This window comes from Collinsella sp. HCP28S3_B9, from assembly GCF_052066095.1.
Taxonomy (GTDB): domain Bacteria; phylum Actinomycetota; class Coriobacteriia; order Coriobacteriales; family Coriobacteriaceae; genus Collinsella.
The window spans coordinates 55,976-169,067 of record NZ_JBQHST010000001.1 but is presented as its reverse complement, the minus strand read 5'-3'; the positions used below and the strand labels follow the sequence as shown (position 1 = coordinate 169,067).

Below are 113,092 nucleotides of genomic sequence, written 5' to 3'. Positions count from 1 at the left end.
TTAACGTAGTAGATGGGCCACTTTTGTGGCAAGGGGCCGATCTGCGGGCTAGGGTAGCTAAAAGAGCCCCGTCCCAAAAAGACTGATTGGAAGCTGGGGCGTGTCGATGCGATAGTATTGCATGGTGGTATTCGACTAACCGAGGGTTTATCCGAGGGCTTTATGGAACAGCACCAGCATAATCAAAGCTTGCAAGATCAGGCATACAATGCACTGCGCTCCAAGATCATCTATGCCGAGCTCAAGCCCGGCACGCGCCTTTCGGCGATTGGTCTGGAAAAGGAGACGGGAATCGGGCGTACGCCCATTCGCGAGTCCTTTGTGCGCCTGCGTGAGCAGGAGCTGGTGGAAACGCGTCCCAAAAGCGGCACCTACGTCTCTAAGATCAGCATGGAGCGCGCCGAGAACGCCTGTTTCTTGCGCGAGAAACTCGAGCGAAGCGTACTCATTAAATGCTGCTCGGTCGCCACGCCCGAGCAAAAGCATCGGCTCGATCAGATTCTTGCCGAGTCCGAGTCGCTCGACCATGGCGAAACGCGTCGTTTCTTTGACCTGGACAATCTGTTCCATGAGACGTGTTTTGAGATTGCCGGCCGTCACATGTTGTGGGATTGGATGAAGAGCGTCAATACGCATTTTGAGCGATACAACTGGTTGCGTATGGTGTCGCAGGATCTAGATTGGGAGCCGATTCGTCGGCAGCATCTCCGGATTCTCGAGGCCATTAAGAGGGGCGATACCGACGCGGCGAGCTATCTGGCCGAGACACACCTGCACCTGATGCCCGAAGAGCAAGGTCCGGTTATCGCCTTACATCCCGATTATTTTGAGCTGTCCAAAGACTCGGCTATCTAGCCCATTATCGCATCTGCTCGAGACGCAAAAACGATGCTGCTCACCTACAGCGTTTTGCAACCGAGAATTTTAAAAAATGCCTAAAATGGCTCAGACTGCCGACAATGGGGAAACGGGGTGCGCTATGGCGCAGATGAGAATCAAGGACATTGCCGTCGAGGCGGGTGTGAGCCCGGCCACGGTCTCGCGCTATCTCAATAACCGCCCCGGGCAAATGACCGAGGAAACCCGTGCTCGCATTGCGGAGGTTATCGAGCGTACCGGCTATCGCCCACGTGCCGCCGCGCGCAATCTGCGCAGCTCGCGTACCAACCTCATCGGCGTGATCTTGGCCGACATCGCCAACCCGTTCTCCAGCGCCATGCTCGAGGGCCTTTCCGCCAGCGCCGCCGCGCGCGGCTGCTCGCTCATGACAGCCATTAGCGGCAACGATCCCGCCAAGGAGGCCGAGTCGCTCACCAGGCTTATCGACGCTGGCGTGGACGGCCTGGTCGTCAATACCTGTGGTGGTAACGACGAGGCGATCGTCGCGGCAGCGGGACGCCTGCCCGTTGTGCTGCTCGACCGCGACGTTGCCGACGGCGGTGTCGATCTGGTGACATCTAACAACCGTGAGCTGGTCGCCGGCTTGGTAGACGCCTTGACCGCCGCTGGCAGCGAGTGCCTGTGCCTGCTCACCGAAGCAAGCGACGAAAGCTCCGTCCGTCGCGAGCGCGACGAGGCCTTTACCGACGAGCTTTCGCGCCGCGGCCTTGCCGGCGAGGTTATCACCTTGGCCGATGGCGGCGCCACGGGCGTCGGCCGCCTGGACGAGACCATCCGCGGCTATGCAGGAAAAGAGCTCGGCCTCATTGCCGTCAACGGCCTGGTTTTCCTGAGCCTGACCGAGGCGCTGGCGCAGCTTGGTCCCTCGCTGCCGGCGGGGCTCAAGATCGCGACGTTTGACGACTGTCCCTGGAACCATGTGCTCTTTGGCGGAGTCACCACGGCCGCGCAGGACACCCTCACCATCGCCGAGCGCGTGGTCGATCGCCTCTCCGAGCGTATCGACGTTGTTACCACCACCGTGGGCGATGCCGCAAAGCTGGCGCCCGAACGCATCGAGGTTCCCGGCCACATCGAACACCGCGCTTCGACCTCGCGCTAGCCGCTCGTTCGTAACTGCCTGTTCGCGCACGTTTTTTGGGCGCTTGATACGCTTTAACCCTGCGGAAACATTTTTCTGCGATAGTATCTGCGATATAGACCAGTCGAAACCCGCCCGAAAGAAAGGGGAGCGACATGAACCAGCAGAACATCGATTATGTACTCCGTTCCGTAGAGCAGCGTGACATCCGCTTTGTGCGTCTGTGGTTTGTCGACATTCTCGGCCGCCTCAAGAACTTTGCCATTAGCCCCGAAGACCTCGAGGTCGCTTTTGAGGAGGGTATTGGCTTTGACGGCTCCGCCATCGAGGGCTTTGCCACGCCCGAGGAAGCCGACATGCTCGCGTTCCCTGACGCCTCGACCTTCCAGATCCTGCCGTGGCGCCCGAGCCATAACGGCGTCGCCCGCGTGTTCTGCGATGTGTGCACTCCCGATCGCAAGCCGTTTGCCGGCGACCCGCGCGACGCCCTGCGCCGCATGTTTTATAAGGCCGAGAAGGCCGGCTACCTGCTCAACGTGGGTGCCGCGCTGGAGTATTACTACTTCCCCGACGAGCACACCCCCGAGCCGCTCGACAACGTGGGCTACTTCGACCTTTCGGTGAGCGATGCCGCTCGCGACCTGCGCCGCAATACGGTGCTCACGCTCGAGAAGATGTCCGTGCCCGTGGAGTACACCTTCCACGCCGCCGGCCGCTCGCAGCACGGCATGAGCTTGCGTCACGCCGAGGCCCTGAGCATGTCCGACGCCATCACCACGGCCAAACTCATCATTAAGCAGCAGGCCTACGAGAGCGGTTGCCACGCCTCCTTTATGCCCAAGCCGCTGGCGGGCGAGGACGGCAGCGCCATGTTTTTGCATCAGTCGCTGTTCGACCACGACGGCAACAACGTCTTTTGGGGCGAGGACGACGAGAAGTACCACCTCTCCGATATCGCCAAGCACTATATGGCCGGCATTCTGGCACACGCGCGCGAGATCAGCGCCATCACCAACCCCACGGTCAACTCGTACAAGCGCATCACCACGGGCGGCGACTCCGTACCACAGTACGCTACGTGGGGCCTGCGCAACCGCGCGAGCATGGTCCGCATCCCGGTCTACAAGCCCGGCAAGCAGCTGTCCACGCGCATCGAGCTTCGCAGCCCCGATCCCATGGCCAATCCGTACCTGGTCAACGCCGTCACGCTGGCGGCTGGTCTGGACGGCATCGAGCGCAAGCTGGAACTCCCGCCCGAGGCAACGGCCGAGACGCTCAAGCTTACCGACCGTCAGATGGTCGAGGCCGGCTATACGCCGCTGCCGCGCTCGCTCAAAGAGGCGCTCGACGTGTTTGAGGACTCGCAGTTTATGAAGGATGCCCTCGGCGAGCACATCCACAGCTTCTTCCTCAAAAAGAAGCGCGACGAGTGGCATAAGTTTGAGTCCACGATTACCGAGTGGGAGATCAAGCATTATCTGGCGAACTCCTAATCGCGCTGGTTCGTTCCAGTACGATTGAGCTCATTTCCTTGGAGGTCGATATGTCCGAAAAGAGTGCCCTGTTCATGGCGCGCACGACGCGCTTCCACGAGTTTGCCCGCAGCTTGACGACCACCCTGGGTGTCGAGGTGAGCCTGGCAACCCCCGATTCGCCGACTGCGGCGCACGACTTTGACCTGCTGATCCTCGATTCCGATGGCATCCGCAGCGACCGCATCGATCAGATTGCCAAATGGCTCGACGACCGCGGCGGCGTTCCCATGTTGGTAATCGTCGACGACGAGGCGCTCGGCACCCTGCGCCTGCCCAATCACGCGCATGCCGACTTTGTATGCCCCACGGCGACACCCAACGAGCTCAAGGCTCGTGCGCAGCGCCTGATGGGCGAGGAGGAGACCATCACCGCCGACGATGTGCTCAACATCGATAACCTCGAGATTAACCTGGCTACCTACCAGGTGACACTCGACGACGAGCCCATCGACCTGACGCTGATGGAGTACTCGCTGCTGAGCTTTTTGGCGACGCACCCCAACCGCGCCTACAGCCGCGAGGTGCTGCTGCACCGCGTGTGGGGCTTTGAGTACTGCGGCGGCACGCGCACCGTCGACGTGCACATTCGACGCATCCGCTCCAAGGTGGGCCCGCAGATTGCGGCACACATTACCACCGTCCGCGGCGTGGGTTATCTGTTTAAGGACTAGCTTTTCACCGCAAAGGGGGCAGGCGCCTTCGTGGTGGTTTTGCCGCATGCGTGGATCCCTTTCGAGTTTGCAGCAGAACTTAAGCATTCCTTAAAGATTGCGTTCTCATACACGTTCGCCCGCATATTGGGGTACAACTCAACGTGAACAATGATGGCCCGCCACATGTTTGGCGGGCCTTTGGTTATTAGACGAAAGGATCGCAGCCATGAGCGAGAACGATTCCCAGCGTCCCCAGGATGCGGGCAACGCTGGCGAGACCCAGCAGCAGCCGCGCGTGCAGGTGGAGTCGACGCCTGCCGACGGCAACATTCCCTACGTGCAGGCCTACGACACACGGACCGGCCAGCCGCTGGGCGGTCAGCAGGTTGTAAACAAGCACACGGTGGTCAAGACCAAGACCAAAAAGCTGCCGATCTTTATTACGGCGCTCGCCGGCTGCGCCTGCGGCGCCCTGCTGGTCATCGCGCTCATTATGAGTGGCACGCTCAACATTGGCGGCGGAAAGAATGTCGTGACGGCGGGTGCTTCGGGTTCATCGACGCAAAAGATTACGATCGACTCCGAGGACACCACGCTTGCCGAGGCCGTTTCTGCCAAGGCTCTGCCCTCCGTCGTTTCCATCACCGCCACTTCGAGCGGTAGCCAGAATGGATCGCTTTCGCAGTCTGCCGACGAGTCGGATGGTTCGGGCAGCGTCGGTTCGGGCGTGGTGCTCGATACCGAGGGCCACATCCTCACCAACAACCACGTGGTCGATGGCTATGACCAGTACGTGGTTACCATGGACGACGGTACCACCTACGAGGCCGAGTTCGTGGGCAACGACGCCTCGAGCGACCTGGCCGTCATCAAGCTCAAGGATGCTGACGCCTCCAAGCTCACGCCGATCGAGATTGGTGATTCCTCCAAGCTCAACGTGGGCGAGTGGGTTATGGCGATCGGCTCGCCGTTCGGCAACGAGCAATCTGTCTCCACGGGCATTGTGTCGGCGCTGTATCGCTCCACGGCCATGAGTTCTACCAGCGGCAACACCATCTACGCCAACATGATCCAGACCGATGCCGCCATCAACCCGGGCAACTCCGGCGGCGCGCTCGTTAACGACAATGGCGAACTCGTGGGTATTAACTCTCTTATCGAGAGCTACTCGGGCTCCAGCTCGGGCGTGGGCTTTGCTATTCCGGTCAACTATGCCAAGAACATCGCCGACCAGATCATCGACGGCAAGACGCCGGTTCATCCGTACCTGGGCGCCACGCTTTCGAGCGTCAACGCGCTCAACGCCCGCACTAACAATCTCGGCACCGATAGCGGCGCGTATGTGGCAAGTGTCGTCGAGGACGGTCCTGCCGCCAAGGCTGGCATCCAAGAGGGCGACGTCATCACCAAGCTGGGTGACGATGAGATTACGAGCGCCGATGGCCTGATTATCGCGCTGCGCAGCCACGAGGTGGGCGAGAAGGTCGAGATCACGCTCGTGCGCGGCAAGGAAGAGAAGAAGGTCACGGTCGAGCTGGGCTCCGACGAGGAGCTGCAGAACCAGCAGCAGAACGACAGCGCGACCGACACCGGCAACGGCGGCATTACCGACGAGCAACTGCGCCAGCACCTGGAAGAACTGCTGGGCCAACAGGGTCAGGGGCAAGGCTACGGTCAGGGTTTCTAACGAGCTGTATCGCACATATCGAAGCCAGAGGGGCTGTTCCGCCGGCGCGGGACAGCCCCTCTTTTCCTATTGATCCGTTGGGGACGGAGGAAAACGGATCATTTAGAAATGGCAAGGGCATGGTTCGGAAGGGCTTGGACAGTTAGTTCAGATTTGTATATAACGGGTGCGGTCTGAGGCGTGTTTTGAGCGGTTTTGAAATGAAAGACGGGCCGAGATGGGTGTCTCGAAGACGGAAGCAAACCTAATTCGCCGTCCAGAACGATTGATTGGGGCGAAAAGCCGATATTTCAGCTCGATTCGGCGCGCGTAATTATACAAATCTGAATTAACTGTCCAACCCTGGTCCGGTCGCTGCCAATTCGGTGCGGTTTGAGACTGCTATTCGGCCCCATCGCGACCGGTGGTACTCTTGTATCCGTTTGAAATCGAGCGAAGGAGTGCCGCTATGGAGCAATCGAGCCTGTTTGGTGACGGCGTGGACATCGATACCGAAACGCCAGCGAGCACGGATACCGCTGCGCCGGCCGATACCCGTGCCCAGGCGGCAGCGCGCGCGGCTGAGTTGCGCCACGAGCTCGACTACCATGCTTACCGCTACTACATGCTCGATGCGCCCGAGATCACGGACGCTGCCTTTGACAAAATGCTCGTTGAGCTGCAGGAAATCGAGGCTACCTACCCTGACCTGGTGACGCCCGACAGCTATACCCAGCGCGTGGGCGGCTACGTGAGCGAGCAGTTTACGCCGGTCAAGCACATGGCGCGCATGTATTCCATGGACGATGCCATGGATCTGGACGAGCTCGACGCTTGGCTCCAGCGCACCGAGGATGCGCTCGGCGCCGGTAGCGTCACCTATACCTGCGAGCTCAAGATCGACGGTCTGGGCGTCGCGCTTACCTACCAAAACGGCACCTTCGTGCGCGCGGCCACGCGCGGCGATGGCACCACGGGCGAGGACGTGTCGCTCAACGTGCGCACCATCAAGGATGTGCCCATGCACCTGTCCGAGCCGGCGCTCGCTCACATGGGCACCGACCGCGAGCGCACCATCGAGGTACGCGGCGAGGTCTATATGCCCAAGGGCAGCTTTGTCCGCCTGAATGAAGAGGCCGATGCCGAGGGCCGCGACCCCTTCGCCAACCCGCGCAATGCCGCTGCTGGATCCTTGCGTCAGAAGGATCCCAAGGTCACGGCGCGCCGCGACCTGGCCACCTTTATCTATGCCATCGCCGATACCGATCCGCTGCACGTCCACAGCCAGCGCGAGTTTCTGGACTGGTTGCGTAGCGCCGGCTTTAGCGTCAACCCTAACGTGGCTCGTTGTGCCACGCCGGCCGAGGTCCACGAGTTTTGTGCCCAGGCGCTCGAGCACCGCGGCGACCTGGATTACGACATCGACGGCGTGGTCGTAAAGGTTGACAGCTTCCAGCAGCAGCTCGACCTGGGCTTTACCGCTCGCGCACCACGCTGGGCCATTGCCTTTAAGTTCCCGCCCGAGGAAAAGCAGACCATCCTGCGCGAAATTCGCATCCAGGTGGGCCGCACCGGTGTGCTCACGCCGGTCGCCGAGTTCGACCCGGTGACGGTTGCCGGCTCCACCATCGCGCGCGCCACGCTGCACAATATCGACGAGATCCGTCGCAAAAACGTGCGCGAGGGCGACACCATCATCGTGCACAAGGCAGGCGACGTAATCCCCGAGGTCGTGGGCCCGGTGCTCGATAAGCGCCCGGCCGATTCGGTCGACTGGCACATGCCCGAGGTCTGCCCCGTGTGCGGCAGCCCCGTTGTCCACGAGGATGGCGAGGTCGCTTACCGTTGCGTCTCCATCGATTGCCCCGCACAGCTCAAGGAGCGCCTGCTCCATTGGGTGAGCCGCGGTTGCATGGATGTTGACGGCCTGGGCGACGAGATCGTCGACAAGATGATCGCCGCCGGGCTGATTCACGACGTCGCAGACTTCTACCAGCTCACGGTCGACGACATCGCCGGCCTGGACACGGGCCGCACCTATGCCAGTTCCAACAGCAAAAAGGGCGTCAAGAAGGGCGACCCCATTCCGGTGGGCCTCAAGACGGCCGAAAAGATCGTCGCCGAGCTCAACAAGTCCAAGAGCCAGCCGCTCGGTCGCGTGCTGTTTGCCCTGGGCATCCGCCACGTGGGCAAAAGCGTGGGCGAGGTCATCGCCGAGCGATTCCTGTCGATTGACAAGCTCATCTTGGCGAGCGAAGAGGACATCGCCGAGTGCGAGGGCATCGGTCCCAAGATTGCGGCGAGCGTCAAGCAGTTCCTGGCCGTGCCCGAGAACCTTGCCGTGCTGGAGCGCCTGCGTCAGGCGGGTCTGTCGCTCGAGGTCGATTTGGGCGCCGCGCACGCGCAGGCCGCAGCCGACGCTGGCGTGGCGGGCGAGCTCGCCGACGCACAGCCGCTCGCGGGTCTGACCTTCGTGCTCACCGGCACGCTCGTCAACCGCACGCGCGACGAGGCGGGCGCAGCGCTCAAGGTGCTCGGCGCCAAGGTCTCGGGCAGCGTATCAAAGAAGACGAGCTATCTGGTTGCCGGTCCCAAAGCGGGTTCCAAGCTTACCAAGGCCGAGCAGCTGGGCGTACCCGTGCTGGACGAGGACGCACTCGAGCAGATCTTGGCTACCGGTGAGGTGCCCCAGGCTTAAGGCATCAATAGTCAAATTGAAGAACCGCCCGAAAGCGCGATGCCTTCCGGGCGGTTCTTACTTTGTTGGGGAAACCGGCATCGTGATCTGCGTCACGTAGGTCGCGGGGTCGTCGCTGATGATGTCGTCAATGAGGGCGATTTCGCGTTGCCCCGCTACGCTGCTAACTTGTCAAAAGCCCCGCGCCGGTTGAGCACGGTAAACGCGACAACACAGATGACTGCCGACAGAATCGACCCGCACGGCGAGGCGATGCCCATGGGAAACAGCGTGTCGGAATAGGCGTTCGACAGCAGCCACGCGCCCGGCACGCGAATGAGTGCCACGGCCAGCACGTTGTGCGCAAAGCCGATGTAGCTCTTGCCATATGCAGCGAAAAAGCCGCTAAAGCAAATGTGGATACCGGCAAAGATTGCATCGAAAATGTAGCTGCGCATATAGCCGGTGCCGGCAGCGACTACTGCAGCGTCCTTGGCAAAAAAGCCAATAAACGCCGGCGCCACCATCCACATCAGCACCGTGATCAGGCAGCCGTACACCACCGAGATGGTCATGGCGTCCTTGAGCACCTGGCGCGCACGGTCGCCCTTGCCCGCGCCGGCGTTTTGCGCCGTGAGTGCACTGACGGTGGCACCCATGGAGCTCGGAACAATGAACAAAAAGCTGATCATCTTTTCGACCAGGCCCACGGCGGCGGCGTCGACGAGCCCTCGGTGGTTGGCGATGACGGTGATAAACATAAACGCCACCTGGATGCAGCCGTCCTGCACGGCCACGGGCACGCCGATCTTAAGGATGCCGCCGAGCACCTCGGGCTGGGGGCGCAGGTCGCTACGCTTAACGTGGATGTTCGTGCGGCGGCTCTTAAGCCACACGAGCGCGAGGGCAACGCTTGCCGTCTGGGCGGTTACCGTGCCGAGTGCCGCACCCACGGGGCCGAGCCCCATGTGGCCGATAAACAGAAAATCGAGCGCGATGTTGATGATGCACGCCACGCCGATCACGTACATGGGCGAGCGCGTATCGCCCAGCCCGCGAAAGATGGCCGAGAGGATGTTGTATGCGGCGATAAACGGAATGCCGACAAAGCAGATGCGCAGGTAGGCGGCGGTTCCTTCGACTGCCTCGGCTGGCGTCCCAATAAGTGCCACGATCTGCGGGCACAGTGCGAGCAGGATGGCTGCCAGCACTACCGAGACACCCATAAACAGCGTGATAGTGTTGCCGATGACGGTTTCGGCGCGATCGAAGCGGCGCGAGCCCACGGCGTGGCCGACGATAACCGTCGTTCCCATGGCCAGACCCACGAGCGTCACGGTAATGATATAGAGCGTCTGCGCGCCATTGCCCACGGCGGTGATGCCGGCGGCACCGCTAAACTGCCCCATCATGTACAGGTCGGCCATGCCGTAGAGCATCTGCAAAAAGTACGAGAGCATATAGGGCAGGGCAAAGACCGCGATGGTCTTAAGGACATTGCCGCGTGTGAGGTCGTGTTCCATAGGTGGGGCTTTCTGGCTGGGTCTGTTTCCGTACCAGTGTAGTGAAAACCCTATAACGATTGTAGAGTCAAGGTTTGTGTGTTGAGGATGGGCTTGGAAAGCCGGTCTTGTTCGAAGCGACCTGTCCTGTCGTACGGGTGTCGGCATGATTCTCTCGTGGGGTATTATGTTTTTCGAAGAATAAAACGCCGCGTGGGGGGAGGGCTGCGTGGACGGGCACGTGCAGCATGACGGTTTTGGCCGCGATATCAACTACCTGCGCATTGCCGTTACCGACAAGTGCAATTTCCGCTGCATTTACTGCATGCCGGCCGATGGCGTGGCGCCCCGTGCACACGACGAGTTACTCAGCGCCGAGGAAATCGCCCGCTTTGTGCGCTTGATGGCGGGGGAGGGCATTCGCCGCGTGCGCCTGACGGGCGGCGAGCCGCTGGTCAGCCGCCGTATTATTCCGCTTATTCGCGACATCCGCGCGATCCCTCAGATCGAGGACATCTCGCTCACCACCAACGGCGCCCTGCTGCCCAAGCTGGCGCCGCAGCTCAAAGATGCCGGGCTTAACCGCGTCAACATCTCGCTCGACACGCTCGACCCTACGCTCTTTGGAAAGATCACGCGCCTGGGTCGGCTCGAGCAGACCATGGCCGGCATCGACGTGGCGCTGGCTTGGGGCTTTGAGCCCGTTAAGGTCAACTGCGTTGTTGTGCGCCGGCTCAACCAGGATGTGGCGGCCCTCGCGCGGCTCACGCTCGACCGTCCCATCCACCTGCGCTTTATCGAATATATGCCCATCGGCGACGAGCACACGAGCTCGCATTGCGCTGTGGACCCGCATGCGCCCGCGCTCAATCCCGAGCTGTGGGACGCGAGCGATACCGTGCCGAGTGACGAGCTGCGGGCGCGCATCAATGCCGGGGCCACCGCGAGGGGACTGGGCGAGCTCGAGCCGCTCGACATCAACGACGCTCCTGCCGGCGCGGGCCCTGCGCGCTATTGGCGCTTTCCGGGCGCGGCGGGAACGGTTGGCTTCATTAGCGCCATGTCCAACCATTTTTGTGCGAATTGCAACCGTCTGCGCCTGACGGCCGATGGCAACGTGCGTCCGTGCCTGTTTAGCGATGCCGAGTATTCGGTGCGCGACGCCCTGCGCCGTGGTGATGATATGCAGGTACTTTCGATTTGGCGCGATGCCGTGGCCCACAAACCGCAGGAACACGCGATAATTGAGGGTACGCAACGATTTATGTCCCAAATCGGAGGATGATCATATGGCCAAGAGCAGGTACGCCGATGCCACCAAGGCCGCTCGCAGGGCCGCGATGTCTGCCCACAAAGCCACGGCCGCGGCGAATGCTGGCAACGCCGACGCGTCCGCGCAGCCGACTTCCAGCGCGGCCACCGAACCCGCCCGTGACGCCCGCCGCGACGAGCTGACGCACGTGGACGCCAAGGGCGAGGTGCGCATGGTCGATGTGTCCGACAAGGCCGAGACCCATCGCATCGCCATCGCCGAGGGCACCATCCTCATGCATCCCGAGACACAGGCCATGGTGCTGCAGGACCGCGCCAAAAAGGGCGACGTGCTTGCCTGCGCGCGCGTGGCAGGCATCATGGCCATCAAACGCACGAGCGACATCATTCCCATGTGCCATCCGTTGCTCATTACCAAGAGCAAGTGCGACATTGCGCCCATCGCTCCGGCGGGGACGCCGGACGAGGACGTGCCCGAGGGCTGGGCACCGGCGCGCGCGGACGGGCAGGTTGGCTTTCACGTACTGGTTACGGCCGGCGTGACGGGCAAGACGGGTATCGAGATGGAGGCCCTGACCGGCGCGAGTGCCGCGTGCCTAACGATCTATGACATGTGCAAGGCGGTTGATCGCGGTATGGAGATCGTCGACGTGCGCCTGCTGCACAAGGAGGGCGGCCGCTCGGGCGTGTGGGACCGCGCAGAGCGTCAGGCCGCTGCTGTCGAGGCCGTGGCCACTGACGGTGCCGCACCCGCGAGCGCACCCGTCGCCGTCGCGCCCGCAGCTCCGACACCGGCCGTCCCCGCGATCGCGTTTATCGGCTACCAGAACTCGGGCAAGACCACGCTCGTCGAGAAGGTTATCGCCGAGCTCACCCGTCGCGGCCTGCGCGTGGGTTCGCTCAAGCATCACGGGCACCACGGCTTTGATATCGACGTGCCCGCTAAGGATACCTGGCGCCATCACCAGGCCGGATCCAAGCACGTGGGCCTCATCTGCGCCACGCGCTGGGCGGAGTACGCCGACACGCGCGAGGGGGACGAGATGCCCGCGCGCGAGCTGCTGTCGCGTTACAACGATGTCGACGTGGTGATCATCGAGGGCTACAAGACCGAGGGCTTCGACAACATCGTGGTCGCGCGCTCCGGTGTCGACCGTCTGCGTGGCAAGAGCTCGCTCGACCTGGTCGACGGCCGCACGCTGGCCCTTGCCTGCAACGAAGCCCTGGCACGTCAGGCCTTCGACGCAGGCTTTGCGACCCGAGCCATCAACATCAACGACGCCCGCGCCATCTGCGACCTTATCCAAGACCACCTTTAAGGCTTGGCGCTGAACCTACCAAAAAGGGACAGGTTTATTTTGGCAGGTTCTATCTGGGCAAACGTCATTTCCACCACAGAGGGGCCAGGCATCTTTGTGGTGGTTTTTGCTTTGGTAGATTTTTGTGACATGCCTTACAATCTACCAAGTAGTTCATGACGGGCGAAAAACGGAGAGAAGGGTCCTGATGCGTCCTTAATGTTTCATGCGGATAGATTGATTTGACAGACGGCGACGAATGTCCACCGCCCGTATTCGTATGAAACGAGGAGTCTCCGTGCTCGTATCTCTTCTCTCAAAACCTCACCCTTCGTTGTCCGCGCAGGCTAAGCACCTGGTGGCAATGCGCTTCCTCATAAATACCGGCTTTCAGACCAGCTACTTCATCGGCGTCATCGGAACGCTCACCTATGCAGACGATGCCTCGGTCGTTGCGACATCGCTGGCCGTCCTGTTTATGAACGTCTTCGTGATCCTGGGATCCTTTGCGGGTGGAGCGGCGCTTGACGCTTGGGGTCCGTGCCGGCATTTCCGGGCGAGTATCTTCGGCACGTTGGCAACCGGCGCGGCGATTATCGCCTTTGGCAGCGCGACCGGAACAGTCCTTGCCGGCGCGGTGCTCCTGGGCTTTGTGATAGGATTCGCCCAGCCCGTCGCCACGTCCTATCCGGCGTATCTCACCGACGACCCCGTCGAGCTCAAAGACATCAACTCCGCCATCACCATGTCCTCCAACGTGAGCATTATCGTCGGCCCCACGCTGGGCGGCTTTGTCGCGGCGGCTGCATCGTCACACGCGGTGTTTTTGCTCATGATGATCTTTACCGTACTGGCGCTCGTCGCCGGTTGGGGCTTTAGGCCGCAAGCAGGTCGCGTCGCCGCGCGCGAAAGTGCTCCCGCGGATAGCAGCACAACGGCAAGTACTGCCATTCAAAGCTCCGACTCCAATAAATCCACCCGCGCTACCTTCGTGACCAGCATCAAGACAGTCTTTACCAACAGCGTCCTCGCCCTGCTGTTCTGCATTATTTTCCTTTCGAACTTTGGCTATGGCGCCTTCGATCCACTGGAGTCATTCTTCTACCGTGATGTCCTGCATGTCGGTGTCGAGTGGATGGGCTGGCTCTCGTCTGCCTGCGGCGTGGGCGCGGTGCTGGGCGCCGTGGTCGCGCTCCGCTTGCCGCCGCACCTGGTCAACCTTAAGACGCTGCTTGTGGCGCTTCTGTCCGTGGGCCTGGGAAGTTTGCTCTATGTGGGGACACCGTACGTGGGCGTAGCCCTTGTCGGCCAGATTGCCCTGGGCGTGGCCTGGGGCGTCGTCAACCCGCTCCACAACACGATCGTGCAAACGACGGCCCCGCTCGAACAGCTCGGTCGCGTCAACTCGGTCATGGGCTTTGGCAACATGTTCGCCGGCGTGGCGCCGCTGGCGATTGCCCCGTGGCTGGCGGCGACGTTTGGCGTGCAGCAGACGCTCATCGGGGCGGGTATGGTCGTGACGGCGGTTCCCGCGGCACTGCTGCTGTTTGGACGCCGGCATTTGGATCGTGCCGCAAAGCAGTAAAAACCATCACAACATTCGATGAAAATCGCGATTTTGCCGAATAACGTCGAATGTTGTGATGGTTTGCGCCCCGGGTCATGCCATCCTGCGGATCCGGCCACCACAAAGGGCGCAGTTCACAGGCACCTTTGTGGCGGTTTTCGCTATGGACGGTGCGGTTTCGCTGCAGAACCGCCGGCCCGCCGCCTGCCAACCGCCGCCCTCGTTACGTTTTCGCTGCATTTGGGTAAAGCGCCTGCTCCAAGCCGGCGTTGCCTTGTATACTAGAGCGGTATATAGGTCGAGCATAAAACCGCAGGTAGAACGCTTGCATAAAGGTTTTGCGTCCTAACTTGTCCTTAATGGTACCTAACTAATTTCCAAATAATGCGTTGTCCAGCGTCTCGATGAACAGCTCATGGTCTGGTTTGTCGTAATGCTTGCCGAGAATATTTTTTGCTGAGTGACCCATCATTTTGTCAACCATCTGGGCGGGAATGCCGTACTTCCAAAGCATAGCGGTTGCCCATGAGTTGCGTAGGCTGGTCATGGTCAGATAGCGCATATCGCCTAGCGATTCCTTCCACCTCTCGGCGATGGATGAACGGTTCATGGGATAGCCTGTGCCGTTGTCGCAGATGTATAGTTCATCGTCCTGCTTGCGCTGCTCGATTATCTCGGAAAGGCGCAGGCTCCACGGTGGCGGTACGATCACTGGCCGGTAGCTGTCAACGGTTTTCAGCGGATCGAACTCACCGCGCTGGGCGAATTGGCGGTGGAGGTCGTAGATAGCGTATGTGCGTCCGTGGTACTGCTGGAACGTTATATCTTCAACTGCCGCTGCAACTGCTTCACCGACACGGCATGAGCCTTTAGCCATGAGGATTACGGTTCCCTCTATGCGGTTGCCGCGTAAGGCTTCAAGGATGCTGTCCATCTCGTCAACTTTGTATACCTCTAGCCCTCCATCGCCTACGCGCTTCTTCTTGCGTGGCATCTTGTATTTAACGTCTGCGAACTTGATACCGTCCACGCCGTGCAGCTTCGCGCAATTGACTAGGTTGAGCACGACCAGCTGTGACATGTGCGCCTGCGATGGCGTGAATCCGTTGAGCCAGCGTTGGTATTCCTCCACATCCACTTTGTTCATTTGGGTGGACGACCATCGCGGCGATACCTTTGAGCGCCATGCGCTGCGGTAGTTGACAATTGTATTTTTCGATATTTCGCCAGATTCGAGCTTTTCGGTTAGTTCCGGAAGGCACCATTCGTCCCAGCATTGTGCGAACGTTGGGCACGGCACTACGCGCTCATTTGGCGGCAGGTGATGGAGTTGCCAAAGGCGGCGCAACTCATCGTCAGCTTCGCGCGATGTGCAGGGATAGAGCGTTTTAGATCTGCGTACGCGATTGAGCCCGTCCCACTCGCACCATCTGATGCGCCATTTGTTCTTGTCGATTTTGGTTTTGGTTCCCCATGATGCACGTGGCATAATGAACCTATTCCCTTCTAATTGTAGGTTTGCAGGAAGGGCGGCGCTCCACTGGTCTTGGCGGGTTGGTGGGGCGCTTTTTTGATGGCTATACGCGGGTTATCGGCACGGTAACGTCCGTATCCCCGAGCTTCGCAATTATCTCCTGCGTGGAGTCGGGAACTTGGAAGAACACAGCTTCACGATCTGTCTGCCCCTTATTGGCGAGCATGTACCCGGCGAGCGCGTCGCCGTAGCCCTTATAGTCATACCCCGAGCTGAACGGAGTCACCGACACGCCGTCAGGTGTGGTGAAGTCGATTCCGGCTTGGTTGTACTCGAACCCATCGTTGCCGTTCGGGTCTTTCACGCTCTCGTTGCCAACAATGAGCATGAGGGCACATACCACGTTGCCGTCCGCTATCCCTTCTGAGCCGCCCTGATATTTCTGCGTGAGCGACTGGGACGCATCGCACCCCTCTACAGTTATGGTGAGCTTGCCGAGATTCGATTTGACTTCAACGGCATCGCCAACGTTCGCGGTCTTTCGGACTGCCTTCTTTTTGGCCTTGGGCTTCTTTTCCTGTTTCGCAGAGCCGGACGGCTCCTGTCCGCTCGTCCCGCATCCTGCAAGACCGATTGCTCCTGCCGCCACCGTCGCAATGAACGCCCTTCTGCTGAGTTCCATCTACTCCATCTCCTTTGATTTTGCGATTTGGTCTTCAAGCTCGCAGAAATCATCAACGGTCATATCGAGAGACTTGATAATAACCAGGGCTTTTTGCCAAGTCGGTTCTTTAACTTTTCCGTTAAGAAGACGAGACAGATATGGAGATGTGACTTCATCTGATGCAATATCCACTGCCCTTAAGTTCTTTGCTTTCATTACGGCTTTTAGGGTTTCGGTGAATGCCATGAGACCCTCCTTCTGTCGTCCCTGAATTGTACTAAATACAAAAAAAATTGCCAATAGGCAAAAAATCTTCTTGCAAAGTTGTCAATTAACAACTAACTTATGAGTTGCCAATTGACAACACGAAAGGAGGTTAGCCAATGGACAAGATTACAGAGAAGGTCGGAGGATGGTTGCAAAAGTCCGGCAACACCAAGAAAAAGATGGCTGCCGAACTTGGGATTACTCCAGATTCACTGACCAACAAACTCACGGGAGAGACCCCGTGGCTTTGGAACGAAGTTAGAACTATCGCACTAATTATCGGATGCAAAGTTTCTGACTTTTGCTAGCCAACCACTTATTTACCAACTGCGTTTCGCACGCGCCGCACTGGCGAATCACGAACCTCTCTACGTGAACAATGCCTCCTGCGATCGGGCCAACCACACTCGCCAGTACGGTGCGAGCGGGACGCAAAGGGAGATAGCGCCCCTTGAGAACCGCATAGAGCCTTTGCCGATGCCCTGCAAGGTGTCGGAAGGAAGGACAGCGTAATACGCGAGTCTAGCCGGAGCTGGCTAGGCGAAACCAAGATTCCAGCCCACGGGCTGGCGGTAAGCGTGGAGAGCCGTAGCGCGGTAGGAAATGACCGCGTATCCCACGCATCCCATATCAAAGCCCCAGCGTCACGTGGTGCGTATCCGCTAATCAAGTCATCGTAAATCTCGATTAGTTCTCAGTCCGCCTATAAGCAAATCAGGATACGTACCGCATTGCGCTGGGGCGCACTTATAGAACCGCGAACGCGGTACTGCCGTGTCATAAGGAAATTTGTATAGCCCCTTTTGATTGTGTACCTAGGCAGTATCGCGCTGGCGGCTCTAGGAGGTGAAGCATGGAAGAGATCCAAAGCCGAGCGCTGCAATTCGCTATAGCCGCCGGGCTTAAACCGCAAATGGCGTACACAGTCCGTCAGACGGCGCTCTATTCGGGCGTGCCGCGATCCACCTTGTATGCGGAGCACAAGGCGGGACGCCTGAAGTTCAAGACCTACGGAAAGCGCAACGCGCTAATCAGCGTGAACGAGTTCGACCGCTGGATGAATGAAAACTAAAAAAGCCGTTCCACGGGCTACCAACACGGGAAACGGCTCAAGACCCGAAAGAAAGGAGGTCTCAAATGGATTATATCAGCACGCTGGCGCTGGCGGCATTCGATATGGTCAGTGGATGGTGGGGCAGGAAGAGCGAGCGGACACAAAGCGCTATATGCGCCGCCGTCCTGCTCATACTGTTCATCATCGCTGGGAAAATCGAGGGCACCGCGCCGAGCGGCATGTACTACTAGGAGGGTCATGTCGTTTTTCGGATGGACTGCGGAGCAGAGGGGCGGCGTTTGGTACGCCCGTAAGTTGATGGACGGCGGCAATTACGGATCCACTGGCGCGGTATGGGTGCGCAAGGCTATTACCGGTCTCGGACGTGACGCTACCAAGCGCGATGCCGAGCGCGGAATCATGCGCATGTACCGCGCGGGGGTGCTGAACTAATGCCGAAGCGCACGAAGAACTATCGTGTTGATTCTGTGGAACGTGCGCGAGTTGTTAAGCGTGCTCGTAACAAGTCCACCTACTTTTGGCGCGATGCCGAGGACAGGTATATATCCCAGCACCGCACCGATGGATACGTGCTTATTTCCGAAGGTCTAAAGGGCATGGGCTACTACCGAAGCCCAGAAGCCGTGAGGATGCACGCCTACAGGTGCCTGAAGTTCCCGCTAAGCAAATACCCCGAGAGCGGCGTGCGCAAGTGCGTCGAGTGCGGATGCTATGACGCTCGACCCGGCACGGTGGCTGGCAGGGCTGGCTTTTGCCCCACCTGCTGGACGAAGCGCAAGGCACAGGCTATGCGCGAGGGGAGAAGCGAACGAGCCGCAGAATCGGAATATCAGCGCGAAAAGAAGAAGCGAAGGAAACGGGACGAATAGCCCCAACGAAAGGAAGATAAATGAAAGTCTATGTCGTGAGCCAAGGCTACACGCCCATTGGCGTTTTCAAGAACAGGGAGACGGCGCTTGCCGTGAGCAAGGGAGCGAACGGAGCCCTTTTCGGCGGCGAGGACGATTGCCACGTGCATGAGTTCCCCGTGGTGGAGGAATCATCCATCTTGTTAGGCCAGTCTCTTTGCAAGGCGGTTAACGATGCCGAACGTGAGTAACGAGGAGCGCTTGGCTGTCATCACCGCTTTCGGCAAGGCCGTTAAGCAGGCAGAGAAACAGGTACGCGAGGAAGTCGATGCGCAGATGCGCGATGACTTCATGTCATTTGGAGTCACCCAGAAGCAGCTCACCGTGAACGGTCAGAAGGTCGGTACGATCTCGGCGCGAATGAGCAAGCCTAAAGTCGGGCATTTCCCATCCATCGCCAACGCGCAGGAGTTCGTTGAGTGGCTTCGCACGTCCGATGGTGGATTAGATACGCTCAATCGCCTTGTCACCGTCAAGCCAGATTTGGTTCTGGACGCCGCCGTTGCCGATGGAGAGTTGCCAGATGGATGTGAGATGGTAGAGCGTTTCGAGCCGCCTATGATGACAGGCACGACCGTTCGAGTACAGACGCAAAAGGTGGTCGAAGCCCTGGGGAACAACCTCGGTGCTGCCGCTGCCGCGCTGCTTACTGGAGAGGTGGAGTAGATGGGCACAGCAATTCTTGTCCTAGGCAAGTCAGGCTCAGGCAAGTCAACATCCTTGCGCAACTTCTCGCCAGACGAGGTTGGCATTTTCAATGTCCTCGGTAAGCCTTTGCCGTTCCGTGGCGGGGCTAAGTTCCCGCAGGCGAACCGTCCCGTGTACCGCCAAATCATTGACACCATGCGCAAGAATAACCTGCGCTGCTACGTGGTGGACGATTCAACCTTCCTCATGCAAAACGAGAACTTCAATCGTGCCCGCGAGAAGGGCTACGACAAGTTCACTGAAATGGCACTCCACTTCCAGCAGCTAATCAGCGCAGCGATCAGCACAGACCAAGACACAATCGTTTATTTTCTCCACCACGTGGACGAGGACGCGAACGGCAACGAAAAGGTCATGACCGTCGGCAAGATGCTTGACGAGAAGTGGAACATTGCGGGCGCATGTCCAGTGGTTATCGACTGTGTTGTCGAGGACGGCAACCACGTGTTCGTGACCGAGAACAACGGTCGAAATCTTGCAAAGGCCCCGATGGGGAGCTTGCCGGAGAAGATGGACAACGACCTTAAAGCGGTAGACACCGCTCTCAGGGAGTACTGGGGCATGAAGCCCATCAAGGATGAACAAGAGACGAAAGGAACAGAGCAGTAATGCGTCAACTCAACCTCAATTCCATCAAGGCCAAGGCCGAGGGCGAATTTAAGAACATCACCCCAGGCGCGTATGCGTGCATCATCACTGAGGTCACGGACAACGAGGAAAAGGAATATCTCGATGTCCTGTTCGACATTCAGGTAGGCGAGTTCGAGGGCTATTACTCTTCGGACTTCTACAAGGACAAGCCGTGGGCGCACCACATGATCTTGTCCTACAAGGAAAAGGCGCTGCCCATTTTCAAGGGTCGCATGGAGGCCATCACCGAGTGCAACACGGGTTTCGATGCCGTTGCCGCGCTCGATGCCGGACAGTACAAGATGCTTGAGGGCAAGGTCATCGGTATCGTTTTCCGAGAGGAAGAGTATTTCGACAAGAAAACGTCCGAGTTCAAGCTGGGCGGCGCTCGCGCTTTCCGCTTCTGTACCACCAAGGACATTCAGGATGGCAAGAACGCCAACCCCAAGCCCAAGATGCTCGACCACGCTGGCAAGATTGATGCGCTCAAGCGTGCGGGTATCAACGATGCCGAGGAATGGCTGGACGAGTACGAGAACAATAACATTGCGTCCACGCTTGCCCCGCTTAACCCAACGAGCGTTTCCACGGCTACAGACGATGACATTCCGTTCTAATGCTCATTGTCGATAGTCGTCAAAAAGCTGGCAAGCATGTAACAAAGAACAAATGGTGGATGGAGCACGGGGTTCCGCTGGTCACTATGAAACTCGATTTCGGAGACTATCAGCGCCCCGGCTCCAACATATCCATCGACACCAAGAACAGCATCCAAGAGCTTGTCATGGATGTTGGAAGAGACCACGCGCGTTTCGTGCGTGAGTGCGAGAGGGCGGCGGCTGCTGGCTACCGCCTTCTTGTTTTGGTTGAATCGAACGAGAAATACAACGACCCTGCCCAGCTCGAAAGATGGGTATCGGACGTGTGCAAGCGCTGCCGCATGTGCTCCACCCCTAGAGAGAGTGGACGGAGGTGCAGGCGCGGCTCACGACCGATGCACGGGCAAACGCTCGTTAAGATTCTCGCAACGTTGGAAAAGAAATACGGCGTGAGGTTCGAGTTCACATCGAAGCGGAACTGCGCCAAGCGCATTTGCGAGGTATTGGGCATTGAATACCAATGAGTATGTACCGCCGTGCGCTCGCGCGGCACTCGATTACATAGACAAGGGACTTGCCGTTATCCCGCTGAAAGTTAGGGATAAAGTCCCGGCAACACAGCACGGGAGCGCCGATTACTCGGACAACCCCGAGCAGGTTCAGGTGTGGTGGGGTTTCGGGAAGTACAAGGGGTTTGAGACCTCAGACCCAGATTACAACGTTGGCATCGTTTGTGGCAAAGCGTCCTACGGGTTGATCGTAATAGACCTGGACGTTCACGGAAAAGCCAACGGTCTTGAAACGCTGCGCAACTGGGAGGTAGAGCACGGCGAGCTGCCCGAGACGTGGACGCAAATCACTGGCTCAGGCGGCAAGCAGATGTTCTACCGCACCTCACGCGAGATTAGAAACTCGGCTGGCGGCGCTCTAGGCGTAGACGTTCGCGGAGAGGGCGGGTACGTGGTTGCTCCTCCGTCACTCCACCCATGCGGCGATTACTACGAATGGAGCGTTTCGCCAGATGATTGTGAGCTGGCGCAAGCAGACGATAGGGTTTATTCCTTTATCGACCACGTGCGTCAAAGCAACAATGGCGGCGAACATCATGAACGTTTCGTTCTTGATGATGTGATTACGGTCAACCGCAACGATACGTTGTTTAGGTACGCCAGCTCGCTACGTTCGCGCGGCTGCAACTCGATGGAGATCAACAGCATACTGCACACAGTAAACTCCACTAGAGTCCAGCCTCCACTGGACGAGCGCGAGCTAATGAAAATCATAGGTTCTGTATGCCGCTATGAGCAGGGCAACAAGTACTCGCATCCCGTGGGTGATACCAAGCCAATGTCCACAGCGGGGGAGGGGGAGGTTGAAAAAACCGGCGTCAGCATATTTGACCGACCAGTTGAGCCTGCTAGCCGCATCAAGGATGAGACAGTGGACGCGATCAAGAACATCCTACTCAATCTCGACGAGGTGCGCGAGTACATCAAGTTCAACAAGTTCGACTCAAGACTGCACGTCCTAGGGCGATGCATCCCGGACGTTCAGTTCGAGCGCCCGCACGTCATGGAGCAGAGCGAATCGGTGAACCTTCGAGCTGTACTTGAACGCGATTACGGCGTTCGCAACAAGCAGAAGTTCGAGGATGCTTTAGTCGGTTTCGGTGGCGTTGACGGTCAGCGCTACAACCCGATGCACGACCTGCTGGACACACTGCCCATCGTCGAGTACAAGGACGAGGAAACGGCTGGATGCACAGGAACGCCCATCCGCATCAGCGAGGACGGCGGCAAGACGTGGCGCGAATCCGCGGCGGTTGTCGGAATGCTCACCTACGAGATGCTGGAAGTGGAGCCCACGGGATACAGCATGGAGGTTGAAAAGCTCATGTTCCGTCAGCTAGTGGCGCGTGCTATGTGCCCCGGCTGCAAGGCAGACCAGATGTTTGTGTTTGTCGGAAAGCAGGGCACCGGCAAGTCCACGTTCGTAAAGCTGTTGTCACTTTCACCAGACTTCTTTGTCGAGGGCTTTTCAAACTTCGATAACGAGGATCTAAAGCGAATCAGCGGAAGGCTGGTTGTTGAGATACCAGAGCTTGACGGATTCAACGGCAAAGACAAGAACAAAATCAAGTCCATGATTACGCAGACCACGGACATATACCGTGAGAGCTACGCAAGAACGCCTGTCGAGCATCCGCGTACCGCCGTGTTCTTCGGCACGACCAATGACGGCGCGTTCCTAAATGACTCCACTGGTGGACGGCGTTTCATGCTGGTCGAGTCAAAGAAACCGATGCTTGATGCCGACCCGCGCCTATTTAACGGAGAGGGTGAGGTGATGATACGTCAGGCGTGGGCAGAAACGCTCGCGCTCTACAAGCTGTGGGGAGAGAAGAGGTTCCTGCGATCTCTCACCCTGCCGCCAGAAGTCCTAAGAGAAGCGACCGAGCATCAGCAGAAGTTCAGCGAGGAAGTCCCGTTGATTACGGCGACCAACAACTACCTTGACGAGCTGAAGACAAAGGGCATAACGCGCGTCAACGTCCGCATGGTGTTTATTGATGGTTTGGGTTACTCGGACTACCAATTCACCAACACCAAGCGGTTCATGCAACAACAAGTGACGATGGCTTTGGATAATAACCCTGAGTGGAAACGCATTGAAAAGGCCCGCGTGAGGGGGTACGGAATATCCCGCGCATGGGAACTTTGTTGCCCAACATCGTAGGGCAACACATAAGGCAACATCTAGGGCAACATACAAAATCGCAGGTAGACATATGTTTTTTGGCGTTTTGTTGCCCTGTTGCCATTGCTTTACTCGGAATCAGCTAAAGCTATCAAAAATAAAGTTATATTTTATATTTATAGGGCAACACTTTTGGGCAACACATAACCAATAAACCGCAGGTAGATGCCAATTTTTATCTCAAAAAAACGTGTTGCCCACCGTTTTTCGAGTAACAAACAGCAACAACCAAATAGAAAAGGAGTTCGCATGAGCAAGTATGCGAAGTACGCATCATGGCTGGCGAAAGCGATTATCGCCGTTGCCGCCGTGGCTAATTTCGTGATGTATTTCAAGACTCTTGAAAACGTGTACTCGGCGATGTTCGGTTCTAGCGTTGCATTGCTTCTAGCCTTGGTAGCAATTGACGAACTGCTTGAGCTGAAAAAGCGAATCGGATTTATCGAGAACAGACAAAGCCTTATCGAGACTCGCCAGTACGATTTCGTGTCAGCAAAATGGTTTTTAGAGTTCGAGAAGGATGTTTACAACAGGTTGAACGATTGCAAAAAGCACGTGGACAATCTCACCAAGACGCTTAACGGTGATGAGTGATGCAGGACTACCAATCGCTTGCACTGAGCTATGCAGAAGAGCTATCAGATCTAAAGCGCCGAAACGCGAACCTAGAGCGCCATTGCCGAGGGCTCGAATCGAAGTTATCCAAGACGCGCGACCGCATGAAGATGTACCGCGAGCGATGCCGAGCGTGGGAGAGGGCGTTGGATAGGGTGGACAAACTGTACCATTCGTTCCTAGCGCATGGAACAGACCGAACAAGCATGGCTAATGCTTACGGAGTTGCGGTATGCGCGGCGCACATTCGTGACGAGGTAGCGCATACCTATCCGAGCGCCGATTGCGCGGAGCTACGCATCAAGGTTCTCAACCGTGCCCCTTCCCCAGAGGTGGACAAAACCGAATAACCGATTTTCAGCGCGTATAAGGCGTGGTTTTGGCTTTACCCTAGACAGTATAGGGTCGAGCGATTATCGCGCCTTCAGCGCTGGATGAGCAAGCGATAACGGCAAATATAGCGAACTGAGAAAGGATACCGAATGACCGTTGAGCTACCGAAAGACGCTGAGGGGCGCGAGATTCCGCTAGATACCGAAGTGCTGTACGACAAGGAAGGAAAACGTAGGGAAGTCGATTGGTACACGTTCTATCCAGACAAAGACATATGGGATGTTGTTCTTGCAGATAGCAGTGCACATTTTTCACCGCATAACCTTAGCCTAACCCCGCCCGACAGCTGGAAGAAGCTGCTTGATGATTTGGGCAGAGGCGCTGACGCGCTAAATTACGAATCCTGCGCCTATTTTGGCAAAAGTGCGTGCGACTGCTCATCGTGCATCGCCGATAAAGGCAAAACATGCGAAAGGGTTGTCATGCGCGACATTGCACTCCGTATCCGTAAGCTGCGGGGTGAGGACTGATGAAGCGAGAAGAGGACAACGGAGATCGCATCAGACCAGGCGACGTGTACGAGTACAGCTGCAGCAATGACCAAGGCTACGGTTACATGATTCCAGTCAAAACTTCCAGCGGATGGGATTTTATCGACACTTACCAGCTTGATATTCCATTTCGTAAAGACGGCGAGACCGGTGATGACGCATCCATCAGGCGAATCATCGAGCTTGGCCACGGCGAGCATGATGGATATGTAAGCAGATCAACGTCGATGTTCTACCACCGAAACGCGTACCTCAAGAAAACTGCTGTACCTTATGGTTTGCGGTTGGCGTTTAATCTCAACGACTATGACGCGACGTCATCACGTAAATGCGAGGACTACGACGATAGCGACGTCGTGTATTACGTTCCGCTTTACAGGGAACAGCACTACAGCTGGAACTTCGGCAGGGCTATCGGACTGTGCTTCGTTAGAAAAGGTGCGGAGAAGAATCGCGTCAACGAGTTCCGAAGCCTATTGAGAGAAGCCTCCGGCTCGATTGTCACGCCTTATGCGGGGAATGCGGCCTCCCTTTTGAGCAGAATAGAGAAGAAGCTCCGCGAACTTGAGGACTTGGGGCTATCGACGCAGAGGTACAAGGACGATGTTTCCTATCTCGCAAAACGCATCGAGATAATCGGCAGATGCACCAAGGAACTCGAAAAAGTCGACATGGAGCGCATAGCTCAACGCTGTGATTTGGGCAGCAAGGAGGACTGATGGATGAAATCAAGCTGAAACCATGCCAGTTCTGCGGCGGCAAGGCGAAAGTCTTAAACGACTACTCGGTCGGCTTTGAAGCCTATTACGCTTGGTGCGAGAACTGCCGTTCTTCATCATCAATTTATGACGACAAAACAGATGCTGTTGAAGCATGGAACAGGAGGACGAATGATTACCTATGAAAAGAAGCACGAGGTAGCTCAAAAGCTGTGCGCACTTGATATGTCTGATATCGAGGTTGACGGGTGCATCATTGACTCGCCTAAGTACGTAGGGCTTCTACTTATGCGCATGCTCGACGCCGCGTGCGACTACCGTGACGGGCTGCACTACTTCCCAGGGTTCTTCTCCGCGCAGGCGGTTGTCGAGCTGTTCGCAGACCTAATCGACCGCCCGACGTGCGAGATGACTGAATGCTCAATCGACCATGGTTCGCGCTCGTGGGGGATGCGCTGCTCGCGTTGCGGCACTGAGTTCGAGCACGAGAAGCCGGTTTACGGTTGGCGCTATTGCCCAAATTGCGGCGCTGAGGTGGAAGATGAAGTCTAAGTTCACCCCAGAAGAGCTACGCGAGCGCCGATACCGCCAGTACTGGGAATCGCTAGCAAGGAGAGGGTTGGCAACCGTATGCCCAGTGTGCGGACGATACACGAAATGCAAGTCAGGGTTTTTCCGACAATGCAGCAAGAAGGTGATGAACCGTGCCGTATGACAACGCTGGCTACCGCGATCACTGCTACAAATGCAGCAATTTCGCGCTTGACGAAGAGCGCACGAAACTCATGCGCGAGATATACGGCAGATACATGCCAAAAGTCTATTACTGCAAGAAGTTGCATATCGTTGTCGACCCTCTCGACTCACCGAACAACCCGTCAAGCGCGGCGGCAGGATGCCACAGCTTCGAGAAAGCCCAGATTGGAAGGTAGAGCATGACCAACCACGAACCACCGAGCGGCTACAACCTTCCGCCCGGATGCTTTGAGCACGACATTGATGCTTATTTTGGCGAGGGTAAGACAACGTGCGCAGAGTGCAAAGCCATGGTTGAGTTCTGCTGTGACTATGGCATTTGCGACCGTGAATATTGCCGAGCGCGAGATGCCGAGTTCGGTAGTTCTGATTCACAGACAAATTCATCTATTTATGATGTGGCCGAATGGGCGTTGCTGTGGATGCCAGAACACATGCGCGATATGCAAAGCGTTGCCTGCGAATACTTTGAATAAGAAAGGAACCCAACAAATGAATATCACCAAGCGTAGGGTCGCGTTCGTAGCGGCCCTTGTCGTATCCGTACTGGCTATCGTCACGGTGTGTACGGAGGACTAGATGAAAGTCTCACCCAACATTCAAATGATTCAAGCCGTGTTCGATAACACGGAACTTAGACCGTCATATGCTCATGGCGTGGAGGACGCTGGTTGCGATCTAAAGGCCAACATCGCCGAACCGCTCATTATCGACCCGTGGAAGTCTGCATGGGTCGGCACGGGCGTGCATCTTGCTATTCCCCAAGGCATGTTCGCATTGCAGGCACCGCGCTCAGGTCTTAGTTGCAACCACGGCTTAACGCTTGCCAACTCACCCGGCATCATCGACCCCGGTTTTCGCGGTGAGGTCAAGTGCAAGCTGGTCAACCTGAGCGATGAGCCCTACACGGTGAGACCGTTCGAGCGTATCGCACAGTTAGTTTTCATACCGATATTCAACGTCGTGTTCGCGGAAGTGGACAACCTGCCAGAAAGCTCGCGCGGCGACAGCGGATACGGTTCATCGGGGAGGTTTTGATGCCTAACAAGGTAGGAGAGCGCTGCGCCACGTGCAAGTTCGCAAAGAACCCGCACACGACAAAGAGCGCAGTTGTCGAGGTCAAGTACCTGACGTGTTGGCGCAACCTGCCGCACGAGTGCAAGCCATGGAACAGATGCAATTTCTGGGAACCAAAGGAGGTAGAGCAATGAGCGACCATCAAGAGATTATCGATCCAATCAAGAAGATGTTCGAAGAAAGAGGTATCGAAGAGCACAAAGTTGAGGTTTCGGCTGATAAAACCGAAGATGTTGTCGATTTGGTGCAAAGCCAAAACGGAGAAGCCAACGACCCTAGCGAAGCAGTGGCACGCAATAAGGCCGTCCGCGCTATCGGTTTCCTGGAAGGTTTCGGTGCGCTTTTGTGGACGCAGGTAGGGCCCAATCTATCGGACGAAGAAGTAGCGGAGTTTGAGAAGCGCGTTGCCGATATCGCAGCGTATATCGGTTTGCCGCCACGTGAGGTGGATGCAGAATGAGCGGAACGAAAAGCCCCAAGACACTAAAAGCAATGGAGCTACTGAAAGACCAGAGCTTGACCACCAAGCAGGTAGCCATGAGGTCTGGTGTAAGTGAGCGCCACGTTCGCAGGTTGCGTAATCAGATGGAGGTAAAGAAGTGACTAACACAAAGAGAATGAAAGCTATCTGCACGAGAGCAGAAGTTTCTCGCACCATCGTGAAGTACACGAACATCAGCGCCATTCGAGAAGAAGAATACGTTGATGCATTGCTTGAGGTGAGTGTTGACGATGGTAACGCATCGCTTGATATGCGATTTCCTATCAACGATGCCCCCAGAATCGGCGATACGTTCATTATCGAGGTAACGCCATGCAAGTAATGGGAGTTGAGCTGGAGGACGATTCAAGCAAGGTTCTCACATACGATTCCGACTGTCCCATCCATTATCTCGGTGACGGCTATATCACGTGTTCCCGCGCCATGCGCTCAGCTATGACTAGGTGGAGGGACGAGTTCGACCACTCGGCAATCATCGTCTGGTGGTGGTGCTGTGCCTTTAAGTACGTCTGGCGCTGCTTGTCAAAAGGTCAGGCGCTATCCGATATCGACAAGGCCATTGATTGCCTGCAAAAGCTGCGCAAGGAGGTGGAGCCGATATGCTCAAGTCATTCAAGCACAACCCAACGCTAGAAGCTATGCTCTCGTTCGCGGGATGGCAAGGTGGCTTTAGCGAATCTGACAAGCGTGCCATGGCTGAATCATTGAATACGATCCGAACGGCTCTCGTTCAGCCATTCGGAGCTAACGCAGATGCAAAACGGAGCGATTCCAAGTGCGTAACTGACGTTGAGTTCGACCGCGCCGTGATGGTGGTTCTGTCTACTGCGCTCACAATGTGGCTATCTGGCGCACTCGATACCGTGCAATGCGTAGGCGATGCCGAATGAAGACCACTGGATACACCGTCACCCGCTCGGATGGAGTTACCTACCAATCCATCGCGGCTGCTGCTCGCGCAAACCATATCGCCGAGTCCACGATGCAAAGGTACATAAATAATGGGACGAAGAGTTATCTAGGCTTCTCGTTCCGCATAACCGGCAAATCGAAGACGAAGCGCGAGCGCCTGAGCAAGCCAGTTATCTGTCCCATGTGCGGACGAAACACCTATTGCGTATCTGGGTTTTGCCAGTACTGCTACCGTGAAGTGCGCTCGCTCAACCGCAAAGAGAACGCATACAAGGCTGCTAGCGTCTATGCCTAGCTCGATGTGCCCCATATGCGGCAAGCCCTACTCTGGCTCGTCGTGCCCACGATGCAAACGTGTCTCTCGTTCCTCTCGTTCGCATGGAAAGCGCTCCAAGAGCCAAGAGAAAGCCCGCAAGCAGGCTAACCCGTGGCGTTCTGAATATTCCAAATCGGAATACAAGACAGCCCGTCAAATCGCAATACAGCGGTCAGGTGGACGTTGCGCGGCGTGCGGCAAGGTGTGCGCCAAGCGTCGCGGTTCGTCCTGGATACTAACAGGCGCGGGAGTGCATCATATCCTCCCACTCTCACAGGGTGGAGGGAATGGATCCGACAACCTCGTGCTGCTTTGCGTCTCGTGCCACAACCGAATTGATGCCGCCAGACGTGCGGCGGGAAGGTAGGAAGATGGTAGTTATTCTCGCCTTGCTGGCGATACTAATGCTGATTGAGCTAGTGGTCGCGGCGTGTGTCGCTATCGCGATCATCAAAGATATATTCGACAATCTATAGTCGATGAAAACAAATCGCCCCCGCAGCGCTGCGCTACGGGGGCTTTTCTCGTTTATGGTCTTCTCGTTCGTACATTGTTGTCTACTTAGGAGGCTCGATGATATAGCGCGTCTCGTTCGTATCGCGGTCAATCAGCGCCACATCCAGACCGTACACGTTTGCGATCAGCGCCACGGTTCCGATGGACGGCTCTCGTTTACGTTGCGCGTTGGATACATACGTTGGGTTTCGGTTTGCCGCTGCGCTTGCCTCTCGGCGCGTTATGGTGCCGTCTTCAACCATTGTGCAGACAATCTCGGACTGCTCGACTCTTTTCATCATTCCTCCTATGAGCTCATGCGGCGCTTCTTGGTCTTCGGTAGCGTTCCTTCGCGTTTGCAGCGGTTGTAGACGTCGAGCGCCCACCATCCCCACGCGTCAGCCCAGACTTCTGCGTTCTCGTCCATGCGTAGCAGTCCTGCTACGACCTCGCGCTCGATCTCGCCGCTCCACGTGAGTTCTGGGTCTTCAAACTGCTTATGTTGCAGCAGGAACCCGAACGGATGGGTGGATGGGTCAACCACCACTAGCGACTGGTCGAGCTTGTCTGGCACCTCGAATATCTCGAATGGTGTGCCCTCCAGGTCTGTGTAGCGTGCCACGCCTTTTTGTGTGGTCATGGCTACTCGACCTGCTTGCCGTGGTAGTGGCGCTCGCCGTCAACGACGGTATAGACTTCGCCATTGAAGACCTCGACCGTGATTACACGGTTGACGAACTCGCCACGCGCGAGGTCATAAGACGTGCGGCATACCTCGGCGCTCTCGCCGTTGCGCATCCCGTCCGCTACCGCGATCGCTGCTTCTGCGTCGTTGCTGATGGTGCGAATCTCGTAGGTGCGCACGTGGCCGTCCTGCTGATTGAGCTTTACCAACATGGTTAGTCCTTTCTCGTTTGCGAATGGCATACAGTTTAGCCTTTCGCGTTGCTGATATTTCGCCGTTCCGGTAAACGGTGCGTCTACTCTTCCTCGTCTTCCTCGCCGAAAATGTTTGAAGTGTACTCTTGCCCAGTAATAACGCTCCTGCTTACGGTCAATTCCATTCCAAGAGCTCGGCTAATCCAGCGCGAGGCATCCCTCATGTTGCCGTCTGCGATGCACGCGATGGCAAGCGCGAACGCTTCTGTGCCCCACATGTGGCCAGTCTTCCTGTCCTCGTGCTCGGCGTGGCTGATGTAATCGTCCCAGAGGTCAAAGTTGCTGCCGTAGAAGACAACCTCGCCCTTGTCGTTCTTAATCGTGGTGTACATGTCTGACCTTTCTCTCGTAAACGGTGCGGCAGTCTGCCAACTCGTTACAAGTTGGCAGCGTGCCGGATCGTCTAGTGCCTATTGCTCCTCTCGTTAATCTTTTCGTATGCCATGTAGTAACCGTATGCAAAGCCGACAGCCATAAGACCAAAGGTCATAAGCACGATCTGCCATGCCTGGTATGTCAAGGTATCGAAGAGTCCAACGCCCATTATTCTTCCTCGTCCTCGTCCTCGTCCTCGTCCTCAGGGAAGAAAATATCGTCGCACTCGAACCAGACAAGATCGTTAATATCAGTCTCGGTAATGTCCTCGTTGTACTCAAACTCTTCGGCGATCCGCTCGAAAACCTGCTCGCGCTGCTCGTTAGTTGCGTCGTTCATGCGATCGCGTGCGCCTGCCCAAAACTCAAAGTTGTCGAGGTCTTGGGTGACTTTGTAAGTGATGGTATAGTTGCTCATGGTCTTAGTCCTTTCTCACTTTGACCTATGCCCGGCGCTTTGGTTGGTAGCTCGCGCCGGGCGTTTTTTATGTCTCTCGCTCGTCACTTGTAAAGACCTATGCAGCCTTTGGCGACTTCCTCTTTGCCCGGTTAAGGTCTAGCAGCTCTGCCAGGTACTCGAACGGGAGTGATGGATCGTAGTAGCTGATTCCGGCGCTCTCGACCTTTACCGCTTTACCGTGCTCTACCTTGATGATGCAGTCCGGCAGGCCGTCGGCGCTGGGGGAGTCTGGATAGCGGTCAATCAATATCGCGCTCTCGATAGGCTCGAAGCAATGGAGCCATTCGGTCGGGTCGCCCTTCTCATCCCAAGCAGTTGCAACCCTGCTGTTAATCCTGCACCACGTGCCGCTCGGCTGGTGGTAGTAGGCATCGGTGGCCCTGCGATACTTCGAGCGCTGGAAGCCCCAACGAGTTTTGAGACACTCGACTTCGCTACCTACGATCTGGCTACCGTCATCGGCTACCTCGACCGTTGGAAGAGTACGGCGTCGGTAGTAGTACGTGCCGCTCTTGGTGAGCTTGAACGTCCTTGCCATTGCTTGACCTCCTTAATCGAGAATAGTTGAACGGTAGGAATAGGCGACCTCGACATAAAGCAGACCGTCATCACTGAGACGCTGGACGTCGGTCTCAAGTGCAACCTTCGTTGCCTTTCCGTCTGCGAACTGCTTGACAGCTTCGTTAATGGTCTCGACGTAGCGGATAAACCATCCGTCACAGTTGTAGAGCGCGAACAAAGGACGCTCAACCTCGTAAAGCTCACCGGTCAATTCGTCCTCAGCTTCGATGCTGTCGCCGGTTGCAATGGCGATATCGACAAGCTCGCCAAAGGTTGCAGCCGAACTAAAGACGTTGCTGTTCTTGATCTTGTACATTGCTTTACCTTCCTGCTGTTGGTGTTGTCCGTTCGGACTTGACGACTAACAGTGTGCGCTAGTCCGAACGGACTTGCAATAGTTTTTCTAAAATATTTTGTACGTTCGGACATTCTCGCAGGTAGACAGCCATAAAAAACTTTTTCGCCACGACAAAGCCAAGTACAAAGCAGGCCAGATCGTAAAGCTCCTGGCATCGACAAAGCAGCGCCGAAGCCTAAGCAGATCGTAAAGCGCCAGGCGCTACTAGTGCCGAAGCGCCGGAGCGAAGCAAAGCAGATCGCACCGAAGCCGAAGCGCAAAATCGCCGAAGCCTAGGCAGATAGTAAGCAGCCAGGCATTACAAGACCGGATCGCCGGAGCCGATCAAGACCGAAGCCAGATCGCAACCACTGGGCAAAGCAAAGCCAAGCCAGACAAAACGCCGGCCCTGCCAGATCGCAACGAAGCGAAGCCAGCAAAGAGCCAAGCCATCCAAGCAAAGCCAAAGCCCCAGGCATAAGCAAAGCACCAGCTAATTGAAGGTATTTACAAGTGACGAAGCGGCCTTCGTTACTAGATACGAGACCAAAACGTTAACAAGTCAACATATGTTGATGCGAAAAGACCATGCTGATACCCCAGGGGGGAGGGGGGAGGGGGTCAAATCACGACACCACCACTGGCTACCCAGCGCGGCCCCTCTCATTTTTTTATGCGCACGAAATTGGAACCGCGATTTAGCGTTGCATGAAACGCTAACGGGGGAACGCCAACATATCTTTCGCACCGATTACGGAGGTGCGGTTTTGATAGTAAGAACGTGCGAATATTGCGGCAAAAAATACGCCGCAAGACGCAATACAAGCCGATATTGTTCGGATAATTGCAGGTTAAACGCATATAGAAAAAGAAATAAGGGCGTTTGCGTGGCAATTGGTGGAAATACCCCCGAGTGCCTAGAGCAGATGGAGCCTATCAGACGTGTTCCCGCTAGCGGGTGCATATCTGCTAAAGCAGTGGAGCGAAACACGGTGGAATTGCGCGGAATGGGCGCGTTTTTCGATGTGGCATCAACGTCAGCTCCTATTAAGTACCGTCCTATGTGTTCGGAGCTATCACGCGGCATCGCGGGTCTGCTTAGGGAGGTGGGCTTGTGAGGGGACGTAAGCCAGACGCGCTCGCGGTAAGGCGCGGGGCTAGCACTGCCGATATTTCCACCACTACCTCCGTGACAGTGGAGGATGGCGCGCTCGTGAAGCCCGAGAGCGTGTCGAAAACCCCGATTCTGAGCGATATATGGGACAACACCGTTGGGTCTGGCATCAGTTTTCGCGCGTCCGATTCCCCGCTGATTGAGCAGTACGTGTTCAACATCGCCATGGTCTATGAGAGCCAAAGGCACTTGATGGACGAGGACGGAACGATGCACCTCACGGTGGAGGAGGAGGACGCTTTCGGCGGCATCCGCATCAAGGAGAACCCGTACCTAAAGATTCGTGATAACGCGATGAAAACGGCCATGAAGCTTGAGCAGGATTTGGGCCTGTCGCCAATGGCCCGCGCAAGGCTTGGTTTGACGCAGGGAATGAGCGCGAACGTTCAGCTGAATATCGCAAAACAGATTGACGCGGCTCTAGGCGGTGGAATGTGAGTTACCACACACCGTTCAAGAAGCTGAGCAAGGCTGGTGAGTTCCAAGTGGAGCGCACGCGCGTTTTCGCGGAAGCATTCCTTACGTATGCTGGCGAATCTGAGCTATGCGGCTGTCCGTACAAGGTAACTGAATGGCTCATGAAATACATCTGGCGGCCTTTGTTCGGTACTGGAGAAGTCGATAAGAAAACTGGCAAGTTCCGCAGGCAGTATCGACGTGCCCTCATCGGAGTCCACCGCGCGTTCGGCAAGTCGCAGCTGGCGGCGTGCTTGGTTCTGACCGTTGCCACCATGGACGCTATACCGAACGGCCAGTACGGCATCGTGGCAGATTCCAAGGAAAACACCGCCATGGTCAAGGGCTATATCGCAACGATCATCAGGGCGAACGAGACACTTAGCGCACAGTGGAAGGTCTACAAGGACGTTATACGCAACGAGCAGACGGGGCAGGAGATACACGTCTACCCATACAAGGAAGCGGCGTTGCAGGGCAAGCACTTCCACGTTCTAATCGGCGATGAGATTCACGTTTGGCGCGATGATGCTGTATGGAAAGCTGGCACGTCAGGTCAGGCTAAGGTGTGGAACGCCTTAACCATCGGAATCACAACGGCAGGCAGCGACCGTGACGGTTTCCTGTTCAAGCTCTACCAGAAGTTGAAGCTCGACAAGCACGCCTACGTGTGCTGGCTAGGTATCACAGACCAAGACAACCCCGCCGACCGCAGGGTTTGGAAGAAGATTACCGCAGCAGGCCGTATCACGATGGAGGAACTGGAAGAGCAGTACGAATCGGACAAGCTGGAGGACGGAACGCCCGGACCCGGATTTGTCCGCTACTACCTCAACCGCACGCCCATGGACGAGGTGGAAGAACCGTTCATGAAGCGCAGGGACGTTACCGCCTGTCAAAAGTCAGAACGGCTCGAAATCGACTGGAACAAATGGTTCTGTGTAGGTCTTGATGGTGCTGTTCGCGGCGATACGCTGGCAATCGTGGCGGCTCAACGCCAAAACGAACGGTGGGCATATGCCGAATGGTGCTGGGAGAAGCCAGATAAAGGGAGTTCCGTCTACGATCTAACCGCCGTTGCCGACGTTTTGCTGGAGCTTGCGCGAAAGCCCGGTTCCCCATTCATCTGCGCCGACCCAGCGCGTATGCAGTTCCTATCCAACTGGCTGGAGCGAACGTACGACTTCGACCTATCGCAAGTTCCGCAAACGCCATCCATCATGTGCCCAGCGTCCGAGCTTCTGGCGCGTGCCGTGTCCACCCATATTGCATCGTTCGGCGATACGCCAATATTGGCTGCGCATTGCATCAACGCCGTATCGAGCGAATCCAAGGCATACGGTCGCAGGCTCGCTTCAGTGAAGCACGGGCAAGGTTCTAAGCGTATCGACGCGGCTGTTGCGGCGGCAATGGCTATGTGGGCCTACGACAACAACGAGGAAGAATCGCCAAACGTCTGGACAATCGACCTGTAGCGGGGGACGCTGGAGCGAACATACGGGCAACGGGGTTGGAGTTTCATCTTCCTTTCGCCAGCCCCGCCCCCTTCCTCCTCCATTTTCTTGCGCGGGGGACAGCGATAGCACCATGCACGCAACGGATAGAAGGAGCGTGCATGTCTCTAAAGAACAGAATCACCGCAGCCGCGTCACGCGCTCTGTACAGCGCTTTCAATGTCGTTGGAGTGCAGTTACCGCCAATCCAATACGACTTCGTGAACTATGACGGCAAGGACGTTTACAGCCGCGATGCAGCGAAACTCGAAGCCTACTACTCCAACGCATACCGTGCGTGTGCGCTGGCTAAGGCTCGACCGCTGGCGGCACTTCCCGTACACGTCTACGAGCGCGATAGCGGCGTTAGGAAACCAGCCGCCAAGCGTGCCGCGAAAGACCTAGAAACCCTGTTGCGCACCAAGTGGAACCCGCTCATGTCAGCTCAGGAGGGTATCCGCTGGCTCGATATGACCAAAGACCTAAAGGGCGAGGCGTTCGTGCGCGTGGAGTGGCGCAACGCCCGTATCGTGGCGCTTTGGCCCATGTCGGGAACGCCCGGTATCGAAATCATCCGTGGCGGCTCGCACGTGTTCAACTACGGCGGCGATAAGTTCACCGCACCTGGACGATACCTAGAGAACGAGATCGTGTGGGTCAAGTCTCCAATCCTCGATTCCGATTGTCTCCACGGTCGCTCGCTTGCCGAGTTCGCAGCCAATGAGGTTGGATTGTCCGTTGACCTAGAGAAGTTCTATTCGCACATCCTGAACGGCGAGGGCAACTTCCCCGGCTGGCTGGAGACTGACCAATCGCTAAAGGAGCCTGAGTTTAAGAAGCTCAAGCAGCAGTTGGAGGACGGCGGCGGCATAGTCAATTCCGGCAAGATTCGCATCTTTGACCATGGCCTGCAATACAAGTCCACCTCGCAAAGCATGGTCGATATGTCGCTGGTGGAGCAGGAGCGGTGGATTCTACAGCAGGTATGCCGAACGCTTTCCGTGCCACCGCAGGAGGTATTCGACCTCTCCAACGCCACCTATTCAAATATCGAGCAGGGCGCTCTGAACTTTGCCAACAAGACGCTCATGCCCGAGTGCGCTGAGATTGAACGAGCGTTCTCCAGCGTACTTTGGAGCATCGGCCTTAAAGACTGCTACGTGCAATTCGATATGAACGGCCTTCTGCGCGGCGGCTACCGAGACCGCATGGAGGGCTACAAGGCGGCTGTTTTCTCGGGCTGGATGATGCCTGCCGAGGTACGCGCCAAGGAGGATTTGCCTCCCGTGGATGGTCTGGACGTTCTCTTTATTCCTTCCTCCTACAACCTGCTCAACGCCGAAACTGGCGAGCTGACCATCACTGCGGAACATGGGAGCGAACCGGGCTCTTCTGGCGAGGGCGGAGCGCCATATAGCGGGGACGGCAACGGCGATGCCATGAACTCAATCCACGATGACATGGTGGAGCGCATCAAGCAGCGCATCTCAGAAGCGGGAGACACCGAGAAGACCCGAGCTTTCGCAACCAAGGTTCTTAAGCCATACGCCAACGCCTGCCTGTTGGCGCGGCGTGAGTACGACATCGAAGCCGATATTAAGGAGATTTTCGAGCATGAGGGACATTAACGTTTACGGGTTCATCGGAGACGGCTTTGACGAAACCGATATGACCGCTACCAAGTTTGCCAACGAGCTGAAGGAAGCCAACGGCGAAGCGGTAACCATCCACGTCAACTCTGGCGGCGGAGACGTGTTCGACGCTAATACCATGGCCGAGCTTCTGCGTTCCTATCAGGGCGAGTCAACCTGCATCATCGAGGGCCTTGCCGCTAGTGCAGCGTCCTATTTCGCCCTCACCGCAGACAAGGTTGTTATCGGCGATTCAGCGCTGATGATGATTCACAACCCCTATTCCTTCTCTGGCGGCACCGCCGAGGACTTGCGCAAGACTGCCGATTTTCTCGACAAGGTTAAGTCAACCATCGTCAACCAGTACGTGCGAAAGACGGGCAAGGACGAGGGAGCTATCTCAGACCTCATGGATGCCGAGACGTGGTTCACCGCTAAAGAGGCTGTGGAGAACGGCTTTTGCGATTCCATCGTGGCGATGGAGCCCGTTGCCGCGTGCATCGACCCCGAGCATGCCAAGCGATTCAAGAACGCGCCAAAAGACCTGCTAGACGCACCAGCCGTGGTTGACGGAAACGGCGCGGGGGAAACCGAACCCACAATCACCGACAGCAACAACGGTGGTAAAGCCGTGCCGGGAGCCGGCAAGGTGGAGACGGGAGCCGTCTCTAAAACCGTGTGCGTGAACGGAAAGTTTTTGACGTACTAGGGAGTAGAGAATGCTTTCTTCCATCCAGATTCACAACAAGATCGTGGAGAACCGCGCAAAGCTCGATGCAGCCGAGAAGTCCTTTAACGCTGCCGAGGGCGATGCAAAGGATATCTACCGCGACACCATCAACCAGATTAAGGGCGAGAACAAGTCTCTTGACGAGCAGCTTGCCGATGCCCTCGACTACGAGGACAAGATTCGCCAGGGCGGAGGTATCCCGCTGGCTGACCCCAACGCTGGCAACAAGACCGAGTTCAAGCCCAAGAACCTCGGTGAGTTCGTCCTCGGTGCCCGTGACGAGTTCAAGGGCCTGAAGATGGGCACCTCTATTGCCCTCGATGCCTATCAGGACTTCAAACTGCTTGAGCACAAGGAAACCGATTACTCCCTGCCAGAGCAGTACGCTCAGTCCCTGCCGAAGCTTGGTATCTACAACACCCTGCCGCGCGCCGTCACCGACAAGGATTCCATCAGCTTCTACGAGGCAGACCAGACCAAGCTCAACAACGCCGCAGCCACCTGGACTCCCGGCAAAACCATCGCTATGTCCGGCATGGCATGGACTCCGCGCTCCTTCCACATGGAGCAGATCGCAAACGGTATGCCCCTGCTTGAGAACAACCTTAACGACTACAACGAGCTTATGACGCTCGTTAACGGCACCTTGCTCTACATGCAGGAGCTTGCAAAGGGCGCAAAGGTTCTGACTGGCCCCAAGTCCAATGCCGAGACTGGTATGGTCGGCATCCTCAACCATGACGGCATCCAGAAGTTCACCAAGGGCACTGGCGATACCATCACCGATAGTTCCTACAAGATGGCAACGGACGTGTTCCTTGCCACTGGTTTTGTGCCCACCACCGTCGGTATGCACCCGTATGTCGCCGAGTCCGTCAACCTTGAGAAGGACAAGAACGGCCGCTACATCAACCAGATGGTAAACGGTAAGCTGTGGGCTCTGAACGTGGTAGAGGACTTGAACCTCACTGAGACCACTGGCGATTCTTCCTCCCAGAAGACCACCTACGGCATGATGGTCTACCTCCCCAACGCCGCAACCTTCTACACCAAGATGGGCGAGACGCTTGAGGTCGGTCTGGTTAATGACCAGTTCATCCGCAACGAGAAGACCATCCGCATCAACGGTCAGTACGGCCTTAAGGTCACGTTCCCCAAGGCGTTCTCTTACCTCGCCGACACCGGCGTTGCCGGTCGATAGGTGGCGCTCTAAATGGCATTGGCACCAGACAGCAGGACGCGACTTTCAATCGAGCAGTGCGAGACGGTATCTCTCAAAGGCGAACCGACTAGCGCAACGGTCTCCTACGCATCTGGTGCCGAGCCAGTAGAAGTGGAGGTGGAGGGCGGTCAGCTCTCCCTTCCGCTCCGTACCGCGCCAGACCTTATCGAGATCGCGTGGGACTACAGCGGCGTGAAGGTCAGCGCGACCGTTGAGGTCGTTACCACGCGCTACTGCACCGTTCAGGACGTTCTCAATCACCGTCCAGACGAGAACCTGCTTGACGGCGTGGACGATGAAACCATTCAGGCGGCAATCGACCGCGCAGAACACGTAATCGAAGCCGAAGCGCACCGAGTGTTCCAGCCCGTCATCATGCGTGGAGTAACCGACCGCCCAAACTGCCGCACGTCATCGCTCGTCTTGTTGGGCGAGTTCACCGCGTCAGATATGCGTTCGGTCGTATCTGCAAAAGACCAAGACGGCAATCCCGTGAACCTTCGCGTTTGCAACCCGTCACTTTTGGACGTGCGCGATTTGGGCGTTAATAAGTTCGCCGAGGTGGTGGTGGAGTGTGGCATGAAGCCCACCCCGCCAGAGGTCAAGAGCGCGGTCGTTTCGCTTGCCGCGTGGTACCTCACCGACCACGCGATGCCCGACAACGCCACGTCCGCTAGTACCGACCTGGGCTTTATGCGCTTTGTCGTTGGCGGCGTGGACGGCGCTGCTACCTCCATTCCCGAGGTAAACGCCGTAATCGAGCGCTACGGGCTTCGAGATTTCAAGGTGCGATAGATGGACGCGAACCTGTTTTCAAAGTGCATTGAGCTGGTGGAGCAGGACGTTAAGGCTGCTCTAGCCGATATGGAGCCGCATCCCTACATCTCCATCGGCGGCGCTAAGACTCAGCAGCCGTTCGAGGTTCTGGTGCGCGAGATCGCAACGGACTACTCAATCGAGGACGTTGTCACCAACACCTACATGGGCGCATCGCGCGGCGGCTACTCAATCACTTTTTCGGTTGGAGTGGAGCTTTGGGCTAAGACCGCAGACCTCGTGAAGTCCACCGCCACCACGCAGGAATGGATGGCGCGAATCATGTCCTACATCGCATCAGACAAGACGCTGGGAGGTCTGTGCGACCACGCCCAGCCCTTTATTTCGTCCGTTGGCACCGCTCCATCGGGCAATTCGTACATGGCATCCATCGAGGGCGGTGTCCGCATCAAGGCGGCTATCGACCCCGTAATCGACTAGGAGAGCAACTATGGCACTCAACCCCTCTATTGGTCTTGCCGCTATCGCAAAGCAGAAAGACCGCGACACCCCCGCAACCGCCCCCACCTTCATGCACGGCCTTACGGGCGGCTCCCCGTTCGGCGTGTCCCGTTCCATCGCAACCACAGACGTTACGTGCGGTTCCCGCGCCCCGTCCGATGCTCGCGTTGACTCAATCGAGGTCACGCCCAAGATTGAGTCCCTGTGCTACCCCGACGTACTCGGTATGTACCTGCTTGCTGCGTGCGGCAATGTCACGACTACTCCCGTTCCCGGCAATGGCGAAAGTGCATCAGGCTATTACAAACACGTGTTCACGATGGGATCCGCGCTCGACTACTTCACCATCTGGTCGCAGATCGGAATGGACGGCTTTACCCGCGCTGACGGATGCAAGTGCGATGAGCTGACCTTTACCGCCACTGGCAACGAGCACCTTGCCATGTCCGCTTCTTGGCAGGGCATCGACGGCGAGGTCGGTCTAACGTCCATCCCCGGTAGCGTCCAGGCATCCTGCTTTGGTGGCAAGTACACCACCACGGACTGCGACTTCAAGATTGACGCGTCCGGCTCCACACCTGCCGCAGCTCTCGTCTCAGAAGCCACGTTCACTATCAAGAACAACGTTTCTGGTCTCCGTTCCCTCGGTCGCGCCACCTCCCGCGAGATCGCTGAGGGCAAGTGCCAGTTCGGCGTGAACGTAACCACCATCCCCGAGAACCTTAAGGAGTACCAGAAGCTCATTACCGGCTCTGAGACCTCCACCAAGATTTCGGGCAAGGTCGTGTTCGGCAGCGTGTACGCCAAGTTCTTCCACACGGATGACCCCAAGCAGACGCTTGAGTTCTCCGCTAACCACCTGCCCTTCACGGCAGACTTCCCCGAGCTTGACCCATCGGGCAACGAGGCGTCCATTCAGTTCAGTACCGATAACGCCGTCGTATCCGGCGCTGACGAGTCCCCGATGACCATCACGCTTACCAACAAGGTTGCTTCTTACAAGTAACGAACGGCGTCTACATATAACCAAACGGGCGCGGCTACGGTCGCGCCTTTTTCATGCCGATTCAGCGGGGGAACGCGGCGCGATTATCCACGCCAAGCCGTTTGAAAGGAGAACCGTAATGGCAAACGAAATCTTCCGATTTGAGAACCCCGAGACTGGCGAGGAAATCTATAGGTGCAAGACCCGTCAGGGCGCACTGAATCGAGCCAAGCTCTATCTGTTCAAGGGCGCTGACCCTGCTGGAAACATGCAGACGAACATCTGGATTGCCCTTTGGGGCTTTCTGAGCGCAAAGGCAGCTGGGCACCCCGTGGTTGAGCTTCCTGCACCGCGTCAGATTACGCAGGAACTCGTTCTCGACCTCATGGACGAGGTGACCGTCTACTACGACTTCGAGCAGGACGATGACGGCGCTACCGAGGACGGCACCGAAAACCCTACGGCACCCTCGGACGAGTCCTAATTGCGCTAGGGCGCTTCTCGGGGTCCGGCGTGCGCGAGCTTATCGACCTCGCGTACGACTTCCCGAGTGTCTTTGACCAGATGCTATTTGACATGGAGCTGGTGCAGGCGCTTGAAGAAGCGAAGAACGGCAAGCCTTGGAGAAAGCCGGGGGAGTCGATAGGGGACGCGCGAGATCGTCTTAGGGCTCAGCGCGAGAAGGCGAAAAGGGAGATGGAGCAATACAGGGAGTGACCCTTGTACACCATCGAGATTCAAAACCTAGACGAGACGATTGCCGCGATCAACCTAGTGGACAAGAAGATGGCGAAGCGCCTAAAGCGGCGCATCGTCGAGATAACCAAGCCGACGCTCAGCAAGGCGAAGGGATACGCGCACGTGGGTTCTAACCCCACGGGCGCTTTTGCCAACTCGCTGTCGCTCAGGCAGCGTCAGAACGGCGTTGTGTTCATCTCAGGCGACCCGGGAGGCGGCGTTATCGAGTTCGCAAACCCCGGCGCGGTCATCCTCACGGGCAAGCGAGCTGGCAGGCGTGCCGGTGTTCCGCATACGGGCGATACGCCGCGTGCGTTGCTCAAGGCAATCCTCGAAGACGAGGAAAACATCATCGAACAGGTTAATGACGAGGTGGCTCAGGTCGCTGATTTGGTTGGAGCCGAATAATGGGCAAAGCGTCAATCACTATCGCAGTAAACGCCAAGTGGAACGGCAAGCAACTAGACAATGCGGAAAAGGCGCTGCGGCGGCTAACCACGCTGTCTGCGGCTAGCTCTAAATCCACCACTGCCGATTTGGCGAAGCAGGGCGGGGCGTGGGCTGAACTTGGCGGCAAGATTTACAACGCCGGTGTTAAGACCGAGAAGGCCGGAAAGATGCTCACGAAAAGCGTCACCGTGCCTTTGGTAGCTATCGGAGCTTACGCCGGAAAGACGGCAATCCAGTTCGATACCGCCATGGCGAACGTTCGCAAGACAACGAACATGTCGAGCGAGGAAATCGATAATCTGGCTCGATCCGCCCAGAACCTCTCAACCAAGCAGCCAGTAACGGCTGAAACGCTGCTTAATATCGAAGCCCTTGGCGCACAGTTGGGCGTTGCGCACGACAAGCTCGAATCTTTCGCAGAGGTTACGAGCGGTCTTGATATCGCCACGAACATGGACTTCGAGACCGCTGGCAAGGAAATGGCTCAGTTCGCCAACATCACGCAAATGAGCCAAGACCAGTTCAAGAACTACGGCTCCACTATCGTTGATTTGGGCAACCACCTGGCTACGACCGAAGCCGATATATCAGCTATGGCACTGCGTCTGGCTGGCGCTGGCACGGCGGCTAAGTTCTCGCAGGCCGACATTCTCGGCATGTCTGGCGCTATGTCCTCGCTCGGCATCAGGGCCGAAGCTGGCGGCTCCGCTATGACCCGTATCATTCAGGACATTTCCAAGAATGTTGCCAAGGGCTCGGATACGGTGGAGGAATACGCCCGTGTCGCTGGCATGAGCGCCGACCAGTTCGCCAGTGCGTGGAAGAGCAGCCCCATGGAAGCGCTGGAAGCATTGGTGGAGGGATTGAAGCGCACGAGCGATTCCGGCGAGGACATGAACGTCACGCTGGAAAAACTCGGCATCAACAACATCCGTAACTCCGATACAATGCGCCGTTTGGCTGGTGCTGGCGATTTGTTGCGCAATTCGGTAGACCGCGCCAATAACGCATGGAAACAGAACACCGCGCTCCAAAACGAGGTTGACCAGCGAAACGAGAGCTTGGCATCGCGTCTACAGGTACTGAAGAACAAGGTTGACGCTATCGCTATCTCAATCGGCAGGCCGCTGGCAAACGCCGCTATATCAGCGCTCGAAGCGTGCGACCCGCTCATTCAGGGAATTGGCGACCTTGCCGACGCTTTCTCCAAGATGGATACGGGCAAGCAGCAGTTCGTCCTGGCTATGGTCGGTATCGCTGCGGCTGCTGGCCCCGTGCTTACCACGTTCGGCAAGCTTGAGAAGGGCATTGGCAGCGTTATAACCGCGTTCGGCAAGGGACAACAGGACTTTGCCACGTGGAAGGATGCGCTCGTAACTACTGACGGCGCTCAAATGCGTGCATATGCGTCCGCCGATATGCTGTCAACTAAACTTGGTATCTCAGGAAACAAAGCGGCAGAAGCGGCAGGAGGCGCCAAGAACTATGTCGAAGCATGGCAGGGTTATTATCAGACATCGCATCAGGTCTATGAGCTTGAGGACAAGTACGCTACTGCCGTAACAAAGAGCAAGGCGGCTGTTGAGAAGTCAAAGACCGCAACAGAGAACTATGCAAACGCTGTAAAGCTGGCAGCAGCGGCAGACGATGACGGCAAGGTTGCCGCCACCGAGTATGCAGCAAAAATGAAAACAAAGGCCGATGCAGCTAAGAAGGCAGCTCAGGCATCAATAGACAACCGAAACGCCATACTCAAAGAGATTCAGACCACCGAGCAGGCTAACAATGTCTACGGCTCCATGGTGGACAAGTTCACTGGCAGCTCAAAGGAAACCTCCAAGGTTGCCGCCGAGGTAGCAAAGGCTCATAGCAAGACGAGCACCAGTGTCCTAGAAACTGCGCAGGCGTTAGAGAAGCAGACTAGCGCGGCTAAAACGAGCACCGGCGTAATGAAAACTCTTGGCAACGGCATTAAGGGTCTTGCCACAGGTCTTGCTGGCATGGCTGGAAACTTTATCGCAGCAGTTGGGCCTCAGCTCGCATTCGCCGCTGCTATCGCTGGCATCAGCGCAGCAGTTGGATATTTTGTTGACAAGGCCGCAAAAGCAAAAGAGCACGCCGAGCGCATGAACAGCGCAATGCAGTCCGGTGAATCCATCATGGCCAACGCAGCACGAAGCGCGGAAGGGCTCGGCGATGCGATCGGAGACGTTGAGATTGACGCTGATTCCGTGACGCAAAGCCTTATCGACCTCAATCAATCCATCGGCGATACGTTCACCGAGGTGGAGACGAACGGCGCTAAGCTCGACCAGTACGTTTCGACCATCAATGACCTTGCGGGAAAATCTAACCTAAGCTCCACCGAGCAGTACCGCCTTGCCGAAGCGGTGAAGGGATACAACGAGATCACGGGCGATTCCGTATCGGTTACCGATGCCGAGAACGGAAAGCTTTCAGAAAGCACCCAGAAGCTACAGGAGAACGCCGAGAAGTGGAAAGCAAATGCCGAAGCAAAGGCGCTTTCCAACGCAGCATCAAAGTATCTCGAACAGGAGATTAAGACCCAAGGCGAACTTACGCTTGCCACCGATGCCTACAACGATTCAAAGGCGAAAGAGAAAAGTATTACTAGCGAGATTGAGTCGCTCCAATCAAACTACAACAACCTCACCAAAGAGCAAAAACAACATCTTGCCGAATTGGCTGACCAGCTTGTAGACACCCATAAAAAGACCGAAGACTACAAAGACAAGATGGAGGAGTTGGGTCAGGTCTACACATCTGAGGCAGAAAAGGCGGCATATTTCTTGACAAAGGCGGCGGCTGCTCACGCTGGCCTAGACGAAGCGGCACAGAATAGCGCGGCGAAAATGGCTGCATCAATGGCGACGATGGGCGATAGTGTCACTAAGGCTATGGACGCGGCTGGCGTTAACGTGACCGACCTTGCCGTGAAGATGCAGCAGGCTGGCGTATCGTCAGAACAACTGAACAGCATCAGCAGTTCTAACTTCGCAGCCATGGTATCAAGCTGTGGCGGTAACATTGATACGCTTGTATCGATGATTCAGAACTACAACAACACGCCCGTTGTGAACAAAGACGGAACGGTGCAGGTGGATAGCTCAACCCTTCTGTTTGCCAACGGTCAGGTAGTTGAGTGGAACGGAAACGCGCTTGTCTATAAGAGCAGCGGTGCAACTGTTGATTACGGCAGTGTCGTTGATGCTACTGGAGTTGAATACACATACAACCAGCAGGGTCTTACCTCCAAGTCTGCCACCGATAAGGTCGATTCAACCCAGACTAAGGACGCTACCAACAAGAAGAAGGACTACAACAACACGCCGCTGCAGGGCAGGAGCACAAAGGATAACGTAAATTCTTCTTCCGTTGACAAGGGCAAGAAAAAGAAAAAGGAGTATAACGACACACCGCTGGACGGCAAGAGTACCACCGATACCGTCCATCACAGTTCGCTGATTAACGCGTGTAACTATCTCAATATTTACAAGAACACACCGCTCAATAACAAGAGTGCCACCATCACCGTCAACCATGTTGATACATATTCAAAGCGCCACAACGCCGCAGGCGGCATCCGCACCCACGCGGCAGGCGGCGTGATGATGCGCTACCACGCCAACGGAGCCATTGCGAACCGTCCTGGGGCTGGCGTGCCGCTGGATATAGTCGGCGAAGCTGGAGCAGAAGCCATCGTCCCGTTGACAAACCGCAAGTACTCGCGCCCGTTCGCTCGCACCATAGCCGAGCAGATGAAGCAGGTGGGCGGCGGTGTGTCCTCGCAGGTTGTCAACAATTACACCCTGAATATCGACGGCTCCACCATTCGCGGCAACGACCGCGCCAAGGAGCTTATCGAAGCCCTCGTGAGCGAGCTGGTCTAGTAGCGGGGGATTGATGCCGTATCTACCTCCTTGAAACACTCATGGAGGTGGATATGGCATATTCCGAGACAAGGCGAAACGGCACTAAGTTCTATGGCGTTAGCCTATCAACTTCGGTAGCGAACATCAGCGATACGGTCGCGCGCATCTACTGGACAGCAACGGTTGATTTTGGCGACTGGTATTACTACGGTGTACGTCTCCACGTCAAGGTAGGTGGTGTCTGGCGCGCGAGCGGCGACGGATACACGACCGGAGGATGGCAACGCGCCGTCACCGTCAGTGGATATACCGATGCCGCCCGCAATGCCGGTGATTACGGCGTTTGGGTTGAGGCATACACCGAGTCCGTCTCGGTGGGCGGCTACGGAGGTTGCGGAGCAACAACTTCATGCGGAGAGAGCGTCGGCATCTCGGCCTATCCGTATGAAGCGCCAAATGCGCCAAGTAACCTAACGCTCGACAGCTCTACCGATACGCAGCAGCGCTTAAGCGTGACGCTGCCGGAAAACTCAGGCCGCAAGGTATACAACAAAATCAACTTCTACCGCCACACAGACGGTGGAGCAACTGAGCAGCTTTATCACGATAAGGTGATATCGAACTACACCGACCCGACAACGACCGCAGGCCACAAGTACACCTACGACTGCCGCGTGCAGAACGGCGATAACGGAAATCTGCTTTCCAACATGTCGAACGTGGTCACGGTGTTCACCAGCCCGACCGCGCTCGGTAGGCTGGAACTCACCAAGACCGCCGACAACAAGGCACAGCTCAAAGGCTATGACGCTCCGCTCTGGAAAGACGGATACGAGTTCCAAGTAACGAAGGACAACGGCAAGACGTGGGAAAACGCTACAGTTGACGAGACGTGGCTTGATTCCGATGCACCGGCTGGCACAATTCGCTACCGCGTGCGTGCCTATAAGCTGAATCCTTGGAACGGCGCTGGCGATACGATCTACTCGCCGTGGACTGAATCTAACTCCATCACCACCATCTGCCCACCGAACGCGCCGACAATCAACGGGCTAAATACCGTCTATGCCGCGAACGCTGGCGGAAGCGCGAACATCGCTTTTACGTGGACACCGAACCACCCTGACGGCTCACCTCAAAGCGCGGCACAAATCGAGCTAAGGTCTTCCGTTGGCGCTGTGTCAGCTGTTGATATCGCTGATTCGACCAACTCTTACTCCATCGAACATGGCGTTGGCACGCTATCTGTCCGCGTCCGCACAAAGGGACTCGATGCGAACTGGGGCGCATGGAGCGAGTGGAAAACCGCGCGTATCGCATACGAAGCCAGCGCGTGGTTCTCGTCCCCGTCCACCAACGGAACGGAAGTCGGCGTGCTTCCATACACGGTTGAATGGAAAGCGGCTGATTCCACCGGTATCTCCTACCAGAAAATCGAGTTGCGCGATTCCTCGGGCGGCGTTATAGCAAGCATCGAACCGTCCACTTCCGCTCGCTCGTGGAACCTCAGTGGCTACTCGATGCTGGCTAACAAAAGCTCGTACACGTTGAAGGGCTACGTGCGAAACGGTGCCGGACTTACGACCGAGTTCACGCGAACGTTCACGACAAACTGGATCTCACCAGCCGCGCCTGTGGTGAACGTGGAATATACAGATGACCTATGCGCGATCATCTACGTGTATCAGCCGAAAACTGACTATGCCGTGGTGGATAACGCGCTTACCGGCCCAATTACACAAATGGATGACGGATTGCTGCTCGTCGGTAATCTGACTATTGAGGACGGCGCTATCAATCTGACGAGTGCGGCACCAGCCAAGACCTACGATATCGCGCGCAAAGACCCAGATGGCACGCTCACGATGCTTGAAACGGACGGCGATTTAGGCACGTCCGTAATCGACCGTCTTCCGCCGCTCAATACCAAGTACGACTACGTTATGACTGCACACGCCGAATCCGGCACGTACATAACGTTCAACGTCCACGCCTTCTGCGATTCAGACGGCGATGAAGCCTTTAACTTCGGCGATGCAGCCGAAACCTGTATGCGCGTCGGTTTCGATGCAAACGCGAGTAGAAGCAAGAAGGTATCTGGCAACACGTTCCACTTTGCGTTGGGCAAGGGCGCGTCACCGCTACCAACGTTCTATTCAAATGACGATATGGACGTGGACGGCACGCATAGCTACAAGCTCCATTCCCGCGAGCTCTACGATCGCGCCGAGCGCATCACCGACAAGCCCGAAAATGCCGTGTGCTGGTTTAGGAGCGCGTTCGGGCGCGTGGCGCGTGTCTACGTCTCTTCATGGAACTTCGGATACGCCGCCGAGAATTACATGCTTTGGAACATGGGAGCGAGCATGACCGAGTGCGTATGGGAGGAACCGCTGCGATGACAGACTGGTGGAAACAGCGAACCGTGCGAGATGTGTACAGGTTCGTGCGCGTCTCCCGCGCCACGGGCGAAGAGCTCGAAATGCTGCCGATGCTACGCGGCGGATCCATCACCCGCAACAATGACGTGCGTATCTTGGATACCGCCGAGGTGACGCGCGTGGGCAAGTTTGATATCGGCGCTGATTTGGTGCGCGTGTACCGCACGGCAGAATGGAGGGGTGGGCATAACGAGACGGTCGTGCTTGGCACGTTCATCCCCGTGATTCCAAGCCGCAGCGTCCATAACCGTTTTTCCACCGCCACAGTGAAGCTCTACGGGCGCTTGCAGGAGCTGTTGCAGGACAAGTTCGCTCACCCGTATACCGTCAACAAGGGCGAAAATGCTGTGGAGGTCGCCAAGCGCGTTGCAACCGAGATTGGTCTTACCGTCATCGCAGACCCGAGCGACTACACCGTTTCGCGCACGCGCGTCTACGGCATCGGTGCAGACCAGAACAACAGCGAGACAGACGATACCAAGCTGGGCATGGTGAACGACCTGCTATCGCTGGCTGGTTTCCGCGCCGCAAAGGACGATGTGATGGGCAACATCATCTACTCAAAGTACGTTGACCCAGCGAACCGACCAGCCGCCTACTCCATGGCAGAAGGGCCGGATTGCAAGTTTGAGCCAGATATGACGGACGAGCAGGATATCACCGAGATCGCAAACCATGCCGTTGTCGTGTACAGGGGCGAGAACAAAGACGGCGCTCAGGAAACATTCGTTGGAGAAGCATGGGACAACGACCCCGATAGCCAGTTTTCCACAGTGTCTCGCGGATACACAATCACCAAGAGCTATGAGTACTCGGACGCGCCAGTTGGTTCCACAGCCGAGGAAAAGCAGGCATATGCCGATAAACGCGCCGAGACGCTGCTTAAGACCAACCAATCGGCTATCAGGCGCGTCACCATGACGAGCGCCGGATATCCAGCCACGGTCAACGACTCGCTGGATATCGACTATCCATCAGGTTCCATCAGCGGCAAGTTCGAGATTCGAGTTCAGAAGCTCACGCTCACGGGCGGTTGCCCTACCGAGACTGAGCTTCGCCAGTTTGTGAGGTAGACAATGGATTCAGAAGCCGCGTACATGCGCTATCTCGGGCGCAAGGTCAAGCGAGGTATAAAGACACCCGATATGAGCGCATACGTCAAGCGGCGCATAGGAAAGGTCGAATCAGTATCAGGTTCCACCGTGACCGTTGATTTCGGCAGTACCTCCACCCCTATGCCAGTGGCTGGCCTACGCATGGTCAAGTCGTGTTCGGGCATCAAGGCTGGCGATAGCGTTGTGGTGGACACCGTAGACCACGTTTCGCTCGTCACCGCGATTCTTGCGTAAGCGGGGGAACGAAAACCGACAATTCACGCCGTAACCGATAGAAATGGAGGTGCGTATGGCTGGAAGCGTCACGGCGGCAACGAACGCCAACGGGTACGTTGACCGATTCATTGACTCGTCTGGCAACGTTATCTACATCGAGCCACAGACGTACCACGCGGCGGTTGAAGCGGCGAACGCAGCGGCAGCGAGCGCCAACGCTGGTGCCAAGAGCGCGAACGACGCCGCAAAGCTGGCTGGCGATAACGCCGCCGAAGCTGGGAAGGTGGCATCGGACTTCAACGCCGCCGAAGCCACGCGAGTTGCTAACGACATTAGGCGTGGAGAGGCCACCGATGCGGCAAATGCAGCAGCCAACGCAGCAAGCAAGGCTGCTCAGTCAGCAACGTCTGCTGCCAACGCAGCGAACGCCACCACCAAGTATGCCAAGCCGTATTACATGCAGCAGGCCGAGCCGACTCGCGAGCAGCGAGTGGATGGAATGCTGTGGATTCCAACTAACGAAGCAACTCATATGGTGAGCACGCTCAAGCGCTGGGATGCTAATGAGGTAGGAAACGCAATCTACCCAAGCAATACCACCATCTGCGGAGATACGTCCGTAATCGACATTGAGGGCGCGTGGACTACGTTCAGCCTGCCCCGTATCGCATAGAAAGGATAACCAAAATGGCAAATCTCGTTGAGTATGTAAAGACTGTTTGGGAGAACGGCAAGACCGCTCTCAACGCCGCCAGAATGAACAACATGGAGCAGGGCATCTCCAACTGCGCCACCCAAATCAACAATCTCGGGGATTCCGTATCCCCCATCTGCAAGTGGAGTAACTCCTTCTCATTTGACCTTAAAACAGACTCGAACTTCGCGCTTGTATTATCGGCTAACGATAGCGAGCAATTGACCCCGTTTTTAGTGTGGCGCTCTGGCGACTCTGTGACGCATACGAATCTTCCAAGCGGATATTCCGTGAAAAGGGATGGGAACACCATCACTGTGTCGCGCTCACAGGGGGCAACTTTCATTGCCTATCGTTACTCCCTTGGCTAGATTCTTCGCTCCCTCGATATAGCAAGAACAGCGCGCCTATAGCGCGGTTCCATTGTAAGCCGTCCACTGTTGATATAAGCCATCCCATGCAACCCTGCTAAATATTTGTTCATTGTGGTGTGAAACATATATCTGCAATTTCACGCTATCGCTCATATTCGAGACGAGCAGCACGCCGTAGCTATAAGCACCTGCCGGAGAGTGAGTTTGCTCACCGATAGTCGCACCATCCACGATATATCTGCCAGAATCGAGGTCGTTCCAATCTGTGTCTCCTGTTATGCTGCCTAGTTGAATTGGCGCATTGGATACGGAATCACATCTCCATAGCCGCCGTATACGAGTCGCTAGCACGCTCAACGACCGTCCTGAAACTTTGCAGGTAGTGGCTCATGGCCGTATTGACGGTGGAATGTCCCAGCGCCACGGCAATGTCCTCGATGGCGGCTCCGTGCTCAAGCGAGATGGTCGCCCAGCTATGGCGTAGGAATGTCATAGGCACATGCGGCAGGTCGAGCCGCTTGCAGAACGCGCGGAACTTGCGGGCGACAGCGTTGGGGTTAAGAAGGCATAGGCGACCAGACCTGCGCGTCCCGCGTATCGCACGCAAGCGCTCCAGCGCAAAGCGCGGCAGTTTCAGCTTGCGGTCGCTCAGCTTGGTCTTGCATCCCGTCTCGATGACCTCGCCGCCCACCACGTGCAGGCCGCGATGTACGTGCACCCATCCGCTGCGCCAATCGATGTCCTCGATGCGCACTGCGCACGCTTCGCATCGGCGCAGGCCGAGCGCGGCACCAAGCAGCACGGCTGCTTCAAATGGTTGACCAACAATGGCTTTGAGCGTTATGCGCTCCTGCTCTGCTGTGAGTGTAGGGCGATGCACGGTTGGCTTCTTTGGCAGCTCCACGCCCTGCGTTACGTCCCAGATGCGCAGCTGGTGGCGGCGCAAGACCCAGCGGTATATCTGACGGAAGGTCTTGTATGCCTTCTCGGCGGCACCTGGTAGTGCGAATCCGTCCACCCAATCCTGCACCTCCTCAAAGCTGATGCTCTCTATCTCGCGCTTGCCCCACTTCGGCATCAGGTGGCAGCGGATGGCGCTTCGGTAGCCCTCCAGCGTGGTGGCGTGCAGGCGCTTCTTTTTGTCATCCATGTACTCGGCGGCTGCGGTGGAAAACAGCATTTTTAACAGTCCAATCTCTAAAAATCCCAGACCTAACGAATGGTAGACAGCCGCGTTTCGTCTGGGATTTTTGCATTCAAGACGCGGGGGACGATGGCCAGATATTGCCATGGAATGGAGGTGATGCGATGGACGCAGCAATCATCAACTCTGCCCTGTCGTGGTGCGTTGCCGCCCTTTTGGGGGCCGTTCTGGTGGCGTTGAAGCGGCTCTACAGCCTAATCCTTGCCAACCAGGAGGGAACCAAGACACTGCTCCGCAGCAGACTCTACGACATTCACGAGCGCACGGTTGAGAAGGGCTATTGCCCTGACGAGCGCAAACGTGAGACGGAGCAGGTCTATACGGCGTACCACGCGCTCGGCGGCAACGGGGTCGGCACTCAGTACTACCAAGAAATCCTAAATGCGCCAGTGTGCGCGGAAAGGGGGTAGCCAGATGACTACCGAAGATATTGTCCGCAAGATGACGAGCCGCAAGTTTTGGCTTTGCGCTGCTGCTTTTCTCGGCAGCGTGGCGGCTAGCATCGCAGGCATCACTACAAGTAACGAGACTGTAGCCATCATCGGCACGGTCTGTGGCGTTGTGAGCGCAGCGATCTATGCGGCAGCTGAGCAAGCGGTCGATGCAGCACGTCTGAAAGCAGGTGGAGCGAATGACCGAGACTAAGCGCAAACTGCCGCTACGTAGCGCCTTTGCCGTTATCATCGCCCTTGTGGCAGCGCTTGCCGCTCCATGCGGTGCGGAAGCCTACCAGAGCGTCAATAAGTACGTATCTAATGGTCACGGATACCTCAACGCAAGCTACCTAGTCATCCATGAGACGGCAAACCCAGGCGCCAGCGCTTACAACCATACGCTGCTTTGGTCGCGTGATGACACCTACGCCGTCCATCATGTGATGGAGCTTGACGGTTCCATTGTGTACAACACGGTGCCCGAGAATCGCCTGTGCTGGCATGTGGGCAACGGCAACGGTTACACAGTCGGCATCGAGCTTGCTCACGCCACCAATGCCAGCGACTTTGCCAAGCAGTGGGGCGAGGCAGTGAAGTGGGCCGGCGATGAGCTCCGAGCCCATGGTTGGGATACGTCCCGTCTGCTCTCCCACTACGAAGCGGCTCAGCGCTGGGGCGGATCCGACCACACCGACCCGAATGGCTATTTCCGTCAGTATGGCAAGACGTGGTACGAGTTTAAACAAGCGGTTGCCGCTTATTTGGGCAGCGGCTACGTGGCTCCCATCGCACCGACCGATGGTAACGGTGGCACCTACCAGCCCTCCACTTCTGCTACTCGCACGAGTTTCCCGAAGTCCACTGGCAAGAGCGTCAACATCCACTACGCCCTCCACAACCGCTACGGCGCGTGGAATGACGCTGTGACCAACTTCAACGACTCCAATTCCGAGGGCTTTGCCGGTATGCCTTACGGCTCCCACGACATGCTCATCGCTTGGGTTGATAGCGGCACCCTTCGCTATCGCGTCCACACCAAGGAGAGCGGTTGGCTTGATTACGTCCAGACCGCCAATTACAACGATTCCGTGAATGGCATGGCAGGCATCTGGGGCCAGACTATCGACGGCGTTCAGATGTACTACATCACGCCCAACGGTGACTACAAGCAGGTCTACTACCGTTCTCAGGACGTTGCTCACGCTGGCTACTGGGACGAGGTCTGCGATGATGGCTCCACCTACGGTGGCGATGACTACGCTGGCATCTACGGGTACGCGCTTGATCGTCTCCAATGCTACGTGTCTGACGGTACCCGTCGATGATGGGCATCGTCGTAGCCTTTATTCTCGGCTCCACATTCGGAAGTCTCATGTTCTTCTTGGCTCTATGCCTTGTTGGTGCATTCCGAGACGATTAAAATAAAGGCGCAATACAAACCTCATTTGAGGTTATTAGCCCCCGTCTTCTATCACTGGGAAACGGGGGCTATTTTTGTCTACGGGTCTACACGCGTCCTAACTCAGTCCATAAGTAACGAAAAATAATGGTCTATGTAACCCTCCTGAAATGAATAACTGCACTATAGAGCACTATGGAGCACTATGGAAACCTTACGGGCTATACTAGAGCGGTTTAACTGTTATGCGGAAGGGAGCGCCTATGGCACTCAGCGAGAAAGACGTGCGCGGTATCGCCGAGTACGCAAAGATCGCACTGACCGATGACGAGCTCGCCCAGATGACGTCCTACATGAACGATGCCGTCCAGATGCTCGAGCCCGTCTTGCAATATGACTTGCCCGACGTGGAGCCCACGTTCCATCCCATCGGAAGCCTGTCCAACGTGATGGGCGATGACCTGCGCGAGCCCGAGCGCGACCTGCCGCTCGACGTCGCGCTCGAAAACGCCGGCAGCGCGCGCGACCGCTACTTCCGCGTGCCGTCCATTTTGGGAGAGGGGGAGAGCGAGTAATGGCGCAGAGCTTCGATTCCCTTACCGCTGTCCAGATTGCCGCGGGTGTTGCCGCGGGCGACTTTACCGCTACCGAGGTGGCCCAGGCCTCCCTTGCCGCCATCGAGGCGCGCGAGGGCGGGGTCCAGGCATTCCTGCAGGTGGCGCCCGAGCTTGCGCTCGAGGCCGCCGCGCGCGTGGATGCCGATCGTGCCGCAGGCAAGCCGCTGCCCCCGCTCGCGGGCGTGCCGCTGGCCATCAAGGACAACATGAACCTTGTGGGCACGCGCACTACCTGCGCTTCCCGCATGCTCGAGAACTACGAGAGCGTCTACACCGCCACCTGCGTCCAGCGCATGCTCGATGCCGGCTGCCTGCCCATGGGCAAGGCCAACATGGACGAGTTTGCCTTTGGCAGCTCCACCGAGAGCTCGGCGTTCCACCGCACCAACAACCCCTGGGATACCGAGCGCGTGCCCGGCGGCTCCTCGGGCGGCTCCGCTGCCGCCGTCGCCGCGGGCGAGGTCGCGCTCTCGCTGGGCTCGGACACCGGCGGCTCCATTCGCCAGCCGGCGTCGCTGTGCGGCGTGGTGGGCTTTAAGCCCACATATGGCGCCGTGAGCCGTTACGGCGTGGTCGCCTTTGGCTCGTCGCTCGACCAGGTGGGCCCCTTCGGCCGCACGGTCGAGGATGTCGCGCTGGCCATGAACGCGCTTACCGGCGCGGGCCACGATCCGTACGACTGCACCAGCCAGGATTGCGCCGTCGATTTTACCGAGCATCTCAACGACAGCATCGAGGGTAAGCGCGTGGGTATCATCCCCGCGTTTATGGAGGCCGAGGGCCTGACGTCCGAGGTCAAGGCCGCTGTTCAGCGCGCCGCCCAGGAGCTGCAGAACCAGGGCGCCGAGCTGGTCGAGGTCGACCTGCCGCACCTGGATGCCGCCATCGCCGCCTACTACGTCATCGGCCCGGCCGAGGCGTTCTCCAACCTGGCCCGCTTCGACGGTATTCGCTACGGCTATCAGGAGGAGGGCTGCGCCAACCTGTCCGACCAGAGCTCGCTGTCGCGCGCCCACGGCTTTGGCGCCGAGGCCAAGCGCCGTCAGATGCTCGGCGCCTACCTGCTGAGCTCGGGCGTGTACGACAAGTATTACTACGCTGCGCAAAAGGCCCGCACGCTCATCACGCAGGACTACGACAGCGCGTATGCCAAGGTGGACACCATCCTCATGCCCGCCTCGCCGCGCACGGCCTTTAAGTTTGGCGAGATCAGCGACCCCACGCAGATGTACCTCTCCGACCTGTACACCATCTCGCTCAACATTTGCGGCAACGGTGGTATCTCGGTGCCGCTGGGCTTGGGCGAGGATACTCAGCTGCCCGTTTCTGCCCAGCTGGTGGGTCCGGCGTTTAAGGACCGTCAGCTGCTCACGTTTGCCCGCGCCCTGGAGCGCGGCTTTGCCGATGCCGCCACGGGTGCGCCCGCGCTTTCCGTCGCACCCGATTTTGCCGGGAAGGGAGGCGAGCTGTAATGAAGGAGCTTTCCGAGGTCCTGCAGGATTGGGAGGCCGTGATCGGCCTGGAGATTCATACCGAGCTCACCGCACTCGATACCAAGATGTTCTGCAACTGCAAGCTCAGCCACGATGACGAGCCCAACGCCAACGTGTGTCCGGTGTGCTTGGGCCTGCCCGGCGCCCTGCCGGTGCCCAACAAGCGCGCCATCGAGAGCATCGTTAAGGCCGGCCTCGCCACCAACTGCGAGATCCAGCGCCACTCGATGTTCTACCGCAAGCACTACTTCTATCCCGATATGGCCAAGAACTTCCAGACCACGCAGGGTCCGGTCGCCTTTGCCATGTACGGTCACCTGGACCTGGACGTGACTGGTCGCGGCGCTGCAGAGCGCCCCGATTGCGCGTTTGGCGAGGCCGAGGCCCAGAGCCTGGCGAGCGCCTCGGCCAACGCCGAGGGCCTGTCCACGTCCATGACGTCGACCATGCGCGAGGGCAACCAGCGCGCCGGCCATCTGGCCAGCTATGACGCGTCCAACCTGCAGATGCCCGAGCGTCGCGAGGACGGTTCCTACACGGTGCCCATCCGCATTCTGCGCATCCACATGGAGGAGGACGCTGCCAAGATGGTGCACGTGGGCGGTGCCGAGGGCCGCATTACCGCCGCTGCCGAGTCGCTCGTCGACTACAATCGCTGCGGCACGCCTTTGATCGAGCTCGTCACCGAGCCCGACTTGCGTACGCCTGAGGAAGCTCGCCTGTTTATGGAAAAGCTCCGTCGCATCTTTGTGACGCTGGGCATTTCGGACTGCTCCATGGAGAAGGGTTCTATGCGCTGCGACGGCAACGTGTCGCTGCGCCGCCGTGGCGAGACCAAGCTGGGCACCAAAACCGAGCTCAAGAACCTCAACTCGTTTAAGAGCCTGCACGACGGCCTTGCCTACGAGATTTGCCGCCAGGCCGAGGTGCTCGAGGAGGGCGGCATTATCTATCAGGAGACCCGCCACTGGGAGCCCAGCCGCAAGCGCACCGTGGTCATGCGTGTGAAGGAGACGGCCGACGACTATCGTCTGTTCCCCGACCCCGACTTGGCGCCGTTCGATCTGGACGACGAGTTCATCGATCGCTGCCGAGGTGAGATTCCCGAGCTGCCCGATGCCAAGCGCGCCCGTTTTGAGGCCGATTTTGGCATTAAGGCGGCCGATGCCGAGCAAATCGCCGGCGACCCGGAGTTTGCCGAGTTCTTTGAGGCCGCCGCTGCCGGTATGGCTGGCAAGGAGGCCCAGACGGTTGCAAACTTGCTGGTGAACGAGATGATCGCCTACCTTAAGGGCGCGGGCGTGTCGCTCGCCGAGTCCGGCATCGCGCCGGCTCAGGTGGCAGCGCTTGCCAAGCTGCTGGCGACCGATGCCATCAGCTCCAACCAGGCTCACGAGGTCTTTGAGGCCATGGCCCAGACCGGCGACGACCCCAACAAGATCGTCGACGAGCGCGGTATGCGTCAGGTGAGTGATGCCGGCGCGCTGCAGCCGATTGTGGACGAGGTGCTGGCAAACTGTGCCGAGCAGGCACAGCAGTATCGTGACGGCAACCAGAAGGTCATCGGCTTTTTGGTGGGCCAGTGCATGAAGGCGAGTCGCGGCAAGGGTAACCCGAAGCTCTTCAACGAGTTGCTGAGAACGTCGCTCTCGTAAGCGGGAACCGAGGGGCCGGGCGCAGGGCCTTGCCTCTCAATTTCGGACAGTCCTGACTCACGACGGAGGCGCCACTGGCGCCTCCTGTTCGTGCGGAACTCATTGAGAGGCAAGGCCCTGCGCCCGGCCCCTCGGTTCCGTGGCGACTCGGCCGTTCTGGTCAGTCGGGCTGAATGGAAATAGAGTGAATGGGCGCGCCGTTGGCGCGCCCATTGTTTTTGAAGGTAACTCATTTTGAGCAAGCGCCCGCCCTGCCGGGCTCCCGGGTTCCGTGGCGACTCAGCCGTTCAGGTCAGGCGGGGCTAAATGGAATTTGGTGAATGAGGGTGCCGTTGGCACCCTCATTTTTTTGTGGATGTGGCGCAGGGACGGTCCCTTGGTCACATTTTTGGGCTGTGGAAAGCGAAGCTTAATACTTTTCCCGAGAAGTGAACGACCTTATTTGGACCTCTGAAGCATCGACACTATTTGGATGCTGTTTCCTGCGGTTTTGCCGAGTTTTCCCTGCGGTTTTGTTACTAAAAAATGCGGATGCTTCAGGGGTCCGATTTTGCTCGTTCATTTCTCGGGAAAAGTATTAGACCTCGATTTGCTGGGACGGGGGAGAGTCTTTCTTGGATGCCGGAGATGTACGTTGTGGCAGACGGATTGTCGAAAGTCGGCCGGTCTGCACCCTAAGATTTCCAGAAAGTTAACCATTTTTGACCTTAATAGTTAGTCATTCTTAACTATTATCCAAAAGGGTGCTCATGCAAACTTATTCACTTGGGTGCTGAGGCACCGTGCCGTGTCCAATGCGGCAAAAGGGAGAAGCAACATGAAGAAGCCGACGTTTAACACCCTGCTTGTCGGTGGCGGTTTTCTGCTTGGTACGGCTGGCATCAAGCTGCTCGCCAGCGCTCCGGTAAAGAATGCCTGCGTGCAGGGCATTGCGTGCGGCATGCTGCCGTCGAGTACATCGTGGCGCACGGCATCGCTTCGTCCATCGAAGGGCGTCGCGCCATCATCGGTTCCGCGCACTTTGACCGATACGGATCTTGCTGCGATCGTGCGCCTGCGCCGTATGAGCCAGGGCCTCGTTGATCGTCTGACGAGCTCCTACTCTAAGGTGATGCTCACCAACTCGGCGCTCTTGGCACTGGGCAGTACCGGCGCGATTGCCTCGCAGGCATCGTCGCTGCTGCACAACGGCTCGACGATCGCCTACAGCCTGAGCAACGCGAAGGCTTACCTGCGTTAGCAGACGTGTTTGCCCACGTTATCTGGCCTGCGCCCAGACGGCATCGGTGTCGTCCGGGCGCAGGCCTTTTGCATTTGACCCCAATTGATAGCGTCTCTATATAGTGTTGCTATCGAGGATAGCAATTGAAGGGAGCGAGATCGACGTGGGTGCTGCTAGCGGCATGGCGCAGGTGAACGTTTGCGTGGATCGCCAGGTCAAGAACCGTGCCGAGGAGGCGCTGTGGCTTTCGGGCGGGACACTGTCCGAGCTCATCAAAAAGGTGGTGGCCAAGGTAGCGCAGGGTGGCGGTTCGCGCGAAGAGGTGTTGTCGGCCGTTGACGACCAACCGCCTAGTGCTGGTGGCACCTCGCCGTTTGTCGCATCATGGGCGGCGGTGGATCGGCTTTAAGTGGACCTGGGCATCGATACATCATCTGCGTCTGATGACCGCAGCTGGGACACAGTCTATCCCGAAGCCATGGATGAGCATTATCGCCAAAAGGGGATGAACCTGTGAGTGGAGGCCCCCTTAAGATCATGGTGGACGCCAACGTATGGGTCGATTCGTTTTGCGCCGAGCATACCGAGTCGCTTGCCGCGCGCGCGTTTATTGGGCAGGCGACGGAGGCGGGGGCGTTGCTGTTCTTTCCGGTGCATATCGCCAAGGACGTGCTGTACGTTGTCCAACACGAGCCGAAGCGTAGCGTTCTTGCCGGCGGGGGAGCGCTCGACGAGGCATCTGTCCGTGCAATTGGCGATGCGGCGTTGGCGTTTGTTCGGAACGTGACCGAAAACGCCACGGCCGTGGGTGCAGATGCATCGGGCCTTTGGCTGGCCGACAAATACTTAGCGCTCCATCGCGATTACGAGGACAACTTGGTGCTCGCCGCGTGCAAGCGCGCGCAGATCGATTACTTGGTGACCAACAATCGCAAGCTGCTCGAACATGCCGATCTTGCAGCAAAGACCCCGCGCCAAATGATGCCGATTCTAGCTTTGGCCGAACGTGGTGGCGCGGCTATCGGTTAGCGCGAACTGTTTGCGTGGCCTTCGGAACGTCGGCGCTCAGAAGGCCACGCATCCTTTAATTACAAAAGCGCTGCCTTGATGACGGGAGCTTCGACGAGCTTCTCGGCGGCCTTTTCGTCGGAATCGTTTAGTGCTGCTAGACTGCGGTAGACCCACTCGTTGACCTGGGTGTTCTTGACGCCTGCGGTCTGCATAAGGGCGCCTACCTCGCGGATTGCTGCGAGCAGATCGGCTTTGGGACCCGCGAGCTCGACCTCAATGCCGTGGTAGGCGGCCACGCCGCGGTTCTCGCTCACGTGGTCGATAAAGCCCGCGACGGTCTCAAACTGCTGGGCGAGAGCTGCATCATCGTCAGCGTCCAGCGCGACGAGTGCGTTTGATACCGTGAGGGCGGGATGTCCGCAGGGGACAAAGCCTTCGATGACATCCATAGCTTCGGTAATGGTTGAGCCCAGGCCTGCGAGGGCATTGACGAGTTGCTGCTTGGTATCCATAACGGTCCTTTCGACGGGTCAATTTTGCTTGGCGAAAATATACGTGACGCGTTCAGTGGCAAAAATGCGAAGTATGGCGCACATTAGGGTCTTCACAGCTCGTGCATAGAGCAGGTGTCTGCCTTTAGAACGTGGTAAGATAGCTATCCACGAGCGGGGTTTACCCCGCGTGTTCCTTGAAAAGTCGACGGTTATCGGGTGTTTGCAGGCCCGATACCATCCAGACTTTCCCAACATTCGGGGGCGACTGGTTTCGACACGATAGCTCTGAGAGAGGAAGCAAGCCGAGGTCTCCTCGCCTCGTTAAACAGGGGTACCGTCAAATTGAATTGACAACAACTCTTCTTTTGAGCCTATGGCTCTCGCTGCTTAGTTTATAGCGGCGCGTCAACCCGGTGATTTCCCCGACACCGGCGCGACGTCATGTTAGGGGAATGCTCCCGCGCACGTAATCGGTATGGCGCGGGCTAAGACCGAACCGGTTGGGATGCCGCGAGCGTGTCGCTGCGCGCAAAGCGTCCGAGACTAAACCAGCGACTGAGCTTGGAGATGCCAATCAGGGGGCTTTCGTGGACCGGAGTTCGATTCTCCGCGCCTCCACCAATAGCTACAGGCAGGTAGGTAAACGCACCTACCTGCTTTTTTATTACTTATAGATACCGCGGAGAATCGAACTCTATGCAGGGCGCGGGCGTAAAGAAAACGCGTAAGCGTTTTTAGCCCGCGGGCGAGGACGCCGGCAGGCGGCCGAAGCCGGTGCGGATTTGCGAAGCAAATACGCGGATTCTCCGCGCAAAGCCTCTACAAGGTGGAGTAGTCAATTTGGGACGGGGCTTTTTTAGCTACCCCTATAAGCCAGTCGATATTAGTTCCGGTCCCCAATAATTCGTCGACAGTCAAAGGGCAGCTAAAATAGCCCCGTCCCAAATTGACTACTCACGTTGACGCCTCAAGCGGAAGTTGCATCCCAGAATCTACGCTCAGAATGGGATGCATTTTCCGGATGGGTTGTTGGCGGAAAGTCCATCCCGAAATCGCCCCCCAGAACGGGACGTGCTTTCCGCCAGTCGCCCCGTCCTACTCAACTCCAAAACCCATGCGCTCGCCATCTCAAAACTGGGTAGAAGAAGGCCAAAACGAAACAGTAGGAGGTCAACATGACGGCAGAAGATAAGGCAAAGAACGCCGGCAAGGTCGCGCTCGTCTTGGAGGGCGGCAGTTTTCGCGGGCAGTTTACCGCGGGTGTGCTCGACGTCCTCATGGAAGCCGGCGTCGAGATTCCGGCAGTATATGGCGTATCGGCCGGCGCCCTCAACGGCGTGAACTACAAGTCGCACCAGATCGGCCGTGCCAACCGCATCAACCTGACTTTCTGCAACGACAACCGCTTCATGGGTGCCGCATCGTTTGCGTCCACGGGCTCCATCGTGGGTTACGACTTCATCTTCAACGATGTCCAGGACCGCTTGGATCCCTTTGATAACGAGGCATTCGACGCGAGCCCCATCGAGATGTACGCCGTCGCGACGGACATGCTCTTTGGAACCGCTGCATACCTGCCGGTCAAAAGCGCCGTGCTCGACCTCGATGCCGTGCGCGCCTCGACGTCGCTGCCGCTGGTGACGCCGCCGGTCGAGATCGACGGGCACAAATACGTCGACGGCGGCGTAGCCGATTCGGTCCCCATCGAGCACGTGCTGGAGGAGGCCGGCTTCGATCGCGCGGTTGTCATTGTCACGCAGGACCGCTCGTACGAGAAAAAGCCCTACGAGTTTATGCCTGCCGCACGCGCCCGCTATGCCGACTACCCCTATCTGCTCGAGGCTATTGAGACGCGCCACGACCGCTATAACATCCAGCGCATGCATCTGTGGAAGTATGAGCGCGAGGGCCGCGCGCTGGTCGTTGCCCCGCAAAAGCCTGTCGAGGTCGGTCACGTCGAGCACGATCCGGCAAAGCTTCTCGACCTGTATATTCAGGGTCGTCAGGAGGCAAAGCGTCTGCTGAGTGATATCGAGGCATTTGTCGAGCGCTAGCGTCGCGACATCATTACCGATGGACGACATGTGCAGAAAGTCTGGTCAGAGCCAAAATACCTGTTGACTCGGGCGACGGGCGGGGTAATATGGACGGGTTACTTGCAGAGCCCCGTGAATCTCTGTAACAACACGTACTGTACATGGAGGAGTCTAAGTGATTTCGAAATCGACTCACTACGCCAAGCAGGGCGAGGTCCAGCGCAACTGGGTTCTCGTCGACGCCGATGGTGCTGTCCTGGGCCGTCTTGCCACCCAGATCGCAATGATCCTGCGCGGTAAGAACAAGCCCCAGTTCACGCCCAACAGCGACTGCGGCGACTTCGTTGTCGTCATCAACGCCGATAAGGTCCAGCTTACCGGTAACAAGGCCGACACGAAGACCTATTATCGCCACAGCGGCTACAACGGCGGCCTCAAGGCTGAGAGCTTCCACCAGGCTATGGAGAAGCACCCGGAGAAGGTCATCGAGCGCGCCGTTCGCGGCATGCTGCCCAAGACCACCCTCGGCCGTGCCCAGATGACCAAGCTTAAGGTCTACGCTGGTGCCGAGCATCCGCATGCTGCCCAGAACCCCACGAAGATTGAGCTGGAGGCTTAAAGATGGCTGAGAACACCGTTGTCTACCAGGGTACCGGCCGTCGTAAGAACGCCGTCGCCCGCGTCCGTCTCGTCCCCGGCACCGGCAAGGTGACTATCAACAAGCGTGACGCCGAGCAGTATTTCGGCCGTCATCAGCTCGTTGAGAACGCCCTTGCTCCCTTCAAGGTGACCGATACCGCCGGTCAGTTCGACGTTATCGCTCTGTGCGATGGCGGCGGCATCTCCGGTCAGTCCGGCGCTCTGCGCCTGGGCATCGCTCGCGCTCTTCTGAACGCTGGCGACTACCGTGCTGACCTCAAGAAGGCCGGTTTCCTTACGCGCGATGCTCGCGTGGTCGAGCGCAAGAAGTACGGCCTCAAGAAGGCCCGCCGCGCTCCCCAGTTCTCCAAGCGTTAAGGTTTTTCTCCTTACGAGATACAATGTACAAGCGGGGCCTGCCGATTGCTCGGCGGGTCCCGCTTTTCTTTTTCGACTAGGGTGGGCGAGTGCGTTTTGCCCACTTGGGAAGGAGCGATCCTATGCCCCAGAACATTTTTGGCACCGACGGCGTCCGTGGCGTCGCCAACGCCGACCTCTCGTGCGACCTCGCGTTTCGCCTTGGCCGTGCGGCGACCAAGTTCCTTGGTCCGGACATTTGCATCGGCCGTGACACGCGTCTTTCGGGCACCATGCTCGAGAGCGCTCTGACCGCTGGCATTATGGCCGAGGGCGGTCGCCCGCACTGCTGCGGCGTTATCCCTACGCCGGCCGTGGCGCTGCTCACTGTCCAAAACGACCTCGACGGCGGCATCGTCATCTCCGCTTCGCACAATCCGCCGGAGTTTAACGGCATCAAGTTCTTTAGCCGCAAGGGCATGAAGCTTCCCGATGCCGTTGAAGAAGAGATCAGCGCCTGGGTCATGTCCGAGGAGGCCATGGCTGCCGACACGCTGCCGACCGGCGCCGGTGTGGGCCACATCATCAAGATGAAGGACGCTCGCAAGGCATACGTCGACCACGCTATCAGCACCCTCGACGGCCTTAAGCTCGACGGCCTGGTCGTTGCCGTTGACTGCGGTCACGGTGCTTCCTGCCAGACCACGCCTGCCGCGCTTCAGCGTCTGGGCGCCACGGTCCACGCCATCAATACCGACTACTGTGGCACCGACATCAATGTCGAGTGCGGCTCCACTCATCTTGAGCCCCTGCGCGAGCTCGTGCTGCGCACCCACGCCGACATCGGCCTGGCCCACGACGGTGACGCCGATCGCGTGTTGTTCGTGGACAGCGAGGGCAACGAGATCGATGGTGATTACATCCTGGCCATCTGCGGCTCTGACCTCGCCGCTCGCGGCAAGCTCGCCAACTCCGAGATCGTCTCGACCGTTATGTGCAACTTGGGCTTTTCCATCGCTATGAAGGAACAGGGCTTTGAGATGGTGCAGACCGCCGTGGGCGACCGCTACGTGCTGGAGCGCATGCTCGCGGACGGCGCCGTTATCGGCGGAGAGCAGTCCGGCCACATCATTTTCCTGGAGCACAACACCACCGGCGATGGCCTGGTGACGGCGCTGCAGCTGCTGGCCGTGCTCAAGCGCACTGGCCGCACCCTCACCGACCTTGCCGGCATCATGAAGAAGTACCCGCAGGTGCTCGTCAACGTTCATTCCGACAACAAGGCCGGTCTGGACGATTGCCAGCCCATTTGGGACGCTGTCGCTGCCGCCGAGAAGGAGCTTAACGGTCGCGGCCGCATCCTGGTGCGCCCGAGCGGTACCGAGCCGCTGGTTCGCGTGATGGCCGAGGCCGAGACGCACGAGCTGACTCAGCGCGTCGTTGACGACATCGTCGAGGTTGTCAAGCGCGAACTCCCCTAATGGTCAAAAACCAATGCCAAGTGGTAAACTACTAAAACTGGTTTTGATTATTGGTATGTCCAAGGGGGAGCATGTTCACTAAAGTCCTAAGGTCTTTTGGTATGCGTGGTCGGGTCCTTACGCTGGATGCTCCCATCTCGGGCGATGTCATTCCGCTTTCCGAGGTTAACGACCAGACGTTTGCCACTGGCCTTTTGGGCCAAGGCGTTGCCATTCGGCCTACGGGCACGCGCGTGATTGCACCTGCGGATGCCAAGATCGAGGCGATTTTTCCAACGGGACACGCCGTTGCGCTCAACACGGTCGATGGCTTGGATGTTTTAATCCACGTTGGACTCGATACCGTTCAGCTCGAGGGCAAACACTTTACCGTGCATGCACAGGTGGGCGATATCGTCCATAAGGGCGATGTGCTTATCGAGTTTGAACGCGAGGCAATCGAGGCCGAGGGCTACGATGTGACGGTTCCCATTTTGGTGTGCAACTCTGTTGAGTTCTCGAGCATCAAGGGCTCCGTCGGCGAGCATGTCGAGGAGATGGATCAGCTCATCGTCGCTCGCGAGCGCTAACTCGTTCGCTTGCCCTTTGGCCTACAATTCAAACACGTTTACGGAGGGCGCCCTTGAAAGAGGGCGCCCTTCGTGGCAAGATGGAAAATGTCCGAGGCTATAAGGCTTCGGGTCACCGTGGACGGGCAGGGGCCTCGACGCGGCTAGACACGAGATACATACATTACGCGACCTCGCCCTGGTGGCCGCACACGTTGGTTGCGGCCGACGCAGGCCGCGGGCAAGTGCTTGTAAGGGGAGCCTTGCCTCTCTTCTACGAGAAAGGATGCGTAATGAAGATCATTAAAGCTAAAGACTACGAGGATATGAGCCGCAAGGCCGCCAATATCATCTCGGCGCAGGTTATCCTTAAGCCCGATTGCGTGCTCGGTCTTGCCACCGGCTCCACTCCGATTGGCGCCTACAAGCAGCTCGCCGATTGGTACAAGAAGGGCGATATTGACTTCTCCGAGGTCAGCACCTATAACCTGGACGAGTATCGCGGCCTTTCGCACGATGATCCCCAGAGCTATCACTACTTCATGCGCGAGAACTTCTTCGATCACATCAACGTCGATCTGAATAACACGCACGTGCCCGATGGCTCCAACCCCGATGCCGCCGCTGCCTGCTCCGAGTACGACAGAATCGTCGCTGCCGCCGGTTACCCGGATCTGCAGCTGCTCGGCATTGGTAATAACGGTCATATTGGCTTCAACGAGCCCGATGACCACTTCTCCAAGGGTACGCACTGCGTCGACCTTACCGAGAGCACCATTCAGGCCAACAGCCGCCTGTTCGATAGCATCGACGACGTTCCCCGCCAGGCTTACACCATGGGTACCCAGACCATCATGTATGCCCGCATGATCCTGGTCGTCGCCAACGGCGAGGCCAAGGCTCAGGCTGTGCACGATATGTGCTATGGCCCGGTTACGCCCGAGTGCCCGGCTTCGATCCTGCAGCTGCACACCAACTGCGTCGTCGTTGCCGACGAGGCTGCCCTTTCGCTCTGCGAGTAGTACAATCCGAGCGATTTGTTATTACTTTGTTACAGGCTCCCGTTCTGCGGGGGCCTTTTTTATTATGCATACGCGGAATGGCGGCTAGCTTATAGACTCATGAGCCCTTATACTGCGTCCGTCCGCAATATCTGCCAGCGGAACCAGAATGAGCGCGGACTTTATGGTGTGCATAACATTAGCTTGCCAAAAGCTTGACGGTGGTGCCTCGTATAGCGTGATGCATTCTCTAGCATATTCTATTCAAAAATGCTACTAATGAGTCGCAAACGGTAGCAGCGCGTAGGCGAGTTGCGCAACAAAATATTACAAGCCCCATTGCGTTACACTGCCAAATGAGTGGGACATGCTGGCAAGCGCATTGACCTGCGCAAAGACCGGTTGGTTGGGGGAAAAGTTTCAATCGGCGCTCGCTGAACAAAAACTTGCCAAATGCGAACCGAAAGACAACCTAAAACTCTGCGTCGTTCGATTTACGGGATGGCTTGGGCTGTCTTGCGATTACGGTGTCCATGTGGCCGAGGTAAGGAGCGAGCATGATGAACGGGCTGAACGATACGGACGATCTCGAATTGGCACCGTTGGGCACAGGTTATATGGTCCGACGTGATCGCCTGATGAGCGAGTTGATTGTCAAGGGCCGCAAGGCGGGCATTGTGTTGCTCTATGCACCAGATGGGTTTGGGAAAACATCGATATTGCTTCAGTACACTCAGGAAGTCAAAAGCGACCCGACGCGCGGTCTGGTACGAATCATCGAGGCTGACCGCGCGATTGCCCGCGAGGTGTTTATGCAGCTCGAAGTGGTCACAGATGAACTTGAGGACAAACCGCGATCGTTGATTGCGATCGATAACGTCCCCAACCTCGATCAGCAAGATACCGAGGAGCTTATCGATCGAATTCGAGGCCTGCGCACCATGGGGATCGGGGTCTTTGTCACCTGCCGCCCCTCAAATCGCCAGTTGATTCGCGGGCTGGGTGACTCGGTCAAGATCAATGCGCAGATGCTCAAGGTGCATGCCTATGAGTATTCGGCTTGGGCATCGGCGTTCTCGATTAGCACGTCGCTCGATTTTTACCAGCTCACACAGGGTGTTCCCGAGTTGGTTTCGGCTATGCAGACGGGGCTGTACGGAGAGGGCGACGTTGCCAGCTTGCTCGAAAACGAGATTGTCAACGTATACGGTGCGGCACTTGCCGATATGGCATCAATCGATAACGGCGCCCTATTTAACGTGGCGTGCGTGATGGCGCTGATGGGCGAGGGCAAGATTGCGGAACTTGAGGCATGCGGTGTCAGGCTTTCCATGATCGATCAGTCCTATCTTGTTCGTGATTATCCGATTTTTGGTGTCGATCCGGTCGACCGAAGCTTTACGTGTATGGGCACCGAGGATAACGCGCGCCTGAGATTACGAAAAATGGTTGCGGAAATTCGTCCAGAGCTCGTTATGCGCGCGGCACGCATTCTGCTCAAGGCGGGCCGATGCGATGCTGCGATGGATTTGGCAGATGCCTTTTTGGATCGCGACGCCGTCCTTGAGCTTACTGGACAGTATGGTGTCGATTTGGCTCTGACTGGGCATGGAGGGGATGTCTGTCGCGCGGTACTGAGGACGACGGATGCCGACAAGCCCGCGTTGGAGCCGACGCCCACCGAGGCACTTGGTGTCTATTTGGCGGCGGTAAGCGTTTCGAATACTAAACTGGCCCGGTATATGGCCTCGATTGTCGAACATGCGAGCGCACAGTCGGTCCGCGAGATTGATTCGGTTTCTTGGAAAGTCGCCCAGGTGCTTACGGTCGTCTGTTATGGAGATTGCGAGCTTGGGCTTCCAGCCAATCCTGCTCTTCCAAAAAATGAGGCATCTTGTGCTGCGCTCGATATGCTGTCGGCGCATATCGAGGTTAAGAGCCGGCTGACCGAACAGGCGAAAGACGGCGCAGCGCTTTCGGGACTCAAGGCGAACAAGGTATATGATTGCGAACTCGATATTGCAGAGATTCTCATACGGGCAGATCGGATGTTGGTGGAGCTCTTCGATGGGTCCTTTATGGGAATCGATGAGCGTGACGACGAGATGTCTCGGACACGGGAGGCACTCGATGCTCGTGGGCTTAAGGCACCGGCTGTCTGGGTGCGTATGGTGCTGGCGGCACGGCGTCTGCTTGCAGGCCTGCCAATGACTGACGATACGGCGTTTAATGAGCTCGATCGCTTTGCCGTGCGCGTGCGTGACAATCAAATCCAGCTGTTTGGCCTGCTACTCGAAGGCTGGCAGGCGCTCGCCGAGGGACGTCCGGTCAACGCGAAGTTCCGCGCGGTCCAGGTACTCAAGCTTACTGACGAGTCGATCGCATACATGCGCGACAACGCGTTGCTGTTGGAGCGTGCATCAAGCCTTCGCAATACATCGATGGTGTCGGTACGAGAAGAGGCAGAGCTGCTCGACCTAAGTCGGACACAAGTCGGCGGCGCGGAGGCTTGGGTCGTAGCACTGCATTTGGCGTCTGCGGGCCGTGACAGCGATCTTGCCGCCTGGATGTCTATGAATCGTTCTGGGATTCTGGAGCCAGCGTATCGGCTGTTTGCACGCCTTGCGATGCATTGCCTGGGCGAGCCTGCTGCCAAGATTCGAAAGAAGCTCCCGGTGCGTGAGCTATCGCGATATTCGCTGCGCGACGATTTGGAGGGAGAGAGCGAGCGGCTGTTCCAGGTCGGCGAGGTCGAACCCGTCGACGCTATCGATCATATCGAGATTCGCATGTTTGGCGCGTTTCGTGCCGAGCGCGACGGATTTCCCATCACAGACAAGATGTGGCGTCGTAAGAAAGCGGCAACGCTTGCCGAGCGGCTTGCGTTGGGTATCGATTCGTTTGTCGATCGCGAGACCTTGGCTATGGAACTGTGGCCACATGCCGAGTACAGTAGCGCCCGTAACAACTTGTATTCGACTGTGTCACGCTTGCGATCCGCTTTGGGACCCACACCAGATGGCAAGTCGTGCGTCCTGATTCAAAACGACTGCCTTGGCCTCAACAGGGATTACGTTAAGACCGATGTGAAGCTATTTGAGCAGATAAGCCGCGAGATTTTGGGTAATCGCACAAGAGTGCGTGGGCCTCACCTGGTCGAACTGTGTCTTAAGATCGAACAGCTCTATACCGGACCGCTGTATATCCCCAACGGTTGCAATCCGACGTACTTTTTGCGCATGCGCCGCATCATGCAGTCGAAGTTTATCGACTGCATGATTGTGGGAGCAAACGCTGCCTTGGAAGAAAACGACCTGCAGTCGGCAATCTGGCTGGCAGAAGCGGGGCTACGTCAGGAGACCGCACGCGAGGACATGGTGCGATGCGCCATGCGCGTGTACGGAGCGGCGGGGAGACGCCGCGATATCGTCGAGCTCTATAGCGGGCATATCCATCATCTTAAGGAACAGGTCGCAGGCGTTCCCGAGCCCGAGACCAAGCGTCTCTACGAGCGTCTGGTCGAAAGCAGGGTCAACCGACCGTTCATTGAGCGATAAAAAACGGGCGCCCGCATCATTCGGACGCCCGCAGGCTTGCTCTGTGTGAACCGATCGGCCCTTAGACGAGCTTGATCTTCTCGATATCCTTGCGCGAGGACTCTCGATACAGCGAGAACTTGCGGCCGATAACCTGAACGACGTCGGCGTGGCAGCGCTCGGCGAGTTCCTCGGCGGCCTCGCGGGCAGAAAGGCTGGAGCCGTCCAACACGGAGCACTTAACGAGCTCGTGCTTCTCCAGGTAGGCGACCGTCTGCTCGACGGTACCCTCGTTGACATCGGACTTACCGATGATGATGGCGGGGTTGAGGTGATGGGCCATGCTGCGAAGCTGCTTGACCTGGGCTCCTGTCAGTGCCATGGGTTCTCGCTTTCTATGTATGGGGCGCCCCGCGATGGGGCCTTAATCTACGTGAGCTGTCCCACGATAGCGCAGGAACGGCGCGGTGTGGAGCGCGTTTGCCAGTTCGCAAAGAATGCGGATGCCGGGCGGGTAGACGATGCATACTTTAGATGGGCTACGGTCGGGGCGCAGAGACCAGCTCCCAGGCGATAAACGCCCATCGGACTTTGCGGATGTGGTCGAGCATGTAACGTCCCTGCGGCACGCCCTTGGATCCCGGCTCGCCGGCATGAGGGTTCTCGATCATATGTTGGGCGATATAGTCGCGCAGACGATCGATCTTATCCTCGTTGCCATGCTCGAGCATACGGGAGAAGTCCGCCACGCCGGCCTCGAGGCTATCGAAGGTGTCACGACGGGGCGATTCAAAATACGTGACCTGCGGTAGTGCACCCATCTGAATAAGGATGTTAAAGGCGTACACAAAACCATTGCTACGGGTAACCGAGGCGCCGATGGCATTCATCACGTGCAGGTCATAGCGCGGGCTGGAGTTGGCGACCATCGTGACAGCACAACGCCGCCGAGCCGTACGGTCGAGCTTGGCAAGCGCGCCTTTTAGGTCGTTCGTAGTAACCGAGCGACTCGCAAAGGCAACATCTACCGCTTTCGCGACCGGTCCAACCAGATTCCAATCGTCATCCCAGGCAAGCTCAAGCGGCGTAATGCGATCCTCGAGCCCATAGTAGTCAATGCCAGCATCAAGCGTGCCCAACATGGCAGGGGAAAAATCAGCGGCAATAACGGGATGTCCAGCCTGAGCAAGCGGAATAGCAATCGACCCAGCCCCACACCCCATATCCAGCACGGATTCACCAGGCTTTAACGCCAACAGCTTCATAAAGTCTCGGGCATACGGAGCAGTCTCAAGCGGCCGAAAATGCCGAGCCCGCTTATCCCATTCAAAAGAATCATCAGCCCGTCGCCGACCAGCCTGCAAGCGCATCCATTCCTCATTCCAATCCGCAGAAAGCAGCTCAGAACGAGCATCCCCATCAACCACGGGCCATCCCCCTTACAACAAAAAAGCGGCCCCTCCCAAAAGAAGAGCCGCAACCAGCATATATCAGAAAGAGAACCGTTCCAACGCCAAACCGCCGCACCAGCCAAGTGGTGCAGGAGCGAAGCAACTGCAACCGGGATAGAACCCAACCGAGGTCCCGTTGTGCAGGAGCCCCGGGGAGGGCAAATATATAAGGTCGATCGCGAGTTCCGCACGAGCCGGAGAGCACTTAATGTGCTCTCCGTGCGAGTCAGGACTGTCCGAGCAGGCGACCTTATATATTTGCCCTCCCCGGGGCTCCTCGCCAGTCCCCCTCAGCTAGTTCTTGAGCGAGTTCAGCGGCGCCGGGAAGCGTCCACCGCGGTGGGCAAGCACGGTGCCGGCGTTGGGGTTCACCGGCATGATGGGCGCACGGCCAAACAGGCCGCCATACTCGACGCAGTCGCCCACGCCCTTGCCAATGGCGGGAATCACGCGCACGGCCGTGGTCTTGTTGTTGATGACGCCGATGGCCATCTCGTCGGCGATAATGCCGGCGATAGTCTCGACCGGGGTGTCGCCGGGAATGGCGATCATGTCCAGGCCAACGGAGCACACGCAGGTCATGGCCTCGAGCTTCTCGAGCGAAAGCGCGCCGGCCTCGACGGCGGCGATCATGCCGGCGTCCTCGGACACGGGGATAAAGGCGCCCGAGAGGCCGCCCACGCTGGAGCTGGCCATGACGCCGCCTTTCTTGACGGCATCGTTGAGCATGGCGAGCGCGCAGGTCGTGCCGGGGCCACCGCAGGTGCCCACGCCGATGATCTCGAGGATGCGCGCGACGGAGTCGCCGACGGCAGGCGTAGGCGCCAGCGACAGGTCGACAATGCCTTTCTCGACACCTAGGCGACGGGCGGCCTCGCGACTCATGAGCTCGCCGGCACGGGTGATCTTAAAGGCGGTCTGCTTAATCTTTTCGGCGACTTCCATCATCGATGCGGAATCGGGCAGCTTCTCCAGGGCTGCGGCCATAACGCCGGGGCCCGAGACGCCTACGTTGATGACGGCGTCGGCCTCGCCACCGCCGTGAACGGCGCCCGCCATAAACGGGGAGTCCTCGACCATGTTGGCAAAGCAGACAAACTTGGAAGCACCGACGGAATCCTCATCTGCCGTAAGCTTGGCGGCATCGATGATGGTCTGAGCCGCCATGAGCACGGCGTCCATGTTGATGCCGGCGCGCAGGCTGGCGACGTTGACGCTGGAGCAGACGCGGCTGGTGGTAGCGAGCGCCTGGGGGATGGACTGGATGACGCGGCGGTCGGCGTCGCCGATGCCCTTCTGGACGAGTGCGGAGAAGCCGCCCAGGTAATCGATGCCGAGCGTCTCGGCCGCGCGGTCGAGGGCATGCGCGATGGGGGTGAGGTCCTCATCCTTGCAGCACGCGGCAATCTGCGCCACCGGGGTGACGGAAACGCGCTTGTTGACAATGGGGATACCGTACTCGCGCTCGAGGTTCTCGGCGGTCTCGACCAGATGCTCAGCCGTGTGCGTCACGTGGTCGTAGATCTTCGTGCACATGCGGTCGAGGTTCTCGTCGCCGCAACCCATGAGCGAAACACCCATGGTGATGGTCCTGATGTCGAGGTTCTGCTCCTCAACCATGCCGCGGGTTTCCGCGATTTCTGCGGGCGTGATCGCCATCCTTGCACTCCTATCTGCCAAAACGAGCATAGTCTTGTCTATTCTAACGTGCCGCACGTGCCAAGTGGCGCATGTGGCACGTTTTGGTGCTCGGTTGTTTCCGTTGTGTTACTGCCCAAAGACCTCTTCGGCGATACGAGCGCTTTCGGCGGCGTCCTTGGCGTAGTAGTCCGCGCCAATCTGCTTGGCGTATTCGGGGGTGAGTACGGCGCCGCCTACGATGATCTTGACACCCGGCACCTCGGCATGGAGCAGCTTGATGGTCTCCTCCATAGCGACGACCGTGGTGGTCATAAGCGCCGAGAGGCCGACGAGCTTGATGTCGCGCTCCCGTACGGTCTTGAGCACCTCCTGCGGGTCGACGTCGCGGCCTAGGTCAAAGACGGTATAGCCGTAGTTATCGAGCAGCATCTTGACGATGTTCTTACCGATGTCGTGGATGTCGCCTTTGACGGTGGCCACGCAGATTTTGCCCTTGTCGGCAATCTCGCCGGCGGGCATCAGGCGCTTGATGGTGTCAAAACCCACGCGCGCGGCCTCGGCCGAGGCCATGAGCTGCGGCAAGAAGAACTTTCCCTGGTCAAAGAGGACGCCAACCTCGTCGAGGGCGGGGATAAAGTGGTTGTTGATGAGGTCCATGGCGTCGTGGTCTGCCAGTAGACGCTCGGTCTCGGCCGCAATCTCGCCTTTGCGGCCCGAGACGACCATGCGACGAATCGGGTCGTCGTTGCCGTCGGTGCCGTCGGTGCCAGCGGCGGGCACAGTGTCGCTCGATACTGTCTGAGCCGCCGCCGGGTTCGCGGCGATCTTGTACGGATCGGTCCAGCCGGCGTAGCGCTCGATGTATCCAGTCGAGCCCTCGTCCTCAACGCTCAAGACGCGATAGCTGTAGACGGTATCCATAAAGCGCTTGGAGCCCGGGTTCATGATGGGGGCGTCCAGGCCCGCGCCAAAAGCGGCAGCCAAAAAGACCGAGCCCAGCAGCGGGCGGGCGGGCAGACCAAAGCTGATGTTCGACACGCCGAGCGCGCATTTGACGCCCAGACGCTCCTTACACAGGGACATGGCGTGCAGAATCTGTTCGGCTTGGCGTTGATTGGTCGAGGCGGTCATGACCAGACAGTCGATGAGGATGCGGTCCGGTCCGATGCCGTAGCGGGCGGCCTCGGCCACGATGCGCTCGGCGATGGCGAAGCGAGCCTCGGCGGTATCGGGAATGCCGCCTTCGTCGAGCGTGAGGCCGACGACGTTGGTGCCGTAATGGGCGACCAGAGGAAAGATCTCATCCATGATCTGCTGCTTGCCATTGACCGAGTTGATGATGGGCTTGCCGGCGTAGCGGCGCACGGCGGCCTCGACGGCTGCGGGGTCGGTGGAGTCGATCTGCAACGGCAGCAGCGTGGAACCCTGGAGCTGCTCGGTGGCCTGTTGGATGATCTTGACCTCGTCGATCTCGGGCAGGCCCACGTTGACGTCCAGGATGTCGGCGCCTTGCTCCTGCTGGCTGATGCCCTGGCTTACGACGTAGTCCAGGTCGCCGTCGCGTAGGGCCTGCTGCAGGCGCTTTTTGCCGGTGGGGTTGATGCGCTCGCCGATGACGGCGATCTTGTGGCCGTCACAGGGAAGGTCAACCACGGTCTGGGCGCTTGTGACCGACATGCTGGGCTTGCGGCGGCGCGGACTGGGCGTGTGGTTATCGATAAGCGTGCGCAGCGCTGCCATGTGCGCCGGCGTGGTGCCACAGCAGCCGCCCACGACGCTTACGCCGTCGGCGATCATGCCGGCGACGGCCTTGGCGTATTCGGGGGCCTGGATGTCAAAGACGGTGTTACCGTTGTCGTCCACGTGGGGGAGTCCCGCGTTGGCCTGCACCATAACGGGCTTGTCGGTAACGGTGAGCATGCGTGCGGCGAGTCCTCGGAGCTCGGCCGGTCCCTGGCTGCAGTTGATGCCCAGGACGTCGGCGCCGATGGCGTCGAGCGTGATAGCGGCAACCTCGGGACTCGTGCCCAGGAAGGTACGGCCGTCCTCCTCAAAGGTCATGGTGGCAAAGACGGGCAGCTCGGAGTTCTCGCGGCAGGCAAGGACCGCCGCCTTGATCTCGGCAAGATCTGTCATGGTCTCGATAATAAAGAGGTCCACACCCGCGTCGACGCCAGCGCGCACTTCCTCGGCAAAGAGGTCATAGGCCTCGTCGAAGCTGAGGGTACCCAAGGGGCGAAGCAGCGCACCGATGGGGCCGATATCGCCGGCGACGTAGCGGGCACCGGCCGCGCGGGCGCAGGCGACGGCGGCGGCAAAGACATCTGCCACGGTGGCGGCACCGTCGAGCTTGTGGGCGTTGGCGCCAAAGGTGTTGGCGGTGATCACATCGCAGCCGGCCTCGACATACTGACGCTGAATATCGGTAATGACCTGGGGCTCCTCAAAGTTGAGCAGCTCGGGCAGGGCGCCGGCCTTCATGCCGGCCGCCTGCAGCATGGTGCCCATGCCGCCGTCGAACAGCAGGTGCCCCGTGCCCTCGATGGCGGCGCGCAGGCGATCGTCCTTAATGTAAAGGTCGTCGATCGTGCGCGTCTTGTACGTGGCGCCCTTGCGGCGGGCGGCATCAACGGGCGCCGCCAGCGCGGCGCCGTCCAGATCATGAGTGATAAGCGGAGTAAACATCGGGGGCTCCTAATGGCTGGAATAGCAGGTGGTGTGGGCGGCGCGGAAGCGGCAGTGCTCGCGCATGCGGCAGATATTGCAGGTGGGGCGATTCTGGGCGTCGTGGACCTCGCCGTCAAACAGGCCGATCACCGCGGTCACGCTCTTGGTGGGCATGAGCAGGCTAGTAGGTGTGACGGTAAGCCCGATGAGCCGCGTGGCGTTGAGTGCAGCCACGATTGAACGCTGAGCCGTAAGCGGGCAGTCGCCGTAGCCGGGACTGAAGCGCCAGTTACCGGCGAGTCCGTGTGCGGCGGCCGCAGCCTTGACCTGCTGGTCCATCTGCTCGACGGCAGCTTCCACATAGGCGGAGCACGCGGCATCGAGCACGGCTCCCTCTAGGGGCTGCTGGGCTCCCGTGGTGCGCAGACGACGCTCGGCGTCCATGCCGAGGGTGCATGCCATGAGCGCGGCAAAGCGGGCGTCTTTGAGATGTCGATAGATATCGCGACCGCGCAGCTCAACGTTGGTTCCAACCAGACGGATGCTGGGCTCTCCCTGCTCGTCCACGCCCATGGCATCGACGGCAAATACGCGGCGCACGCCACGGGGCTCAATGTCCAGCTCAAGGCGCTCGACCACAAGCTCAATACGCTGCGACAGCTCGGGCTCAATCTGCTGGCCGCCGTAACCCAGATACCGCAGCATCTCGGCACGATCGACGCGGGGATGGTGGGCATCATCGATACGGTAGAGCGCCGGCGACGCAAGGTCGGCCGGCACTTCACCAAAAGCTGTATCGATGTGCGGTTTTTCCATTACCCCAGGCGCTCCATAATGGTTGCGGCGATCGCAGGACGATTCATAGTGTACAAGTGCAGGCCGTCGGCGCCGTGCTCCTTAAGGTCGCAAAGCTGACGGGCTGCATAATCTACACCGGCTGCCTGCAGGCTCTCGGGGTCGTTCTCGTACTTGGCGAGAATCTTGATGACGGGGGAGGGCAGCGACGCGCCGCACATAAAGACCATGCGGCTGATCTGCGACTTGCCCATAAACGGCATGATGCCTGCGGTAATGGGCACGGTGATACCGGCCTTGTCGGCAAGCTCGCGAAAACGGTAGAAGCACTCGTTATCAAAAAAGAGCTGCGTCACAAAGAAGCTCGCGCCGGCGTCCTGCTTTTGCTTGAGATATTCGACCGAGAGGTTGAGATTCTCACAGGCAATGTGGCCTTCGGGGTAGGCTGCGGCGCCCACGCAAAAGCCGGCGTCGACGAGCTCGGGGATGAGGTCGCGGGCGTAGGCGTAGTCCGAGGCGGGCTTGTCATCCTCGCTCGCGCCGGCGGGAAGATCGCCACGCAGGGCCAGCACATTTTCTACGCCGGCGGAGCGGTATTCGTCGATCTTGGCGGCGATATCGGCATGCGTGCGGCCAACGCAGGTGAGGTGCGCCACCGAGGGCGTATCGAATTCGCTCGTAATCATATGCGCGATGGGGGCGGTGGTGGCGCCGTTGCCCGAGCCGCCGGCCGAGCAGGTGACCGAGACAAAGCTCGGCGAAAGCTTGCACAGATTGCCAGCCACCTCGCGAGCCGTGTCGAGGGTAAGCTCGCCCTTGGGCGGGAACATCTCAAACGAAACGGGCGTGGTGCCCTGGGATGCTGCCTGCTTAAAAACCTCGTCGACGCGCATATCGTGCTCCTTTAGATACATTAGCGTGATGTGTTGTAAGGATTCTACAGCACCGCTGCGCTACGGTGGAGTTTTACTCGCTATTTGGAAATATCAATCGAAGATGCTTCGCTATCGGCATTCCCTATAACAGCGTAGCTAATTTGGAGCTTTTTTACCCCATCAACCAGGTACGCAGGGTAGTCTTTTTGGGACGGGGCTTTTTTAGCTACCCAATCCGGCGCCTCCAAAGCTTGAGACCATATTTAAATAGGGCAGCTAAAAAAGCCCCGTCCCAAAAAGACTACCCTTAAACCATGCGGAGAGATCTGCAATTTATACAGTTGATTGACTGTTGAGGGTGGCAACATTGCCGCGATGCGGTAACCTCATTGATTAGTTTCGCGACGGCAACACAACGGTAATGTCGCGGAAACACGGCGAGTCTAAGCTATGACTCGTTCGTTAGTAATCAACACCGCTTCTCACGCGGTGCCGATACGAAGGGAGTTCCGTATGGCCGAACTTACTGACCGCTTCGGGACCATGGTGTTCTCTGAGGAAGTCATGAAGGACTACCTCCCCAAGGACATTTGGAAACGCCTTGCTGCAACCCTCGAGGACGGTGAGCCGCTCGACCTGGATGTGGCCAACGCCGTTGCCCATGCCATGAAGGTTTGGGCCATCTCCAAGGGCGCGACGCACTACGCGCACTGGTTCCAGCCGCTTTCGGGCATTACTTCCGAGAAGCACGACAGCTTCCTCGAACCCAACCACGACGGCACCGCTATTACCAAGTTTACGGGAAAGAACCTCATCCAGGGCGAGCCGGACGCCTCCAGCTTCCCCAACGGCGGCCTGCGTGCCACCTTCGAGGCCCGCGGCTATACCGCTTGGGATCCCACCAGCCCCGCCTTTATCAAGGACGATGTCCTGTGCATCCCCACGGCTTTCTGCTCCTACACGGGCGAGGCCCTGGACAAGAAGACCCCGCTGCTGCGCTCCATGACCGCGCTCTCGCGTGAGTCCAAGCGCGTTTTGGCGCTGTTTGGTAAGACCCCCAAGAAGGTCGTTCCTTCCGTGGGCGATGAGCAGGAGTACTTCCTGATCAAGAAGGACGCTTACCGCAAGCGCAGGGACCTGGTCATCACCGGCCGCACCCTCTTTGGTGCTGCTCCCTGCAAGGGCCAGGAGCTCGAGGAGCACTACTTTGGCGCTATCCGCCCCACCGTCTCGGCCTATATGAAGGACCTGGACGATGAGCTGTGGGCGCTTGGCATTCCCGCCAAGACCAAACACAACGAGGTCGCTCCCTGCCAGCATGAGCTCGCCCCCGTCTATGGCGAGGTCAACGAGGCCATCGACCAGAATCTGGTCATGATGGAGAAGATGAAGCTCATCGCCTCCCGCCACGATTTGGTCTGCCTGCTGCACGAGAAGCCCTTCGAGGGCATCAACGGTTCGGGCAAGCACAATAACTGGTCGCTTGGCACCGAGTCCGAGAATCTGCTCGATCCGGGCGACACCCCGCTCGACAACCTGCAGTTCATCGTCTTCCTCACCGCGGTGATCGAGGCCGTCGATAACTATCAGGAGCTCCTGCGTGCCTCCGTTGCCTCGGCCGGCAACGACCATCGTCTGGGCGCCAACGAGGCTCCTCCGGCGATTATGTCCATCTTCCTGGGCGACCAGCTTACCGAGGTCGTCGAGAAGATCATCGATGGCAAGGCTTCCGTCCATGCCACGCGCGGCGTGCTCGACCTGGGCGCCGATACCCTGCCCAAGCTGATGCAGGACAACACCGACCGCAACCGCACCTCTCCGTTCGCCTTCACCGGCAACAAGTTCGAGTTCCGTGCCTGCGGCTCCGAGCAGAACGTCTCCGACTCCAACCTGGTGCTCGATGCCGCCGTGGCCAAGTCGCTCAAGTCCTTCGCCGATGCACTCGAGGGTACGCCCGAGGATAAGTTCCAGGACGCCGCGCTCGAGTACTGTAAGAAGGTGCTGACCGATCACCAGCGCATCCTGTTCTCCGGCGACGGTTACTCCGACGAGTGGCCCATCGAGGCCGAGAAACGCGGCCTTGCCAACAACAAGACCACGGCCGACGCTCTTCCCGCCTTTGTTTCCGATAAGGCTATCGCGCTCTTTGAGGAGACGGGCGTTCTGACCAAGGCCGAGGCCCAGTGCCGCTACGACTGCAAGCTCGAGAAGTACAACAAGCTCATGAACATCGAGGCTACCACGATGATTCGCGAGGCACGTCGTACCTATCGTCCGGTCATCACCGCCTATGCCACCAAGGTCGCTAAGGGCCTTGAGACAATTCGTGCTGCCGGTGCTGAGGCCGCCATGCAGTGCGAGCAGAACACGCTCAACAAGCTCTGCAACGGTATCACCGCGATCAACGACTCCATCAAGGCGCTCGATGCCGTGCATCAGAAGGCCGAGGCTCTCGATGGCCAGGAGCAGGCCAATGTGTATGCACACGAGGTCGTTCCCGCTATGGATACGCTGCGTGCCTCCGTGGATGCCATGGAGGAGATCGTGGCCGCCGACTACTGGCCGGTCCCGACCTACGACGACATTCTGTTCTACGTGTAGGGCATAGCCAACATATCGTCACGGTATTAAGCCGGGGTCCGCATCGCGCGGGCCCCGGCTTTTTGATTGCGAAGGACGCTTTGGAGTCCGTTTTGCCGCCGATTTGCCGGGGTCCGCACCCTGTCGGGTTCGAATCCCGGCGTTGGGGTAGAAAAAAGCCCGTCACCGCGGGGGTAACGGGCTTCTCGTTTCAAATGGTGCCCCCAGCGGGATGTCCGCGTGCGGCTGGCGCCGCCCGCCTTCGCTGCGTCGCTTCGCTCCTTGCGTGCTGCGCTGGAAAACGCTTCGCGTTTCCTCAGCTCCGCACCCTGTCGGGTTCGAATCCCGGCATATCGGTAACAAAAAGCCCGCTACTGAATTGGTAACGGGCTTCTCAGATTCTGTGGTGCCCCCAGCGGGATTCGAACCCGCGATATCCACCTTGAAAGGGTGGCGTCCTTGGCCGCTAGACGATGGGGACAGCGGGAAAGAGTATAGCAGACTTTTTTGTCGGCGCGTATATCGTTGGCAAACTGGAAAACCACCACACAGGAGCTGGCCCTCTCCCCCCGATCTTCAAAAATCTCAATCTATAACATCTGGGCGGGTAAATCGGCCTTATCTGTTACAGATTGAGACAAAATGCAGGCGTCGGGACGAGCGTCTCAATCTGTAACAGTAAGACGACCTTTGGTGGTCTAGATGTTACAGATTGAGACAAACGGCTGGGATGGGTCAAAACCACCACAAAGGCGCCTGTCCCTTTGTGGTGGCGGGGCGTTAGGGGAGAAGCTTCATCGCGGCGTCGTGGGCGGCGTGCTCGTAGGTGTCGTCGAGGGGCTTGAGCGGCAGCAGGGCGGCGGCCTGTGCATCGCCACGGCGCTCTAGGGCATGGGCGATGAGCCAGTCGGCGAGCTCGGGGTTCTTGGGCAGTGCCGGTCCGTGTAGGTACGTGCCGATGACGCCCTTGTAGATGAGGCCATCAAAGCCATCGTCGCCGTTGTTGCCGGTGCCCGTGACGACAGACGTTCCAAGCGGCGTGGCCTCTGCATCGAGCAGGGTGCGGCCGCCGTGGTTCTCGAACCCCACAAAGGGCTCGGGTGCCAGGTCGGTCTTGACGGCGACGTTGCCTATCAGGCGGTCGGAGCCGCGCACGGTCTCGGCGGCGATGACACCTAGACCCTCGATGCGATTCTCGCCCATATAGTACGAACGACCGAGCAGCTGATAGCTGCCGCAGATAGCGAGCAACGAGCCGCCGTCCTCAACATATGTCGCAACCTTGTCCTTTTGAGCGAGCAGCTCGTGTGCCACAGCCAACTGATCGCGGTCGGCACCGCCGCCCATCATGACGATGTCGGCGTCGGTAAGATCGAGCGTCTCGCCCATGCGGACCTCGTCCACGCGCACGGGAATGCCGCGCCAGGCGCAGCGGCGCTCGAGGGCGATGACGTTGCCGCCGTCGCCATAGAGGTTGAGGGCATCGGGATACAGATAGACGATACGCAGCGGGCGCGGAAGCTCGACCGGCGCAATATCGGTGGGGACGGCGCTGCCATCGGTGCGTGTTACGGCGCAGGAGGCAACCGAGCTCGCATCGGCGTCTTTAAGTCCGTCGAGCTCTTTGACCAGCGGCGGGAATGCCGTGTAATTGGCGACGGCGTAGAAGGTGTCATCGGCTGCCTCATCTGCCACGGCGCCGATCGCCTGCTCGATATTCGAGATGATGGCGGCGTCGATGCCGGCGTACTTCAGGCGCACCTGCATGTCGTGCGCGCGCGTACCCCCGGCAAAGGCGATAAGCCCTGGGGTATCGGCGATGCGCTCGAAGTCGACGTCGTAGATCCACGAGACATCGTGGCCGTCGGCGTCGTTGTCATTCAGGAAGAAGGCGCAGAGTCTGCCGCCTGCCGTTTTAATGGACTGGATCTGGCGATCGAAGCCCACGGGATTTTTGGCCAGGTTTGCCTCGACGGTACGGCCGGCAATCTCCCAGCGGCCCATGCGTCCGCCGGCGGGGACGTAGGCATCGAGCGTGGGCTGCAGATGCGCTGCGTCCACGCCCAACTCGCGCGCCGCAAAGAAGGCGGCGGCAACGTTGTAGACCATGTACAGGCCGTTGTAGCGTGTGGCGATGTGCATTGCGGGCGCTTTTGCCTCGGGTCCAAAGGTCAGGTCAAAGCCGTAGCCGTCGCAGCCGAGCTCAACGCCTGTCACGCGACGGACCAGCGCGGGGCGACTCCAACCGCACGAAGGACAATGATAGGCGCCGAGCTGGCCGTACTGCACATAGTCGTACTCCAGCGGCGCGTTGCATTGCGAGCAAAAACGCGAGTCGCTAATGCGATCGGACTCGGTGCCCGTGGCGCCGTCGATGCCAAAGGCGATGCTCACATTGGGGACGCGTGCGGCGATCGAGGCGCAGAGCGGGTCGTCGGCGTTATAGATGAGCGTCGTTGCCGGCGAAAGCTCCAACGCGTGGGCTATGACGTCCTGGGTGTGGTCGATCTCGCCGTAGCGGTCCAGCTGGTCGCGGAACAGGTTGAGCAGCACAAAGTACGTTGGCTTGAGCTTGGGCAAGACGCGCACCGTGTAGAGCTCGTCGCACTCAAAGACGCCTACGCGCTTGCTGCTGGCGGCACGCTTAAGATCGCTGCGGCCCTCGAGCAGGGCACCCACCACGCCCGGCTCCATGTTGTTGCCGGCGCGGTTGCATACCACGGTGGCGCCGCTGGCGGCAACGGCGTCGGCGATGAGGTTGGAGGTGGTGGTCTTACCGTTGGTGCCGGTGACCACCACGCTGCGGTCGACAAGGCTCGCGAGGTCGCTTAGCAGCTCGGGGTCGATCTTCATGGCGATGCGGCCGGGGAGTACGCCGCCCTGGCGCTTAAGGATGGAGCGCAGCCCCCAGCGGGCGATATCGCTCGAAGTGCAGGCGAGAGATGAGCGGAAGTTCATGGAGCCGTTCCTAACGTGAATGACATGGTCGTGGCGATCGTGCCGTTAAAAGCCATAACGGCGCGCAAATTCCTGGGCAAGCTGCGATACGTCTTCGCAAGCGTTGGCCCAGGGGGCAAAGTCGGGAGTATCCGAGATGATACCGTCGGCCTCCCAAACTGCCTGGTGCGAAAGGTCCCAGGGGTCGTGCGGCTCGGGCCGGCAGGGAAGGTACGGCGTCTGATACATGGGGTTCAGCAAAAAGAACGCGCCGCCCTCGCAGCGGTTGGCAAACTCACGCAGGGCGCGTGTCGCCGGGCGCATCTTGTTTGTTTTGAACAGCAGGATCGTGCGGGCGAGTAGGTACCAGGGGGAGTTCTCGAGGGCATCGGCCCCCATCTGCTCCTCGAGCTGGTGGGCCAGGGCAAAAAAGCCGTCCTCGTCTTCCAGACGAGCGAGGGCGAGTAGCACGGTGCCGGCAGCTCGGGTGGGATAGCCTTCCGCCTTAAGAACACGGCGAGAATAGTTGACGGCAGCACGGTAGCGAGCGCTCGCCATGCACAGCTGCGAGATGGCCTCGAGCGTGTGGAGCCACCCGATAAGCGCCGGCTCGCTCACGGTGAGATCGGCCGCCGTCACACCGTCTGCCAGCACCTTGTTGGTCCAGTAGTGCGGGGCCTCCATATCGAATCCGGGCACGCTTTGCCGCAGGTAATCGGCTGTGGTCGCCTCGAGCTTCATCAGGTCGCCCAGGCAGGCGTCGACGGGCGTGTCCGCCAAAATGATGGCAAGCAGCTGGGCATCGAAGACATACGCATCGACGCGGACGATCTTGAGCAGCTCATCGCGCATATCGTCGAACAGGCGGTTGCGCATCTGCTCAAACTCCTCATCGCTGCCCATATCCTCGATACGATGGAGCTCGTCGAGCAGGTGGCGGTGAACGCCGGCATAGGAAAGCAGTGCCTGGGCATGCTCGGTCTGCGCATACTTATGGGGGTTGACGCTCACGTCGTTATGGACAAGATCGCGTGCTGCATCGGTGAGTTCGGGGTGCGACGCAACGTAGGCGCGCTCCAGGTAGGCGGGGATGTAGACGCTCGGATCCATTAGAGGTCTCCTCCCTTAAACGGCAAGCCCTGCTCGGCCGCCCGCAGGATGCGCTCGTCAATCTGGGAACGCACGATATCGTTGGTGGCGACCCAGGCGGCAAAGCTGGCGTTGTCGGGGGCGCCCAAGCCCTCCTGCAATACCGGCGTCGCTTCGGACAGCGCAAGGACAAGCTCGTCGGTGGAGCCCACGCCCACGTTGACGCGGGCATAGACGCCATCGGGAAACTCGGTTTGAAAGTAAAGCGCCTCGGCTGCGTGCGCGCACGAGCGCGCAAGGATGCGCAAGTAGTGCTCGGCGCCCTCGTAGTCCAGCTCGCGCCAGGCAGCGCTCATCAGCGCGATGAGCGTCCACGGGTCTAAGTCGCGCTCCGCGTCCTTGGGACGACGGCGCAGCGGCGTGTTGGCAAGATAGGAGACGGAGTGGGCAGAGCGAAAGCGTTTGAGCTCCTCGGCGGGGTATTCGAGTTTTGCCATGGCGAGCATCGCAGTGTGGCGGACACCGGCCGGATCGTTGGGGGCAAAGTCCAGGCTGCGGTTTGCGGTTTCGAGCGACAGGCGGTAACGGCCGCTAATGAGGGCGCGCGACGCAAGGGCGGCAAGCCAGCGCAGGTAGGGGCGGCGTGTAAGGTCGCCTGCGGCCTCGCGCTCGTAGGGGTCCTGCGCCGAGGCGATCTTGAGTGCCAGGTCGTGCTCGACTTCATCGCGCTTGGATACCAAGTACTGTACGTACTCCTCGTTGGAGTTAGCGGTGAGGGCGGTCAACATGCGCTGAGCGTCCCAGTTGGTCGGGTCGAGTGCGGCTGCCTCGCGAAGCATGTTTTCGGCAGCGGTCTCTTCTTGCTCTGCCTGGGTATCGTCAGGGATAAAGGGAATGCGGTAGTCGACAGCCTCGACTACCTTGGCAATCAGATGTCCGGCGCGGTCGCGGTCGTGCACGATGAGCGGCGCGGGGTTGCGGGTGAATTGTTCCATCAGACGCTCTACGGCAGGGCCGTCGGTGAGCGGGATATTGTCGCGGCGCAAGGCCTCAAGAACGAGGCGATGGCAATCTTCTTGAATGGGATCGAATGCCATGGGGCCTCCTTTGCTGCGGTTAGGGTTCAAATGTCTCTATATAAGGTTCTAGTTTACCCGCATGAGGCACATTGGGAGTGCCGCACTTGGACATGCACCTTTGCACCACGAAGACGGATGTCAAACAAATGTCGGCACCTTGGACGACCGAGTGGTATCACGGTGCCGCAAACGGTCGATTTTTGGCGGCGAACGGTGTGTCTTTTGGAGGGGCACAGTCCTGCCCTGGATATGTGGTCAACCTTGATAAAACGTTTGCCCAGCTTGGGAGTATGAATGCCGCATAAGGGTCTTCAGGGATAGAAAAAACGTTTCATCATTGTCGGCTTTCGGTAAATAACTGACCAACCAGAACGGTAAAATACTATTTGTCTGAGCGTTGAGACGTTTAGACATCGCGCATTGTCATCGCCGGCAACGCGCAAAACGGTCCTAACGGAGCCAATCGGGTGCTCCGTTATATACGCAAGTCTAAGAGGGGCTTGTTTAGGAGGCACAGTATGGGACGTTTTACCAATCCTCGCGATCTGTACTTTGGTGAGGGCGCTCGCCACGAGGTGAAGAACCTCAAGGGCAGCAAGGCCATCATCGTGACCGGCGGCGGCTCCATGCGCCGCGGCGGTTTTTTGCAGGACGTCGAGGCCGACCTTAAAGAGGCCGGTTTCGAGGTCAAGCTGTTCGAGGGCGTCGAGTCCGATCCGTCCGTCGAGACGGTCATGAAGGGCGCCGAGGCCATGACCGAGTTCCAGCCCGACTGGATTATCGCCATTGGCGGTGGCTCGCCCATCGATGCCGCTAAGGCTATGTGGCTGTTCTACGAGTATCCCGAGGAGACCTTCGAGGAGGCAGTCGTCCCGTTCTCCTTCCCGGAGCTCCGTCAGAAGGCTCACTTCTGCGCCATCTCCTCTACCTCCGGCACCGCTACCGAGGTCACCGCGTTCTCCGTTATCACCGACTACGCCAAGGGCATCAAGTACCCGCTGGCCGACTTCAACATCACCCCTGATGTCGCCATCGTCGACCCCGAGCTCACCTACACCATGCCCGCCAAGCTGTGCGCTCACACCGGTATGGACGCTCTGACTCACGCCATCGAGGCCTACGTCTCCACCGCTGGCTCCATGTACACCGACGCCAACGCCCTGCATGCTATCCGCGAGATCGTCGAGTGGCTGCCCAAGTCCTATCAGGGCGATCATGAGGCCCGCCAGCACATGCACGACGCCCAGTGCATCGCCGGCATCGCCTTCTCCTCGGGTCTGCTGGGCATTGTCCACTCCATGGCTCACAAGACCGGTGCCGCCTTTGAGGGCGACCACATCATCCACGGTTGCGCCAACGCCATGTACCTGGGCAAGGTCATCCAGTTCAACGCCAAGGACGCTCGCGCCAAGAGCCGCTACGCCTTCATCGCCAAGGAGATCCTGCACCTCGCCGGCGAGACCGAGGACGAGCTGGTCGAGGCTCTGGTCCAGGAGATTCGCGACCTCAACGACAAGCTCGACATCCCGCAGGGCATCAAGAACTACGGTGCCAAGGGCGTGAAGGCCGACGAGTCCATCATCGATTACGATGAGTTCGAGGCTAAGAAGCACGACGTTGCCGCCAACGCCATCCTCGACGCCTGCACGGGCTCCAACCCGCGCCAGCCGTCTCAGGAGGAGATGGAGCAGCTGCTCGAGTGCGTCTACACCGACACCCCGGTCACGTTCTAATCGGCACACATTGTTCTGATAAGGGTCTCGCGCTCTGTGCGCGGGACCCTTTTTGCTATGGTGCAATCTAACCTGTCCTCAATGCGCCAAGTTGCCACAAGGGGACAGGTGGCTTTGCACCAATCGTTGTTTGATGAAGGGCGGATTCTCGTATGGCGCTTCCTAGGGTTTATGGCGGTCCCGGCCGGTATGTTCAGGGGCCGGGCGAACTTTCGCGTCAGGGCAGATATTTGTCATGGTTGGGCTGCGCTGCCTATGTCTTGTTTGACCAGGGCACCGAGGATCGGCTGTGCAGGCAGATCGTCGATGGATTTCTGGACGAAGATCTAAGCGAGCCATTCTTTAAGATTTACAACGGTCCGTGTACGGAAGAGGCCGTTGTCGAAATGGCCAAGGAAGCCCAGGCTGAGTATTGCGACATGGTGGTGGGTATTGGCGGCGGCAAGATGCTCGATATCGCCAAGGCCGTTGCGTTTTATGCCGAGTTGCCGTTGTGCGTATGCCCCACGGCGGCTTCGATGGACGGTCCGTGCAGCGCGATTTCGGTGCTGTATCACGAGGATGGGTCGTTCGACCGCTACCTGATGCTCGAAAAGAATCCAGACCTGGTCGTGGTCGATACCAACGTGATTGCGGCGGCTCCGCTGCGTATGACGGTCGCTGGTATGGGCGACGCGCTGGCAACGTACTTCGAGGCGCGTTCGTGCGCCGCAGCGCACGGCGCCAACGAGCACGGTGGCGCGCCGGGACACTTAGCCCTGGTCGCGGCACGTGCCTGCTACGACACGCTCATGGAGTGTGGTGTCGCTGCCAAGCGCGATCTTAAAAAGGGTCGTATATCGCCGGCGGTTGAGCGCCTGATCGAGTGCAATATTCTGCTCTCGGGCGTCGGCTTTGAGAGCGGTGGCTTGGCGTTGGCGCATGCTATCGCCAACGGCCTGACGATTCTGCCCGAGTGCAAGGCCATGCACGGTGAGGCCGTGGCATTTGGCCTGGTGGTGCAGCTTCGTTTGGAGCGCGCGCCCGAGCTTGATCAGGTGCTCGAGTTTTGCCAGCGCGTGGGTCTGCCGACGACACTCGAGGAGCTGGGCCTTGGCGAGATTTCCGATGATGACCTGCTGAGCGTTGCGGACGCAACTTTTAAGAACGAGCGCAATATGGCTAACGAACAGGCCAAGGTGACCAAACAAAAGCTCGTGCAGCTCATGTGCGAGGCATAGCTTGGCGCTTGATTGACCTTGTGCAATCGAGGCGGCGATAGGCCGTAGGCTATTTGTCTCAAAGATGCGCCGCATGTAATTTGCCCGAGGCGTGGGCCGATGGCGTATCATTATCTCTTGCTTGTTTGCACTGCTCAGGGAGGGGCCGCGCATGGCGCAGGAACACGATCTGTTTGATGACATTATCGAGATCAGCAAGGGTTTCGACTTTCTTAAAAACCCGCTTGGCGGTGTGACCGATGCGCTCGATCCGTCGGCGCCGCAGTGGAATCCTGCCGACTATAAGGAGCGTCCGCGCGGCAACACCATTCCGTGCCTGACTTGCAAAAACGAAAAGAGTGGCTGCTCCGTGTGCATGGATGTGTGCCCGGTCAACGCTATCGAGGTCGAGGAAGATTCCATCGAGATTCTCGACTCCTGCCGCAAGTGCGGCCTGTGCGCCGCTGCCTGTCCGACCGAGGCAATCATCTCGCCGCGCCTGGCGCCCAAAAACCTGTATGACGACATTGTCTCGGCGGCAACGAGCCACGAGACCGCCTACGTCACCTGCACACGCGCCCTCAAGCGCATGCCGCGCGAGAACGAGGTCGTCGTTGCCTGCGTGGGCGATATTACGGCCGAGACCTGGTTCTCGGTACTGGCGGACTATCCCAACGTGAGTGTGTACCTGCCCCTGGGCGTGTGCGATAAATGCCGCAACACCGGCGGCGAGGATATCCTGGGCGAAGCGATTGCGAAGGCTGAGGAGTGGTCTGGCACGGGTATGGGCCTGGAGGTCGACCCCAAGAGCCTCAAGTGCCATAAGCTTCGCGAGTACGAGCGCAAGGAGTACATGGAAAAGATTGCCCGCACGACGGGTCTGACGGTGACCAAGCTCAACCCGGCGACGGCGGCGCTGGCCTCGGTGACGCAGAAGTTGAAGGCCCACCGTCACCAGATTACCCAGCTCGAGCGCACGCTCAACACCATGTGCGGCACCACGACGGCAAAGCGTCGCCGTTCGCTCACGCATGGGCGGCAGCTGGTGCTTTCGACACTGCAGAACCATCCCGAGTTTGCCCAGAACATGCAGGTGAGCACGCCGGAGTGCGATTTTGACAAGTGCACGTCGTGTGGCGAGTGCGTCAATGTATGCCCCACGTTCGCCTGCGATTTGGTGGGAAGCGGTCGCTTTGCGCTGGAGTCTACGTATTGCTTGGGCTGCGGCGCCTGTGTCAAGGTTTGTCCCGAACATGCGCTCAAGCTGGTCGAACACGATGCGTCCAACTTGGTTGTCGTCGACCCCGAAGCCGAGGAAAAGGCCGCTCAGAAGGCCAAAGCCCACGAAGAGGCCCAAAAGGTAAAAGCCGAGGCGAAGGCCAAGCTCGACAAGATGCTCGACCAGGTGGAGAAGCTCGCGGACTAGCCAGCTACCCCAATCTCTGCTTCATTTGCGCCGCCGCGTTGTCCGGATTCGCCCGGATGCTGTGGCGGCGCTATACTTATGCAGTTTGAAGTACCTGTACCAAAAGGAGCTGTCGTGTCCCTTTCCATCGGTATCGTGGGCCTGCCCAACGTGGGCAAGTCGACGCTGTTCACCGCGCTTACCAAAAAGACCGGCCTTGCCGCCAACTACCCGTTCGCCACGATCGACCCCAACGTGGGTATCGTCGATGTGCCCGATAGCCGCCTGCAAAAGCTCGCCGACATTGTCAACCCTGGCCGCATTGTGCCGGCCACGGTCGAGTTTGTCGACATCGCGGGCCTGGTGAAGGGTGCCAACGAGGGCGAGGGCCTGGGCAACCAGTTCTTGGCAAACATTCGCGAGACCGACGCTATCTGCGAGGTCGTGCGCTATTTTAAGGATCCCAACGTCATGCGTGAGGTGGGTCGTACGGGCGAGTTCGTCGACCCCGCCGGCGATGCCGACACCATCATGACCGAGCTTATCCTGGCCGACATGGGCACGCTCGAAAAGCAGCTGCCTAAGCTCGAGAAGGAGGCCAAGCGCGACAAGGAGCTCATGCCCAAGTTTGAGGTCGCCAAGCGCCTGCTCGCCTGGCTCAACGAGGGCAAGCGCGCCGCGTCCATGGAGATGACCGACGAGGAGCGCGCCGCTGCCAAGGGCCTGTTCCTACTCACCATGAAGCCCATCTTGTATGTGGCCAACGTGGACGAGGACATGCTCAACGAGGACCTGGCGCCCATCGATGGCGTCAAGCCACTGCCGATCTGCGCCAAGATCGAGGCCGAGCTTTCCGAGCTCGATCCCGAGGATGCGGCCGACTACCTGGAGAGCCTGGGCCTGGAGCAGCCCGGCCTGGACGTGCTCGCGCAGGCAGCCTACAAGCTGCTCGGTCTGCAGTCGTTCTTTACGGCTGGCGAGATGGAGGTCAAGGCCTGGACGGTGCGTCAGGGCGCGACCGCCCCGCAGGCCGCCGGTGTCATCCATACCGACTTTGAGCGCGGCTTTATTAAGGCCGAGGTCATTGGCTATGACGACTACATCGAGCTCGGTGGCGAGCAAGGCGCCAAGGCTGCAGGCAAGCTGCGCATCGAGGGCAAAGAGTATGTCATGGCCGATGGCGACGTCGTGCACTTCCGCTTTAACGTGTAAGGACGGCGAGCATGTTTAAATATGGAAAAAAAGCTGGCTACATGGGCATCGCGCTGCTGGTGCTTGCAGTGCTTCCGCTGGTGGTCGCAGCGTTTGTAATCCCCAACATTGGTCCCGAGGTGGCAACAAAGTTTAATGCTGCCGGTGAGGTGACGCGTTGGGGCAAGAGCTACGAGCTGCTGGCATTGCCGGTGCTCAACCTACTGCTGAGCGTGGCGACGTACTTTACGGCGGGACGCCAGGCAAAGAACAATGAGGACTCCGCCGCCATGGCGCGCATCGTGTGCGAGCGCTACCTGCGAAACGGCTGCATCACGGGCGCATTCCTCAACGTAATTAACGTCTACTTTATGTATTCGGCGATTACCGGCACAGGCTTTGGCCTGGGCTTTTAGCTTGCGCCTTTAGGCAACGAGCCTGCAAGCATATTCGATGGCTGCTGCGAGGCCGCCGCTCGATCGTGGTTGAAAGACCACATCGGCGGCGGCCTCGTTTTCGTATCCGGCACCGCGAAGGCAGAGCGCGATACCGGCTTCCAAGAGAAGGGGCAGGCCACACTGGCTGGTTGCTATTACGGCAGCCTGATTGAGTGAGCAGCCGTGCGCTTGGCATTGGATGGCAAGTTCACCTTGCGCCGGGCAAGGGACCAAAACGGCGGCGACGCGACTTGATAGCAATGCAAATGCTGTGCGCTCATCGGGCGAAAGGCATTCTGCTTCAACGACGACGAGCTTGGGCGGTGCGCTGTTTGTGCGAAGCGTGGCTCGGTACATGCGGACCGAAGAACCCGACATAGAAAACTCCTGTATATTGGGCAAAACGTAAACTATAGTTTACGTTTTTGTTTTGCTCCATTTCAAACTCGTCTGCATGAACGAACATGCGAAACAGATTCTTGGCGAGCGAGTCGAGCGGACGCGCAAGGCCCTTGGTATCTCCAAGGTCGATTTTTGCGTGGCGGTTGGAATCAGCCGACCTTATCTCGATCAAATCGAAAACGGAACGGCAAACAGCACGCTCGAGATTTTATTTAAACTTGCGCCCGCGCTTGGCATGACGGTGTCAGAGCTCCTCGAGGGCATTGAGTAGGCGTTTTTGCTAGATTTGTCGTTTGCTGAACGGGTCCCCCCGACGGCGGCGTGCAAAAACCCGAGTATTCAGCATCCCTCAATAAATTGACAGCAACCGAAGGCGCAAATACGATGCTTGCTGTTTTGGATTATCCACAAAATACATTATTATGAGGAATAATTGACGCGTGGGACGAGCCTATCGAACCGAAAAGCGATTTACAGCTAGCGGTTTTAACGTTTCCGGAAGGGGCGGGTGCTGAAAACTCCGCTTTTTGCACGTTCCGAGAGGTACCACGTGCCCTACAAGGCCCAAAGAGGCGGATTTTGTTTTAGCTACACCATCGGGATGCGGTCATGGTTGACCTGGCTGTAGAACAGGCGCTGAATCTCGGCCGCATCACGTGACTGGCCGAGCGCCCACATGGTCTTGGCCACGAGCGTTTCGGTGGTCATATCGTCGCCGCGTAAAATACCCGGATGGTCGGCGTAGGCACGGCCGACCTCATAAACACCCAGATCGAGGCCCTCTTCGGGGACCTGTGTGGTCATAACGACGGTGCGACCCGAATCGACCCAGCGGAAAATCGCCTCCTGGAATGACTCGCCGGACTCGCCAAACTCGGGAATACCGCCAATGCCAAAGGTCTCCAGAATTACGGCGTCGTAGCTATCGGTCAGGGCGTCCAATATGCCTGGATTCACGCCGGGCGTGAGCTTAAGGACAAACACGCGCGGGTCGATACGGTCGTAGAAACGAACCGGGCTCTCATTCTGGTGGGTGCCGTGGAGCCCGTTGCGCACGATGCGGTCGTTGCGGATGTAGGCAATGGGCGGATAGTTGACGCTAATGAACGCGTTAAAGCTCATGGTGCGCTGCTTGCGAGCGCGCGTGCCGGCGATGGCCACACCGCCAAACACGATTGAGACGTCGTGCGAATGCTCGTCAAGCGCATAGAGCAGGCTCTGGTACAGATTGAGCTTGGCATCGGTAAAGGGGTTGCCCATGGGCTTTTGCGAGCCGGTGAGCACGATGGGCTTGGGGCTGTCCTGAATCAGGTAAGAAAGCGCCGCCGCGGTGTAGCTCATGGTGTCGGTGCCGTGCAGAATCACGAAGCCGTCGTGGTCGGCATAGCCCTCGACGATGACGTCGCGGATACGCATCCAGTCACTCGGACGCATATTGGTGCTGTCGATGTTCATGGGCTGCACGACGTCGAGCTCGCAGAGGCCCGAGATCTCGGGGACGCTCTGGGCGAGCTCCTCACCGGTCAGGGCGGGAGAGAGGCCGTTGCCGTCCTCGGTCGATGCGATGGTGCCGCCCGTGGCGATGAGAAGGATGCGCTTCATGTTGGTGTTCCTATCGTATTTGCCGCCCCAGAGGCGGAGTCGTTCGGCAGTATTGTGGCACAGGGCGTCCAATGTTCAAACGTATTACATCATCTGTAACGTTTGGTAACACTTCAATTGCCGTCAAATAGGGGCCCAGGTCGTGCGTTTGCCGTGCGCTGATGGCTGCGAGGGACGAGAAACCCCATATAACGTGTACACTATGAAAGTTATTCTCGTTTATTCGCGCGGGTGGGCATCGGCTCCCCGCCAACAAGAGGGGGAAACCATGGATCAAAAGGCTTCCGCAAAGGTCCTCGTACTCGACTTTGGTGCGCAGTACGGTCAGCTCATTGCCCGTCGCGTCCGCGACCTCAACGTGTATTCCGAGATTGTTCCCTGCGACATCTCGGCCGATGAGATTCGCGAGATGAACGCCTCTGCGCTCATCCTTTCCGGCGGCCCGGCCTCTGTGTACGCCGAGGACGCTCCGTCCATCGATCCTGCCATCTTTGACCTGGGCCTTCCCGTCCTGGGCTTCTGCTACGGCCATCAGATCACGGCCGTGACGCTCGGCGGCAAGGTCGGTCACTCCGAGGTGGGCGAGTACGGCCGCGCCACTATTACGCGCACTGCCGGCGCCAAGCTCTTTAACTCCACGCCCATGCAGCAAACCGTGTGGATGAGCCACCGCGACGCCGTGTCCGAGGTGCCCGAGGGCTTTACCGTTACCGCCAGCACCGACGTGTGCCCGGTTGCCGCCATGGAGTGCCCCGAGCGCAAGATTTTCACCACGCAGTTCCACCCCGAGGTCAAGCACTCCGAGTACGGTCAGCAGTTGCTGAGCAACTTCCTGTTTGAGATCTGCGGCCTGGAGCCCAACTGGAGCATGGACAACCTGGTCGAGACCATGACGGCCGAGTTCCGCGAGAAGGTCGGTAACGACCGCGTGATTCTGGCCCTGTCCGGTGGCGTCGACTCCTCCGTCGTGGCTGCGCTGGGCGCTCGCGCTGTGGGCAAGCAGATGACCTGTGTGTTCATCAACCACGGCCTGCTGCGCAAGGGCGAGCCCGAGCAGGTGGAGGAGGTCTTCACCAAGCAGTTCGATGTCGACTTTATCCACGTTCACGCCGAGGACCGTTATGCCGAGCTTCTGGCCGGCGTGACCGAGCCCGAGGAGAAGCGCCGCATCATCGGTACTCAGTTCTGGAAAGAGTTCTTCGCCGTGGCGCAGCAGCTCGAGACCGATGGCAAGCCGGTCAAGTACCTGGCTCAGGGCACCATCTACCCCGACATCATCGAGTCCGGCGCTCGCAAGACGGGCGGCAAGACGGCCACCATCAAGAGCCATCACAACCTGATCCCGTTCCCCGAGGGCGTACACTTCGACCTCATTGAGCCGCTTGATCACTTCTTTAAGGACGAGGTCCGCGCTCTTGGTCTGGCACTGGGCCTGCCGGGTCATATCGTGTTCCGTCAGCCTTTCCCGGGCCCGGGTCTGGCCATCCGCATTATCGGTGCGGTCGACAAGGAGAAGCTCGAGATCCTCAAAAACGCCGATGCCATCGTGCGCGAGGAGCTGGATGCCTACAACCAGCGCCTGTTTGAGCAGACCGGCGAGCGCAACTCCGAGCACAGCTGCTGGCAGTATTTCGCGGTCCTGCCCGACATCAAGTCCGTTGGCGTTATGGGCGACGAGCGCACCTATCAGCGCCCGATCATCCTGCGTGCCGTCGAATCCAGTGATGCCATGACCGCCGACTGGGCCAAGCTGCCCTACGATGTGCTGGCCCGCATTTCCGGCCGCATCGTTGCCGAGGTCCCCGGCGCCAACCGCGTGTGCTATGACATCACGTCCAAGCCGCCCGCGACCATTGAGTGGGAATAGGAGAAAATTGGGAATAGAATTCCCAATTTTAGTAGGAACAGCGTAATTAGGTACGCGAATGGGAAGGGGAGTCCCGCGGGACTCCCCTCTGTTTAGATCGAGAATTAGAACGGTAACGTCACGTATGCTTTATACGTGCTTGCGTTTGCGATACGCGGCTAACGCGATGCCGACTGCGATCAGGGCTGCTGCACTGAAGCAGAGGGATGCCAGGAGTGCCATCTGGTTGTCACCGGTCCGGGGGATTGTTGAGTTGGTGGGAGCGGAGTCGGCATTCTTCTCCCACTGGGCATACAGGGTGGTGTCCTGGTCTGCGTTCTTCTTGGGGTCGAAGGCCTGCTCGCCTTCCTTGTCGTAGGTCCAGCCCTTGAAGGTATAGCCTTCGGCGGTGGGATCATCGATAAGGGTGATGGGCTTGCCCTTCTCGGTCTGCTTGGTCACACTGTCGCCGTGGCCGTTCATGTCGAAGGTGACATCGACCATTTCGATGATGGGAGTGGAGGGAGCTTCCCAGACAGCCGTGAAGGTGATGTTTTCTTTAGCGGTGTATTCGCCGATAAAGGGATCGGTGCCTTCGGAGCCCTTCATGATCCAGCCAACGAATGTGTAGTCGCCGTCAGTGCCTAGATTAGGGAGTTCGACGACACCGCCTTTGTTCACGGTCTTGGCCTCAGGAGCAGTGCCATATTTGGATTCGAAGGAAACGGTGACCTTTTCCTTTTCGGTCCATTTGGCGTAGACAGTCATGCTCGTAGCGGCGGTGCCGTTGAACGAGGTGGTGAGGCCCTCTTCGGTGAACCAGCCGCCAAAGTCATATTTCAGGTCGGTGGGCTCGGGCAGGGTGACGGACGTCCCCTTCTTGACCGTAATGGGGTCGATCTGGGTTCCGTGGCCTTTCGTATCGAAGGTCACGGTGACGATTTCGTAAAGCGCTGCACTGATGAATCGGGTATTGGCATTCGAGCCTTCAATGGAAGATGCTGCTTGATTGGTAGGAAGAATATCTTCACCAAAATAGGCGGTTAATACTGATCCATCTTCCGTTGTCAACTCGAGGACAGATGGGGGAATTGGATCATTGCCGTTATTCATGATGTGGGCCTCCAGGTGATCGCCCGAGCTAGTTTGTCTTATATTCAAGCGTAAGGTTCTTTACAACATTTGCTGGAACGCCGACATCTCCCGGCGCTGGGACGCTATTCCAAGTGGCAATGGGCTCTTCGCCTTCAGCCCAGGCGTAATTCTGGGTGCCGGAGAAGGTGAAAACGCAAACGCCGACTATGGCTGCGAGCGTGAGGACGAAAACCGGCAGGCGCCTGGCCAAGGTCTCTTTAACCTGTATCTTCATCGTATCCTCCAATTCAAGCGTGCGTTCCCTATTGCAACATTGCATTTCATGTTAACAGAGAATTATTTTCGGGCATGTCCCTTGCTCGGCTCGGGCTTGCTCTGGACGGGGATGCTTCGTGGTCTTGATGGGGTGGGTGCCTAATTCGAAGGAGACAGAATCTGGTTTGGTGGTGCAGAAAAGTAACAAATATGATTTATTAGAGAGGTAATTACATTCAAACGACGCATAGCCAACAAAGATTCGGTTATTCTTTACCAAATCGAAAAAAACGCAGCAACACACTGTACGTCGTGTTGCGTTTTACGTTGGTTCAATTCGATGCGATTGGAGCAGACATGAGCTTCATGGATTCCAAATTCTCCAAATGGGGAGAGGTCGAAACCGCAGTTCTCTCCCAATCGCTTGCGAAAAGATTTGCGAGGGTGATGCTGGCGGCAGTGCTGGCAGCGTCTTTTCTACCCGTTGCAGCTTTCGCTGATGAGGGCGGGGCGGTAAGCGATCCCGTTGGCAATGCATTCAAAGGCCCTGATAAGATTCAGTACGGCGTTGCTGCACAATATACCAATATAACATCAAGGTCTGAATATAAATGGGATTATATTCGTGACAATGACGGTGGAGATGTCACAATCTCGTATCTTGATAATCTTTATCCTAATCACAAGACCGTTTCTGTAACGGGAACTAAACTCGGCCACGTGACTTTGAAGGTTTCGGGGGGTGATGTGGCTGAGGAACGGTTCGATATCGAGATTACAAAGCGTGATATAACATTGACTTCCTCTAGCCTCGAAGAGGAGTACAACGGCGAGGAACATAAGGGTGGATCAGTAAGCATCGATGGCGGAGATCTTGTTGGTACTGACGAATTAGATGTCACGTGGACCAAGTCTCTGACGGATGTTGGCGAGGTGGATAATGAGTTTAATGTAACTTTCACTTCAGGTACTTCCGCCAACTACAATATTACCTATAGATACGGTAAATTGAAGGTCACACCACGTGTGGTGACCCTGAAGTCCGCCGATTTAAGCAAGGAATACGACGGCGAGCCGCTGACCAATGGTGCTGCTGCCATCGCCATTGAGGGTGCGGGTTTCGTTGAGGGTCAGGGCGTAAGTTATACCTTTACCGGTTCGCAGAAAATCGCCGGTTCCTCCGACAATGCTTTTACCTACAAGCCAAACGATGGAACCGATTTGGATAACTACGATATCAAGACCAAGTTCGGAAAGCTGGAAGTCACCAATCGTAGCACCAAGTACCAGATCACCCTCACTCCCAATTCCAAGTCCGTGACCTACGATGGCACCGAGAAGTCCGTATCCGGTTTCGAGACCCTGGAGTTCCAGATCAATGGTCAGACCTTCTACGTTTCCGGCGTTGAGGCTTCTGCAGCGGGCACCGATGCAGGCGAGTACCCTGTAACGAAAAGCGGTCAGGCGGTCGTGACCGATGCCGAGGGCAACGATGTGACCGACCAGTTCATCGTGAACATCGACGATGCCAAGCTGACCATCGTCGGGGTCGACTCCGATAAGTCTGCATCCAATCTCCCTCACACCGGCGATAGCGCCGCCCTGTACCTGATGGGCATCTGCGCTGTTGTACTTACGGCTGGTGCCGGGGCGCTCTTCACGTTCAGAAAGCGCAACAACTATAAATAAGCACGGATACCATTGGTGCAGCTTCATTGAAATGAAGCGCTAAGATAATCAGCAAAGGGGCCTTCCCGTCTGGGAAGGCCCCAGCTTTGTGCGCCGAGCATGGCATGTCAGAGAGCAAGCGTTTTGTTGAGGGAGTAAATTGTTTGCCAGCAGCCTCTGACCATGCTAAATCTGTCTACTATTCAAACAGAAAAACGAGCAGCTCAACATATTTTCCTGCAGAAAAGAATACGGCAGCGCACGCAACGCGGCCGGCCCCTTCCCTTCCTGCCGAAATCCACACGCCTGCTATCCGCTTTTTCTATGCAAATATTCACAAACACGCAAAAAAGGAATACAAATACCTTATCGATTATTTGAACGAGAAAGGGACCACAATGGGTAGACTCGAAGGCAAAGTTGCTATCGTAACGGGCTCCACCAGCGGTATTGGCATCGGTATCGCAAAGGTATACGCAGCCGAGGGCGCAACGGTTGTTATTAGTGGTCGTCGTGCCGAAAAAGGCCAAGTTGTAGTTGATCAAATTGTTGAAGCAGGCGGCAAGGCAAGCTTCCACTATTTCGACATTACCGAACCAGCAAGCATCGAAGCGCTTATTGCAGACACTGTAGAGCAATACGGCAAGCTCGATATTTTGGTAAACAATGCAGCAAACGTTGCCCTCAAGGACGGTCGTGTTGACGAGCTCACCCTTGAAATGTGGGACGCTATTTTGGAAAGCGACCTGCGCGGCACCTTCTATGCAACGAAGTGCGCTATCCCCTACATGAAAGAAATTGGTGGCGGCGCAATCGTAAACATTGGCTCTATGGCATCATGTGCAGGCGACTTAGGTTCTACCGCTTATGCATGCGCCAAGGCGGGCGTAGACATCTTCACGCAATACGTTGCCTTGCAATACGGCAAAGACAACATCCGCTGCAATTGCATCCGTCCAGGCTTGATTGTTACGCCAGAAAACGAGGCGAAGGTTCCTCAGATGCTCAAAGATATCTTCTTGGGTAGCATCATGGTTAACCGCTACGGTTGCCCAGAAGACATTGCTCATGCAGCCGTATATTTTGGCTCCGATGAAAGCACTTACACCACGGGACAGATCATCAACGTTGACGGCGGCATGAATTCGCACGCTCCAACCGTTGCTCAGTTCCGCCAGATGAATTCCCGCACGTGGTAATTCGCACAGGCGAATAGACCAGTACGAAAGCGCGAACGCGAGAATGCGGAAAGCGTGGACGCATGAACGCATGAACGTGCTAGAGTGTGAAAACGCGAAGGCGCGCATGACTGAACGTGCGAAAGCACACCACGCACGCATAAGATTTCTTGCAGATAGAATCTACATGGCCACCCTTTGCGGGTGGCCATGTTTTTTGTGCAGGCAATCTGTTGGCTAAGGCTTATAGGACAAAAAGTGTGTCCACGTTGGGGGCATCGGCGCAGGTCGACGCCCCTTTTTCAGCCGTATAAATTCCGTGCCCGCTTTTAACCGCTCGGATAGAATGTGTGTCCGGTTGCCTATCGTTCCCGCAGGCAGATAACCTTTTCCGGAACCGTTAAATACCTTTTCGGAAGAGGTGCCCATGAAGACCGTCTATTGCTCCTACTGCGGCGGTCGGGCCAAGCGCAACGGCAGGACCTCATTGGGGTCCCAGCGGTGGAGGTGCACGGACTGCGGCGCGTCGACGACGGTGAGGTGCGACGACACCGCGGCGGGGCTCGACGAGGTCCACAGGGTCGTCTTCGTCGACGGCATATACCTCGCCAGGGACCTCGTCGTCCTCATCGCGCGGTTGCGGAGGTGTGGCCGCAAACCATGGTCCAGCGCTGCCTTTGGCATGCTTTCTCCCAGGTGAACAGGCACATGACTAGCAGGCCGAGGCTGAGGGCGGGGATGCTTCGTGGTCTTGATGGGGTGGGTGCCTAATTCGCAGGAGGCAGAATCTGGTTTGATGGTGCTGAAAAGTAACAAATATTGTTTTATTAGAGGGGTAATTGCATTCAAACGACGCATAGCCAACAAAGACTCGGTTATTATTCACCATATGGAAATAGAGTTTGTAGGTTCTCAGACCGATTGTGGCACATCGAACAATGCGATTCGTGTAACGCTCGACCCGTCTATTGCCGAATACTACAACATCGTGAAGAACGAAGGTAAATTGACGGTCGAAAAGCGTCCGGTCACCCTGACCTCCGCGAGTGGTTCCAAGGAGTACGACGGCGAGCCCTTGACCAATCACAAGGTCACCGTTGGGGAGGCTGCCCGGGATACTGGTTGGGTCGATGGCCAAGGTGCCACCTATTCTTTCACCGGCTCGCAGAAGATCGTCGGCTCCTCCGAGAATGCATTCGAATGCATCCCCAACGAGGGAACCAATCTGGACAACTATCAGATCAGCAAGACGTACGGAACCCTGACCGTTACCGACCGTAGCGAGAAGTACCGGATCACCCTCACTCCCAATTCCAAGTCCGTGACCTACGACGGCACCGAGAAGTCCGTATCCGGTTTCTAGGCCCTGGAGTTCCAGATCAATGGTCAGACCTTCTACGTTTCCGGCGTTGAGGCTTCTGCAACGGGCACCGATGCGGGCGAGTACCCTGTCAAGGTTTCCGGCCAAGCTGTCGTCATCGATTCCGACGGCAATGACGTGACCGACCAGTTCACCGTGAACATCGACGATGCCAAGCTGACCATCGTCGGGGGCGACTCCGATAAGTCTGTATCCAATCTCCCTCACACCGGCTGCGGCCGCCCCCTACGGGATCAGCCGCTTCGGCCGTTCTTCATCCCTTCCAGAACAGCTGGGTGAGTTCTTGGCGGGTGGTGGTGCCGGTTTTCTTCAGAATGTTGTGCACATGGGCCTGCACGGTGCCCAGGGCCAGTTGCGGCGAACTGGCGATGTTCTGGTTGTCCTCGCCCTGCAGCACCTCTTTCAAGATGACGCGCTCGCGCGCGGTCAGGTGACAGTGCTCGCAGAGGGCGAGGAGCAGCTCGTCTACGTATTCTTGGGCGTCGGGCGCGTCGGTTCCTTAGAACGGAGGCGCAAGGTGTTGACAGCGGCGCACAGGGCGAAGAAACCAGTTCAATATCAATCCGTCTAGGCGTTAGGACTAGTTAGGATTAGTTAGGATTAGCTAGGATTAGCCAGGGTAAGGTGTGCAGTGAGCTAATGTAATCTGAAAATAATCCTGGTTATTTCTTCTCAAAACTACGGGTGCGCTCCATGCTGTGTGGCGCAAGGGAGCGTCTCGCTCATTTCGGGGCGCTTCATGGGAGCGCGGTCCGCAAGGGGCGGTCCGGCCAACGAATTTTGAAGGAGATTTCAATGGTCAAAGATTACATCGACACCAACGACTTCACAAAAGAAGAGCTGCTCGGCATGGTAGATCTGGCCATCGCCATGAAGGGGCTCATCAAGGAGGGCGGCGAGTACCCGCACCTGCTGAAGGACAAGACCCTCGGCATGATCTTCCAGCAGGTGTCCACCCGTACCCGCATCTCCTTCGAGACGGCCATGAGCGACCTCGGCGGTCACGCCCAGTTCTTCGGCCCCGGCTCCATCCAGCTGGGTGGCCATGAGTCCATCGAGGACTCCGGCCGCGTTATGGGAAGCCTCGTCGACATCCTCATGGCCCGCGTCGATCGTCATAAGGATGTAGTGAGCTTGGCGAAGTACTCCGCGGCCCCCGTCATCAACGGCATGAGCGAGTACAACCATCCCACCCAGGAGCTCGGCGACCTCATGACCATGATCGAGAACTTGCCCGCCGGTAAGAAGATCGAGGACTGCAAGTTTGCCTGGATCGGCGATGCCACCCAGACCTGCGCGTCGCTCATGTTCATCTGCACGAAGATGGGCATGGACTTCGTGCAGTTCGGACCGAAGGGGCATCAGATTCCCGACGGCTGCCTGCATATTGGCACCGATGAGGAGCGCGCCGAGTTCGGCAAGCATCTCATGGCTATCGGCGAGGAGAACTGCAAGGTCTCCGGCGGCACCATCACCATTTCCGACGACATTTCCTGCATCGAGGGCGCCGACTTCGTGTACACCGATGTGTGGTACGGCCTCTACGACAGTGAAGTTTCCAGCTCCAGCTACATGGATGTGTTCTATCCGAAGTACCAGGTGACCTGGGATATGATGAACGTTGCCGGTCCGAACAGCATGTTCATGCACTGCCTGCCCGCCAACCGTGGCGAGGAAGTCGTCGACGAGGTCATGGACGATCCCGAGCGCTCCCTGTGCTGGGTCGAGGCCGAGAACCGCAAGCACTCCATTCGCGCCATCCTGGCCACTCTGTGCCCCCAGAGCGAGCCCGACGAGCAGAAGGCTGCGGCATACCGCGCCACCATCAATGAGCGCATGGCCGCTCTCGGTAAGCACGGTCTGTAAGACGTACCAGGTCGGGCGAGCTACGGCTCGCCCGCCTTCGCAGGAGATGGGCGACCTCATGGCCATCGGCGAGGAGAACTGCAAAGTCTCCGATGACAACCGAGTGCATCAAGGGCGCTGACTTCATCTACACCGACGTGTGGTATGGCCTGTACGATGCTTTCTGATGGGCGGCAGCAGATGCTTGTCTCTTGCTGCCCATCATCTGCGCCACTGCGCGTAAGCACTGGCGCCCTGTCTGAAAACGACTGAGCAAAGGATTAAATATGAGTGACGGAAAGAAAAAGCTTTCCTTCCTGACGGTCATTTCGACCATCATCTGCGTCGTCTTCGTTTGCGAGGCCGCCGCTCCTGCTGCTGCCATTGGCAACCAGCAGTTCTTCTGGTGGATCTTCCTGATCCTGACCTTCCTGCTCCCTTACGGCATGGTCGTCGCCGAGCTCGGCACAACCTATGACGGCGAGGGCGGCATTTACGACTGGGTACGCGATGGCCTGGGCGACAAGTGGGGCGCCCGCATTTCGTACTACTACTGGGTCAACTACCCGCTGTGGATCGCCTCGCTGGCGACCATGTTCCCCGACATCCTGGGCATGGTCTTTGGCGTCGAGTTCAACCTGATCGCCAAGATGGGCATCGAGCTCGCCTTCGTGTGGATCGTCTACCTCATGGGCCGCTCCAAGGCGGCCGACTCCGAGTGGGTCCTCAACGGTGGCGCCCTGATCAAGGTCGCCGTTGCCGTCATCGTCGGCGCCCTGGGCATCTGGTATGCCATGGAGAACGGTTTCGCGAACGACATGTCCGCCGCCACCTTCCTGCCCGAGCTCACCAACACCAACGCCCTGGGCTACCTGTCCATCATCATCTTCAACTTCACGGGCTTCGAGGTCATCTGCACCTTCGCCAAGGACATGGAGAACCCGACCCACGACATTCCGAAGTCCATCATCCTGGGCGGCCTGACCATTGGCGCCATCTACCTGTTCGCTGGCTTCGGCATCGGCGCCGCCATCCCGGCCGACTCCATCGACCCCGACTACGGCATGATCGTCGCAGTCCAGACCATGGTGGGCGATTCCGTGCTCTTCAAGGTCATCTGCATCGCCTTCCTGATCACCCTGTTCGCCAACATGGCCGCCTGGTCCTTCGGCGTCAACTCCGTCGCCCGCTACGCCGCCGAGCACGGCAACATGCCCAAGGTCTTCGCCTCGATGATCTCCGAGGACGACATGCCCAACGGCGCCAACCTGGTCAACGCCGTCGTCGCCTCCCTGGTCCTCTGCCTGCAGCTCGTTCCCGTCGACGCCATCTCCAACGGCGTCTTCTGGATGCTCTTCGGCACCTCCGTCGTCTTCCTGCTGCTCACCTACATCCCGATGTTCCCGGCGTTCCTCAACCTCCGCAAGAACGACCCCAACCGCGAGCGCATCTTCACGTTCCCGTTCAAGGGCGCGATGATGAAGGTCATGCTGGCCATCCCCTGCATCGAGCTGATCCTGGCCATCGTCGCGACGCTGGCGCCGTTCTCCGCCGCCGAGATCGGCGAGAAGGTCCCGATGATCATCATCTTCATCGTGCTCATGCTCATCGGCGAGGTCGTCCGCGTCGTCAGCGCCAAGGGCCGCGAGACCGAGTACAAGGGCCTCACCCCCGAGCTGGCCGCCCAGCGCCTCGCCGAGGAGGCCGAGGAGAACTAGGGCACCCGGCCCCGGGCACCCCGGCCTCTCCGGAGGCGTGCCCGGGCGACGGGTCCGCCAACCATTCCCCGGGGCGGGTGCGAGCGATAGCTCCGGCAGCCGCCGACCGCCCCGACCCCTCTCCCGTATCCCTCGTGCGTCCCGTCTCCGCGCACCTGGCTACGTCGTCGCCCGCCGGTGCGACCCCGTGAAAACCGGCCCCGGGCGCCCCGACCTCTGCCGGGGGACGGGCGCCCGCCATCTCTTGGTCCTAGGCCGCGGGCAGCCCGCCCGCGGCAGACGATCGTCCGGTTTGGAGGAAATCTTATGCGTACGATCACCGAGTCCGAGTCCACCCCGAGGGCCGACGGCTTCTTCATGCCCGCCGAGTTCGCCCCCCAGGACCGCGTGTGGATGGGCTGGCCCCACCGCACCGACACCTGGGCCCACGGCGCCAAGCCCGCCCAGAAGCAGTATGCCGCCATCGCCCGCGCCATCTCCGAGTTCACCCCGGTCTACATGTGCGCCAACCAGGTCGACTACGCCAACTGCAAGGCCGTCTTCGAGAACGACGAGAACGTCACCGTCGTCGAGATGACCACCGACGACGCCTGGTTCCGCGACACCGGCGCCACCTACGTCATCAACGGCAAGGGCGATAAGCGCGCCAACCACTGGCACTTCAACGGCTACGGCGGCCTCATCGACGGCCTCTACTTCCCGTGGGACAAGGACGAGCAGATCGCCCTCAAGATGGCCGAGCTCTCCGGCTGCCGCCGCTACCGTCCCGACGACATGATCCTCGAGGGCGGCTCCATCACCGTCGACGGCGAGGGCACCCTCGTCGTCACCGACCAGTGCCTCCTGTCCCCCGGCCGCACCTGCTCCGCGGTGCTCGAGGAGGAGGAGGACCCCGAGTCCCTCTGGCCCAAGTACCGCAAGAAGTTCGAGCCCTGGAGCGAGGAGCTTCGCGGGTACATGACCGAGCACCTCAAGGACTACCTCGGCGTCGAGAAGGTCATCTGGGTCAAGGAGGGCATCGACCCCGAGGAGACCAACGGCCACATCGACGACGTCGCCACCTTCATCGCCCCGGGCGTCATGGTCTGCATCTGGACCGACGACCCCGAGTACCCGTTCTACGAGCAGTGCCACGCCGCCTACGAGACCCTCTCCAACGCGGTTGACGCCAAGGGCCGCAAGCTGAAGGTCTACAAGCTCTGCATGCCCGTGAAGCCGCTGTACATGGACCAGGCCTCCTGCGACACCATCGACGCCGACGAGAACGCCGAGCCGCGCGTCCCCGACGAGCCGCTGATCGCCTCCTACATGAACTACCTCGTGACCAACCACGGCGTCATCGTCCCGCAGTACGGCGACGAGAACGACCAGCTGGCCGTCGACACGCTCCAGGAGATCTACGACGAGGTCTGGGGCGAGGGCGTCTACAAGTGCGTCGGCGTCAAGTCCGACCAGGTCGTCTACGGCGGCGGCAACATCCACTGCATCACGCAGCAGGAGCCGTCCGCCTAATAGCCTGGCTTGCCGGGGCGCGGTGACCCTCTTTCACGGGAGTCCGCCGCACCCCGGAGGCCCGGCCGGCAGGCGAACGGGGCCGCCTGGCCGGCCGGCCGGGCTTTCCCCGGGCGCTCCGCTGCCTCCACACCGGAGTGCCCTTCCCCTTCGATTGAATACCCGTCTGGCCTGGGACCTGTTGCGGGTTAGGCCAATTGTTCGCTTGGATATCCCAGGTCAGACGCGTATCCAATTGCCGAAAGTTCCCGGTCGTATACGCGGCCGTCTTGATCGGAGTATCTATGTACCAGCGTATTTAATTACTGCGCTGGAATAGAACACATGTTTGACAAATTAATTTAGCATCAGACAGCGGGCACGGTTTCAATCGAATCCGTGCCCGCTGCTGTATGCGTGAACAGTGCGAATAGGGGATGTAGCCCTGTTCACACCTGGACCCATGTCGGCACCGGTCAATGCCCACGATGCTTCTGCTTACGCTTCAACTTCCGCTGCTTGAAGCGCGCCTCCGCCTCATCCGCGCGACGCTGACTTCTTGCTTGAGCCGACTCCCGCTTCATCGCTTCCCGCTGTGCCGCGAGCGCCTGTTGTGCCTTGGTGCTCACCGCGGGCCGTTTAAGGGCTTTTGCTGCCTCGCGAGCGCGCCGCTTGGGGTTCTTCGCGGGCTTGCTTGTCTCAGTGGCCTTGTCGCCGAAGAACGAGAGCTTCTCCCATTTGCCGACAACGAATTGCAGGATCTCCTCATCGGACGGCTCCGCGCCGAAGACGATGCGGGCGACGCCGTATCTGCCGTCCTCGACATGCTCCGCCAGTCCGACCCAGAATTGGCCGTCATGATATACGGTCAGGGTGGACGACACGCTGATCTGCATGGTTGGTTCCTCCTTTATGTAGATGACCATGCAGAGAAGGGACAACCAAGGAGGCAGGTTACTGATGCGGACCCCCGCACGCCCACGACTACCCGACGGGGACTGTGTTTTTATCTCTGGTAGTTGGATTGTAGCACGCGCAGACGCGCCCTTCATCGCTGGCGACATGACATGGCTGGGGCTTACCACCCGACGCGCCCTTGCGCATATCGTCTTCTCGGTTTCGAAACTTTAAAAGACCTTGAGTTTCGAAACCGCGAAGGAGAGTTTAAGCAAGAGACGACATTAGCTCTGAGTCGACGCTCGAGAAGGGGCTCGGGTCGCTTCTACCCATCAGGGATGCATTCACGAAGGTCCTCATCGCCCGCACGAGGCACGGGCCTTATACCCGGGAGGGCGTTCTCGTGCTGGATCTCGCGAGGTGACTGCTCGGCGAGCAGGAGTTCTGAGCGTCATACGGGGATATCGCTCGATAGGGCACGCAGGGCCGTTTGTGCTCGCACGGGAAACGTCGTCGCCGTATGGGCGGCCAGTCGCATCCGATTAGTCTTTTGTTAAACAGACCTTTCGAGTGCGCACGAAGTGATTGCGCCAACAACAAAGCCCCAACCTGCTCGCTAACTCATGGGCAAGCCAACTGAGACTACTCATTTCCCCTACTAGCAATGCAGGCCTGCGACCTGCAGTTTTGCAAACTGCTTGAAAGGCGCCTGCGTTGATTCGCTTCCTATTGCAGCTGGCGGCTCGCACACGAAAAGGCACTTGAGTTTCAAAGCGGGCGTTTTCGTCGATATCGAACCTCTAAAGGCTGTCCGCCGTGCCCTTTGGAATGAATGATGGGCTTATGTCTGTTCCACTTTATGCGACATTTTGTCTATAGGGATGATGCTGCTGTAATGCATGGGGCCCGGAGCGCGGCATTTACTGCGCTCCGGGCCCCATTGTTTTGAGAGTTTATGGCGGCTCTGCCGTCGTCCTAGTCAAACAGACTCGGCATGTCGTTTTCCTTCATGAGGGTACCGGCAGAGGGGAGACTCTGCGCGGTGAACTTCTCGGCCGAGACGCCGGCGCCAAGGATTTCCTCGGTCGTGCCGACGGTGGTGACCGAGCGACCCTTCTTGGCGGTAAAGGCCTGGACGCCCTGCGTGTTGGTGGTCGTCTTGGTCTTGAGCAGCGACGTGTTGAAGTTCATCAGGCGGTAGTCGCTCGAGACCAGCGCGATGTCGCGATCTTCCTTGAGCACCTGTGCATACAGCAGTTTGCTGCCGCCGTAGATGGCGTTCTTGAGGCGCTTGCGGTTGGTCTTGGTAACGTATCCGGCAAGTGCGACGCGCACCACACGACCGTTCTCAAAGATAAACAGCACGTCGGCCTTGTAGTCCTCGGGGTCGATGACCCAGATGACACTCTCGTCGGGTTCCATCTCGAGGTCGGTGGGCAAGTACGAGCCCAGCTGGGCCGACTTGGTGTCCTCAAACGCCGCAACCTTGCACTTGTATACCTGGCTCTTGTTGGTAAAGACCAGCAGCTCGTGGGTGTTGGAGGACGGGAACTCGATAAAGGGTTTGTCGCCGTCTTTGTACTTGAGCGTGGCCGCCTTCTTGAGCACGCGGTCGGTCATCTTTTTGAGATAGCCCTCGCGCGAGAGCATGATGGTAACCGGATATTCCTCGACCTCGGGCTCCAGGCTTACCTCGATAACCTCATGGGGCTCAATCCTGCCCGTGCGGCGCGGCATCACGTACTTCTTGTTGACCGCGGCCAGCTCGTCGCTGATGACCTTCTTGATGTTGTCCTCGCTGGAGAGGATCTCCTCAAGCTCGGCAATCTCACCCTCAAGCTTAGCGATGTCCTTGGTGCGGTTGAGGATGTACTCCTCGTTGATGTTGCGGAGCTTAAGCTCGGCAACAAACTCGGCCTGAGTCTCGTCGATGTCGAAACCCTTCATAAGGTTGGGCACGACCTCGGCCTCGAGCTTGGTACCACGGATGATGGCGATGGCCTTGTCGATGTCGAGCAGAATCGCCTCAAGGCCGTGCAGCAGGTGCAGGCGCTCGGACTTTTTGCCCAAGTCAAAGTTAATGCGGCGACGCGTGGACTCAATACGCCACTTGACCCACTCGTGCAGGATCTGGCGTACGCCCATAACGCGGGGATAGCCGTCGACCAGCACGTTAAAGTTGCATGAGAACGAATCCTGCAGCGTAGTCGAGCGATAGAGCTTGGCCATGAGCTTATCGGGGTCGACACCGCGCTTAAGATCGATGGCGATACGCAGACCCGAGAGGTCAGTCTCGTCGCGGATGTCAGCGATCTCCTTGACCTTGCCCTCTTTGGAGAGCTTGACGATGCGATCGATGATGACATCGGTCTTGGTGGTGTAGGGGATCTCGTAGACCTCGATGATGCGCTCTTCGGGAATCCAGCGCCAGCGGGAGCGGATCTGGAAGCTGCCAAGGCCGGTCTCGATAATCTTTTCCATCTCCTCGCGGCGGTAGATAATCTCACCGCCGGTCGAGAAGTCGGGCATGGGCATATATTCGAGCAGATCGCAGTTAGGATCCTGCAGGTAGTGCATGGTGGCGGTGCAGACCTCGTTGAGGTTGAAGCCGCAGATGTCGGACGCCATGGCGACGCCGATGCCCTTGTTGGCCGAGACAAGGATGTTGGGGAACGTGGTGGGCAACAGACGCGGCTCCTTCATGGCGCCGTCGTAGCTGTCGACGAAGTCGACCGGGTCTTTGTCGATGTCCTTGAAGATCTCGGCACTGATGGGGGCGAGCTTGGCCTCGGTGTAACGTGAGGCGGCGTAGCTCAGGTCGCCCGAATAGTACTTGCCAAAGTTGCCCTTCGACTCCACGAAGGGGGCGAGCAGCGCCTCGTTGCCGGTGGCCAAGCGCACCATCGTCTCGTAGATCGCGGCGTCGCCGTGCGGGTTGAGCTTCATGGTTTGGCCCACGATGTTAGCGCTCTTCTGGCGCTCACCTTTGAGCAAGCCCATCTTGTACATGGTGTAGAGCAGCTTGCGGTGCGAGGGCTTAAAACCGTCGATCTCGGGGAACGCACGCGAGACGTTGACGCTCATGGCGTAGGGCATGTAGTTGACCTCGAGCGTCTGCGTGATCGGCTGATTGGTGACCTCGGAGTGCAGGCCGATGACGTTCTCGGCGTTGACCTGCTTTTTCTTTGGCTGGTTCTTCGTCTTCTTCTTTGCCACGATTTCCTCTTGAACTTCTTATGGGCCGTCGTTATCGATTTGCTGCTACTGCAGGTCCAGCTGGTCCAGGTATTCCTTGCCGTGCTCCGAGATATGGCGCTTGCGGCCCGCCTCGTCGCTGCCCAGCAGAAGGTTGAACATGGTCTCCATCTTGGTGACGTCTTCGGACTCCACCTTAATCAGACGACGCGTCTCGGGGTTCATGGTGGTGAGCCACATCATGTCCGGGTCGTTCTCACCAAGACCCTTGGAGCGGTTGATGGAGCACTTCTGGTCGCCGATCTCCTTAAGAATGCCGTTCTTCTCGAGCTCGGTGTAGGCAAAGTAGGTCTTTTCTTTGCAGTTGATCTCGTAGAGCGGCGACTCGGCGATATACACGTAGCCTTCGTCGATAAGCGTGGGCACCAGGCGATAGAGCATGGTGAGCACGAGCGTACGGATGTGATAACCGTCGACGTCGGCGTCCGTACAGATGATGACCTTGTTCCAGTTGAGGTTGTCCAGGTCGAAGGCGCCGAGGTTCTTGATGCGCTTGTCTTTGATCTCCACGCCGCAGCCCAGCACGCGCATGAGGTCCATGATGATGTCGGACTTAAAGATGCGCGGATAGTCCTCCTTTAGGCAGTTGAGGATCTTGCCGCGGACGGGCATAACGCCCTGGAACTCGGCATCGCGCGAGGTGCGAATGGCGCCTGCTGCCGAGTCGCCCTCTACGATGTAGATCTCGCGGCGGCTCTTGTCCTTGGAACGGCAGTCGATGAATTTCTGCACGCGGTTGGCCATGTCGGTCTTCTGCTGCAGGTTGGTCTTGATGCTCTGGCGCGTCTTCTCGGCATTCTCGCGCGAGCGCTTGTTGATGAGCACCTGCTCCATGATCTTGTTGGCGGCATCTTTGTTCTCGATCAAGTAGGTCGAGAGGCGCTCCTTAAAGAATGCCGTCATGGCCTGCTGGATAAAGCGGTTATTGATGGCCTTCTTGGTCTGGTTTTCGTAGGACGTCTGGGTGGAGAAGCAGTTGGTCACCAGCACCAGGCAGTCCTGGACATCTTGCCACTTAATGCCGCTCTCGTTTTTGTTGTACTTGCCCTGTTGCTTAATGTAGGCATCGATGGCGCTGGTGAGGGCGCTGCGGGCCGCCTTCTCCGGCGAGCCGCCGTTCTCGAGCCAGGAGGAGTTGTGGTAGTACTCCTGCATCGTGAAAGTGCGCGAGAAGCACATGCAAGCAGTGATTTTTACGTTGTAATCGGGTAGATCCTCGCGATCGCGACCGCGACGGTCGGCCTCGATAAAGAAGGGCTCGGTAAGGTAGTCGGTACCGACCTTCTCGAGCACGTAGTCCTCGATGCCCTTGGGATAGCAGAAGTCCTCTTCGGAAAACTCGCCGTCGTCGCCCTCGATGCGCAGCCGGAAGGTCACGTTGGCGTTGACCACGGCCTGGCGGCGCATGGTCTCGCGATACCAATCGTGGGGGATGCTGATGGAGGTAAAGACCTCAAGATCGGGGCGCCACTTGATGGTGGTGCCGGTGCGGTTCTCGTCGCTGGGCTCAACCTCGAGTGCTTTCTTTTTGGCGCCGACGACCTTGCCCTTCTTAAAGTGCAGGGAGTACTTGTTACCGTCGCGCCAAACCGTGACGTCCATGTATTCGGAGGCGTACTGGGTTGCGCACGAGCCCAGGCCGTTGGTGCCGAGCGAGAAGTCGTAGTCGCCGCCCTGGTTGTTGTTGTACTTACCGCCGGCGTAAAGCTCGCAAAAGACGAGCTCCCAGTTAAAGCGCTTCTCGGAGGGGTTCCAGTCAAGCGGGCAGCCGCGGCCGTTGTCCTCTACCTGAATGGAGCCATCGCGAAAGGTGGTAAGGGTGATGAGCTTGCCGTAGCCCTGGCGCGCCTCGTCAACGGCGTTGGACAGGATCTCGAAGGCGGCATGCGCGCAGCCGTCGAGCCCGTCCGAGCCAAAGATGACGGCGGGGCGCAGGCGTACGCGCTCCTCGTCCTTGAGCTGACGAATACTGTCGTTACCATAGTTTGCGGTGTTTTTTGCCATGCTCGCTCTCTCGATGCTCCTTTGCTGCGTTTTAGTCATATAGATAGTCAAGGTAGCATAGCCCAGCCCTTGGGCGATTCCAACCAACACGAAATCCATCGAACAATCGTTCGGAGTTCGATGAGGATTCGTTTACTCGCACAAAACCGAGTCGGTATTGTGCGAGTAAGTTTGAATAGCGAACCGAAGTTGTAATGTCCGCATAGCGATGACGAATGAGCCGAGTCGGCGTCTCTCACAAAAGTAACTAGGAGCTAGCGGGGCCTATCCGAATTGACCTCATTGGCGGTATCGGCTTCGAGCGCCGTGCGGCGGGCGCTGTAGGCGACGAGGCCGGCGCCTGCCGCGGCGAGTGCTGCAGCGGCTGCCGTAAGGGGAGCGCATGTATCGCCCGTGCCCGCAAGCGCGCCCGCTTTTCCGGGGCGCTTGCTATTGTTGTGGTCCTTGCCGCTGCTGGAGCTGCTTCCGCCGGAGCCGCCGCCCTTGTCAGTACCGCCGCCACTCGAGCCGCCACCGTCGTCCACCGTCATCGGTGCATCGTGAAGCCCCGTCGTATCCGCGCTGTCGCATACGCCGACCTGAACTTCTGAGCGTTCGCATGCCGCGTCGGGCACATGAAGCTCGTGCAGTACGGCACCCAGCGCCGAGTTTGCACCCGGCCGAATTTCCTCGAGCGTTACGGGATCGAGCGCCACCAGGTTATGCGCCTTCGCATACAGCGTTACGCGTTTGCCCACATCGTCGCTCCAGCTCTCGGGGATGGCGAAGCTCATGCGGAACTGTGCCGTGCAACCCGGTGCCAGCACGGCGTTGCCGTTGTCGGCTACCAGCGGGTGCGTTGCAAAACGTGCGCCCAGCGTCTCGAGCGCGTACTTCACGTGTGCCATGTCTTGGGCCGAAGCATCCTCGGCAAGCTCTGGATCGTAGATCGAAACCATGCGTGCGTTCAGTCCGAATCCGATGGATGCGCTGGAGAACGGCTGGCTGGAGCCCTCTCGGTACAGATCGATCGTGCCGGCGGTCAGCAAGGTGTTGCCGTCGTTTCGCACCGTGACCATGAAGGATTCGCCTGCTGCTCCGGGTACCACCGCGCCCGAGGTAGCGACCGCGCCCGTCGGAGTGGCACACGCCACCAAGGGCACTTCGATGCCGTGCAGCTCTGCCTCGCTCTTCTCCGCG

The 113,092-nt window shown here is 58.3% G+C and carries 111 protein-coding genes, 1 tRNA gene, 1 other RNA gene and 1 pseudogene (1 of these 114 only partly in view); 81 read left to right on the top strand and 33 right to left on the bottom strand.

Annotated features, from left to right (window positions below):
• Positions 1–162 precede the first annotated feature (162 nt).
• The 6 genes from ACTNBB_RS00830 (at position 163) to ligA (ending at position 8,533) form a co-directional block, all read left to right on the top strand.
• Positions 163–855: a GntR family transcriptional regulator gene (locus ACTNBB_RS00830; protein ID WP_441070994.1), complete on the top strand. Its 693-nt coding sequence runs from the start codon at positions 163–165 to the stop codon at positions 853–855.
• A gap of 124 nt (positions 856–979) precedes the next feature.
• Positions 980–2,002: a LacI family DNA-binding transcriptional regulator gene (locus ACTNBB_RS00825; RefSeq protein ID WP_441056483.1), complete on the top strand. Its 1,023-nt coding sequence runs from the start codon at positions 980–982 to the stop codon at positions 2,000–2,002.
• A 134-nt stretch (positions 2,003–2,136) separates the two neighbouring features.
• Complete coding sequence (locus ACTNBB_RS00820; RefSeq protein ID WP_427747568.1) at positions 2,137–3,474, top strand: glutamine synthetase family protein; 1,338 nt, start codon at positions 2,137–2,139, stop codon at positions 3,472–3,474.
• 50 nt (positions 3,475–3,524) lie between these two features.
• A complete protein-coding gene (locus tag ACTNBB_RS00815; protein ID WP_427728642.1) occupies positions 3,525–4,187 on the top strand; it encodes a response regulator transcription factor in 663 nt (220 codons plus the stop codon).
• A gap of 208 nt (positions 4,188–4,395) precedes the next feature.
• Complete coding sequence (locus tag ACTNBB_RS00810; protein ID WP_441056484.1) at positions 4,396–5,856, top strand: S1C family serine protease; 1,461 nt, start codon at positions 4,396–4,398, stop codon at positions 5,854–5,856.
• Positions 5,857–6,304: 448 nt separating this feature from the next.
• Positions 6,305–8,533, top strand: a complete 2,229-nt coding sequence (ligA, locus tag ACTNBB_RS00805) for an NAD-dependent DNA ligase LigA (protein ID WP_441056485.1) — start codon at positions 6,305–6,307, stop codon at positions 8,531–8,533.
• A 155-nt stretch (positions 8,534–8,688) separates the two neighbouring features.
• On the opposite strand, the gene ACTNBB_RS00800 is transcribed toward ligA, so the two are convergent.
• Positions 8,689–10,035, bottom strand: a complete 1,347-nt coding sequence (locus tag ACTNBB_RS00800; protein ID WP_441056486.1) for an MATE family efflux transporter — start codon at positions 10,033–10,035, stop codon at positions 8,689–8,691.
• Between the two features lie 208 nt (positions 10,036–10,243).
• On the opposite strand from ACTNBB_RS00800, the gene moaA reads away from it, so the two are divergent.
• From moaA to ACTNBB_RS00785, 3 genes are all read left to right on the top strand, one after another.
• The gene (gene moaA, locus ACTNBB_RS00795) at positions 10,244–11,299 is read left to right on the top strand and encodes a GTP 3',8-cyclase MoaA (RefSeq protein WP_441056487.1); all 1,056 of its coding nucleotides are present in this window, start codon (positions 10,244–10,246) and stop codon (positions 11,297–11,299) included.
• A 4-nt stretch (positions 11,300–11,303) separates the two neighbouring features.
• The gene (gene mobB, locus ACTNBB_RS00790) at positions 11,304–12,605 is read left to right on the top strand and encodes a molybdopterin-guanine dinucleotide biosynthesis protein B (RefSeq protein ID WP_441056488.1); all 1,302 of its coding nucleotides are present in this window, start codon (positions 11,304–11,306) and stop codon (positions 12,603–12,605) included.
• Between the two features lie 277 nt (positions 12,606–12,882).
• Positions 12,883–14,169: an MFS transporter gene (locus ACTNBB_RS00785; protein ID WP_441056489.1), complete on the top strand. Its 1,287-nt coding sequence runs from the start codon at positions 12,883–12,885 to the stop codon at positions 14,167–14,169.
• A 352-nt stretch (positions 14,170–14,521) separates the two neighbouring features.
• Here ACTNBB_RS00785 and ACTNBB_RS00780 read toward each other — a convergent pair whose 3' ends face one another.
• The 3 genes from ACTNBB_RS00780 to ACTNBB_RS00770 all read right to left on the bottom strand — a co-directional run bounded on the left by ACTNBB_RS00780 (position 14,522) and on the right by ACTNBB_RS00770 (position 16,535).
• On the bottom strand, positions 14,522–15,640 hold the full coding sequence (locus ACTNBB_RS00780) for a tyrosine-type recombinase/integrase (RefSeq protein ID WP_441056490.1): 1,119 nt from the start codon (positions 15,638–15,640) through the stop codon (positions 14,522–14,524).
• Positions 15,641–15,728: 88 nt separating this feature from the next.
• A complete protein-coding gene (locus ACTNBB_RS00775) occupies positions 15,729–16,307 on the bottom strand; it encodes a hypothetical protein (RefSeq protein WP_441070992.1) in 579 nt (192 codons plus the stop codon).
• Positions 16,308–16,535, bottom strand: coding sequence for a helix-turn-helix domain-containing protein (locus ACTNBB_RS00770; RefSeq protein WP_441070990.1), 228 nt, complete (start codon positions 16,533–16,535; stop codon positions 16,308–16,310).
• A gap of 137 nt (positions 16,536–16,672) precedes the next feature.
• Between ACTNBB_RS00770 and ACTNBB_RS00765 the strand changes: the two genes are divergently transcribed.
• From ACTNBB_RS00765 to ACTNBB_RS00655, 23 genes are all read left to right on the top strand, one after another.
• Positions 16,673–16,864, top strand: a complete 192-nt coding sequence (locus tag ACTNBB_RS00765; protein WP_427748242.1) for a helix-turn-helix domain-containing protein — start codon at positions 16,673–16,675, stop codon at positions 16,862–16,864.
• A 545-nt stretch (positions 16,865–17,409) separates the two neighbouring features.
• Positions 17,410–17,628 (top strand): helix-turn-helix domain-containing protein, encoded by a 219-nt coding sequence (locus ACTNBB_RS00760; protein ID WP_441070988.1) that lies wholly within the window; start codon positions 17,410–17,412, stop codon positions 17,626–17,628.
• Between the two features lie 65 nt (positions 17,629–17,693).
• Positions 17,694–17,861 carry a hypothetical protein gene (locus ACTNBB_RS00755; RefSeq protein ID WP_441056494.1) on the top strand — a complete coding sequence of 56 codons (168 nt, stop codon included), beginning with the start codon at positions 17,694–17,696 and terminating at the stop codon, positions 17,859–17,861.
• A gap of 7 nt (positions 17,862–17,868) precedes the next feature.
• Positions 17,869–18,063 carry a hypothetical protein gene (locus ACTNBB_RS00750; protein WP_441056495.1) on the top strand — a complete coding sequence of 65 codons (195 nt, stop codon included), beginning with the start codon at positions 17,869–17,871 and terminating at the stop codon, positions 18,061–18,063.
• The gene (locus ACTNBB_RS00745) at positions 18,063–18,500 is read left to right on the top strand and encodes a hypothetical protein (RefSeq protein WP_441070986.1); all 438 of its coding nucleotides are present in this window, start codon (positions 18,063–18,065) and stop codon (positions 18,498–18,500) included. The genes ACTNBB_RS00750 and ACTNBB_RS00745 overlap by 1 nt, the downstream gene beginning before the upstream one ends.
• A 20-nt stretch (positions 18,501–18,520) precedes the next feature.
• Positions 18,521–18,730 carry a hypothetical protein gene (locus ACTNBB_RS00740; RefSeq protein WP_441070984.1) on the top strand — a complete coding sequence of 70 codons (210 nt, stop codon included), beginning with the start codon at positions 18,521–18,523 and terminating at the stop codon, positions 18,728–18,730.
• Between the two features lie 10 nt (positions 18,731–18,740).
• Entirely contained in the window at positions 18,741–19,205 is a 465-nt protein-coding gene (locus tag ACTNBB_RS00735; RefSeq protein ID WP_441070982.1) for a hypothetical protein, read from the top strand.
• Positions 19,206–19,856, top strand: a complete 651-nt coding sequence (locus ACTNBB_RS00730) for a hypothetical protein (protein WP_441070980.1) — start codon at positions 19,206–19,208, stop codon at positions 19,854–19,856.
• Positions 19,856–20,494, top strand: a complete 639-nt coding sequence (locus ACTNBB_RS00725; protein ID WP_441070978.1) for a hypothetical protein — start codon at positions 19,856–19,858, stop codon at positions 20,492–20,494. Before ACTNBB_RS00730 ends, ACTNBB_RS00725 begins: the two co-directional genes overlap by 1 nt.
• On the top strand, positions 20,494–21,000 hold the full coding sequence (locus ACTNBB_RS00720) for a hypothetical protein (RefSeq protein ID WP_432316481.1): 507 nt from the start codon (positions 20,494–20,496) through the stop codon (positions 20,998–21,000). Before ACTNBB_RS00725 ends, ACTNBB_RS00720 begins: the two co-directional genes overlap by 1 nt.
• The gene (locus ACTNBB_RS00715) at positions 20,987–23,212 is read left to right on the top strand and encodes a VapE domain-containing protein (protein ID WP_441070976.1); all 2,226 of its coding nucleotides are present in this window, start codon (positions 20,987–20,989) and stop codon (positions 23,210–23,212) included. The genes ACTNBB_RS00720 and ACTNBB_RS00715 overlap by 14 nt, the downstream gene beginning before the upstream one ends.
• 270 nt (positions 23,213–23,482) lie before the next feature.
• Entirely contained in the window at positions 23,483–23,827 is a 345-nt protein-coding gene (locus tag ACTNBB_RS00710; RefSeq protein ID WP_441070974.1) for a hypothetical protein, read from the top strand.
• Between the two features lie 503 nt (positions 23,828–24,330).
• The gene (locus tag ACTNBB_RS00705; RefSeq protein ID WP_441070973.1) at positions 24,331–24,711 is read left to right on the top strand and encodes a hypothetical protein; all 381 of its coding nucleotides are present in this window, start codon (positions 24,331–24,333) and stop codon (positions 24,709–24,711) included.
• The gene (locus ACTNBB_RS00700) at positions 24,711–25,451 is read left to right on the top strand and encodes a hypothetical protein (RefSeq protein WP_441070971.1); all 741 of its coding nucleotides are present in this window, start codon (positions 24,711–24,713) and stop codon (positions 25,449–25,451) included. The genes ACTNBB_RS00705 and ACTNBB_RS00700 overlap by 1 nt, the downstream gene beginning before the upstream one ends.
• Entirely contained in the window at positions 25,451–25,636 is a 186-nt protein-coding gene (locus ACTNBB_RS00695) for a Lar family restriction alleviation protein (RefSeq protein WP_441070969.1), read from the top strand. Before ACTNBB_RS00700 ends, ACTNBB_RS00695 begins: the two co-directional genes overlap by 1 nt.
• Positions 25,623–26,003 (top strand): hypothetical protein, encoded by a 381-nt coding sequence (locus ACTNBB_RS00690; RefSeq protein WP_441070967.1) that lies wholly within the window; start codon positions 25,623–25,625, stop codon positions 26,001–26,003. The genes ACTNBB_RS00695 and ACTNBB_RS00690 overlap by 14 nt, the downstream gene beginning before the upstream one ends.
• Positions 26,004–26,386: 383 nt before the next feature.
• Positions 26,387–26,683, top strand: coding sequence for a hypothetical protein (locus ACTNBB_RS00685; RefSeq protein WP_441056511.1), 297 nt, complete (start codon positions 26,387–26,389; stop codon positions 26,681–26,683).
• 103 nt (positions 26,684–26,786) lie between these two features.
• On the top strand, positions 26,787–27,245 hold the full coding sequence (dut, locus tag ACTNBB_RS00680) for a dUTP diphosphatase (protein WP_441056512.1): 459 nt from the start codon (positions 26,787–26,789) through the stop codon (positions 27,243–27,245).
• 169 nt (positions 27,246–27,414) lie between these two features.
• Complete coding sequence (locus ACTNBB_RS00675) at positions 27,415–27,744, top strand: hypothetical protein (protein WP_441070965.1); 330 nt, start codon at positions 27,415–27,417, stop codon at positions 27,742–27,744.
• Positions 27,745–27,883: 139 nt separating this feature from the next.
• Entirely contained in the window at positions 27,884–28,108 is a 225-nt protein-coding gene (locus tag ACTNBB_RS00670; RefSeq protein WP_441070964.1) for a hypothetical protein, read from the top strand.
• The gene (locus ACTNBB_RS00665) at positions 28,099–28,419 is read left to right on the top strand and encodes a hypothetical protein (RefSeq protein ID WP_441056515.1); all 321 of its coding nucleotides are present in this window, start codon (positions 28,099–28,101) and stop codon (positions 28,417–28,419) included. Before ACTNBB_RS00670 ends, ACTNBB_RS00665 begins: the two co-directional genes overlap by 10 nt.
• Positions 28,420–28,672: 253 nt before the next feature.
• Positions 28,673–28,993 (top strand): hypothetical protein, encoded by a 321-nt coding sequence (locus ACTNBB_RS00660; RefSeq protein WP_441056516.1) that lies wholly within the window; start codon positions 28,673–28,675, stop codon positions 28,991–28,993.
• The gene (locus ACTNBB_RS00655) at positions 28,986–29,381 is read left to right on the top strand and encodes an HNH endonuclease (protein WP_441070962.1); all 396 of its coding nucleotides are present in this window, start codon (positions 28,986–28,988) and stop codon (positions 29,379–29,381) included. The genes ACTNBB_RS00660 and ACTNBB_RS00655 overlap by 8 nt, the downstream gene beginning before the upstream one ends.
• Positions 29,382–29,571: 190 nt before the next feature.
• On the opposite strand, the gene ACTNBB_RS00650 is transcribed toward ACTNBB_RS00655, so the two are convergent.
• The 8 genes from ACTNBB_RS00650 to ACTNBB_RS00615 form a co-directional block, all read right to left on the bottom strand.
• Positions 29,572–29,808, bottom strand: a complete 237-nt coding sequence (locus ACTNBB_RS00650; protein WP_441056517.1) for a hypothetical protein — start codon at positions 29,806–29,808, stop codon at positions 29,572–29,574.
• 8 nt (positions 29,809–29,816) lie between these two features.
• Entirely contained in the window at positions 29,817–30,149 is a 333-nt protein-coding gene (locus ACTNBB_RS00645; protein WP_441056518.1) for a hypothetical protein, read from the bottom strand.
• A gap of 2 nt (positions 30,150–30,151) precedes the next feature.
• A complete protein-coding gene (locus ACTNBB_RS00640; RefSeq protein ID WP_441056519.1) occupies positions 30,152–30,406 on the bottom strand; it encodes a hypothetical protein in 255 nt (84 codons plus the stop codon).
• Between the two features lie 83 nt (positions 30,407–30,489).
• Positions 30,490–30,780 carry a hypothetical protein gene (locus ACTNBB_RS00635; RefSeq protein ID WP_441056520.1) on the bottom strand — a complete coding sequence of 97 codons (291 nt, stop codon included), beginning with the start codon at positions 30,778–30,780 and terminating at the stop codon, positions 30,490–30,492.
• 71 nt (positions 30,781–30,851) lie between these two features.
• Positions 30,852–30,992, bottom strand: a complete 141-nt coding sequence (locus ACTNBB_RS00630) for a hypothetical protein (protein WP_441056521.1) — start codon at positions 30,990–30,992, stop codon at positions 30,852–30,854.
• Positions 30,992–31,240 carry a hypothetical protein gene (locus tag ACTNBB_RS00625; protein WP_441056522.1) on the bottom strand — a complete coding sequence of 83 codons (249 nt, stop codon included), beginning with the start codon at positions 31,238–31,240 and terminating at the stop codon, positions 30,992–30,994. The genes ACTNBB_RS00630 and ACTNBB_RS00625 overlap by 1 nt, the downstream gene beginning before the upstream one ends.
• 97 nt (positions 31,241–31,337) lie before the next feature.
• Positions 31,338–31,820 (bottom strand): hypothetical protein, encoded by a 483-nt coding sequence (locus ACTNBB_RS00620; protein WP_441056523.1) that lies wholly within the window; start codon positions 31,818–31,820, stop codon positions 31,338–31,340.
• A gap of 12 nt (positions 31,821–31,832) precedes the next feature.
• Complete coding sequence (locus ACTNBB_RS00615) at positions 31,833–32,159, bottom strand: hypothetical protein (RefSeq protein ID WP_441056524.1); 327 nt, start codon at positions 32,157–32,159, stop codon at positions 31,833–31,835.
• Positions 32,160–33,294: 1,135 nt separating this feature from the next.
• Here ACTNBB_RS00615 and ACTNBB_RS00610 point away from each other — a divergent pair.
• From ACTNBB_RS00610 to ACTNBB_RS00530, 17 genes are all read left to right on the top strand, one after another.
• On the top strand, positions 33,295–33,792 hold the full coding sequence (locus tag ACTNBB_RS00610; protein WP_441056525.1) for a P27 family phage terminase small subunit: 498 nt from the start codon (positions 33,295–33,297) through the stop codon (positions 33,790–33,792).
• On the top strand, positions 33,789–35,285 hold the full coding sequence (locus ACTNBB_RS00605) for a terminase large subunit domain-containing protein (RefSeq protein ID WP_441056526.1): 1,497 nt from the start codon (positions 33,789–33,791) through the stop codon (positions 35,283–35,285). The genes ACTNBB_RS00610 and ACTNBB_RS00605 overlap by 4 nt, the downstream gene beginning before the upstream one ends.
• A 140-nt stretch (positions 35,286–35,425) precedes the next feature.
• Entirely contained in the window at positions 35,426–36,931 is a 1,506-nt protein-coding gene (locus tag ACTNBB_RS00600; RefSeq protein WP_441056527.1) for a phage portal protein, read from the top strand.
• Positions 36,918–37,643, top strand: coding sequence for a head maturation protease, ClpP-related (locus ACTNBB_RS00595; RefSeq protein WP_441056528.1), 726 nt, complete (start codon positions 36,918–36,920; stop codon positions 37,641–37,643). Before ACTNBB_RS00600 ends, ACTNBB_RS00595 begins: the two co-directional genes overlap by 14 nt.
• Positions 37,644–37,653: 10 nt before the next feature.
• Entirely contained in the window at positions 37,654–38,865 is a 1,212-nt protein-coding gene (locus tag ACTNBB_RS00590) for a phage major capsid family protein (RefSeq protein ID WP_441056529.1), read from the top strand.
• A gap of 12 nt (positions 38,866–38,877) precedes the next feature.
• A complete protein-coding gene (locus ACTNBB_RS00585; RefSeq protein WP_441056530.1) occupies positions 38,878–39,681 on the top strand; it encodes a hypothetical protein in 804 nt (267 codons plus the stop codon).
• Entirely contained in the window at positions 39,682–40,143 is a 462-nt protein-coding gene (locus tag ACTNBB_RS00580; protein ID WP_441056531.1) for a hypothetical protein, read from the top strand.
• A 10-nt stretch (positions 40,144–40,153) separates the two neighbouring features.
• Positions 40,154–41,170, top strand: coding sequence for a phage tail tube protein (locus tag ACTNBB_RS00575; RefSeq protein ID WP_441056532.1), 1,017 nt, complete (start codon positions 40,154–40,156; stop codon positions 41,168–41,170).
• 118 nt (positions 41,171–41,288) lie between these two features.
• Positions 41,289–41,633: a hypothetical protein gene (locus ACTNBB_RS00570; protein WP_441056533.1), complete on the top strand. Its 345-nt coding sequence runs from the start codon at positions 41,289–41,291 to the stop codon at positions 41,631–41,633.
• Between the two features lie 29 nt (positions 41,634–41,662).
• Positions 41,663–41,866, top strand: coding sequence for a hypothetical protein (locus ACTNBB_RS00565; protein ID WP_441056534.1), 204 nt, complete (start codon positions 41,663–41,665; stop codon positions 41,864–41,866).
• A 3-nt stretch (positions 41,867–41,869) separates the two neighbouring features.
• Positions 41,870–42,295 carry a hypothetical protein gene (locus ACTNBB_RS00560; RefSeq protein WP_441056535.1) on the top strand — a complete coding sequence of 142 codons (426 nt, stop codon included), beginning with the start codon at positions 41,870–41,872 and terminating at the stop codon, positions 42,293–42,295.
• On the top strand, positions 42,295–46,248 hold the full coding sequence (locus ACTNBB_RS00555) for a phage tail tape measure protein (protein ID WP_441056536.1): 3,954 nt from the start codon (positions 42,295–42,297) through the stop codon (positions 46,246–46,248). The genes ACTNBB_RS00560 and ACTNBB_RS00555 overlap by 1 nt, the downstream gene beginning before the upstream one ends.
• A 53-nt stretch (positions 46,249–46,301) precedes the next feature.
• Positions 46,302–48,632, top strand: a complete 2,331-nt coding sequence (locus tag ACTNBB_RS00550) for a hypothetical protein (RefSeq protein ID WP_441056537.1) — start codon at positions 46,302–46,304, stop codon at positions 48,630–48,632.
• Positions 48,629–49,744, top strand: a complete 1,116-nt coding sequence (locus tag ACTNBB_RS00545; protein ID WP_441070960.1) for a hypothetical protein — start codon at positions 48,629–48,631, stop codon at positions 49,742–49,744. The genes ACTNBB_RS00550 and ACTNBB_RS00545 overlap by 4 nt, the downstream gene beginning before the upstream one ends.
• A 3-nt stretch (positions 49,745–49,747) precedes the next feature.
• Positions 49,748–50,020 carry a hypothetical protein gene (locus ACTNBB_RS00540; protein ID WP_441056539.1) on the top strand — a complete coding sequence of 91 codons (273 nt, stop codon included), beginning with the start codon at positions 49,748–49,750 and terminating at the stop codon, positions 50,018–50,020.
• 55 nt (positions 50,021–50,075) lie between these two features.
• Complete coding sequence (locus ACTNBB_RS00535) at positions 50,076–50,675, top strand: hypothetical protein (protein ID WP_441056540.1); 600 nt, start codon at positions 50,076–50,078, stop codon at positions 50,673–50,675.
• Between the two features lie 14 nt (positions 50,676–50,689).
• Positions 50,690–51,067, top strand: coding sequence for a hypothetical protein (locus tag ACTNBB_RS00530; RefSeq protein WP_441056541.1), 378 nt, complete (start codon positions 50,690–50,692; stop codon positions 51,065–51,067).
• A 316-nt stretch (positions 51,068–51,383) separates the two neighbouring features.
• Here the strand turns inward: ACTNBB_RS00530 and ACTNBB_RS00525 are convergent, their stop codons facing one another.
• Positions 51,384–52,250 (bottom strand): tyrosine-type recombinase/integrase, encoded by an 867-nt coding sequence (locus tag ACTNBB_RS00525; RefSeq protein WP_441056542.1) that lies wholly within the window; start codon positions 52,248–52,250, stop codon positions 51,384–51,386.
• A gap of 128 nt (positions 52,251–52,378) precedes the next feature.
• Here ACTNBB_RS00525 and ACTNBB_RS00520 point away from each other — a divergent pair, with 128 nt between their 5' ends.
• The 9 genes from ACTNBB_RS00520 to ACTNBB_RS00480 all read left to right on the top strand — a co-directional run bounded on the left by ACTNBB_RS00520 (position 52,379) and on the right by ACTNBB_RS00480 (position 60,123).
• On the top strand, positions 52,379–52,684 hold the full coding sequence (locus tag ACTNBB_RS00520) for a hypothetical protein (protein ID WP_441056543.1): 306 nt from the start codon (positions 52,379–52,381) through the stop codon (positions 52,682–52,684).
• A gap of 4 nt (positions 52,685–52,688) precedes the next feature.
• Positions 52,689–52,919 carry a hypothetical protein gene (locus ACTNBB_RS00515; protein ID WP_441056544.1) on the top strand — a complete coding sequence of 77 codons (231 nt, stop codon included), beginning with the start codon at positions 52,689–52,691 and terminating at the stop codon, positions 52,917–52,919.
• The gene (locus ACTNBB_RS00510) at positions 52,906–54,033 is read left to right on the top strand and encodes a peptidoglycan recognition protein family protein (RefSeq protein WP_441056545.1); all 1,128 of its coding nucleotides are present in this window, start codon (positions 52,906–52,908) and stop codon (positions 54,031–54,033) included. The genes ACTNBB_RS00515 and ACTNBB_RS00510 overlap by 14 nt, the downstream gene beginning before the upstream one ends.
• 337 nt (positions 54,034–54,370) lie before the next feature.
• The gene (gene gatC / locus ACTNBB_RS00505; protein ID WP_035136890.1) at positions 54,371–54,682 is read left to right on the top strand and encodes an Asp-tRNA(Asn)/Glu-tRNA(Gln) amidotransferase subunit GatC; all 312 of its coding nucleotides are present in this window, start codon (positions 54,371–54,373) and stop codon (positions 54,680–54,682) included.
• Entirely contained in the window at positions 54,682–56,196 is a 1,515-nt protein-coding gene (gene gatA, locus ACTNBB_RS00500; RefSeq protein WP_441049159.1) for an Asp-tRNA(Asn)/Glu-tRNA(Gln) amidotransferase subunit GatA, read from the top strand. The genes gatC and gatA overlap by 1 nt, the downstream gene beginning before the upstream one ends.
• Complete coding sequence (gene gatB / locus ACTNBB_RS00495; protein ID WP_368139013.1) at positions 56,196–57,872, top strand: Asp-tRNA(Asn)/Glu-tRNA(Gln) amidotransferase subunit GatB; 1,677 nt, start codon at positions 56,196–56,198, stop codon at positions 57,870–57,872. The genes gatA and gatB overlap by 1 nt, the downstream gene beginning before the upstream one ends.
• Positions 57,873–58,689: 817 nt before the next feature.
• Positions 58,690–59,112 (top strand): hypothetical protein, encoded by a 423-nt coding sequence (locus ACTNBB_RS00490; RefSeq protein WP_441057832.1) that lies wholly within the window; start codon positions 58,690–58,692, stop codon positions 59,110–59,112.
• Positions 59,113–59,257: 145 nt separating this feature from the next.
• Positions 59,258–59,503, top strand: coding sequence for a hypothetical protein (locus ACTNBB_RS00485; protein WP_441057829.1), 246 nt, complete (start codon positions 59,258–59,260; stop codon positions 59,501–59,503).
• Between the two features lie 104 nt (positions 59,504–59,607).
• The gene (locus ACTNBB_RS00480) at positions 59,608–60,123 is read left to right on the top strand and encodes a type II toxin-antitoxin system VapC family toxin (RefSeq protein WP_441057826.1); all 516 of its coding nucleotides are present in this window, start codon (positions 59,608–59,610) and stop codon (positions 60,121–60,123) included.
• Positions 60,124–60,182: 59 nt separating this feature from the next.
• Here the strand turns inward: ACTNBB_RS00480 and ACTNBB_RS00475 are convergent, their stop codons facing one another.
• Positions 60,183–60,617 (bottom strand): hypothetical protein, encoded by a 435-nt coding sequence (locus ACTNBB_RS00475; RefSeq protein ID WP_427719414.1) that lies wholly within the window; start codon positions 60,615–60,617, stop codon positions 60,183–60,185.
• A 239-nt stretch (positions 60,618–60,856) separates the two neighbouring features.
• Between ACTNBB_RS00475 and ssrA the strand changes: the two genes are divergently transcribed.
• The 8 genes from ssrA (at position 60,857) to ACTNBB_RS00435 (ending at position 70,218) form a co-directional block, all read left to right on the top strand.
• Positions 60,857–61,220, top strand: a transfer-messenger RNA (tmRNA) gene (gene ssrA / locus ACTNBB_RS00470).
• 554 nt (positions 61,221–61,774) lie between these two features.
• Positions 61,775–62,653, top strand: a complete 879-nt coding sequence (locus ACTNBB_RS00465) for a patatin-like phospholipase family protein (protein WP_154517988.1) — start codon at positions 61,775–61,777, stop codon at positions 62,651–62,653.
• Between the two features lie 157 nt (positions 62,654–62,810).
• Positions 62,811–63,254 carry a 50S ribosomal protein L13 gene (gene rplM / locus ACTNBB_RS00460; protein ID WP_370450665.1) on the top strand — a complete coding sequence of 148 codons (444 nt, stop codon included), beginning with the start codon at positions 62,811–62,813 and terminating at the stop codon, positions 63,252–63,254.
• 2 nt (positions 63,255–63,256) lie between these two features.
• Positions 63,257–63,652, top strand: coding sequence for a 30S ribosomal protein S9 (gene rpsI / locus ACTNBB_RS00455; protein WP_022094634.1), 396 nt, complete (start codon positions 63,257–63,259; stop codon positions 63,650–63,652).
• A 122-nt stretch (positions 63,653–63,774) separates the two neighbouring features.
• The gene (gene glmM / locus ACTNBB_RS00450) at positions 63,775–65,112 is read left to right on the top strand and encodes a phosphoglucosamine mutase (protein WP_441057823.1); all 1,338 of its coding nucleotides are present in this window, start codon (positions 63,775–63,777) and stop codon (positions 65,110–65,112) included.
• 101 nt (positions 65,113–65,213) lie between these two features.
• The gene (locus ACTNBB_RS00445; RefSeq protein ID WP_427719420.1) at positions 65,214–65,681 is read left to right on the top strand and encodes a PTS sugar transporter subunit IIA; all 468 of its coding nucleotides are present in this window, start codon (positions 65,214–65,216) and stop codon (positions 65,679–65,681) included.
• A 272-nt stretch (positions 65,682–65,953) separates the two neighbouring features.
• Entirely contained in the window at positions 65,954–66,682 is a 729-nt protein-coding gene (gene nagB / locus ACTNBB_RS00440) for a glucosamine-6-phosphate deaminase (RefSeq protein ID WP_154517979.1), read from the top strand.
• 617 nt (positions 66,683–67,299) lie between these two features.
• Complete coding sequence (locus tag ACTNBB_RS00435) at positions 67,300–70,218, top strand: AfsR/SARP family transcriptional regulator (RefSeq protein WP_441057819.1); 2,919 nt, start codon at positions 67,300–67,302, stop codon at positions 70,216–70,218.
• Positions 70,219–70,279: 61 nt separating this feature from the next.
• Here the strand turns inward: ACTNBB_RS00435 and ACTNBB_RS00430 are convergent, their stop codons facing one another.
• The 6 genes from ACTNBB_RS00430 to ACTNBB_RS00405 all read right to left on the bottom strand — a co-directional run bounded on the left by ACTNBB_RS00430 (position 70,280) and on the right by ACTNBB_RS00405 (position 77,644).
• The gene (locus tag ACTNBB_RS00430; RefSeq protein WP_117839974.1) at positions 70,280–70,579 is read right to left on the bottom strand and encodes a YhbY family RNA-binding protein; all 300 of its coding nucleotides are present in this window, start codon (positions 70,577–70,579) and stop codon (positions 70,280–70,282) included.
• 157 nt (positions 70,580–70,736) lie between these two features.
• On the bottom strand, positions 70,737–71,462 hold the full coding sequence (locus ACTNBB_RS00425; RefSeq protein ID WP_441057816.1) for a class I SAM-dependent methyltransferase: 726 nt from the start codon (positions 71,460–71,462) through the stop codon (positions 70,737–70,739).
• A 480-nt stretch (positions 71,463–71,942) separates the two neighbouring features.
• Positions 71,943–73,307 carry a PFL family protein gene (locus ACTNBB_RS00420; protein ID WP_427719427.1) on the bottom strand — a complete coding sequence of 455 codons (1,365 nt, stop codon included), beginning with the start codon at positions 73,305–73,307 and terminating at the stop codon, positions 71,943–71,945.
• 108 nt (positions 73,308–73,415) lie between these two features.
• Complete coding sequence (locus ACTNBB_RS00415) at positions 73,416–75,974, bottom strand: homocysteine S-methyltransferase family protein (protein WP_441057813.1); 2,559 nt, start codon at positions 75,972–75,974, stop codon at positions 73,416–73,418.
• A 9-nt stretch (positions 75,975–75,983) separates the two neighbouring features.
• Entirely contained in the window at positions 75,984–76,772 is a 789-nt protein-coding gene (locus ACTNBB_RS00410; RefSeq protein WP_441057810.1) for a hypothetical protein, read from the bottom strand.
• Entirely contained in the window at positions 76,772–77,644 is an 873-nt protein-coding gene (locus ACTNBB_RS00405) for a methylenetetrahydrofolate reductase (protein ID WP_441057807.1), read from the bottom strand. Before ACTNBB_RS00405 ends, ACTNBB_RS00410 begins: the two co-directional genes overlap by 1 nt.
• Before the next feature lie 495 nt (positions 77,645–78,139).
• Between ACTNBB_RS00405 and ACTNBB_RS00400 the strand changes: the two genes are divergently transcribed.
• Complete coding sequence (locus ACTNBB_RS00400; protein ID WP_154517961.1) at positions 78,140–80,227, top strand: glutamine synthetase III family protein; 2,088 nt, start codon at positions 78,140–78,142, stop codon at positions 80,225–80,227.
• Between the two features lie 383 nt (positions 80,228–80,610).
• On the opposite strand, the gene ACTNBB_RS00395 is transcribed toward ACTNBB_RS00400, so the two are convergent.
• From ACTNBB_RS00395 to ACTNBB_RS00380, 4 genes are all read right to left on the bottom strand, one after another.
• A tRNA-Glu gene (locus ACTNBB_RS00395) sits at positions 80,611–80,687 on the bottom strand.
• Positions 80,688–80,986: 299 nt separating this feature from the next.
• On the bottom strand, positions 80,987–83,164 hold the full coding sequence (locus ACTNBB_RS00390; RefSeq protein ID WP_441056347.1) for a MurT ligase domain-containing protein: 2,178 nt from the start codon (positions 83,162–83,164) through the stop codon (positions 80,987–80,989).
• Positions 83,165–83,209: 45 nt separating this feature from the next.
• Positions 83,210–84,253, bottom strand: coding sequence for a hypothetical protein (locus ACTNBB_RS00385; protein WP_441056346.1), 1,044 nt, complete (start codon positions 84,251–84,253; stop codon positions 83,210–83,212).
• Positions 84,253–85,329, bottom strand: coding sequence for a hypothetical protein (locus tag ACTNBB_RS00380; RefSeq protein ID WP_441056345.1), 1,077 nt, complete (start codon positions 85,327–85,329; stop codon positions 84,253–84,255). Before ACTNBB_RS00380 ends, ACTNBB_RS00385 begins: the two co-directional genes overlap by 1 nt.
• Positions 85,330–85,829: 500 nt before the next feature.
• Between ACTNBB_RS00380 and ACTNBB_RS00375 the strand changes: the two genes are divergently transcribed.
• The 5 genes from ACTNBB_RS00375 (at position 85,830) to ACTNBB_RS00355 (ending at position 91,255) form a co-directional block, all read left to right on the top strand.
• Positions 85,830–87,044 carry an iron-containing alcohol dehydrogenase gene (locus ACTNBB_RS00375; protein WP_117794788.1) on the top strand — a complete coding sequence of 405 codons (1,215 nt, stop codon included), beginning with the start codon at positions 85,830–85,832 and terminating at the stop codon, positions 87,042–87,044.
• Positions 87,045–87,196: 152 nt separating this feature from the next.
• Positions 87,197–88,264, top strand: coding sequence for a glycerol dehydrogenase (locus tag ACTNBB_RS00370; RefSeq protein ID WP_441056344.1), 1,068 nt, complete (start codon positions 87,197–87,199; stop codon positions 88,262–88,264).
• A 151-nt stretch (positions 88,265–88,415) separates the two neighbouring features.
• The gene (locus ACTNBB_RS00365; RefSeq protein ID WP_441056343.1) at positions 88,416–89,669 is read left to right on the top strand and encodes a 4Fe-4S binding protein; all 1,254 of its coding nucleotides are present in this window, start codon (positions 88,416–88,418) and stop codon (positions 89,667–89,669) included.
• A gap of 114 nt (positions 89,670–89,783) precedes the next feature.
• On the top strand, positions 89,784–90,860 hold the full coding sequence (gene ychF / locus ACTNBB_RS00360; protein ID WP_089572784.1) for a redox-regulated ATPase YchF: 1,077 nt from the start codon (positions 89,784–89,786) through the stop codon (positions 90,858–90,860).
• A gap of 11 nt (positions 90,861–90,871) precedes the next feature.
• A complete protein-coding gene (locus tag ACTNBB_RS00355; RefSeq protein ID WP_154517947.1) occupies positions 90,872–91,255 on the top strand; it encodes a DUF1648 domain-containing protein in 384 nt (127 codons plus the stop codon).
• A gap of 9 nt (positions 91,256–91,264) precedes the next feature.
• On the opposite strand, the gene ACTNBB_RS00350 is transcribed toward ACTNBB_RS00355, so the two are convergent.
• Positions 91,265–91,654 carry a hypothetical protein gene (locus tag ACTNBB_RS00350; RefSeq protein WP_195838610.1) on the bottom strand — a complete coding sequence of 130 codons (390 nt, stop codon included), beginning with the start codon at positions 91,652–91,654 and terminating at the stop codon, positions 91,265–91,267.
• 76 nt (positions 91,655–91,730) lie between these two features.
• On the opposite strand from ACTNBB_RS00350, the gene ACTNBB_RS00345 reads away from it, so the two are divergent.
• Entirely contained in the window at positions 91,731–91,949 is a 219-nt protein-coding gene (locus tag ACTNBB_RS00345) for a helix-turn-helix domain-containing protein (RefSeq protein WP_154517944.1), read from the top strand.
• A gap of 317 nt (positions 91,950–92,266) precedes the next feature.
• Here ACTNBB_RS00345 and ACTNBB_RS00340 read toward each other — a convergent pair whose 3' ends face one another.
• Positions 92,267–93,280 (bottom strand): asparaginase, encoded by a 1,014-nt coding sequence (locus tag ACTNBB_RS00340; RefSeq protein ID WP_427795021.1) that lies wholly within the window; start codon positions 93,278–93,280, stop codon positions 92,267–92,269.
• A gap of 268 nt (positions 93,281–93,548) precedes the next feature.
• Here ACTNBB_RS00340 and guaA point away from each other — a divergent pair, with 268 nt between their 5' ends.
• Entirely contained in the window at positions 93,549–95,147 is a 1,599-nt protein-coding gene (guaA, locus tag ACTNBB_RS00335; protein ID WP_427719448.1) for a glutamine-hydrolyzing GMP synthase, read from the top strand.
• A 129-nt stretch (positions 95,148–95,276) separates the two neighbouring features.
• On the opposite strand, the gene ACTNBB_RS00330 is transcribed toward guaA, so the two are convergent.
• Both ACTNBB_RS00330 and ACTNBB_RS00325 read right to left on the bottom strand, forming a co-directional pair.
• Entirely contained in the window at positions 95,277–96,239 is a 963-nt protein-coding gene (locus ACTNBB_RS00330; RefSeq protein WP_441070958.1) for an InlB B-repeat-containing protein, read from the bottom strand.
• A 28-nt stretch (positions 96,240–96,267) separates the two neighbouring features.
• The gene (locus tag ACTNBB_RS00325; RefSeq protein ID WP_441056341.1) at positions 96,268–96,495 is read right to left on the bottom strand and encodes a hypothetical protein; all 228 of its coding nucleotides are present in this window, start codon (positions 96,493–96,495) and stop codon (positions 96,268–96,270) included.
• A 338-nt stretch (positions 96,496–96,833) separates the two neighbouring features.
• Here ACTNBB_RS00325 and ACTNBB_RS00320 point away from each other — a divergent pair, with 338 nt between their 5' ends.
• The 4 genes and pseudogenes from ACTNBB_RS00320 (at position 96,834) to ACTNBB_RS00305 (ending at position 100,685) form a co-directional block, all read left to right on the top strand.
• Complete coding sequence (locus tag ACTNBB_RS00320) at positions 96,834–98,165, top strand: LPXTG cell wall anchor domain-containing protein (RefSeq protein WP_441056340.1); 1,332 nt, start codon at positions 96,834–96,836, stop codon at positions 98,163–98,165.
• Positions 98,166–98,269: 104 nt separating this feature from the next.
• Positions 98,270–99,343 (top strand): SDR family NAD(P)-dependent oxidoreductase, encoded by a 1,074-nt coding sequence (locus tag ACTNBB_RS00315; protein WP_441056339.1) that lies wholly within the window; start codon positions 98,270–98,272, stop codon positions 99,341–99,343.
• A 406-nt stretch (positions 99,344–99,749) separates the two neighbouring features.
• Positions 99,750–100,063, top strand: a pseudogene (locus tag ACTNBB_RS00310) (IS1/IS1595 family N-terminal zinc-binding domain-containing protein); the annotation flags it as partial.
• Positions 100,064–100,211: 148 nt separating this feature from the next.
• Entirely contained in the window at positions 100,212–100,685 is a 474-nt protein-coding gene (locus ACTNBB_RS00305; RefSeq protein WP_441056338.1) for a hypothetical protein, read from the top strand.
• 271 nt (positions 100,686–100,956) lie between these two features.
• Here the strand turns inward: ACTNBB_RS00305 and ACTNBB_RS00300 are convergent, their stop codons facing one another.
• A complete protein-coding gene (locus tag ACTNBB_RS00300; RefSeq protein ID WP_441056349.1) occupies positions 100,957–101,133 on the bottom strand; it encodes a response regulator transcription factor in 177 nt (58 codons plus the stop codon).
• Positions 101,134–101,498: 365 nt separating this feature from the next.
• Between ACTNBB_RS00300 and ptcA the strand changes: the two genes are divergently transcribed.
• From ptcA to ACTNBB_RS00285, 3 genes are all read left to right on the top strand, one after another.
• Positions 101,499–102,569, top strand: a complete 1,071-nt coding sequence (ptcA, locus tag ACTNBB_RS00295) for a putrescine carbamoyltransferase (protein ID WP_441056337.1) — start codon at positions 101,499–101,501, stop codon at positions 102,567–102,569.
• 266 nt (positions 102,570–102,835) lie between these two features.
• Positions 102,836–104,266 carry an APC family permease gene (locus ACTNBB_RS00290; RefSeq protein ID WP_441056336.1) on the top strand — a complete coding sequence of 477 codons (1,431 nt, stop codon included), beginning with the start codon at positions 102,836–102,838 and terminating at the stop codon, positions 104,264–104,266.
• A gap of 306 nt (positions 104,267–104,572) precedes the next feature.
• Entirely contained in the window at positions 104,573–105,778 is a 1,206-nt protein-coding gene (locus ACTNBB_RS00285; protein ID WP_441056335.1) for an agmatine deiminase family protein, read from the top strand.
• Between the two features lie 455 nt (positions 105,779–106,233).
• On the opposite strand, the gene ACTNBB_RS00280 is transcribed toward ACTNBB_RS00285, so the two are convergent.
• From ACTNBB_RS00280 to ACTNBB_RS00265, 4 genes are all read right to left on the bottom strand, one after another.
• On the bottom strand, positions 106,234–106,653 hold the full coding sequence (locus tag ACTNBB_RS00280; protein ID WP_441056334.1) for a YjdF family protein: 420 nt from the start codon (positions 106,651–106,653) through the stop codon (positions 106,234–106,236).
• A 976-nt stretch (positions 106,654–107,629) separates the two neighbouring features.
• Positions 107,630–109,870, bottom strand: a complete 2,241-nt coding sequence (locus ACTNBB_RS00275) for a DNA gyrase subunit A (RefSeq protein ID WP_441056333.1) — start codon at positions 109,868–109,870, stop codon at positions 107,630–107,632.
• A gap of 45 nt (positions 109,871–109,915) precedes the next feature.
• Positions 109,916–111,913: a DNA gyrase/topoisomerase IV subunit B gene (locus ACTNBB_RS00270; RefSeq protein ID WP_441032582.1), complete on the bottom strand. Its 1,998-nt coding sequence runs from the start codon at positions 111,911–111,913 to the stop codon at positions 109,916–109,918.
• A gap of 254 nt (positions 111,914–112,167) precedes the next feature.
• Positions 112,168–113,092, bottom strand: the end of a protein-coding gene (locus tag ACTNBB_RS00265) for a hypothetical protein (RefSeq protein WP_441056332.1). 3,443 nt of this gene lie beyond the right edge of the window; 925 of the gene's 4,368 nt are visible here — the last part of the coding sequence; its start codon lies off the right edge, out of view; the stop codon is at positions 112,168–112,170.

What these genes read in the sequence shown, in the direction of transcription:
- ACTNBB_RS00720 (WP_432316481.1), top strand. Translation starts at nt 20,494, where the DNA reads ATGCTCATTGTCGATAGTCGTCAAAAAGCTGGCAAGCATGTAACAAAG.
- ACTNBB_RS00830 (WP_441070994.1), top strand. Translation starts at nt 163, where the DNA reads ATGGAACAGCACCAGCATAATCAAAGCTTGCAAGATCAGGCATACAAT.
- ACTNBB_RS00510 (WP_441056545.1), top strand. Translation starts at nt 52,906, where the DNA reads ATGACCGAGACTAAGCGCAAACTGCCGCTACGTAGCGCCTTTGCCGTT.
- ACTNBB_RS00810 (WP_441056484.1), top strand. Translation starts at nt 4,396, where the DNA reads ATGAGCGAGAACGATTCCCAGCGTCCCCAGGATGCGGGCAACGCTGGC.
- ACTNBB_RS00695 (WP_441070969.1), top strand. Translation starts at nt 25,451, where the DNA reads ATGGATGAAATCAAGCTGAAACCATGCCAGTTCTGCGGCGGCAAGGCG.
- ACTNBB_RS00405 (WP_441057807.1), bottom strand. Translation starts at nt 77,644, where the DNA reads ATGCGCGTCGACGAGGTTTTTAAGCAGGCAGCATCCCAGGGCACCACG.
- ACTNBB_RS00745 (WP_441070986.1), top strand. Translation starts at nt 18,063, where the DNA reads ATGCCGAAGCGCACGAAGAACTATCGTGTTGATTCTGTGGAACGTGCG.
- ACTNBB_RS00385 (WP_441056346.1), bottom strand. Translation starts at nt 84,253, where the DNA reads ATGGATCCGAGCGTCTACATCCCCGCCTACCTGGAGCGCGCCTACGTT.
- ACTNBB_RS00710 (WP_441070974.1), top strand. Translation starts at nt 23,483, where the DNA reads ATGAGCAAGTATGCGAAGTACGCATCATGGCTGGCGAAAGCGATTATC.
- ACTNBB_RS00775 (WP_441070992.1), bottom strand. Translation starts at nt 16,307, where the DNA reads ATGGAACTCAGCAGAAGGGCGTTCATTGCGACGGTGGCGGCAGGAGCA.
- ACTNBB_RS00570 (WP_441056533.1), top strand. Translation starts at nt 41,289, where the DNA reads ATGGCAAACGAAATCTTCCGATTTGAGAACCCCGAGACTGGCGAGGAA.
- ACTNBB_RS00820 (WP_427747568.1), top strand. Translation starts at nt 2,137, where the DNA reads ATGAACCAGCAGAACATCGATTATGTACTCCGTTCCGTAGAGCAGCGT.
- ACTNBB_RS00330 (WP_441070958.1), bottom strand. Translation starts at nt 96,239, where the DNA reads ATGAATAACGGCAATGATCCAATTCCCCCATCTGTCCTCGAGTTGACA.
- ACTNBB_RS00390 (WP_441056347.1), bottom strand. Translation starts at nt 83,164, where the DNA reads ATGAACTTCCGCTCATCTCTCGCCTGCACTTCGAGCGATATCGCCCGC.
- ACTNBB_RS00600 (WP_441056527.1), top strand. Translation starts at nt 35,426, where the DNA reads ATGTCTCTAAAGAACAGAATCACCGCAGCCGCGTCACGCGCTCTGTAC.
- ACTNBB_RS00540 (WP_441056539.1), top strand. Translation starts at nt 49,748, where the DNA reads ATGGATTCAGAAGCCGCGTACATGCGCTATCTCGGGCGCAAGGTCAAG.
- glmM (WP_441057823.1), top strand. Translation starts at nt 63,775, where the DNA reads ATGCCCCAGAACATTTTTGGCACCGACGGCGTCCGTGGCGTCGCCAAC.
- gatC (WP_035136890.1), top strand. Translation starts at nt 54,371, where the DNA reads ATGGCACTCAGCGAGAAAGACGTGCGCGGTATCGCCGAGTACGCAAAG.
- ACTNBB_RS00690 (WP_441070967.1), top strand. Translation starts at nt 25,623, where the DNA reads ATGATTACCTATGAAAAGAAGCACGAGGTAGCTCAAAAGCTGTGCGCA.
- ACTNBB_RS00595 (WP_441056528.1), top strand. Translation starts at nt 36,918, where the DNA reads ATGAGGGACATTAACGTTTACGGGTTCATCGGAGACGGCTTTGACGAA.
- gatA (WP_441049159.1), top strand. Translation starts at nt 54,682, where the DNA reads ATGGCGCAGAGCTTCGATTCCCTTACCGCTGTCCAGATTGCCGCGGGT.
- dut (WP_441056512.1), top strand. Translation starts at nt 26,787, where the DNA reads ATGAAAGTCTCACCCAACATTCAAATGATTCAAGCCGTGTTCGATAAC.
- ACTNBB_RS00645 (WP_441056518.1), bottom strand. Translation starts at nt 30,149, where the DNA reads ATGACCACACAAAAAGGCGTGGCACGCTACACAGACCTGGAGGGCACA.
- gatB (WP_368139013.1), top strand. Translation starts at nt 56,196, where the DNA reads ATGAAGGAGCTTTCCGAGGTCCTGCAGGATTGGGAGGCCGTGATCGGC.
- ptcA (WP_441056337.1), top strand. Translation starts at nt 101,499, where the DNA reads ATGGTCAAAGATTACATCGACACCAACGACTTCACAAAAGAAGAGCTG.
- ACTNBB_RS00285 (WP_441056335.1), top strand. Translation starts at nt 104,573, where the DNA reads ATGCGTACGATCACCGAGTCCGAGTCCACCCCGAGGGCCGACGGCTTC.
- ACTNBB_RS00340 (WP_427795021.1), bottom strand. Translation starts at nt 93,280, where the DNA reads ATGAAGCGCATCCTTCTCATCGCCACGGGCGGCACCATCGCATCGACC.
- ACTNBB_RS00725 (WP_441070978.1), top strand. Translation starts at nt 19,856, where the DNA reads ATGCGTCAACTCAACCTCAATTCCATCAAGGCCAAGGCCGAGGGCGAA.
- ACTNBB_RS00625 (WP_441056522.1), bottom strand. Translation starts at nt 31,240, where the DNA reads ATGAGCAACTATACCATCACTTACAAAGTCACCCAAGACCTCGACAAC.
- ACTNBB_RS00420 (WP_427719427.1), bottom strand. Translation starts at nt 73,307, where the DNA reads ATGGCGATCACGCCCGCAGAAATCGCGGAAACCCGCGGCATGGTTGAG.
- ACTNBB_RS00555 (WP_441056536.1), top strand. Translation starts at nt 42,295, where the DNA reads ATGGGCAAAGCGTCAATCACTATCGCAGTAAACGCCAAGTGGAACGGC.
- ACTNBB_RS00320 (WP_441056340.1), top strand. Translation starts at nt 96,834, where the DNA reads ATGAGCTTCATGGATTCCAAATTCTCCAAATGGGGAGAGGTCGAAACC.
- ACTNBB_RS00740 (WP_441070984.1), top strand. Translation starts at nt 18,521, where the DNA reads ATGAAAGTCTATGTCGTGAGCCAAGGCTACACGCCCATTGGCGTTTTC.
- ACTNBB_RS00375 (WP_117794788.1), top strand. Translation starts at nt 85,830, where the DNA reads ATGGGACGTTTTACCAATCCTCGCGATCTGTACTTTGGTGAGGGCGCT.
- ACTNBB_RS00665 (WP_441056515.1), top strand. Translation starts at nt 28,099, where the DNA reads ATGCAAGTAATGGGAGTTGAGCTGGAGGACGATTCAAGCAAGGTTCTC.
- ACTNBB_RS00475 (WP_427719414.1), bottom strand. Translation starts at nt 60,617, where the DNA reads ATGGATACCAAGCAGCAACTCGTCAATGCCCTCGCAGGCCTGGGCTCA.
- ACTNBB_RS00345 (WP_154517944.1), top strand. Translation starts at nt 91,731, where the DNA reads ATGAACGAACATGCGAAACAGATTCTTGGCGAGCGAGTCGAGCGGACG.
- ACTNBB_RS00815 (WP_427728642.1), top strand. Translation starts at nt 3,525, where the DNA reads ATGTCCGAAAAGAGTGCCCTGTTCATGGCGCGCACGACGCGCTTCCAC.
- ACTNBB_RS00575 (WP_441056532.1), top strand. Translation starts at nt 40,154, where the DNA reads ATGGCACTCAACCCCTCTATTGGTCTTGCCGCTATCGCAAAGCAGAAA.
- ACTNBB_RS00415 (WP_441057813.1), bottom strand. Translation starts at nt 75,974, where the DNA reads ATGTTTACTCCGCTTATCACTCATGATCTGGACGGCGCCGCGCTGGCG.
- ACTNBB_RS00515 (WP_441056544.1), top strand. Translation starts at nt 52,689, where the DNA reads ATGACTACCGAAGATATTGTCCGCAAGATGACGAGCCGCAAGTTTTGG.
- ACTNBB_RS00305 (WP_441056338.1), top strand. Translation starts at nt 100,212, where the DNA reads ATGGAAATAGAGTTTGTAGGTTCTCAGACCGATTGTGGCACATCGAAC.
- ACTNBB_RS00350 (WP_195838610.1), bottom strand. Translation starts at nt 91,654, where the DNA reads ATGTCGGGTTCTTCGGTCCGCATGTACCGAGCCACGCTTCGCACAAAC.
- ACTNBB_RS00650 (WP_441056517.1), bottom strand. Translation starts at nt 29,808, where the DNA reads ATGAAAAGAGTCGAGCAGTCCGAGATTGTCTGCACAATGGTTGAAGAC.
- ACTNBB_RS00410 (WP_441057810.1), bottom strand. Translation starts at nt 76,772, where the DNA reads ATGGAAAAACCGCACATCGATACAGCTTTTGGTGAAGTGCCGGCCGAC.
- ACTNBB_RS00525 (WP_441056542.1), bottom strand. Translation starts at nt 52,250, where the DNA reads ATGCTGTTTTCCACCGCAGCCGCCGAGTACATGGATGACAAAAAGAAG.
- ACTNBB_RS00580 (WP_441056531.1), top strand. Translation starts at nt 39,682, where the DNA reads ATGGACGCGAACCTGTTTTCAAAGTGCATTGAGCTGGTGGAGCAGGAC.
- ACTNBB_RS00315 (WP_441056339.1), top strand. Translation starts at nt 98,270, where the DNA reads ATGTCAGAGAGCAAGCGTTTTGTTGAGGGAGTAAATTGTTTGCCAGCA.
- ACTNBB_RS00705 (WP_441070973.1), top strand. Translation starts at nt 24,331, where the DNA reads ATGACCGTTGAGCTACCGAAAGACGCTGAGGGGCGCGAGATTCCGCTA.
- ACTNBB_RS00530 (WP_441056541.1), top strand. Translation starts at nt 50,690, where the DNA reads ATGGCAAATCTCGTTGAGTATGTAAAGACTGTTTGGGAGAACGGCAAG.
- ACTNBB_RS00700 (WP_441070971.1), top strand. Translation starts at nt 24,711, where the DNA reads ATGAAGCGAGAAGAGGACAACGGAGATCGCATCAGACCAGGCGACGTG.
- ACTNBB_RS00380 (WP_441056345.1), bottom strand. Translation starts at nt 85,329, where the DNA reads ATGGCATTCGATCCCATTCAAGAAGATTGCCATCGCCTCGTTCTTGAG.
- ACTNBB_RS00615 (WP_441056524.1), bottom strand. Translation starts at nt 32,159, where the DNA reads ATGTACAAGATCAAGAACAGCAACGTCTTTAGTTCGGCTGCAACCTTT.
- ACTNBB_RS00585 (WP_441056530.1), top strand. Translation starts at nt 38,878, where the DNA reads ATGGCATTGGCACCAGACAGCAGGACGCGACTTTCAATCGAGCAGTGC.
- ACTNBB_RS00620 (WP_441056523.1), bottom strand. Translation starts at nt 31,820, where the DNA reads ATGGCAAGGACGTTCAAGCTCACCAAGAGCGGCACGTACTACTACCGA.
- ACTNBB_RS00270 (WP_441032582.1), bottom strand. Translation starts at nt 111,913, where the DNA reads ATGGCAAAAAACACCGCAAACTATGGTAACGACAGTATTCGTCAGCTC.
- ACTNBB_RS00425 (WP_441057816.1), bottom strand. Translation starts at nt 71,462, where the DNA reads ATGAAGCTGTTGGCGTTAAAGCCTGGTGAATCCGTGCTGGATATGGGG.
- ACTNBB_RS00280 (WP_441056334.1), bottom strand. Translation starts at nt 106,653, where the DNA reads ATGCAGATCAGCGTGTCGTCCACCCTGACCGTATATCATGACGGCCAA.
- ACTNBB_RS00490 (WP_441057832.1), top strand. Translation starts at nt 58,690, where the DNA reads ATGAAGAAGCCGACGTTTAACACCCTGCTTGTCGGTGGCGGTTTTCTG.
- ACTNBB_RS00825 (WP_441056483.1), top strand. Translation starts at nt 980, where the DNA reads ATGGCGCAGATGAGAATCAAGGACATTGCCGTCGAGGCGGGTGTGAGC.
- ACTNBB_RS00770 (WP_441070990.1), bottom strand. Translation starts at nt 16,535, where the DNA reads ATGGCATTCACCGAAACCCTAAAAGCCGTAATGAAAGCAAAGAACTTA.
- ACTNBB_RS00445 (WP_427719420.1), top strand. Translation starts at nt 65,214, where the DNA reads ATGCGTGGTCGGGTCCTTACGCTGGATGCTCCCATCTCGGGCGATGTC.
- ACTNBB_RS00655 (WP_441070962.1), top strand. Translation starts at nt 28,986, where the DNA reads ATGCCTAGCTCGATGTGCCCCATATGCGGCAAGCCCTACTCTGGCTCG.
- ACTNBB_RS00635 (WP_441056520.1), bottom strand. Translation starts at nt 30,780, where the DNA reads ATGTACACCACGATTAAGAACGACAAGGGCGAGGTTGTCTTCTACGGC.
- ACTNBB_RS00465 (WP_154517988.1), top strand. Translation starts at nt 61,775, where the DNA reads ATGACGGCAGAAGATAAGGCAAAGAACGCCGGCAAGGTCGCGCTCGTC.
- ACTNBB_RS00640 (WP_441056519.1), bottom strand. Translation starts at nt 30,406, where the DNA reads ATGTTGGTAAAGCTCAATCAGCAGGACGGCCACGTGCGCACCTACGAG.
- ACTNBB_RS00545 (WP_441070960.1), top strand. Translation starts at nt 48,629, where the DNA reads ATGACAGACTGGTGGAAACAGCGAACCGTGCGAGATGTGTACAGGTTC.
- guaA (WP_427719448.1), top strand. Translation starts at nt 93,549, where the DNA reads ATGGATCAAAAGGCTTCCGCAAAGGTCCTCGTACTCGACTTTGGTGCG.
- ACTNBB_RS00780 (WP_441056490.1), bottom strand. Translation starts at nt 15,640, where the DNA reads ATGCCACGTGCATCATGGGGAACCAAAACCAAAATCGACAAGAACAAA.
- ACTNBB_RS00365 (WP_441056343.1), top strand. Translation starts at nt 88,416, where the DNA reads ATGGCGCAGGAACACGATCTGTTTGATGACATTATCGAGATCAGCAAG.
- ACTNBB_RS00800 (WP_441056486.1), bottom strand. Translation starts at nt 10,035, where the DNA reads ATGGAACACGACCTCACACGCGGCAATGTCCTTAAGACCATCGCGGTC.
- ACTNBB_RS00660 (WP_441056516.1), top strand. Translation starts at nt 28,673, where the DNA reads ATGAAGACCACTGGATACACCGTCACCCGCTCGGATGGAGTTACCTAC.
- ACTNBB_RS00750 (WP_441056495.1), top strand. Translation starts at nt 17,869, where the DNA reads ATGTCGTTTTTCGGATGGACTGCGGAGCAGAGGGGCGGCGTTTGGTAC.
- ACTNBB_RS00430 (WP_117839974.1), bottom strand. Translation starts at nt 70,579, where the DNA reads ATGGCACTGACAGGAGCCCAGGTCAAGCAGCTTCGCAGCATGGCCCAT.
- ACTNBB_RS00520 (WP_441056543.1), top strand. Translation starts at nt 52,379, where the DNA reads ATGGACGCAGCAATCATCAACTCTGCCCTGTCGTGGTGCGTTGCCGCC.
- mobB (WP_441056488.1), top strand. Translation starts at nt 11,304, where the DNA reads ATGGCCAAGAGCAGGTACGCCGATGCCACCAAGGCCGCTCGCAGGGCC.
- ACTNBB_RS00370 (WP_441056344.1), top strand. Translation starts at nt 87,197, where the DNA reads ATGGCGCTTCCTAGGGTTTATGGCGGTCCCGGCCGGTATGTTCAGGGG.
- ACTNBB_RS00325 (WP_441056341.1), bottom strand. Translation starts at nt 96,495, where the DNA reads ATGAAGATACAGGTTAAAGAGACCTTGGCCAGGCGCCTGCCGGTTTTC.
- ACTNBB_RS00355 (WP_154517947.1), top strand. Translation starts at nt 90,872, where the DNA reads ATGTTTAAATATGGAAAAAAAGCTGGCTACATGGGCATCGCGCTGCTG.
- ACTNBB_RS00730 (WP_441070980.1), top strand. Translation starts at nt 19,206, where the DNA reads ATGGGCACAGCAATTCTTGTCCTAGGCAAGTCAGGCTCAGGCAAGTCA.
- ACTNBB_RS00765 (WP_427748242.1), top strand. Translation starts at nt 16,673, where the DNA reads ATGGACAAGATTACAGAGAAGGTCGGAGGATGGTTGCAAAAGTCCGGC.
- ACTNBB_RS00550 (WP_441056537.1), top strand. Translation starts at nt 46,302, where the DNA reads ATGGCATATTCCGAGACAAGGCGAAACGGCACTAAGTTCTATGGCGTT.
- ACTNBB_RS00685 (WP_441056511.1), top strand. Translation starts at nt 26,387, where the DNA reads ATGACCAACCACGAACCACCGAGCGGCTACAACCTTCCGCCCGGATGC.
- ACTNBB_RS00535 (WP_441056540.1), top strand. Translation starts at nt 50,076, where the DNA reads ATGGCTGGAAGCGTCACGGCGGCAACGAACGCCAACGGGTACGTTGAC.
- ligA (WP_441056485.1), top strand. Translation starts at nt 6,305, where the DNA reads ATGGAGCAATCGAGCCTGTTTGGTGACGGCGTGGACATCGATACCGAA.
- ACTNBB_RS00630 (WP_441056521.1), bottom strand. Translation starts at nt 30,992, where the DNA reads ATGGGCGTTGGACTCTTCGATACCTTGACATACCAGGCATGGCAGATC.
- nagB (WP_154517979.1), top strand. Translation starts at nt 65,954, where the DNA reads ATGAAGATCATTAAAGCTAAAGACTACGAGGATATGAGCCGCAAGGCC.
- ACTNBB_RS00755 (WP_441056494.1), top strand. Translation starts at nt 17,694, where the DNA reads ATGGATTATATCAGCACGCTGGCGCTGGCGGCATTCGATATGGTCAGT.
- ACTNBB_RS00760 (WP_441070988.1), top strand. Translation starts at nt 17,410, where the DNA reads ATGGAAGAGATCCAAAGCCGAGCGCTGCAATTCGCTATAGCCGCCGGG.
- rpsI (WP_022094634.1), top strand. Translation starts at nt 63,257, where the DNA reads ATGGCTGAGAACACCGTTGTCTACCAGGGTACCGGCCGTCGTAAGAAC.
- ACTNBB_RS00400 (WP_154517961.1), top strand. Translation starts at nt 78,140, where the DNA reads ATGGCCGAACTTACTGACCGCTTCGGGACCATGGTGTTCTCTGAGGAA.
- ACTNBB_RS00675 (WP_441070965.1), top strand. Translation starts at nt 27,415, where the DNA reads ATGAGCGACCATCAAGAGATTATCGATCCAATCAAGAAGATGTTCGAA.
- ACTNBB_RS00435 (WP_441057819.1), top strand. Translation starts at nt 67,300, where the DNA reads ATGAGCGAGTTGATTGTCAAGGGCCGCAAGGCGGGCATTGTGTTGCTC.
- ACTNBB_RS00590 (WP_441056529.1), top strand. Translation starts at nt 37,654, where the DNA reads ATGCTTTCTTCCATCCAGATTCACAACAAGATCGTGGAGAACCGCGCA.
- ACTNBB_RS00290 (WP_441056336.1), top strand. Translation starts at nt 102,836, where the DNA reads ATGAGTGACGGAAAGAAAAAGCTTTCCTTCCTGACGGTCATTTCGACC.